This is a genomic window from Isosphaeraceae bacterium EP7, assembly GCA_038400315.1.
In the GTDB taxonomy this organism is placed as follows: domain Bacteria; phylum Planctomycetota; class Planctomycetia; order Isosphaerales; family Isosphaeraceae; genus EP7.
Window position 1 is genome coordinate 3,171,635 of sequence record CP151667.1, and the last position, 115,343, is coordinate 3,286,977.

General features: G+C 68.0%; 79 protein-coding genes, 1 pseudogene and 1 riboswitch (2 of these 81 running past the window's edge). Of the genes and pseudogenes, 48 read left to right on the top strand and 32 right to left on the bottom strand.

Annotated elements, in window-relative coordinates:
- Positions 1-188, bottom strand: the 5' end (the start) of a protein-coding gene (locus tag EP7_RS12250) for an FHA domain-containing protein (RefSeq protein WP_463528135.1). 1,324 nt of this gene lie to the left of the window's left edge; only the first 188 of its 1,512 coding nucleotides appear in the window; its start codon is at positions 186-188; its stop codon lies off the left edge, out of view.
- A gap of 1,041 nt (positions 189-1,229) precedes the next feature.
- On the opposite strand from EP7_RS12250, the gene EP7_RS12255 reads away from it, so the two are divergent.
- From EP7_RS12255 to EP7_RS12340, 18 genes are all read left to right on the top strand, one after another.
- Positions 1,230-2,042, top strand: a complete 813-nt coding sequence (locus EP7_RS12255; RefSeq protein ID WP_463528136.1) for a hypothetical protein — start codon at positions 1,230-1,232, stop codon at positions 2,040-2,042.
- 243 nt (positions 2,043-2,285) lie between these two features.
- On the top strand, positions 2,286-2,690 hold the full coding sequence (locus tag EP7_RS12260) for a Crp/Fnr family transcriptional regulator (RefSeq protein WP_463528137.1): 405 nt from the start codon (positions 2,286-2,288) through the stop codon (positions 2,688-2,690).
- Between the two features lie 578 nt (positions 2,691-3,268).
- Positions 3,269-4,969, top strand: coding sequence for an EF-hand domain-containing protein (locus tag EP7_RS12265; protein WP_463528138.1), 1,701 nt, complete (start codon positions 3,269-3,271; stop codon positions 4,967-4,969).
- A 107-nt stretch (positions 4,970-5,076) separates the two neighbouring features.
- Positions 5,077-6,633, top strand: coding sequence for a DUF2271 domain-containing protein (locus EP7_RS12270; RefSeq protein ID WP_463528139.1), 1,557 nt, complete (start codon positions 5,077-5,079; stop codon positions 6,631-6,633).
- Positions 6,634-6,791: 158 nt separating this feature from the next.
- On the top strand, positions 6,792-7,628 hold the full coding sequence (locus EP7_RS12275; protein WP_463528140.1) for a type VI secretion system accessory protein TagJ: 837 nt from the start codon (positions 6,792-6,794) through the stop codon (positions 7,626-7,628).
- Between the two features lie 3 nt (positions 7,629-7,631).
- A complete protein-coding gene (tssA, locus tag EP7_RS12280; RefSeq protein ID WP_463528141.1) occupies positions 7,632-9,545 on the top strand; it encodes a type VI secretion system protein TssA in 1,914 nt (637 codons plus the stop codon).
- Between the two features lie 222 nt (positions 9,546-9,767).
- Positions 9,768-10,313: a type VI secretion system contractile sheath small subunit gene (gene tssB / locus EP7_RS12285; protein WP_463528411.1), complete on the top strand. Its 546-nt coding sequence runs from the start codon at positions 9,768-9,770 to the stop codon at positions 10,311-10,313.
- A 1-nt stretch (position 10,314) separates the two neighbouring features.
- Positions 10,315-11,805, top strand: a complete 1,491-nt coding sequence (tssC, locus tag EP7_RS12290; protein ID WP_463528142.1) for a type VI secretion system contractile sheath large subunit — start codon at positions 10,315-10,317, stop codon at positions 11,803-11,805.
- A 146-nt stretch (positions 11,806-11,951) separates the two neighbouring features.
- Complete coding sequence (locus tag EP7_RS12295; RefSeq protein ID WP_463528143.1) at positions 11,952-12,449, top strand: Hcp family type VI secretion system effector; 498 nt, start codon at positions 11,952-11,954, stop codon at positions 12,447-12,449.
- A gap of 142 nt (positions 12,450-12,591) precedes the next feature.
- On the top strand, positions 12,592-13,083 hold the full coding sequence (gene tssE / locus EP7_RS12300) for a type VI secretion system baseplate subunit TssE (protein ID WP_463528144.1): 492 nt from the start codon (positions 12,592-12,594) through the stop codon (positions 13,081-13,083).
- A complete protein-coding gene (gene tssF / locus EP7_RS12305; RefSeq protein ID WP_463528145.1) occupies positions 13,080-14,912 on the top strand; it encodes a type VI secretion system baseplate subunit TssF in 1,833 nt (610 codons plus the stop codon). The genes tssE and tssF overlap by 4 nt, the downstream gene beginning before the upstream one ends.
- Positions 14,876-15,955: a type VI secretion system baseplate subunit TssG gene (gene tssG, locus EP7_RS12310; protein ID WP_463528146.1), complete on the top strand. Its 1,080-nt coding sequence runs from the start codon at positions 14,876-14,878 to the stop codon at positions 15,953-15,955. The genes tssF and tssG overlap by 37 nt, the downstream gene beginning before the upstream one ends.
- A gap of 195 nt (positions 15,956-16,150) precedes the next feature.
- Positions 16,151-18,223 carry a type VI secretion system Vgr family protein gene (locus EP7_RS12315; protein ID WP_463528147.1) on the top strand — a complete coding sequence of 691 codons (2,073 nt, stop codon included), beginning with the start codon at positions 16,151-16,153 and terminating at the stop codon, positions 18,221-18,223.
- A gap of 52 nt (positions 18,224-18,275) precedes the next feature.
- Positions 18,276-19,046: a DUF6931 family protein gene (locus tag EP7_RS12320; protein WP_463528148.1), complete on the top strand. Its 771-nt coding sequence runs from the start codon at positions 18,276-18,278 to the stop codon at positions 19,044-19,046.
- Between the two features lie 3 nt (positions 19,047-19,049).
- Complete coding sequence (locus EP7_RS12325; RefSeq protein WP_463528149.1) at positions 19,050-19,340, top strand: PAAR domain-containing protein; 291 nt, start codon at positions 19,050-19,052, stop codon at positions 19,338-19,340.
- Positions 19,341-19,419: 79 nt separating this feature from the next.
- Positions 19,420-22,059 (top strand): type VI secretion system ATPase TssH, encoded by a 2,640-nt coding sequence (tssH, locus tag EP7_RS12330; protein ID WP_463528150.1) that lies wholly within the window; start codon positions 19,420-19,422, stop codon positions 22,057-22,059.
- A gap of 177 nt (positions 22,060-22,236) precedes the next feature.
- Entirely contained in the window at positions 22,237-22,497 is a 261-nt protein-coding gene (locus EP7_RS12335; RefSeq protein WP_463528151.1) for a hypothetical protein, read from the top strand.
- A 60-nt stretch (positions 22,498-22,557) separates the two neighbouring features.
- Positions 22,558-23,982, top strand: coding sequence for a cytochrome B6 (locus tag EP7_RS12340; protein WP_463528152.1), 1,425 nt, complete (start codon positions 22,558-22,560; stop codon positions 23,980-23,982).
- Positions 23,983-24,035: 53 nt separating this feature from the next.
- On the opposite strand, the gene EP7_RS12345 is transcribed toward EP7_RS12340, so the two are convergent.
- On the bottom strand, positions 24,036-26,315 hold the full coding sequence (locus EP7_RS12345; protein ID WP_463528153.1) for a serine hydrolase: 2,280 nt from the start codon (positions 26,313-26,315) through the stop codon (positions 24,036-24,038).
- 317 nt (positions 26,316-26,632) lie between these two features.
- On the opposite strand from EP7_RS12345, the gene EP7_RS12350 reads away from it, so the two are divergent.
- The 4 genes from EP7_RS12350 (at position 26,633) to EP7_RS12365 (ending at position 30,332) form a co-directional block, all read left to right on the top strand.
- Positions 26,633-27,259: an RNA polymerase sigma factor gene (locus EP7_RS12350; protein ID WP_463528154.1), complete on the top strand. Its 627-nt coding sequence runs from the start codon at positions 26,633-26,635 to the stop codon at positions 27,257-27,259.
- The gene (locus EP7_RS12355) at positions 27,256-29,610 is read left to right on the top strand and encodes a GIN domain-containing protein (RefSeq protein ID WP_463528155.1); all 2,355 of its coding nucleotides are present in this window, start codon (positions 27,256-27,258) and stop codon (positions 29,608-29,610) included. The genes EP7_RS12350 and EP7_RS12355 overlap by 4 nt, the downstream gene beginning before the upstream one ends.
- A 208-nt stretch (positions 29,611-29,818) precedes the next feature.
- Positions 29,819-30,052, top strand: a complete 234-nt coding sequence (locus EP7_RS12360; RefSeq protein ID WP_463528156.1) for a hypothetical protein — start codon at positions 29,819-29,821, stop codon at positions 30,050-30,052.
- Positions 30,053-30,104: 52 nt separating this feature from the next.
- On the top strand, positions 30,105-30,332 hold the full coding sequence (locus tag EP7_RS12365; protein ID WP_463528412.1) for an HNH endonuclease: 228 nt from the start codon (positions 30,105-30,107) through the stop codon (positions 30,330-30,332).
- 112 nt (positions 30,333-30,444) lie between these two features.
- On the opposite strand, the gene EP7_RS12370 is transcribed toward EP7_RS12365, so the two are convergent.
- Positions 30,445-31,872, bottom strand: coding sequence for a DUF1254 domain-containing protein (locus EP7_RS12370; protein WP_463528157.1), 1,428 nt, complete (start codon positions 31,870-31,872; stop codon positions 30,445-30,447).
- A gap of 752 nt (positions 31,873-32,624) precedes the next feature.
- Between EP7_RS12370 and EP7_RS12375 the strand changes: the two genes are divergently transcribed.
- Entirely contained in the window at positions 32,625-32,921 is a 297-nt protein-coding gene (locus tag EP7_RS12375; RefSeq protein ID WP_463528158.1) for a hypothetical protein, read from the top strand.
- 303 nt (positions 32,922-33,224) lie between these two features.
- Here EP7_RS12375 and EP7_RS12380 read toward each other — a convergent pair whose 3' ends face one another.
- The 4 genes from EP7_RS12380 to EP7_RS12395 are packed head-to-tail and all read right to left on the bottom strand — an operon-like array spanning position 33,225 to position 37,053.
- Positions 33,225-34,076, bottom strand: a complete 852-nt coding sequence (locus EP7_RS12380; protein WP_463528159.1) for an ABC transporter permease — start codon at positions 34,074-34,076, stop codon at positions 33,225-33,227.
- The gene (locus EP7_RS12385; RefSeq protein WP_463528160.1) at positions 34,073-35,065 is read right to left on the bottom strand and encodes an ABC transporter ATP-binding protein; all 993 of its coding nucleotides are present in this window, start codon (positions 35,063-35,065) and stop codon (positions 34,073-34,075) included. The genes EP7_RS12380 and EP7_RS12385 overlap by 4 nt, the downstream gene beginning before the upstream one ends.
- Positions 35,062-36,129: an ABC transporter permease gene (locus EP7_RS12390; protein WP_463528161.1), complete on the bottom strand. Its 1,068-nt coding sequence runs from the start codon at positions 36,127-36,129 to the stop codon at positions 35,062-35,064. Before EP7_RS12390 ends, EP7_RS12385 begins: the two co-directional genes overlap by 4 nt.
- A 3-nt stretch (positions 36,130-36,132) precedes the next feature.
- Positions 36,133-37,053: an ABC transporter ATP-binding protein gene (locus EP7_RS12395; protein WP_463528162.1), complete on the bottom strand. Its 921-nt coding sequence runs from the start codon at positions 37,051-37,053 to the stop codon at positions 36,133-36,135.
- 276 nt (positions 37,054-37,329) lie between these two features.
- Between EP7_RS12395 and EP7_RS12400 the strand changes: the two genes are divergently transcribed.
- The gene (locus EP7_RS12400) at positions 37,330-38,766 is read left to right on the top strand and encodes a DUF418 domain-containing protein (protein WP_463528163.1); all 1,437 of its coding nucleotides are present in this window, start codon (positions 37,330-37,332) and stop codon (positions 38,764-38,766) included.
- A gap of 49 nt (positions 38,767-38,815) precedes the next feature.
- Here EP7_RS12400 and EP7_RS12405 read toward each other — a convergent pair whose 3' ends face one another.
- Both EP7_RS12405 and EP7_RS12410 read right to left on the bottom strand, forming a co-directional pair.
- A complete protein-coding gene (locus EP7_RS12405; protein WP_463528164.1) occupies positions 38,816-42,286 on the bottom strand; it encodes a carboxypeptidase regulatory-like domain-containing protein in 3,471 nt (1,156 codons plus the stop codon).
- 1 nt (position 42,287) lies between these two features.
- On the bottom strand, positions 42,288-42,680 hold the full coding sequence (locus EP7_RS12410) for a BlaI/MecI/CopY family transcriptional regulator (RefSeq protein WP_463528165.1): 393 nt from the start codon (positions 42,678-42,680) through the stop codon (positions 42,288-42,290).
- Between the two features lie 194 nt (positions 42,681-42,874).
- Between EP7_RS12410 and EP7_RS12415 the strand changes: the two genes are divergently transcribed.
- Both EP7_RS12415 and EP7_RS12420 read left to right on the top strand, forming a co-directional pair.
- Positions 42,875-43,783 carry a histone deacetylase family protein gene (locus EP7_RS12415; protein ID WP_463528166.1) on the top strand — a complete coding sequence of 303 codons (909 nt, stop codon included), beginning with the start codon at positions 42,875-42,877 and terminating at the stop codon, positions 43,781-43,783.
- 171 nt (positions 43,784-43,954) lie between these two features.
- On the top strand, positions 43,955-45,802 hold the full coding sequence (locus EP7_RS12420) for a redoxin domain-containing protein (protein ID WP_463528167.1): 1,848 nt from the start codon (positions 43,955-43,957) through the stop codon (positions 45,800-45,802).
- Positions 45,803-45,882: 80 nt separating this feature from the next.
- Here EP7_RS12420 and EP7_RS12425 read toward each other — a convergent pair whose 3' ends face one another.
- The gene (locus tag EP7_RS12425) at positions 45,883-47,514 is read right to left on the bottom strand and encodes an OprO/OprP family phosphate-selective porin (protein ID WP_463528168.1); all 1,632 of its coding nucleotides are present in this window, start codon (positions 47,512-47,514) and stop codon (positions 45,883-45,885) included.
- 478 nt (positions 47,515-47,992) lie between these two features.
- Between EP7_RS12425 and EP7_RS12430 the strand changes: the two genes are divergently transcribed.
- Together EP7_RS12430 and EP7_RS12435 are read left to right on the top strand one after the other, a co-directional pair.
- Positions 47,993-48,463 (top strand): type IV pilin protein, encoded by a 471-nt coding sequence (locus EP7_RS12430; protein WP_463528169.1) that lies wholly within the window; start codon positions 47,993-47,995, stop codon positions 48,461-48,463.
- A gap of 535 nt (positions 48,464-48,998) precedes the next feature.
- A pseudogene (locus tag EP7_RS12435) lies at positions 48,999-49,235 on the top strand (DUF5658 family protein); the annotation flags it as partial.
- 78 nt (positions 49,236-49,313) lie between these two features.
- On the opposite strand, the gene EP7_RS12440 reads toward EP7_RS12435, so the two are convergent.
- Complete coding sequence (locus tag EP7_RS12440; RefSeq protein WP_463528170.1) at positions 49,314-50,588, bottom strand: glycosyltransferase family 4 protein; 1,275 nt, start codon at positions 50,586-50,588, stop codon at positions 49,314-49,316.
- Between the two features lie 234 nt (positions 50,589-50,822).
- On the opposite strand from EP7_RS12440, the gene EP7_RS12445 reads away from it, so the two are divergent.
- Genes EP7_RS12445 through EP7_RS12465 form a run of 5 tightly spaced genes read left to right on the top strand, consistent with a single transcriptional unit; the run spans position 50,823 to position 56,553 of the window.
- A complete protein-coding gene (locus EP7_RS12445; protein WP_463528413.1) occupies positions 50,823-52,262 on the top strand; it encodes an MATE family efflux transporter in 1,440 nt (479 codons plus the stop codon).
- The gene (locus tag EP7_RS12450; RefSeq protein WP_463528171.1) at positions 52,259-53,323 is read left to right on the top strand and encodes a transglutaminase-like domain-containing protein; all 1,065 of its coding nucleotides are present in this window, start codon (positions 52,259-52,261) and stop codon (positions 53,321-53,323) included. The genes EP7_RS12445 and EP7_RS12450 overlap by 4 nt, the downstream gene beginning before the upstream one ends.
- Positions 53,324-53,354: 31 nt before the next feature.
- Positions 53,355-54,257 (top strand): 3-keto-disaccharide hydrolase, encoded by a 903-nt coding sequence (locus EP7_RS12455; protein WP_463528172.1) that lies wholly within the window; start codon positions 53,355-53,357, stop codon positions 54,255-54,257.
- A gap of 12 nt (positions 54,258-54,269) precedes the next feature.
- Positions 54,270-55,553 (top strand): Gfo/Idh/MocA family protein, encoded by a 1,284-nt coding sequence (locus EP7_RS12460; RefSeq protein WP_463528173.1) that lies wholly within the window; start codon positions 54,270-54,272, stop codon positions 55,551-55,553.
- A 25-nt stretch (positions 55,554-55,578) separates the two neighbouring features.
- On the top strand, positions 55,579-56,553 hold the full coding sequence (locus EP7_RS12465; RefSeq protein ID WP_463528174.1) for a sugar phosphate isomerase/epimerase family protein: 975 nt from the start codon (positions 55,579-55,581) through the stop codon (positions 56,551-56,553).
- Here EP7_RS12465 and EP7_RS12470 read toward each other — a convergent pair.
- Positions 56,550-58,964 carry a hypothetical protein gene (locus EP7_RS12470; protein ID WP_463528175.1) on the bottom strand — a complete coding sequence of 805 codons (2,415 nt, stop codon included), beginning with the start codon at positions 58,962-58,964 and terminating at the stop codon, positions 56,550-56,552. The genes EP7_RS12465 and EP7_RS12470 overlap by 4 nt on opposite strands.
- Before the next feature lie 289 nt (positions 58,965-59,253).
- Here EP7_RS12470 and EP7_RS12475 point away from each other — a divergent pair, with 289 nt between their 5' ends.
- Complete coding sequence (locus EP7_RS12475; RefSeq protein ID WP_463528176.1) at positions 59,254-61,155, top strand: hybrid sensor histidine kinase/response regulator; 1,902 nt, start codon at positions 59,254-59,256, stop codon at positions 61,153-61,155.
- A 10-nt stretch (positions 61,156-61,165) separates the two neighbouring features.
- Here the strand turns inward: EP7_RS12475 and EP7_RS12480 are convergent, their stop codons facing one another.
- On the bottom strand, positions 61,166-62,161 hold the full coding sequence (locus EP7_RS12480; protein WP_463528177.1) for a quinone oxidoreductase family protein: 996 nt from the start codon (positions 62,159-62,161) through the stop codon (positions 61,166-61,168).
- 86 nt (positions 62,162-62,247) lie between these two features.
- The gene (locus EP7_RS12485) at positions 62,248-63,453 is read right to left on the bottom strand and encodes a hypothetical protein (protein WP_463528178.1); all 1,206 of its coding nucleotides are present in this window, start codon (positions 63,451-63,453) and stop codon (positions 62,248-62,250) included.
- Between the two features lie 212 nt (positions 63,454-63,665).
- Here EP7_RS12485 and ilvD point away from each other — a divergent pair, with 212 nt between their 5' ends.
- Together ilvD and EP7_RS12495 are read left to right on the top strand one after the other, a co-directional pair.
- A complete protein-coding gene (gene ilvD, locus EP7_RS12490) occupies positions 63,666-65,348 on the top strand; it encodes a dihydroxy-acid dehydratase (RefSeq protein ID WP_463528179.1) in 1,683 nt (560 codons plus the stop codon).
- A 1,015-nt stretch (positions 65,349-66,363) separates the two neighbouring features.
- Positions 66,364-68,160, top strand: a complete 1,797-nt coding sequence (locus EP7_RS12495) for a GIY-YIG nuclease family protein (protein WP_463528180.1) — start codon at positions 66,364-66,366, stop codon at positions 68,158-68,160.
- A 523-nt stretch (positions 68,161-68,683) separates the two neighbouring features.
- Here the strand turns inward: EP7_RS12495 and EP7_RS12500 are convergent.
- Positions 68,684-69,409, bottom strand: a complete 726-nt coding sequence (locus EP7_RS12500) for a hypothetical protein (RefSeq protein ID WP_463528181.1) — start codon at positions 69,407-69,409, stop codon at positions 68,684-68,686.
- 494 nt (positions 69,410-69,903) lie between these two features.
- On the opposite strand from EP7_RS12500, the gene EP7_RS12505 reads away from it, so the two are divergent.
- Positions 69,904-75,309 carry a beta strand repeat-containing protein gene (locus EP7_RS12505; RefSeq protein WP_463528182.1) on the top strand — a complete coding sequence of 1,802 codons (5,406 nt, stop codon included), beginning with the start codon at positions 69,904-69,906 and terminating at the stop codon, positions 75,307-75,309.
- A 125-nt stretch (positions 75,310-75,434) separates the two neighbouring features.
- Here EP7_RS12505 and EP7_RS12510 read toward each other — a convergent pair whose 3' ends face one another.
- Positions 75,435-76,376, bottom strand: a complete 942-nt coding sequence (locus EP7_RS12510; protein ID WP_463528183.1) for an IS630 family transposase — start codon at positions 76,374-76,376, stop codon at positions 75,435-75,437.
- A 129-nt stretch (positions 76,377-76,505) separates the two neighbouring features.
- Here EP7_RS12510 and EP7_RS12515 point away from each other — a divergent pair, with 129 nt between their 5' ends.
- Positions 76,506-77,048, top strand: a complete 543-nt coding sequence (locus EP7_RS12515) for an NADPH-dependent FMN reductase (protein ID WP_463528184.1) — start codon at positions 76,506-76,508, stop codon at positions 77,046-77,048.
- A gap of 16 nt (positions 77,049-77,064) precedes the next feature.
- Here the strand turns inward: EP7_RS12515 and EP7_RS12520 are convergent, their stop codons facing one another.
- The 3 genes from EP7_RS12520 to EP7_RS12530 form a co-directional block, all read right to left on the bottom strand.
- A complete protein-coding gene (locus EP7_RS12520) occupies positions 77,065-78,405 on the bottom strand; it encodes a hypothetical protein (RefSeq protein WP_463528185.1) in 1,341 nt (446 codons plus the stop codon).
- 308 nt (positions 78,406-78,713) lie between these two features.
- Complete coding sequence (locus EP7_RS12525; protein ID WP_463528186.1) at positions 78,714-79,211, bottom strand: hypothetical protein; 498 nt, start codon at positions 79,209-79,211, stop codon at positions 78,714-78,716.
- On the bottom strand, positions 79,175-79,681 hold the full coding sequence (locus EP7_RS12530) for an RNA polymerase sigma factor (RefSeq protein WP_463528187.1): 507 nt from the start codon (positions 79,679-79,681) through the stop codon (positions 79,175-79,177). The genes EP7_RS12525 and EP7_RS12530 overlap by 37 nt, the downstream gene beginning before the upstream one ends.
- A 197-nt stretch (positions 79,682-79,878) precedes the next feature.
- Between EP7_RS12530 and mscL the strand changes: the two genes are divergently transcribed.
- Positions 79,879-80,325, top strand: a complete 447-nt coding sequence (gene mscL, locus EP7_RS12535) for a large conductance mechanosensitive channel protein MscL (RefSeq protein ID WP_463528414.1) — start codon at positions 79,879-79,881, stop codon at positions 80,323-80,325.
- Between the two features lie 155 nt (positions 80,326-80,480).
- Here mscL and EP7_RS12540 read toward each other — a convergent pair whose 3' ends face one another.
- On the bottom strand, positions 80,481-81,269 hold the full coding sequence (locus EP7_RS12540) for an L-type lectin-domain containing protein (RefSeq protein WP_463528188.1): 789 nt from the start codon (positions 81,267-81,269) through the stop codon (positions 80,481-80,483).
- Positions 81,270-81,577: 308 nt separating this feature from the next.
- Here EP7_RS12540 and EP7_RS12545 point away from each other — a divergent pair, with 308 nt between their 5' ends.
- Complete coding sequence (locus EP7_RS12545) at positions 81,578-83,521, top strand: M14 family metallopeptidase (RefSeq protein ID WP_463528189.1); 1,944 nt, start codon at positions 81,578-81,580, stop codon at positions 83,519-83,521.
- An 81-nt stretch (positions 83,522-83,602) separates the two neighbouring features.
- Here the strand turns inward: EP7_RS12545 and EP7_RS12550 are convergent, their stop codons facing one another.
- A complete protein-coding gene (locus EP7_RS12550; RefSeq protein WP_463528190.1) occupies positions 83,603-84,463 on the bottom strand; it encodes a PEP-CTERM sorting domain-containing protein in 861 nt (286 codons plus the stop codon).
- Between the two features lie 507 nt (positions 84,464-84,970).
- Positions 84,971-85,178, bottom strand: a riboswitch (cobalamin riboswitch).
- A 481-nt stretch (positions 85,179-85,659) separates the two neighbouring features.
- Between EP7_RS12550 and EP7_RS12555 the strand changes: the two genes are divergently transcribed.
- Positions 85,660-87,462 (top strand): M14 family metallopeptidase, encoded by a 1,803-nt coding sequence (locus EP7_RS12555; RefSeq protein WP_463528191.1) that lies wholly within the window; start codon positions 85,660-85,662, stop codon positions 87,460-87,462.
- A gap of 132 nt (positions 87,463-87,594) precedes the next feature.
- Positions 87,595-90,267 carry a serine/threonine-protein kinase gene (locus tag EP7_RS12560; protein WP_463528192.1) on the top strand — a complete coding sequence of 891 codons (2,673 nt, stop codon included), beginning with the start codon at positions 87,595-87,597 and terminating at the stop codon, positions 90,265-90,267.
- A 21-nt stretch (positions 90,268-90,288) separates the two neighbouring features.
- Here EP7_RS12560 and EP7_RS12565 read toward each other — a convergent pair whose 3' ends face one another.
- From EP7_RS12565 to EP7_RS12610, 10 genes are all read right to left on the bottom strand, one after another.
- Entirely contained in the window at positions 90,289-92,241 is a 1,953-nt protein-coding gene (locus tag EP7_RS12565) for a hypothetical protein (protein ID WP_463528193.1), read from the bottom strand.
- Positions 92,242-92,766: 525 nt separating this feature from the next.
- Positions 92,767-94,443, bottom strand: a complete 1,677-nt coding sequence (gene ettA / locus EP7_RS12570) for an energy-dependent translational throttle protein EttA (protein WP_463528194.1) — start codon at positions 94,441-94,443, stop codon at positions 92,767-92,769.
- Positions 94,444-94,576: 133 nt separating this feature from the next.
- Positions 94,577-98,467, bottom strand: coding sequence for a PAS domain S-box protein (locus EP7_RS12575; protein WP_463528195.1), 3,891 nt, complete (start codon positions 98,465-98,467; stop codon positions 94,577-94,579).
- Positions 98,468-98,852: 385 nt separating this feature from the next.
- Positions 98,853-99,263 carry a response regulator gene (locus EP7_RS12580; RefSeq protein ID WP_463528196.1) on the bottom strand — a complete coding sequence of 137 codons (411 nt, stop codon included), beginning with the start codon at positions 99,261-99,263 and terminating at the stop codon, positions 98,853-98,855.
- 52 nt (positions 99,264-99,315) lie between these two features.
- Positions 99,316-100,002, bottom strand: a complete 687-nt coding sequence (locus tag EP7_RS12585; RefSeq protein ID WP_463528197.1) for an HAD family hydrolase — start codon at positions 100,000-100,002, stop codon at positions 99,316-99,318.
- Positions 100,003-100,016: 14 nt separating this feature from the next.
- Entirely contained in the window at positions 100,017-100,364 is a 348-nt protein-coding gene (locus tag EP7_RS12590) for a P-II family nitrogen regulator (protein WP_463528198.1), read from the bottom strand.
- 167 nt (positions 100,365-100,531) lie between these two features.
- Complete coding sequence (locus tag EP7_RS12595; RefSeq protein WP_463528199.1) at positions 100,532-100,915, bottom strand: hypothetical protein; 384 nt, start codon at positions 100,913-100,915, stop codon at positions 100,532-100,534.
- Positions 100,916-101,203: 288 nt separating this feature from the next.
- Positions 101,204-101,551, bottom strand: coding sequence for a hypothetical protein (locus tag EP7_RS12600; protein WP_463528200.1), 348 nt, complete (start codon positions 101,549-101,551; stop codon positions 101,204-101,206).
- A gap of 22 nt (positions 101,552-101,573) precedes the next feature.
- Complete coding sequence (locus tag EP7_RS12605) at positions 101,574-101,957, bottom strand: hypothetical protein (RefSeq protein WP_463528201.1); 384 nt, start codon at positions 101,955-101,957, stop codon at positions 101,574-101,576.
- Between the two features lie 19 nt (positions 101,958-101,976).
- Positions 101,977-105,486 carry a PVC-type heme-binding CxxCH protein gene (locus EP7_RS12610; protein WP_463528202.1) on the bottom strand — a complete coding sequence of 1,170 codons (3,510 nt, stop codon included), beginning with the start codon at positions 105,484-105,486 and terminating at the stop codon, positions 101,977-101,979.
- Between the two features lie 639 nt (positions 105,487-106,125).
- Here EP7_RS12610 and EP7_RS12615 point away from each other — a divergent pair.
- The 4 genes from EP7_RS12615 (at position 106,126) to EP7_RS12630 (ending at position 111,583) form a co-directional block, all read left to right on the top strand.
- Positions 106,126-106,251, top strand: a complete 126-nt coding sequence (locus tag EP7_RS12615) for a hypothetical protein (RefSeq protein WP_463528203.1) — start codon at positions 106,126-106,128, stop codon at positions 106,249-106,251.
- A 207-nt stretch (positions 106,252-106,458) separates the two neighbouring features.
- A complete protein-coding gene (locus EP7_RS12620; RefSeq protein ID WP_463528415.1) occupies positions 106,459-107,037 on the top strand; it encodes a sigma-70 family RNA polymerase sigma factor in 579 nt (192 codons plus the stop codon).
- Between the two features lie 72 nt (positions 107,038-107,109).
- Positions 107,110-109,917: a protein kinase domain-containing protein gene (locus tag EP7_RS12625; protein WP_463528204.1), complete on the top strand. Its 2,808-nt coding sequence runs from the start codon at positions 107,110-107,112 to the stop codon at positions 109,915-109,917.
- Between the two features lie 181 nt (positions 109,918-110,098).
- Positions 110,099-111,583 carry an NHL repeat-containing protein gene (locus tag EP7_RS12630; protein ID WP_463528205.1) on the top strand — a complete coding sequence of 495 codons (1,485 nt, stop codon included), beginning with the start codon at positions 110,099-110,101 and terminating at the stop codon, positions 111,581-111,583.
- Between the two features lie 385 nt (positions 111,584-111,968).
- On the opposite strand, the gene EP7_RS12635 is transcribed toward EP7_RS12630, so the two are convergent.
- On the bottom strand, positions 111,969-112,238 hold the full coding sequence (locus EP7_RS12635; RefSeq protein ID WP_463528206.1) for a hypothetical protein: 270 nt from the start codon (positions 112,236-112,238) through the stop codon (positions 111,969-111,971).
- A gap of 189 nt (positions 112,239-112,427) precedes the next feature.
- On the opposite strand from EP7_RS12635, the gene EP7_RS12640 reads away from it, so the two are divergent.
- Together EP7_RS12640 and EP7_RS12645 are read left to right on the top strand one after the other, a co-directional pair.
- Positions 112,428-113,762: a serine hydrolase gene (locus EP7_RS12640; protein ID WP_463528207.1), complete on the top strand. Its 1,335-nt coding sequence runs from the start codon at positions 112,428-112,430 to the stop codon at positions 113,760-113,762.
- 117 nt (positions 113,763-113,879) lie between these two features.
- On the top strand, positions 113,880-115,343 hold the 5' portion of the coding sequence (locus tag EP7_RS12645; RefSeq protein ID WP_463528208.1) for a sigma-70 family RNA polymerase sigma factor. It continues 201 nt past the right edge of the window; only the first 1,464 of its 1,665 coding nucleotides appear in the window; it begins with the start codon at positions 113,880-113,882; its stop codon lies beyond the right edge, outside the window.

Here is a 115,343-nt window from a genome sequence, read left to right on the forward strand (position 1 = left end):
GCGGCGGGCCGGGCGGGGGGGATCAGGCCGGAGTCGGGCGCGGCCGCCCCGGCGCCGAAGGCGGGTCGCTTGGGGGGGAGGATCGTGTCGAACTCCCCCGGCTGGGCCTGGCCCTGAGGCCGCCCGCAGCGTGGGCAACTCCGGGCGCCGGGGCCGAGCGTCGACTGGCAATTGGTGCAGACCCCCATCGGCTCGCCCCCCCGATTCTCGCGCAAAATCCGGGCCGCACGCCATCGTGCCGGCCGGACGCCATCTTTCGCCCACTGATGCCTTCCAGGATAGGCCCCAAGCCCGTCCCCGCAAAGGCCCTAGTACGACAGTTGCCCTTCGATGATCGACCCGACGACCTTCCGCGCAATCCTTGACGCGACTGCCCCGCACAGGACATCGGGCGCCCAACGACAGGCCGATCTGACGCGCGGTCGAAAACCCGCCGGGGCCAAGGGGAACGAGGGAGCTGAATCCCGCCAGACGCCGAGCCGCAACTTATTGCCGGAGATCGATTTACGCAATTTTTTCGATAGCAATTGAATCGCCAACACATCTTAATGACGTTGGGCATTATTTTCGTAAGAATTTTTGGATATCTCCGGGCGGGGCGCGTTAACTTGACGCGCAAGGGATCGACACGATGTCGCGTCCCGCCGCGTACGCGCCTTCTCGTCGTGAACCCACCGAGTCCCAGGGGAGGGTTGACCATGACACGCAAGGCGTCGTCGTCGGAGGCGTGCCACCGGCGTCGGGCCCGCCCGCCACGTGCGGTCAGGCGGCGTACACCTACGCGAGTCCCGCGAGCAATGACTCCACGGCTGACGGGAGCGACGATCCCGGCGGCCGTGAGGGCAGTGTGGCCGGTGGGCACCTCAGGGGGCCATGGGCGCACCGGCCCGGACCTACAAGGGCATTCGGGGCGGTGTCGGCGGCGGTCGGATGACAGGAGGCTTGGCCGGGGGCTGGTCAGGAGATTCGCACGTCGACCGATGCGGCCGGGAGCTCCCTCGGTGGCGACCCGGCCTTTCGATCGGGTCGAAGGAACATATCGGCCCGACCCGGGAGAATCCGTCGGACCATCTTGATTTACGCCGCCCGCGGAGGACCACGTCTGGACGTGTCGATTGTCGCTCGAGACCGATGACTCGGAAGCCCCGGAGGACGACTCTCAGGTGAGCTTGGTGCCGTACCAGACTCGACAGCCCCCGGGGGAAATCTGCGACACAGGAGAACTCACGATGTCAAAGTTCCAGGTTCTGGGAGTGGCAGCGCTGGCCTTCCTGACGATGACCCCCAACACCATGGCTCAGCGTGGGGGTGGGGCAGTCCGTACTGGCGTGCGCGGGGCGGTGGTCGGCGGAGTCGTGGGCGGTGAGGCCGGAGCGGCGACCGGCGCCAAGGTTGGTGCCGTGACCGGCGCTGTCCGATCCGTCAGTACAGAGGTCCAGGCTCGCAACCAATACCAAGCCACCGCGGCATACCAGAGCGCTCCGCGGTCGGATTTCAATCAAGCACCGCCGCAGGTGCTGGACCCCGCCCCGCCGGCGGTGGTAACCACCCCACCCGCGGGGACGCCCACCCGACCGACGGCGACCGCACCCGGCGCAGAGACTGTCCTGAGAATGGGTGACAAGCCCGTCGTTGGGATCACCTTTCCTTCCGATTGGAAGCAGGTCACCGGAGACCGCTATATCTCCGCCGTCAGTGCAGACGGGCAAGCTTATGCGATGATCGGCCCCCTGGAAGGGAAAGCGGACAAACAAGAGGGGGTCAAGCGTGTCCAGAAAGGGCTCCCGAATTACCTCAAGGACATCGAATATGACGAGTTGACCGTGACCAAACGCGGCACCGCCGTGTTGACCGGCACGGCAAAGGGGAAGAAGACCGGCGTCGACGTCGTATTCGCGGCTGGGGTCTTTGATGCGGGCGCTGGGCAACTCGTCGCGGCCGCATTCGTCGTCGATTCTCGGATTGAGGACTATTACAAGGAAACGATCCGCCAGATCTCCCAGACGATTCGAGTCGGGGACGATCTCGCGGCGAAGAAATAGAGGGATGTCCTCCCCGATGGCGGACGCCGAACTAGCCCACGCTCGACCTCAGGAGTCCCCCGATGCCCGATCCACGTGCTCGGCGTCTTGATCTGGCGAGAGTTCCCGAGTCGGGCCGGACGATCATCGGCCTGCTCGACGGCTGATGGGGGTCAGGTGAGGAGATTCGCGCGTCGACCGATACGGCCGGGAGTCACCTCGGTGGCGACCCGGCCATTCAATCGGGTCGGAAGGACGGTTGCCATGAATGCAGGTGACATCGCGTTGCTCAAGGTCAATGAGTCTTTCCGCGGCGTATCCGACGAGGCCGTGGACGATGTCGCGCGACACGCTCGGGCCACGCATCATGCCGCGGGGAGCGTCGTTCACGAGGCGAACGAGGTGCTGGCGACCGTCAGCTTCGTCCTCAATGGGCGGCTCAAGGCGGTACGGGTCGATCACCGCGGCGTCGAGTCGCTGTTCCGGATGATCGATCGCGGCGATCGGTACGGAAAGATGGTTGGCGTGCTCGCCGAACCGGTGCCGATCCGCGTCATTGCGCTGGAGCCGACCACGGTTCTGAGCCTCGACGACGAGCGGGCGATGGAACTGACGCTCCGCCCCCGGACCTGCGCCGTCTGTGGCTCACGACCTACGCCGGGCTCTTGAAGCGGCACTTCCAATCTACCGGTGCTTTCCGTCCCGATTTGCCGGAACGGCCAGGCGCCGATCGACGGCGGAATCGTCACTAACATCCCCGCGAACGAATTGGTGCCGATGGGGTGCAACTTCGTGATCGCCGTCAGCGTGACGGCCAAATAGGCTCGCCCGTTCTGAGGAACGTCAACGGTCAATAACAACCGCCCGAGCAGGCCTTTGAGCCAAATCGGGCCGATTTGACGCGAGGTCAACCTGTCGCCGGAGGGACGCGGTGTCATGGCCGATATCGAGACGCAACACACTAATTCAATACCACTTGCGCCATTCTTAAAAGTAAAGCCGTAGTCATTCTTCCCGGAAGTGCAACGGTCGCATCAGACCCGCCGCGCGGCGATGGTGGGCAAGGCCGGAGCAGGGCGGTCGGCCGGGCCCAGTGGGCCTCCAAGTCCGACGAGATTCGGCGTCAAGACTCACGACTGCCTTGAGATTGAAACTGAGTCTCAGTATCATGACCCGCAGTCAACGGTCCGTGCCGAGTCCATTCGGGCCCAGTGGCGGGGCCGTTGGGGTCATTGAGGAATTGCCCGATGTTGATGAAGACGCGGTGCCCGATCTGGGCGGTCGGGGCCATGCTGGCGGGTCTCGTCGGGGTGGCGGCGGCCGAGGATACTCCGAAGGGGGCCGAGGCGATCCAGCTCGACGTGCGGGTCCTGGGATACGACGCCAACAAGGACGGGTTCCTTGATGGGCCCGAGCTGCTGACGTTCGCCCGGACGGTTCCGCTCGACGATGCGCTCCAGACGTACATCGGCTTCCTCGTCGCCCTGGGCGGGGCCAGCGACGCGACGATCGACCGGGTCGTGGCCTTCGACGTCAACAAGGACGGCAAGGTCACCAAGGCCGAGCTGCCGCCGCGCTTCTTCGTCCTGATCGAGAAGGCCGACGCCGACAAGGACGGGGCCCTGGCGCTCGCCGAGATCAAGGAGATGGCGCAGGACATGGGGGCACTCAGCCTGCCGAGGGACCTGCTGCTGGAGCTGAACGGCCGGGGCGTGCCCCAGACCGCCGCCCGCGTGCTGCTCCAGGATGCCGACCGCGACGGCAAGGTCAGCCGCGCCGAGCTGGTCGGGCCGATCCTGGCGATCTTCGACCGGGCCGACGCCGACAAGGACGGCTCTCTGAACCCGGCCGAGATCAAGGTCATCGACGCCGAGCATGACCGCACCGGACTGCCCAGGGAGTTCAACGACCTGGACGGCCGGAGCGCCGACCGCGGCGGCGTGGCCAACGTCGAGCGGCTCTTGGCGTTCGATATTAACCACGACGGCAGGCTCACCAGGGTTGAGCTGCTCGGCAAGAAGCACGACCTGCTCGACCGGGTCGACGCCAACGGCGACGGGGTGCTCGACGCGGCCGAGCTGCAGATGTGGGAGCGCCGCGAGGCGCTGGTTTCCGGCCTGCAAACCCGCCGCGGCAGTGACGCGCCGAGCGCCTTCGAGAAGGCCCTGGGCTCGCACGGCTTCAGCGACGCCCAGACGCAGCAGGCGATCGCGCTGGTGAAGACCTATCGGGAGACGGTCCGCAAGCAGCCGACCGAGCTGCGTGCGCGGCTCCTGGATCAGCTTGCGGACACCCTGGGCGACGCGGCCTACCGGGCCTTCCAGGGGGACGTCATCGCGGCCCTCAAGGTTCGCGGCGGCGGGTTCAACGGCCAGTACATCCCGGCCACGAAGGTCGTCGAGCGCCTGCTCACGTTCGACACCGACGGCGACGGCCGACTGTCGACGGCCGAGGTCGACGCCATGCCCCCGCGCCTCGAGCATGTCACGCGCGTCCAGGACGCGCACCACGCCCAGCGCAGGTCCGTAGTCACCGAGTCCTCGGTCGACCGCATCACCGGGTTCGATGCCGACAAGGACGGCAAGGTCACCAAGGCCGAGCTGCCCGAGCGGCTTCAGGCGCTGCTGAAGGGCGGTGACACCAACCGCGATGAGGTCCTCGACGCCGCCGAGCTGGCCGTCATCGCCAATCAAGAGAGCTTCGATCGGTTCATCCAGGGCGCGGTCGGCGGGGTGAACGTCGCTCTCATCGAGGGGGCGGTCGACGACCTGAAGGATGGCGCGGCCCGGGCCAAGGCCCTGGACGTGCTGGCCGACTATCGCCAGGCGCTCCGCAGCTCGGCCGAGCAGGCCCGCGTGGAGTTGCAGTCGAAGCTCGTCGGAGTCCTCGGCGCCGCCGAGCTCCATGCGTTGCAGGATTCGCTGGCCGGCGGCGAATCGGGCCGTTGATCGATCGGCGAACGGCCGGGGGATGAGGTTCGCCCCTCGCCCCCGGCCGTTCGGCCCGCGGATTCTCCGGTTTAGCGTGAGACAGAGCGACCTTGATGGGATCAATCATGCCGCGAACGCTGATGAGTGGTGCCGCCCGGTCCCTGGTCCTGGTGCTTGTCCTCTCCGCGATGGCGGATGCAAGGGCCGCCGGCGAATTCGCGTTCCATCACGAGAACGTGATGGGCACGTCAATGGAGCTGCGCGTCAGGGCCGACGACTCCGGGGCCGCCGGCCGGGCTGAGGCCGCGGTGCTCGCGGAGATCGACCGGCTCTCGGCCATTCTCAGCGGTTATGACGGTTCGAGCGAGTTCCGCCGCTGGCAGAAAACCGTCGGCGTGCCGACCCCGGTTTCCGCCGAGCTGTTCGAGATGCTCGAACGCGCCGATGCCTGGAGGAGCCGGGGGAAGGGGACCTTCGACCCGAGGGTGCAGGCCCTGACCGAGCTCTGGTCGAGGTGCGCCAAGGAGGGTCGAGTTCCGACCGAGGCCGAACGCGCCGGGGCCCTCGCCCTGATGGCCGAGCCCGCCTGGCGGCTGGACCGCGACGCGAAGACGGCGACTCATCTGTCGAACTGCCCGCTCAGCCTGGACGGGATCGCCAAAGGGTACATCGTCGATCGCGCCTGCGAGGCCGCGAAGGTCGGGGCGGGCGGCGTGCGGGCCCTGATGCTCAACGTCGGCGGCGACTTGCGAGTGGTTGGCCCGATGGATCAGGCGATCGGGATCGCCTGGCCCGGGCGCGACTCGGAGACCTCGCGGCCGATCACGACGATCGAGGTCGCCAATCTCGGGGTCGCCACCAGCGGCAACGATCAACGAGGCTTCACGATCGGCTCGCGACGGTATTCGCACATCTTCGACCCGCGCGACGGCCAGCCGCTCGACCGGGTGGTCAGCGCCACGGTGATCGCCCCCAATCTGGCCGACGCGGACGCGATGGCGAAAATCGTGGGCATCCTGACGACGGACGATAGCCTGACGCTGGTGGAGTCGATCCCTGGGGTCGAATGCCTGCTCGTCTCGGCCGACGGGGTCGTCTCGCGCAGCCAGGGTTTCCGGCGCTTCGAGCGGCCGCGCATCTCGACGATCTCGCTCCGGAACGACACGCCGACGGCCGACGGCAGCAAGGCGGCCTGGAATGACGCCTTCGAGCTGGCCGTCGACTTCGAGATCAGCCCCCCCACGGGGAAGGCCGGGCGCTATCGTCGACCTTATGTGGCGATCTGGGTCGAGGACGCCGATGGCCTGGCGGTCAGGACGCTGACGCTCTGGGTGCAGTCGACCTCGCCTGGGCCTCGCTGGATCCCCGACCTGAAGCGCTGGTACAAGGCCGACCAGGTCCGGCGGCTCGTGGACAAGACCGACCTGGTCGAGACGACGTCGAGGGCGACCCGGCCCGCGGGCAAGTACAAGGTCGTCTGGGACGGCACGGACGACCGCGGCCAGCGCCTCCATCAAGGGAAGTACACCCTCTCCATCGAGGTTGCCCGCGAGCACGGCACGCACCAGCTCATCCGCAAGGAGCTGACGCTGGGAGACACGCCGATCGCCGAGACGCTGGAGGCGAACGTCGAGATCAAGGCGGCCTCCGTCGAGTACAGGCGCAAGGCCGACGCCCGCTGAGGAAGAGAGCGTTCACCCCGCCGCTTCCGGATCTGCCGATCCGGCCGACATCAGGTCGGAATTGGCGGACGACCATGCTTGCCCGCGACCGGGGGGTGTCGTACCGTCAGGACACATCCGAGAATCGGGGGGGTGCGGCGCGAGGCGAGGGGGCGGCGATGACGGCCAGGGAGTTGCTGGAAGCGGGACGGCTGGGCGAGGCCATCGCCGTGCTCGGGGCCGAGTTGAAGGCCAGACCGACCGACAAGGGGCTGCGCGTCTTCCTGTTCGAGCTGCTCTGCTTCGCCGGCGAGTACGACCGCGCCGGCAAGCAGCTCGACGCGATCGGCCGACTGGAGACGACCCAGACCGAGGTCCAGCTCGGCGTCCGCCAGTACGTCGACCTGCTCGCCGCCGAGCGTTCCCGCGCGGCGGTCTTCGCCGGCAAGGCCAGGCCCCGGTTCCCGCTGCTGCCGCCCGAAGGCGTGGCCTTGCACGCCGACGCCCTCGCGCAACTGGCCGCCGGGGACGCCGCCGGCGCCGGCGAGCTGCTGAAGCGGGCCGAGGGGTTGCACGAGGTAGTGCGCGGGTCGCGCGACGGGGTGGAGTTCGACGAGGTGCGGGACGCCGACGACGTGCTGGCGCCGGTGGTCGAGGTGCTGACGGCGGCCGGCTATTTCTGGGTCCCCTGGTCGCAGGTGCAATACCTGGAAGTGGACCCGCCGAAGCGGCTGCGCGACCTGATCTGGGCCCCCGCCAAGCTGGCCACCCACGACGGCCAGCTCGGCGAGGTCTTCCTCCCCGCACTCTATCCCGGCTCTCACACGCACGCCGACGAGTCGGTGAAGCTGGGCCGAGCCACCGACTGGCAGGAATTCGAGCCCGGATCGGAGCTGCGCCGGGGCCTGGGTGCCAAGCTCTGCCTGGTGGGTGATGAGGCCTGGACCGTGGGCGAGCTGGGCACCCTGCAGATGGCCCGCGAAACCGCCGACACCGACGCGGGGGAGCGGGCCTGAGCCATGCCGACCCCTCCGCTGCTGGACCTGGATGAATTGCTGGCGCCGATCCGCGAGGAGAGCCCCTCGGGCGAGAGCCTGGTCTACGAGCCCGAGTACGACGCGATCCGCCAGGCCAGGCGATCCGACGACAGTTCCAACGTGGGCGTCTGGCAGTCCAGCGACTCCAAGGTGGCCGACTGGGACGCCGTCGTCGACCTGGGCCTCGCCTGCCTGCGCACGAAGTCCAAAGATGCGCAAATTGCCGCCTGGATGGCCGAAGCCCTGGCCCGCAGGCACGGCCCGGCCGGGCTGCGCGACGGCCTTAAACTCGTCCGCGCCATCCAGGAATCGTTCTGGGAGACGTACCACCCCGAGATCGACGACGGCGACCTCGAATCGCGCCTCGGCCCGTTCGTCTTCCTGAACGGGACCATCCCCCCGCTGCTGCGGTCGATGCCCCTGACCAGGGGGCTCGGCGACCGGCCCTTCGGCTTCTTCGACTGGAAGAAGTCGCGCGAGATCGAGAACGACCTCCGCAAGAATCCCGACCTGCTCGAAGAGATGAAGCCCGTCGACCGCGCCGCCCTGGTGCGCGCCGAGGACTTCGACACCCAGGTCACGCAGACCCCGCGCGCGTTCTACGAGCTGCTCTCCGAGGACCTCGACGGTTGCCTCGAAGCCTGGAAAGACCTCGACACGGCCGCGAACGACCGCTTCGGCCGGCTGGCCCCCAGCCTGGTCGAGATCAAGAAGGCGATCGAGGACCTGCGCAAGTTCCTCGTCCCGACCGTCAAGCTCAAGCGCGAGCGGGAGCCCGACGCGGCGCCGGCGGTCGACGAGGAGATCGAGGAAGAGACCGAGGAGATCGAAGAACGCGACGATTTTGTCGAGGATGAGCCTGAAGCCGAGGCGACGGAAGAACTTGAGCCCGAGCCCGTCATCGAGGCACCCCGGCGTGTCTCCAGGCCCAAAACGTCGACATCAGGGCCGATTGCCGACGCGGATGAGGCGCGAGGGCGCATCCTCGACGCGGCCGAGTATCTGCGGCGCAACAGGGCCGAGTCGTCGGCCGGCTATCTCGTCCCGCGTGCCCTGCGGATGGCCGACGTATTCGACGCGGGCGAATCCGTTGATCCAGCGATCCTGGAGGCGCCTTCCAGCGAGGCGCGCCAGTCATTGCGTCGGCTCGCCTCGGACGGGGAGTGGGAGGCCGCGCTGGCGCAGGCCGAGGCCGCGGTCTCGGGCCCCGAAGGCCGGGGTTGGCTCGACGCCCAGCGGCTGGCGATCTCGGCGATGGAACAAGGCGCCGGCGGCGACCTGTCCCGACCGGCCGCCGCCGCGAAGGCCCTGCTCGGCGCCTTGCTGCGATCCTATCCCGGGCTGCCCGACCAGGAACTGGCCGACGGCACCCCGGCCGCCAACGCCGAGACCCGCGCCTGGCTGCGCGAGCAGTTCGACGCAACAGAACAACCGGCACACGTGGAAACGCCCGCCCCGCCCGCCTATATCCCGCCTCCGCCAGACATGCGCGACGCCGAGACGTCCGAACTCGATCCCTGGGACCTGGCCTTGCCGCTGGCGCAGGCAGGCCGGGCGGGGGAGGGGATCCAGTTGCTGCGGCGAGCCCTGAACGGGTCGTCGACGGGGCGCGAGAGGTTCGTCCGCAAATTGCAGATGGCCGAGCTCTGCCTGATGGCCGGCCACGTCCGTGTCGCCCTGCCGCTGGCCGAGGAATTGGCCCGGCAAGTCGATGATTTCAGGCTGGAGCACTGGGAAGACGAGCGGCTGATCGCACGCGTCTGGGCGGCCCTCTACCGCTGCCTGAAGGCGCTGGACCCCGCCCCCTCGGAGCGGGCGCAGCAGGCCTTCACGCGGCTCTGCCGGCTGGATATCGACGCGGCGATGGCATGCGGCGATGGCGGCACGCATGCATGAAACAAGTTGATCCTTCGGCGTTCTTTGTGTCACCGAGGGCAGACCGGCCCGTTGATAGCGCGGGGGAGACGCCGAGATTGGCGTAGTGCGGCGTCGCGACCCGATTGACAGTCCGCCGCCGTGCCGCGATTCTTCAGGCTCGGCATGCCCGCGAGAGCCGGGGCGATGATCGCCCGAATCGGCATGTTCTTCCGCCTCGGATCCTATGGGGAGATGACCGCGATGGCCGCCGAGAGCACCCAGCATAAGCTGGACCGGATCCGCAAGCCGCGCGTCCACATGACCTACGACGTCCAGGTGGGCGACGCCATCCAGGCCAAGGAGCTCCCGTTCGTGGTGGGCGTGATGGCCGACCTGTCGGGCAAGCCCGAGGAGGCCCTGCCCAAGCTGAAGGACCGCAAGTTCGTCGACATCGACCGCGACACCTTCAACAAGGTGCTGGCCGGGATCAAGCCGAGGCTGGCCTTCCAGGTGGACAACACGCTGCAGGGCGACGGCTCGAAGATGAACGTCGAGCTGAAGTTCTCGCACATCGACGACTTCAGCCCCGAGGCGGTCGTCAAGCAGGTGGAGCCGCTGCGAAAGCTGCTGGAGGCGCGCGACAAGCTGTCGAACCTGCTGAACAAGATGGACGGCAACGACAAGCTGGAAGAGCTACTCCAGGACGTGATCAACAACACCGAATCATTGAAGGCCCTGGGAGCCGAGACCGGCCGGGGCAAGGGCGCCATCGCGGGCGCGAGCACGCCGCAAGGGGAGGACGCCTGAGATGAGCAGCGCCGAAGCCAGCCGACCCGCCGCCGCGGGCGCCTCGACCACCGTGCAGGAGACCGGCCTGCTCGACAGGATCATCGCCCAGGGGAGGCTGGCCCGCGACGACGAGCAGCGGGCGCTGGCCAAGGACCTGATCGGCGAGTTCGTCGACCAGATCATGTCGGGCACGATGACCGTCTCGCCCGACACCTCGGCGATGATCAACGCGCGGATCGCGCAGATCGATGCCCTGCTGTCCGAGCAGCTCAACGCCATCCTCCACCACGAGGACTTCCAGAAGCTGGAGGCGTCGTGGCGCGGGCTGCACTACCTGGTGCACCAGGCCGAGACGGGCACCTCCTTGAAGCTGCGGGTGATGAACGCCAGCAAGAAGGACCTGCTCAAGGACATGGAGCGGGCCGCCGAGTTCGACCAGAGCGCCCTGTTCAAGAAGGTGTACGAGGACGAATACGGCATGTTCGGCGGGGCCCCGTTCGGCGCCCTGGTGGGCGACTACGAGTTCGGTCGGTCGCCGCAGGACATCTCGCTGCTGGAGAAGATCTCCAACGTCGCCGCCGCGGCGCACGCCCCGTTCCTGTCGGCCGCCAGCCCGCAGCTGTTCAACTGGGACGACTTCACCGAGACCTCCGGCCCGCGCGACCTGGCCAAGATCTTCGAGACGGCCGACTACACCAAGTGGCGCAGCTTCCGCAACTCCGACGACGCCCGCTACGTCGCGCTCGCCCTCCCTCATATCCTGATGCGTGAGCCCTACGGGCCCGAGACCGTCCCGGTGGAGGCGTTCAACTTCAAGGAGGACGTCGACGGCACCGACCACGGCAAGTACCTCTGGGGCAACGCCGCCTACGCCCTGGCCACCCGCCTGACCGACTCGTTCGCGCAGCACCACTGGTGCGCCTCGATCCGCGGCGTCGAGGGGGGCGGCCTGGTGCAGGGGCTCAAGACGCACACGTTCGCCACCGACGACGGCGAGGTGGCGCTGAAGTGCCCGACGGAGGTGGCCATCACCGACCGCCGCGAGAAGGAGCTCTCAGACCTGGGGTTCATGCCGCTGGTCCACTGCAAGAACACGGATTACGCCGCGTTCTTCGGCGCCCAGTCGTGCCAGAATGCCAAGACGTACAACGACGACTCGGCCAATGCGAACGCGCGGCTGGCCACGCAGCTCCCCTACATCCTGGCCACGTCGCGGATTGCGCATTACCTCAAGTCGATGATGCGTGACAAGGTCGGCTCGTTCATGAGCCGGACCGACGTCGAGCAATTCCTCAACGCCTGGATCCTCCAGTACGTCACCGAGGACGACACCGCGTCGGCGTCGGTGAAGGCCAGCCACCCGCTGCGCGAGGCCCGGATCGACGTCGAGGAGGTGCCCGGCAAGCCCGGCAGCTACCGCGCGATCGCCTACCTCCGGCCGCATTTCCAGCTGGAGGAGCTGACCGTCTCGCTGCGCCTGGTGGCCGAGCTGCCGCAGTCGGTGAAGTGAGTCATGCGCTCGGATCACCATATGTGATCCGGGCCGAATTCCGGGAATGTCGAGTCACTTCGCCGCCCGGCACTCGTATCAATCCATGAACACGGAGGCCGACGGACGGCCCCGCGAGATGAACCCCGGACGCGAAAGAAACCACGATGGCTGTTGATTACTTCCTGAAGCTCGATGGCGCGGGCATCAAGGGCGAGTCGCCCGTCGAGGGCCTGACCGACTACATGCAGATCGAGTCATACAGCTGGGGCGCGACGCAGACCGGGTCGTTCTCGCACGGGGGCGGCGGCGGCGGCGGCAAGGTGAGCATGCAGGACTTCCACTTCACGATGAAGACGAACAAGGCGTCGCCCAAGCTGATGGCCGCCTGCGCCAGCGGCGAGCACATCAAGACGGGGACGCTGATCGCCCGCAAGGCCGGCGGCAAGGCGGCCGTCCAGTTCCTCAAGGTCGTGATGTCCGACCTGCTGGTCTCCAGCTACCAGACCGGCGGCTCGGGCGGCGGCGACGAGATCCCGATGGACCAGATCAGCCTGAACTTCGCCAAGGTCGACTTCACCTACAAGGACCAGAAGGCCGACGGCACCGCGGGCAGCGACGTCGTGGGCGGCTGGGACCTGAAGAAGATGACCGCCGGCAAGTGACGCGGTCCCGGCGCGAACCGGCCCGACCATCGATCGTGTCGCCCCGCGGGGCGGCCGGCCCCGAACCCGGGGCCCGGCCGCCCCGGGCGCCGTCGACCTCATCGACGACCCTGACAGATCCCGATCCGAAGGACTGGCGCCGATGCCGCCACCGACCGTCGACCGCAAGCTCGTCGTCTCGATCCTCGACCGGCTCGTCGACGCCGACCCGGGCCGCCGTTCGGGGGAGTCGCCCGACCCGCCGGCTACCGTCGCCGCCGTCCGGGCCTCGGTCAAGCGCGACCTGGAATGGCTGCTCAACTGCAAGCGGTCGCCGATCGACCTGCCCGAGGACCTGCGGCACTTGCAAGTCTCCTCGCTGACGTACGGACTGCCCGACTTCACCGCGTCGAGCCTGAACGACCAGTCGCACCGCGACCAGCTGCGCCGGGCCATCGAGCAGGCCATCGCCCGGTTCGAGCCCAGGCTCACCCGGGTGCGCGTCAGCCTGGTGCGCGAGCCCGGCGTCGACCGCAACCTCCGATTCAAGATCGATGCCATGCTGAGGGCCGACCCCGCCCCCGTGGCCGTCACGTTCGACTCCACCCTGGAGCTGGCCACCCGCTCGTTCGTCGTGGGGGAGGACACCCTTTGATCGACGAGCTGCTGGGCTATTACAACAGCGAGCTGGAATATCTCCGCGAGATGGGGGCCGAGTTCGCCGGCAAGTACCCGCGCCTGGCGTCGAGGCTGCTGCTGGAGGCCGACAAGTGCGAGGACCCGCACGTCGAGCGGCTGCTGGAAGGGGTCGCCTTCCTCACCGCCCGGGTGCGCAAAAAGATCGACGACGAGTTCCCCGAGATCACCGACGGCCTGATCGGCCTGCTCCAGCCGCACTACCAGCGCCCCCTGCCGTCGATGACCGTCGTCCAGTTCGTCCCCGGCCGCGACGCGGCCAGGGCCGCCGAGCCGACGCGGATCGAGCAGGGCACCCGGCTCGACTCCAGGCCCGCCGCCGGCGGCCCCTGCCGGTTCCGTACCACCTCCCCGGTCGCGCTCTGGCCTGTGGACGTGGCCGCCGTCCGGCTCGACCTCGACCGCGTGAACGTCGAGGGCAAGCCCCCCGACGCCGTGGCTCTGCTGCAACTGACCTTGCGCCCCGCCGAGGGCCTGTCCTTCGGCCAGCTGGGCGCCATGGACCGGCTGCGGTTCTACCTGGACGGCACCGGGACCACCCCTTACGTCCTGCACGAACTCCTGCTGAATGACGCCCGGGGCGTGATGGCGCGGGGCCGCACGGCCGACGGTCGGGTCGAGCTGATCTCGCTGCCGCCCGACTGCCTCCGGCCGGTCGGCTTCGAGCCCGACGAGGCGATGTTCCCCCAGCCGGGGCACGCCTTCCCCGGCTACCGGTTGCTCCAGGAATTCTTCGCGTTCCCCCAGAAGTTCTTATTCGTCGATATGACGGGATTGTCCCGCCTGTCGACCCGCGGCTTCGTCGGCGACGTCGACCTGCTCGTCTTCCTGGGCCGCTCACCCCGGTCCGACCTGATGGTGCAGCCCGAGACCTTCCGCCTGGGGTGCGCCCCCGCGGTGAACCTGTTCCCGCTGATCACCGAGCCCATCGCCCTGTCCCAGGTTCAGCACGAGTACCGAGTCGTGCCCGACGTCGCGCGCCAGGGGACCACCGAGGTCTATTCCGTCGACGGCGTCAGCGGCTCGGACGGGTATCTCGGCAAGGCCGTCGAGTATCGGCCGTTCTACTCGGTGCAGCACGGCGCCGACGGCCGGCCGTCGGCCTACTGGCACGCCGCCCGACGGCCCTCGCCGCGCAAGGATGACCCGGGCACCGAGGTCTATCTCTCGTTCACCGACCCCGAGTTCAACCCGCGCGTGCCCGCCTCCGAGGTCATCACCGTCCGTGCCACCTGCACCAATCGCGACCTGCCGGCGAAGCTCCCCTTCGGCGGCGAGGCGGGCGACTTCACGGCCGAGGCCGGCGTCTCGCTCAGCCGGGTCCGCTGCCTGGTCAAGCCGACCAGGTCGCTGCGCCCCCCGTCGGGCCGGGGCGCCCAGTGGCGACTCATCTCCATGCTCTCGCTCAATCACCTGTCGATCTCGGACGACGGCGACGGCCGCGGCCTGGACGCCCTGCGCGAGATCCTCAGGCTGCACGACTTCGCCGACTCGCCCGCCACCCGGCAGATGATCGGCGGGATCGTCGGGCTGTCCTGCCGCCGCGTCGCGGGCCGGACGGGCCGCGCCTTCGGCCCGGCCGCCTGCCTGGGACAGGAGGTGACCGTCGAGTTCGACGAGGCCGAGTTCGCCGGCAGCAGCGCGTTCCTGCTGGCCTCGGTGCTCGACCGCTTCCTCGGCCTCTATGCCTCGATCAACTCATTCAGCCAGCTCGTCGCGCGGACCCGACAGCGGGAAGGAATCCTGAGAAAATGGCCCCCCCGAGCCGGCGACCGGCCCTTGCTCTAGCCGAGATCCTCGGCGCCGAGCCCCACCGATTCGACTTCTTCCAGGCCGTCCGCCTGCTCGGCCTGCTGCGCCCCGGCCGCGCGGCGGTGGGCCGCTCGGCGCGTCCCGGCCGGGAGATCGTCCGGTTCGCCGCCAGGCTCGGGCTGGCCTTCCCCCCCAGCTCCATTCACACGCTCAACGGCCTGGATGTCGGGGCGGGGGCCCCGCGCGCGGACGACCCGCCGCCGGTGATGACCGTCGCCTTCCTCGGCCTCACCGGCCCCTCGGGCGCGATGCCTCACGCCTACACGGAGCTCGTCCAGGAACGCAGGCGCGCCGGAGACGCCGGCCTGGCCGCCTTCCTCGACCTGTTCAACCACCGGCTCATCTCGCTCTTCTATCGGGCCTGGGAAAAGCACCGGCCGCTGGTTGCCGACGAGCAGGCGAGGCTCCGCGCCGTCGCGCACGGCCGCCCCGACGACGACGGGCTGAACCGCCACCTCATGGCGCTCATCGGCCTGGGGCTGCCCGCCCTGCGCGACCGCCAGGGGTTGCCCGACTCCGTCCCGCTGGCGTACGCGAACCTCTTCGCACGCCGTCAGCGGCCCGCCGTGATGCTCTCGGCCATGCTGCTCGACTACGCCGATTATCCCGTCGAGGTCATCCAGTTCCAGGGCTCATGGCTGGCCCTCGACCCCGCCGATCGGTCGCGGATGGGCCGCGCGGGGGGCTTCAACCGCCTGGGCGTCGACCTCGTGGTCGGGGGACGCGTCCGCGACGTCCAGGGCCGCTTCCGGCTACGCATCGGCCCGCTCGACCTCGGCCAGTACCGGGCCCTCCTGCCGGGCGGCCCGTCGCTGCGGCCGCTCGCCGAGCTGACCCGCCTCTATGTCGGCGGCGAGCTCTCCTTCGACGTCCAGCTCGTGCTGAAGGCCGACCAGGTCCCCCCGTGCCGGCTGGGTGCCACCCCCGGGGCCGGCGCCCGCCTGGGGCGCGACGCCTGGCTCGTCAGCCGGCCGAGGGAGGCCGACGCCGATGAGGCCGTCTTCCCCTCGGGAGTCTGAAGTCGACAGATGCCGGCATTTGTGTGTCCGATACGGCCATCAGCGGCCGTAACAGGTGCGGAACCCGACTTCCCGCGTCTGCTTGCCCGTCGCGGCGACGCATGAGACAATCCCCGACGCGACCCCGGCGGCGCGCGGGCAGATCCAACGGGCGGGACCCCGATCATGGCTCAAGGAACCGAGGCAGACGACGCGATGTCAGGACCGATCCAGTCCTCGCGGACCCTGCAAGTCGAGACCCCCCTGGGGCCCGACGCATTCATCCTCACCGGCATGATCGCCGACGAGGGGGTCTCGCAGCTCTACCAGATCGACCTGTCTCTCATCGCCACCAACGACACGCCCGTAGTCTTCGACCGGCTGCTCGGCAAGAAGGTGGGCGTGGCCGCCGAGCTGGAGGCCCTGGGGACTTATCGGCATTTCGGCGGCATCTGCAAGCGGATCACGCAGGGCTTCCGCGGCAACTACACGACCGATTACCGCATGGAGGTCGTCCCCACCCACTGGCTGCTGACGAGGCGCACCGACAGCCGGATCTTCCAGCAGAAGTCCGTCCCCGAGATCCTCAAGATCGTCCTCGCCGGGCTCGACGTCACCTATCAGCTCCAGGGCACCTACCCCAGTCGCGAGTTCTGCGCGCAGTACCGCGAGACCGACTTCCAGTTCGCCTCGCGGCTGATGGAAGACGAGGGGATCTTCTACTTCTTCACCCACGGGCCCGGCGGCGCGCACTCGATGGTCGTCGCCGACCACAACGACTCCTTCGTGCCCGACCCGGACCGCCCCGTCCTGGGGATGCGAGATTATCTCGAGGCCGACTACGGCATCGTCGCCTGGGAGCAGGGCCAGCAGCTCCGCTCGGGCCAGGTCACGCTCTTCGACCACCACTGGCAGCGGCCGCATCAGCATTTAGAGGGCAATTCGTCGTCGCCGCCGCCGGTCGTCGTGGGCAAGCACACCCACCCTCAGTCCGTCGGCAACAACGGCCAGCTGGAGCTCTACGACTACCCCGGCGGCTACGCCCACTGGTTCGACGGCGTCGATCATACCGGCGGAAGCCAGCCGGGCGACCTCGGGAAGATCGACCAGCAGGCTCCGCGCATCGCCCGCATCCGCCTCCAGGAGCAGCTCGCCGGCGGCATCGTCGCCGTGGGCGAGGGGGACGACCGCTCGATGGCCGCCGGCCGCAGGTTCACCATGAGGGGGCACCACGACGGCGACGGAGATTATATCTTCACATCCGTGCGCCACGAGATGCAGTCGACCGACTCCGTCCGGTCGGGCGGCTCGGCCTCCCCCTATCGCAACGAGTTCACCGCCATCCCCGCTGGCCAGCCCTACCGCCCCGCGCGGACCACGCCCAGGCCCTCCGTGCGCGGGCCGCAGACGGCCGTCGTCACCGGCCCCGCTGGCGACGAGATCTTCACCGATAAATACGGCCGCGTGAAGGTCCACTTCCACTGGGACCGCACCGAGAACCTGAAGGCCGACAGCTCGTGCTGGGTCCGGGTCGGCACCCCCTGGGCCGGCGCCGGGTGGGGCGCCGTGCAGATCCCGCGCATCGGTCAGGAGGTCATCGTCGACTTCGTCGAGGGAGACCCCGACCGCCCGATCATCACCGGCAGCGTCTTCAACGCCCAGATGATGCCCCCCTATACCCTGCCGGACAACAAGACCCAGAGCGGCCTGAAGACCCGCAGCACCCCCCAGGGCGGCCCCGAGAACTTCAACGAGCTGAGGTTCGAAGACAAGAAGGGCTCCGAACAAGTCTACATGCATGCCGAGCGAGACTTCGATCGGGTCGTCGAGAATAACGACACGCTCAAGGTGGGCAGCGCCAAGGCCGACGACGGCAGCCAGACCATCGAGATCTGGAAAGACCGCACCGAGACCGTCAAGACCGGCAACGAGAAGGTGACCGTCGAGAAGGGCAACCGCGACGTCGTCGTCGCCATGGGCAACGACTCTCACGCCATCAAGATGGGCAACCGCAACGTCGTGATCGACATGGGGAACGACTCGCTCAAGATCAAGATGGGCAACCAGACCACCAAGCTCGACCTGGGTGCCAGCAGCACCGAGGCCCTGCAATCGATCACCCTGAAGGTGGGCCAGAGCAGCCTTACCATCGACCAGATGGGCGTCACTATCAAGGGGATGAAGGTCACCGTCCAGGGGCAGGTCATGACCGAGGTGAAGGGCGCCATGGTGATGGTGCAGGCCGACGCGATGCTCAAGATGGGCGGCGGCGTCACCATGATCGGCTGAGCCTCGGAATCGGATCGACACGCGACACGCCCAGACACGGCCGGGACCGGACATGAGCCAGACGACCACATCCATGAAAACGGGCTTCACCGCCGAGACCGCCACGCAGGTCGTCGGCCGGTACGCCGCCGCCGACGAGACGAAGGCCCTGGCCGACCCGGGCCTCGCCCCCCCCGCGTTCGTCAATCTCCTGGCCGGCAAGGGCCTGCACACCGAGGCCATCAAGGCCCTGGCCCACGCCATTCCCCCACGCGAGGCCGTCTGGTGGGCCTGCCTCTGCGTCCGCAGGGCCGCCGGCCTGGGCAAGACGCCGCCGCGTGAACAGATCGACGCGCAAGCCGCCGCCGAGGCCTGGGTCTCCGACCCATCCGAGCCCAACCGCCGCGCCGCGCAGGCCGCCGCCGACCTCGCCGGCCTGGCCACCCCCGCCGGCTGCGCCGCCGTCGCCGCCTTCTGGTCGGGCGGCAGCCTGGGGCCCCCCGACGTGCCGGCCATCCCCCCCGGCCCCTACCTGACGGCCCACGGCGCCGCCTGCGCCGTGATCCTTGCCACCGTCACCACCACCCCCGAGAAGGCCCCCGACGCGTTCGCCGCCGACCTCGCCCTGGGCCTGGAAGTTGCCGCAGGCAAGCACCCCTGGCCCGAAGCCCCACGCCAGGCCTCGGCCCCGGACGCGTCTTCATCATCCGTGGCCCCGAAAGCCCGGCCCGTCGTCCCCTTCTCAGACCCCGACCCGATGCCCAGGGCCGCCGGCCCGGGGCCGATGCCCGCAGCGCCGGCCGGCCCGCAAGGCCCCGCGCGCCGCCCCTCAAACTGGGACTGAACTATGCCCCAGCCCGCAGCCCGCGTCGGCGACATGCACGTCTGCGCCCTGGTCACCGTCCTGGTCCCGCACGTCGGCGGCCCCATCCTGCCGCCCGGCGGGCTCCCCGTCCTCATCGGCGGCCTGCCCGCCGCACGCGTGGGCGACATGGCCGTCTGCGTCGGGCCCCCCGACGTCATCGTCCTGGGCAGCTTCACCGTCCTCATCGGCGGCCTGCCCGCCGCACGCATGGGCGACCTCACCGCGCACGGCGGCGTCATCGCCATGGGCTATCCGACCGTCCTCATCAACTGATCCGCCCGCCGGGAGCCCTCGGACCTCCTCCGCGAGTCAAGTCGGCCACGTCCCCCCATCGAACCCGCAGGAACGCCCCATGGCCCTCGACTCAGGCGCACTCATCAGGACCCTCAACACGGCCAGCCGCGACGCCCTGATGGACGCCGCCAACCGCTGCCTGGTGCGCACCAATCGGAGCGTCGAGGTCGAGCACTGGCTCTCGGCCCTCGTCGATGGCCCCGACGCCGACGTCCCGCGCATCCTCCGCTATTTCGACATCAGCCCCGCCCACCTCGGCCGGGACATCAACCGCGCCCTCGACGCCCTGCGCACCGGCAACGACCGCACACCCGCGCTGGCCGAGCCCATCGCCGACCTCATCCGCGAGGCCTGGCTCCTCGCCTCCGTCCAGTTCGGCCTCGCCAAGGTCCGCACCGGCACGCTCTTGCTGGCCCTGGTCTCCGACCCCGCGCTCGCTCGGCTGGCACGCGGGATCTCGCCCGAGCTCGCCAAGGTCTCGCCCGAGGCGCTCGCCGGCAACTTCCTCAAGATCGTCGCCGGCTCCCCCGAGGACGAGTCGCCCGCCGATGCCGGCAGGGCCTCGTCGCCCTCGACGGCCGACGCGACTTCCCCGATGTCGACCAAGTCGCCGGCGCTTGACCAGTACACCGTCGACCTCACCGCCAGGGCACGCGCCGGCAAGATCGACCCGGTGCTGGGGCGTGACTCCGAGGTCCGCCAGATGGTCGATATCCTCATCCGCAGGCGCCAGAATAACCCGATCCTCACCGGCGAGGCGGGCGTCGGCAAGACCGCTGTCGTCGAGGGGTTCGCCCGCAGGATCGCCGCCGGTGATGTTCCCCCGGCGCTCGCCAACGTCTCCCTGCGCACGCTCGACCTCGGCCTCTTGCAGGCCGGCGCCGGCGTGAAGGGGGAGTTCGAGAATCGCCTGAAGCAGGTCATCGAGGAGGTGAAGGCATCAACCGTCCCCATCATCCTCTTCATCGACGAGGCCCACACCCTCATCGGAGCTGGCGGGCAGGCCGGCCAGAATGACGCGGCGAACTTGCTGAAGCCCGCGCTCGCCCGCGGCGACCTCCGCACGATCGCCGCGACGACCTGGGCCGAATACAAGAAATACTTCGAGAAGGACGCCGCGCTCGCCCGCAGGTTCCAGGTCGTCAAGGTCGAGGAGCCCGCCGAAGACCGGGCCATCGAGATGATGCGCGGGATTACCGGCATGCTCGAAGCCCACCACGGCGTACGCATCCTGGACGAGGCCGTCGAGGCGTCGGTCAAGTTCTCCGCCAGGTACATCCCCGGCCGACAGCTCCCGGATAAGTCCGTCAGCCTGCTGGACACCGCCTGCGCCCGAGTCGCCATCAGCCAGGGGGCCATCCCGCCCGCCGTCGAGGACGCCCGCCGTCGGATCGAGGTCCTCGACGTCGAGATCGGCATCCTCCGCCGCGAGGCCGCTTCGGGCGCCCCCCACGTCGATCGCCTCGCCGAGCGTGACGAGGACCTCGAAGCCGCGAAGGCCCGCCTCGCCGCCCTCGAAGCACGCTGGGAGGCCGAGAAAACAGTCGTCGCCCGCGTCCGCGCCCTCCGCGAACAGATCGAGGCCCGCCACGCGCAAGGGCAGGGGGATGACGCCGCCCTCGCCGATCTCGAGGCCGCCACCGCCGAGTTGCGTGCGCTCCAGGGCGAGTCCCCCCTGATGCACACCTGCGTCGACGGCCAGGCCATCGCCGAGGTCGTCGCCGGCTGGACCGGCATCCCCGTCGGCAAGATGCTGGCCGATGAAATTCACACGCTCTTGAACCTTCAGGATCGCCTCGGCGAGCGAGTCATCGGCCAGGCCCACGCCCTGCACGCGATCGCCCAGCGGGTGCGCACGTCGCGGGCCAACCTCACCGACCCCCGCCGCCCCGTGGGCGTCTTCCTCCTCGTCGGCCCCAGCGGCGTGGGCAAGACCGAGACCGCACTGGCCCTGGCCGACGCCCTGTATGGCGGCGAGCGGAACCTCGTCACCATCAACATGAGCGAGTATCAGGAGTCGCACACCGTCTCGGGACTGAAGGGCTCGCCCCCCGGCTACGTGGGCTATGGGGAAGGGGGGGTGCTCACCGAGGCCGTGCGCCGCAAGCCGTACTCTGTGGTGCTGCTCGACGAAGTCGAGAAAGCCCACCCGGACGTCATGGAACTCTTCTTCCAGGTCTTCGACAAGGGGCTCCTCGAGGACGGCGAGGGCCGCGCGATCGACTTCAAGAACACGATCATCCTCCTGACCTCCAACGTCGGAACCGCCACCGTCATGGCCCTCTGCGCCGACCCCGAGACCGCCCCAGACCCCGGCCCGCTCGCCGAATCGATCCGCCCCGACCTGCTCAAGGCCTTCCCTCCCGCGCTCCTGGGCCGGATGATCACCGTGCCGTATTACCCCATCTCCGACGACGTGATGCGCCGGATCATCGGCCTTCAGCTCGGCCACATCGCCGCCCGACTGAAAAAGAACCACAAGTCGACCTTTACCTATTCCGACGCCCTCATCGACGCCGTCGCCGCCCGCTGCCTCGAAGTGGACAGTGGCGCCCGCAACGTCGACCACATCCTGACCCGGTCCCTCCTTCCCGAGCTCTCCGAGGCCATCCTCGCCCGCATGGCATCCGGCCAATCCACCACGAGTGTCAATGCAACCCTTGACTCCGACGGGAAGTTCACCTACGAGATCGCCTGAGGGAAGCAGCGAGATGCAGGCCGGCTCGAAACGGTCCCGGCCCTTCGGAGATCCGACCTGCTTTTTTGCCCCGGGCCGTCGAGCGGTATCGACCATGAGGAACGGCACGACCACAAGCGCAAGCGGACCCTCGCCTCGATCGAGGAGCTGCGCGAGTTCATCCACGTCGTCGCCCTGATGCGGCTATACGACTCGCCCGACCTCCACGGGGTCGGGCACATCCCCTCTCGCAACATCATCAAACTCGATCATACCTACTTATCAAAGTGCCCCCAGATGCTCGCGGTGATCGGCAACCTGGCCCCGATCGACTCGCGAGGCGCCGCCGGCGACTCGATCCTGCGGGCCGTCTTCGAGGTCGAACTGCTCGCCAGCGCCATCACCACCAAGCTCCAATCCAAGGTAGAATCGGTGCGGTCGGCCACAACGCCCGGCTGATCTTCGGGAACGTCCCCCGAGGTCGACGCCGTGGCCGCCCGCCACCGCGAGCTTCCACCCATGCGCATCATCATTATGTCTCAAATTCGACGTTCCGACCTCGCCGTCCTTCTCCTGCCGGCCGCAGTGCTCTTCGCAACCATTTCGCCGCCAATCGCCAGGGCGCAAGCCCCTTCCAGCTACGACCAGATCGCCCCCGTGCTGCTGGGCAAGGAGGCGTTCAAAGATCGGATGGCCAAGGACAAGGCCGACAAGGCGGCCGTGATGGCCCGCCAGCAGGACCTTCTGAAGGCCCGATACGACCTCGCATCGAAGCCCCATCAAACCTCCAAGATGACACGCGGCAAGCCGATCCAGGTCGGCCCGGCCGCCAGGCTTCCGCAGGGCCTGACCTGGGACCAGCTCGCCGCGATGCCCTCGGCCGAGATCCGCGAGAAGGGCCTGTTTCCCGCGGGCTTCCTCCCCCTGCCGCACCCCAAGCATGAGGTGGGCGGCATGCTGTTCTCGCAGGTCGAGATCAAGGCGTTGCCTCGGCTGGAGCGGTTCGACCTCGACTTCGACCTGCCCGACCACTTCCTCCCCGAGTTCCCGCCAGCCATGTTCCTGACCTCCCGCACCGACCTGGGCGACGTCTCCCAGGGGAAGGTCGTGACCGTCGAGAACTTCCAGGAGATCTTCGCCGGGATCCTCAACGCCAAGGACCTGGAGGGGCTGCGGCTCCTGGTGACGCAGTTCCCGCAGCAGCAGTTCAACGCCACGGCCGACCGCAAGACCGAGAGCCCGCTCGGCATGCAGGGGGTCTCCTGCTTCGACTGCCACGTCAACGGCCACACCTCGGCCGCGACCCACCTCGCCGGCGACATCCGCCCGCAGTCGCACCGCCGGCGGATCGACACAACCAGCCTCCGAGGCGTGAACATCCAGCGACTCTTCGGCTCCCAGAGGGCCCTGAAGACGATTGAGGACTTCACCGAGTTCGAGCAGCGCGGGGCCTACTTCGACGGCGACCACGTCTCCGCGGCGGCCAAGGGGGTGAATCCCCTGGAGCGGGGCAGCCAGGTCCACTTCATGTCCGAAGTGCAGGAGCTGCTCGACTTCCCGCCCGCGCCGGACCTGAACGTCTTCGGCAAGCTCGACCCCGCCAAATTTGGGGCCGATTCCCCGGAGATGCGAGGCCAGACACTCTTCAGCGGCAAGGCCCAGTGCGCGACCTGCCACCCCGCCCCCTACTACACCGACAACCTGATGCACGACCTGAAGGTCGACCGCTTCTACAAGACCCAGACCATCAACGGCCTCGTCGCCACCAGCCAGGGGCCCATCAAGTCGTTCCCCCTGCGAGGCATCAAGGAGTCTCCCCCTTACCTCCACGACGGCCGCTTGCTCACGCTGGAAGACACCGTCGAGTTCTTCAACCTGATCCTCGAATTGAAGCTGAACGCCCAGGAGAAGGCCGACCTCGTCGCCTTCATGCTCCAGCTCTGATCCGTCGATCGAGGGGCGGCCGCTCGAACGTCGGCCGCCCCCCCTTTTCAAGCTTACTTCGCGCCGTCGTCGAGCCTCTTCGCCGTCTTCTCGGCCCCATCATGGCGCAAGATGATGTGCGTGACCTCGCCCCGTTCATCCTTCACGAACGTGACCAGATCGTCGGCGGTCGGCTTGAGGAAGAACGAGGTCTCCGACTCCGGGAAGACCTCGGTCTTGCCCTCGTCGGTCGCCTGGGCCATGAGCCGATCCCCATCGCGGGTGATCGTCAGGATCTCATGCTTGCCCATCTCATAGCGGCCGATGTAGGCGTCGTAGAGTTTTGGATCAACCTTGGCCACCTTGTGGACCGCGGCGCCGATGGCCTTCAACGCTCCCTTGCCGGCCAACAGGTAAGCGTTCAAGATGTTGTCGAACTTCTGAGCGTCGTCGTTGTTCACGAGGAAGACGTAACCGATGCCCTTCTCTCGATCCATCACCGACTTGCTGGTGAACCCCGTGTTCCTCCCCCCGTGCCCGTAATGGACCCCTTGCGGCGTCTCCTCGATCGCGACACCCAGGCCCCACGACGAATTCACGCGATCCGGGACCTTCACCTGGGGGCGGAGCATCTCCTTCGAGGTCGCTTCTTCCAGCCCTTTGCCCTGGACCACGGCGATCAGGAACTTGGCATATTCCCCGGCGGAGACATGCAGGCTCGCCGCCATGTTCGGCTGGTCGGGCTTCCCTTTCGACAGCGGCGACCTGCCGCCGTGGCCGGTCGCGGTCATCCGCGCCACGTCGTCGGTCCAGATGAGCGAGGCGTGCTCGATGCCCAGCGGCGTGAAGACGTCCTCGCGGCAGAGGTCGACCAGCGTGCGGCCGGTGAGCTTCTCGACGACCTTGCCGAGATAGACGAATCCCTCGCCCGAGTAGGAGACCTCGGTGCCCGGGGTGAACTTGATGTCGAGCTTGCCTGTCCGCCAGTTCGGGAACCCGGTCCGGTGGGTCAGGACCATCCGGGCCGTGATGAGCTTGTAGCGGTCGTCGTGGGCGATATCCTCGTAAGGCAGATACGTATGCAGCGGCGTGTCGAGGTCGAGAACGCCCCGGTCCACCAGTCGCATCACGATGTAGGCGAAGACGGGCTTCGTCATCGACGCCGCCTCGAACACCGTGTCATCCGCGACCGGCTCGGCGCTCGCCGCGTTCTTGACGCCGAACCCCCGATGGTAAACGATCTTCGAATCCTTGATGACGGCGACCGAGATCCCGGGCACGGAGTAATAATCCAGGTAGGCCGACATCACACGATCGAGCTCCTCGGCATTGAAGGGCTCGGAGCCGCGGAGCACCCCTTCCTCGCCGATGAGGCCGGGCCAGGGCACGGGCGTGACGTGCAGCGGGGGCACCTCAGCGACCTTGCCCTCCTCGACTTCGATCGCGACGCTCGCGTCCGTCTTCACTCGGACGTCCGCCGAGTCGACCGGCCGAATGACAAAAGAACCAATGGGAACGTCCGACGCCTTGTAAGCCCCGGACGGGTCGACGATGCCCTCGACCGCGAGATGCGGAAACCGGGTCGACCGGGCCAGCACGTGGGAGGGGAGTGCCGAGGCCGACGCTTCCTCCCATGAAATCCGGCCGGAGATCTCGCCGAATTTCGTGTCGGGCCCGACGAGCAGGACTTCGCCGCACCGGTCGGGCTGGTCGAGCTTCTGCGTCCCGGTCCCCCAGGAGAGCCACGAGAACGAGCCGTCCTCGTCTTTATCCGCAACCGAGACGTCGAAGCCGATCGTCCGCTCGGGACTGAGATCGACGGCCACCTCGATTCGCCACTCGTACACAATCCGTGAATCGGCGCGGACCACGGTCACCTTCATCGTCTTGTCGGTGACCTCCGGGGGCCCGACGACCATGTTCTCCTTCCCGTACCGGGCATACTGGATGAGCCGAGGGCCGGTCGCGGCATGGGTCGCATCGAGGAACAACTCGCAGCTATCCTGGCTGTTCCAGGTCGGCTTGCCGGGCCCGTCCGCGATGACCGAGTCGTCTTTCACTTCCACGGCGACATAGATTGCGTGCTCTTGCGCGTCGTAGGCGATGCGGAACGTGGCGGCCAGGTCGGCCTCGCCCTTGAGCGTGTCGCCGTCCTCCACCCGCGCGATGGGCTGCGCCTTCAGGCCCGCGGGCCAGTCGGAAAGGTTGCCGTCGACGACGATCCCGCGTGCCGGGTACGCCACGGCGACTGCCCCGTTGTGGCCGAACGAGCGGCCCGGTGCGATCAGGGTCGCCAGCGCGAGAAACACGGCAAACCTGCCGCCGATGGAACGAGAGCCAGCATCGATGCCCATGAAGTTCACCCCCGATGGATCGAGGTCGCGCGGGCCGGAATCGGCCGTCGCGGCGCCTCGATCGGTCGTACCCTGGATCTTCGCGGGGGCCGGCCCCGGCCGTGACGCCCCCACGCAACACTCCACACCAGTCCGGCGTCGACTTGAACGAAAATTCCGGCTTCGGCCCCGGAGCCCGGTATTCACGCCCCGCCGAGATTTCCCGTCCAATCACGGCTCACGCCGATCGAACGACCTGGAACCGCCCTTGATCGTCTCGCGGAATTTCTATTCAAGCCGCCTCTCGGGGCCTGTGTATCACCTGGGAGGATCGAGCGATGGACGAAGCACCAAGCACACGACCGAGCCTCCTGATCCGCCTGAGAAACCCCGCTGACGAGCGGGCCTGGGCCGAGTTCACCGAGATTTACGGCCCCCTGGTCCATCAGTTGGCTCGGCGGCGGGGGCTCCAGGAGGCCGATGCGCAGGACCTCGTCCAGGACGTCTTCCGCGCCGTGGCCCGGGCCATCGACCGGTTCGACCCAGACCCGGGCCGGGGCTCGTTCCGGGGCTGGCTGTCGCAGATCGCCCGCAACCTGATCATCAACCTCCTGAACGCACGCCGCCGACACCCCCAGGGGTCCGGCGACACCGGCGTGCAAGACATGCTGGATCAAGTTCCCGAACCGTCCGCGGAGGACTCGGCCGACTTCGACGTCGAGCACCGGCGAAGGCTGCTCGCCTGGGCGGCGGGCCGGGTCCGGCGCGAATTCTCGGAGCTGGCCTGGCGGGCGTTCTGGCTTACCGGGGTCGAAGGGCAGCCGCCCAGGGACGTGGCCGAGGCCCTGGGGATGACCCTGGGCACGGTCTATCAATACAAGAGCCGGGCCGTCGTCCGGCTCAGGCGCGAGATCGAGCAGTTCGGCTGGACATCGGCCGAGGACTTCCTGGAGACCGATCGATGAGATCGCGACTGATCCCGGGCGAATGCAGCGAATCGAGGCTCAGCTCGTTCCTGGACGACCGCCTGCCCGAGCCCGAAAACGCCCACCTCGCCGCCCACCTCGACCAGTGCGAGAACTGCCGGAAGACCCTGGAACGACTCGCCGCGGGAAGCCGCCTCTGGGCCGACCTCCGCGAGATGGCCCCCGACTTCGGCCCCGCGCGGGCGGTAAACCGAGCCCATCTGACCGAGACGACCGACGGACATCCGAGGAGGCCGCAGGACGCCGAAGACCTCGGCTTCCTCGCCCCCCCGGCCGGCCCCGGCTCCATCGGCAGGCTGGGCGTGTATGACGTGGTTGGCGTGCTGGGGCGAGGCGGTTTCGGCATCGTGATGAAGGCGACCGACCCGTCCCTTGGCCGCCTCGTTGCCATCAAGGTCCTCTCACCCCACCTCGCCGCCAATGCGTCGGCCCGGGGCCGGTTCGCCCGCGAGGCCAAGGCCGCCGCCGCGGTCGTCCACGAGAACGTCGTCGCCATCCACTCCGTCGACTCCTGGAACGGGCTCCCCTACCTGGTCATGCCCTGCGTCGCCGGCCCCTCGCTCCAGAAGCGGGTCGACGGCGCCGGCCCGCTCTCGTTGAAGGAAATCCTGCGAATCGGCATGCAGGCGGCGCTCGGGCTGGCGGCGGCCCACGACCAGGGGATCATCCATCGCGACGTCAAGCCGTCGAACATCCTCCTCGGAGAAGGGGTCGAGCGCGTCAAGCTGTCCGACTTCGGCCTGGCCCGGGCCGTCGACGACGCCAGCGTCACGCAGAGCGGCGTGATCTCGGGCACGCCCCAGTATATGTCCCCAGAACAGGCACGAGGCGAGCCGGCCGACCACCGCTCCGACCTCTTCAGCCTCGGCGGCGTGCTCTACTTCATGGGCGCCGGCCACCCGCCTTTCCGGGCCGACTCCACCCCGGCCGTCCTCCGTCGGGTCTGCGACGACCCCCACAGGCCCCTCGACGAGGTCAATCCCGACATCCCCGGCTGGCTGGCCGAGGCCGTCGACCGCCTGCTCGCCAAGCAGCCCGCCGGGCGATTTTCGTCCGCCGCAGAGGTCGCCGACGTCCTCAGGCGCGGGCTCGCCGACCTGCAACGTCCCTCGAAACGAACCGTTCAACCCCCGATCGTCCCCCCACCCGCCCGGGTCCGCCCGAAGCGTAAGTTCGCCACGACCGCCATCCTGGCCTCGGCCGCGCTCCTCGCCCTCGTCCTGGGCGCATCGCCTGGCAATTTCCGCGACCTGCTGCCGCCCGCGATCCGCAACTTCGTGAATGGAGCGGGCCCGGCCGCCAAGGAGGAGAACCGGAACGCGATCGCCCCCATCGTCGGCTCGGGGCACTCCGCCACAAAAGATTGGGAACTGGCCGATTTCACCGAGGTGACGATCGGTTCCACGTTCAAGGCAGAAATCGTCAAAGGCGACGCATTCAAGGTCATCACCACATCCGATGACAACCTGGTCGAGTTCATCCAGATCGTCAAGGATGGGAAGAGGCTGAAGGTCGGCATGAAATCGGGACAAGGTTATCACCCGAAAGAGCCCCTGAAGGTCAGGATCGAACTCCCCGCCATCGACGGCCTAGACTTGGACGGCTCGTCCAGGGCGTCGATCGACGGGTTCCGATCCGAGGGGGATTTCAAGCTGAAGCTCGACGGATCCAGCACGCTTGACGGGTCGATTGACCTCAAGAACGCGGAGTTCCAGATCCGAGGCTCCAGCAAGGTCACACTGGCCGGATCCGCCGAGGTCGCCCGCCTCTCGGTCGGGGGATCGAGCCGGCTTCTGCTGGCCGGATTCCGCCTGACCCAATGCGATCTCGATGCCGCCGGCTCCTCCAAAATCACGCTCGCGACCCAGGCCGGCCGCCCCTTCCGCGCCAAGCTCTCCGGCTCGAGCGATCTGGACGCGACCCTGGACGCGGCAGACATCGAGCTCGCCCTCGGAGGGTCGAGCCGCGCCACGCTCCACGGCACCGCCAAGGACGCAAAAATCAAGCTCGACGGTTCGAGCGAACTCAACGCCGCCGGCTTCTCCATCGACGCCGAGACCCTGAACCTGCTCGCCAGCGCGTCGAGCCAGGTCGCCCTCAAGGGAGCGGCGAAATCCGCCAACCTCATGGCATCCGGCAACAGCCGGCTCAAGCTCGCGGATCTGGTCGTCGGCGCGGCCGTGGTCAAGCTTTCGGGCTCCTCGAAGGCCTCGCTCAACGTCCAGGCAAGCCTGATGTATCACATCTCGTCCGGATCCAAGCTGGAATACTCGGGCGATCCGGCCCTGAGCGGCTCGAAATCAAGCGGAGCAGAGATCCGACGCCCGTGAGCCGACCGAGTTCGATCACTTGACACTCAAGGCCGAGATCGGGGATGGGCAATCAAACCAGCCACCCCCGATCTCGGCCGTCCCGCGCCCGGTTGCTTCAACGCAAGATAAGGTGATACGTCCCAGGCATCGCACGACGGTCGCAGGTGCCGAACGATTCTGGTAGAGTTCGAAAACTATGGGAAACACGACCGCCGCCGTCAGGGCCATGGACAAGATGCTCGACCAGTTGAGCGGCTGCCTCAACGCCGAGGCGGCTCGTCGCGTCGTCGAGTTGAAGATCGATGGTGAGGCGCAGGCCCGCTTTGAGGCCCTCGGTGAAAAGGCAAACGAGGGGCTTCTCAGCGACGAAGAACTTGACGAATACAAGAGTTACATCGACATCATCTCCATCCTGAAGCTGAAGGCAAAGCGTCTCCTCGCATCGTCGAGCGGCGTCTGACGATGGATGCGGAGACGCGTGCGTTCGAGCCGGAGGCCGATGCGAATACTGCCTGCTTCGCCAGGAGCACGTTGATTTGCCGCATCACATCGAGCACATCGTCGCGAAGCAGCACGGCGCGAACGACGATCACGAAAACTTCGCCCTCGCCTGTTCCCGCTGCAACGCATTCAAAGGCCCGAACCCGAGCGGCATCGACCCCGAAAGTGGCCAGCTCGTCCACCTCTTCAACCCCCGCCGTCACGCCTGGGCCGACCACTTCGCCTTCCGCACCAATTGACTCATCGGCCTGACTCCCCTCGGCCGGACGACGGTCTCGGTCCTCGGCATGAATGAGACGAGGCGTCTTGAACTCCGGGCCTTGCTGCTGGCCGAGGGTGAGCTTCCCTAGACTATTGGGCACTGAGACCGTGGACTGACTGAGTTCGGACCACCGGAGGCGGGCTCCATTTCCCGGTGAGGGCGTCGGATTTCGGGCCATAGAGACGCATGCAGATGTTGAAGGGGCCCTTGGGGGCGGGCAGCCAGTTGGCTTCCTTGCCCTTGCCGGGGCTCTCGTTCTGGAAGTAGAGGTCGAGCGACCCATCGGCGTTGGTTTTGAACGGCATGTAGCTGCTGACGGCGAAGCGGTTGAGCACGTTCGCCACCTGGAAGCCCTCGCTGTCGTAGAGCGTGATCGACCAGAAGGCGTTCACGGGCGGGGTGGCCCCCTTGTCGAAGTGGAGGATGTATTGATTGGCGCCGTCGAGCGGCTTGCCGGTGTCGTCGGCGAGATTCAGGGGATAGATTGCGTCCTCGGGCAAGTTGGCACCGAGGCCCATCCGGGCGACGATGGCACGCTTCAGGTAGTAGTTTTCATAAACCCCCATCGTATCGGTATTCATGGACCAGCCATTCACGACCCGGGCGAGCGTCGGCACCTTCCAGGCCATGAGCCGCTGGGCCTCCTCGGGCGCGCTTTCCAGCGCCTTCCGAATGACGGGATCGAGCTTGGCGAAGTCGAAACTCTTGCCGGGCTCGATGCCGATCCGAGTCATTTCCTCGAGGATCGGCTGATCGGTGCTGTGCGGGGGGTGCAGCTTGAGGAGTTCGGCCGCGTAGGCGAAGTATCTCTCGGCGGACATGGTGTCGACCTGGGTCTTCGGCGGCGTCTTCATGTCCAAGGTCGGGTCGATCTTCACCGTCAGAGGCTCGGGCGCCTTGCCCCAACGTGAGAGCGGCGTGACCTTGTAGCCCGCCTGGATCTTGTGAACCGTCGGGTAGTCAGCCTCCCCATCCGTCTTGGTGCGGCCGATCACCCAGATGTAAGGGGTCGGGGCCGCCAGGCGAGTGAACCCCTCGGGCACCGTCCCGCTCCATCCGGGCGGCGTGACGAGGAAATGGCCCGCCTTGGTGCCGGTCGTCCGCCAGCCCGGCGACGCGAAGACGTCGGACCACATGTCGAGCATCGGCAAGAGATAGAATCTTCCATCCGTGTCAGGCGCGGAGACCACCTGGGCCTCCTCGGTCAGGTCGAGCCAGGCGATGGAGTAGAGCGTGTCGAAGTTGATTCGCACGACCACCTTCAAATCGGCGGGCGGATAGGCCGGGACGCTCACGAACAAATTCATCGGCCCCTTGCCGAACTCCTTGCCGGGCTCGATGTTCACCGACTGCTTGCGCGTGATGTCCATCGTGATGAGCGGGTAGAAGTAGAGATAGGCATCGACGCCGATGGCGTGTGCGGCCTCCTGGGTCAGCGGCTCGTCGGCGCGTGCCTGCGGGGGCAGCACGGCCGCGCAGGCGGCGAGAATCGCGGTGAAGAGAGATCGCGGTGCCATGATCAATCCTTCCGCCGTCCGAGATTCTCGGGCGGCGCGTGAGACGTCGACCTCAGCCGCTCCGACGACCGATTTGTGGCTCATGTGAACAGCCGAATTGGCCCGAGTCAAGCACGACTCTCCACCCACATGAAGATTGATCATGCTTTGCAAGCGTTATACTCGACGGCTCGTCGCCCCGTCCTCCGGCGACGAAACATTTGGGGGTAAGCGTTCACGGCCGGTCGAGCTTCCATCCCAGGAATTGCTCGATATCATCCGCAGCGGACGTCGCCTGTCCCCTGACCCACTCATCAGAATCTCTGAGTGCAGACTCGATCACTGGCCTCGCGACACACTCCGTCAAATTACGGTGGATTCGCGCGACATGCCCGAGCCCAAGAACCGAGTTGCCCCGGGTGATGGCGTCCCCATGGCTGGCCAATCGAAGGCAGATGCCCTCGGCCTCCTCGGGATTCTCTGAGTGCAGGGACATCGAGAGGGCGAGGAGGCGAAGTTCCGTCAGGTCGCCCCGCGATAGCAAATCCTCGACATCGTCACCGCCGGACTTGGGGACGGCCTCGTAACGCATGCGGGTCATCCTCCAGCAGAGGACGGTAAATCTCGGCCGGTTCTCGCAGCATCTCGCTGAAAACCTTTTCCAGGAGAGGCCGTGAGGCCCGAATTTTCGGGACCCTGTCCGCGACTTCAACCGACGATTTGGCAGGGACAATTTCACCTGCACCGGACGTCGGAGAGCAGATTCGTGATGCATGCGATCCACCCTGACAGCAGGAAAACCCGCTGACCCTGCCTTTCTTGCGCCGCACGATTGTAGGCCAGCTCGACCGTTCATACAAACATGGAAGCAGGACTTCGGATCGCATCAGGCGAATCGCTTGGATCTGAAAAAAAGTCCCCTCGGACTTGCTATGCTGCTTTTTCGCAACATCGGCGGTCCGAAAAGGCGAAAGTTCGAAAAAATCCGCAATGTCAGCCAAATCGTAGGGAGGGATCTGGCCAAAGTTACGATTATTGTTATGAGCGATCTTGCGATGTGGCCGGTTTGATGAAGAGACCACCGCGTCCGGGGATCGCGTTCTTTGGAAATTTGCTCGCAGAGGAAGGGGCCAGGTGACTTCTAAGTCAGCCACCTAAGGGATCCGCACGTCGAGATCTTGCTCGGGACTGAGATTAACTTAGGGCGACTCGATGCTCGACGAAAAAATGAACTCTACGAAACGAACCCAATGAAATAATTTCTTGGCGAGAAACAACTTCGGGCAAGCAAACGCCAATTTTTGCAGGGCAATGTCGGGGTTAAAATCGATCCCGGGATTCGCCCTAAGTGGGAGACCAAAAGAGCATCGGGTTCAGTTCCCCTCGGGGGTCTTCACCCGCATCTCACGCCAGGTCATCGAGGCGGCGGCGATGGTTGTGGCGATGGCGGAGACGGTCAAGAGCGCCAGCAAGCTTGTGGTGGCGGTGGGGGCTTCGCTGAGGTCGATGGCCCACTGGCGGTAGGTGACGTCGAGCCAGCGGGCGCAGAGGACCCGGAAGTGGTAGTTGATGGTCGCCTGGCGGACGACGAACGGGATGTTGGCGATCACCCCTTCGAAGATGCTCAGGTAGGCGACCCCTACCACCAGGACTCGCTTGAGGAACATCCCGGCCATGCCGAAGAGGCAGACGTAGGCGGTGACCGCCAGGGCCAACACACCGGAGACCGACGCGGCCTGGACCGGGAAGGTGGGCCACCAGTAGGTCGGCTCGCCCCAGTGGACCGCGACGAGGGTGGCGGCCACCGAGAAGGCGGTCATGGCGGCCACGATGCCGAGGGTCGCGGCCAGCTTGCCGAGGTAGATCGCCCAGCGCGGCAGCGGCCGCATCAGCAGATAGGTGAGGGTCTGATCCTCGGACTCGTCGCGGATCATGCCCGAGGCGTAGATCAGGGCCGCCAGGGGGGCCAGGGCATGGGGGATGATGTTGTAGAGGGTGGCGAACTCGAGGTCGGCCGCGGAGGAGTCGTTCCCCCGGGATCGGGCCAGGGCCACGATCCCGGCCGGCAGCAGGAACAGGAGCCCCAGCACCAGCGGGCGCTTGCCGCGGAGGTGGCGGGCCAGGCTCAGCCGCACCAGGGCGATGAACGCCGCCGTGTACGAGAACGCCGGGGGGGTGCCGGGTTTGGAGATGGGCATCGGGGTGTCGAGGGTCGCGTCGATCATTTGGTGGGGCTCACCAGGTAGCGGAAGACGGCCTCGAGGTTGTCGTCATCGGAGTAGACCTCCTCGATCGGCGACTCGGCCCGCATCGAGAGCTCGGCCAGGCGGCCGTAGAAGCGGTCGGGGGAGCGAGTCTCGACCAGGATCGTGCCGTCGTCGCGCCTCAGCTCGACGCCCACGACGTCGTCGAACCGGACGAGCTCGGCGGCCAGGGCGCGGCGGTCGGCGGACTTGAGGACGATCCGGTGGGGGTGGGTGTCGATCAGGTCGCGGATCTGGCGGACCTGGCCCTCGGCGACCAGGCGACCGTGGTTCAGGAGCACGATTTCTCGGGTGACGGACTGGATCTCATGCAAGACATGACTGGAGATCACGACGCCCCGGCCGCCCTCGCCGATCTCGAGGATGATGTCCATGAGGTCGCGCCTGGCGACGGGGTCGGTGCCGGTGAGGGGCTCGTCGAGGAAGAGGACCTCGGGATCGTGAACGATCGCCTGAGCGATCTTGGTCCGCTGCCTCATCCCCTTGGAGTAGCCCCGGATGGCCCGGCCGGCGTGCTCGGTCATCCGGACCCGCTCCAGGGCGCGGTCGGCGGCCTGCCTGGCCTGCTTTCGGAGCATGCCGCCCAGGCCGGCGCAGGTGGCGACGAATTCACGCCCGCTCATCCACTCATAGAAGGCATCCTGCTCGGGGCAGAGGCCGACCCTGCGGTTGAGCGCCGGGTTGTTCCAGGCCCGCTGGCCCAGCACAAGCACCTCGCCCTGGCTGGGCTTCAGCTGCCCGGTGGCCAGTTGAAGCGCGGTGCTCTTGCCCGCGCCGTTGGGGCCGAGCAGCCCGGTGACGCCGGGTGCGATCGCCAGCGTCAAGTTGTTCACGCCGATGACGTTGCCGTACCACTTCGAGGCGTTGCGGAACTCGACGATCGGGGCCTCTCCGGCGGCCGGGGCGGCGTCGGCGAGGGGCGTCGGGTGGGTGGTGGCGTTCATGTTCATTTGAGGCGATCCAGGCCCTTCACTCGCGACGAGAGGGTCAGCGCCGAGAGCCCGAAGAGCCCCGCCAGCACGCCGGCCGACCAGGTCCAAGGGACCGCCGCCGTCGGCGAGTCGGCGTCAAAGGGTCGAGGCTCCTCGACGAAAACCGGCGAGGGCGGGGGCCTGCGACGGCGGCCGAAGAGGCCCATCCTGGGGGCGGCCGCCTGGGTGGCGGCTTGCTGCCCGGCCCGGAACAGGGCCGTCAGCTTGTCTCGCTCTGGCTCGGCCCGGATGAGGGCCTCGCGCACCCGGCCCAGGTTGTTGCCGTAGGAGACCAGAGGCGCCCATTCGACCTTGGCGGTCTGGTGGATCGCGTCGGCCGCGATGCCACCCCCGATCCAGATCGCCATCCAGATGGCCCCGACCGACCGCGAGTTGCGGGACAGCGACGAGATGGCCAGCATCAGCGTGCCGGCCGAGGCGATCATCACCAGGCAGAAGCCCAGGCTCGCCAGCAGCAGCGGACCCGTGTCCCGGATCACGGCCAGGTCGAGGCTGAAGGCCAGGCCGAGCAGGTAGGCCACCAGCACGGGCAACGCGGTGACCGCGCCGATGTAGACGGCGATGACGCCGAACTTGCCCAGGAAGTACTCATATCTGCGGATCGGCCGCGAGAGGTAGAGCGGGATCGCGTTGAACCGGAGGTCCTGGCTGATCAGGTCGGGGCCGACCAGGAGGACCAGGATCATCGAGAAGAACATCTGCATCCGGAAGAAAGCGTCGAACGCCAGCGTCCAGATCGTCGCCCGGAAGGCCCGAGGGCCCGCCTTCAGCTCCTCCGGCAGGCCGTCGCCCAGCAACGCCAGCAGCGGCGTGATCAGGCTCGATTTCTGCTCGAACAGGCCCCAGAGCACCAGGGCCGCGGCCAGCACCAGCGAGAGCATCAGGGCGCTGAAGAGCGCGTAACGCACCGGCTTGTTGCGCCACTGGGTGCGCACGCCCTGGCGGGTGATGGCCAGCCAGCGCAGGCCCTGGCCGGTGCGTGCGCCGTCCCAGTGCTGATATCCCTGGTCGAAGATGGGCATGGGTCAGGCCTGGCCCCCGGGCGACGCGATGGCTTTCAAGAACACATCTTCCAGCGTGCTCCGGCGAGGGCGGAGCGACCGGACCTGCTCGCCGGACTGGCCGACGACCTCCCAGATCGACCGGGCGGTCTGGCCGTCGGCCATCGTTACCATGATCTCGTCGTCGAGCGGCTCGGCGGCCAGGCCCGCGGCGGCCAGGGCATGCATCAAAGGGGCTTGATCTCCCTTGGCCCGGACGACCACCTGCCGCGAGTGGGCGGCCTTCATCTCGGCGATGAGCCCCTGGGCCAGCAGCCGGCCTCCGCCCAGCACCATCACCCGGTCGCAGACGGCCTCGACGTCGGGCAGCAGGTGGCTGGAGAAGAGCAGGCTCATCCCCTTGTTGCGGGCCAGGTCGCGGGCCAGTTCCAGCACTTCCTCGCGGCCGGCGGGGTCCATGCCATTGGTCGGCTCGTCCAGGATGAGAAGCTTCGGATCATGAACGATCGCCGATGCGATCTTGAGCCGCTGCTTCATGCCGGTCGAGTAGCTGTCCACCTTGCGGTAGCGGGCCTCGCCCAGGCCCACGTAGTCGAGCACCTCGTGGGCCCGCTGCATGGCGTCGGTACGCCGCATCCCGGCCAGCTCGCCGGCGTAGGCCACGAAGTCGACCCCGGCCAGGCCCGGGAACAGGCACTCGTCCTCGGGGGCGAAGCCCGCCACCTGGCGGATCGCCAGCCGCTCGGCGTGGATGTCCCGGCCCAGCACCGCCCCGCCGCCGGAGTCGACGCGGATCAGGCCCAGCAGCGTCCGGATCATCGTGGTCTTGCCCGCGCCGTTGGGCCCGAGCAGGCCGATGGCCCCCTCGGGCATCGCCACGTCCAGCGCGTTCAGGGCCCTGATCTTGCCGTAGGTCTTGGTGACGCCCTGGAGCTCGAACAGCATGGTGCCCCGCCGCGTCAGGTCGGATTGGGTCGAGTCGGATCAAAGGCCGAGGGGTCTTCGCCGCGCCCGGGCCGATCTTGGATCCGGGTGCCCGACAATCTTAGCGGCTCGGTCGGCCCGACGATACCGTGTACGCGGCGGGCGGCCCCTCGCAAGAATCGGGGGCGGCCGGCGAACGCATTTCCGTGCTCCGAAGGATGGCCCCCGCGGTTTATCCTGCCGGTGCGACCGGCCGAAGCCGGGCGCCCGCCCCGCGCCCCTATCAGGACCCCAGCGATGGCGACCGATGCACAGGTCGAGGCCGGCGACGAACCCGGTGAAGCTCTCGCAGCCGACGGCGCGACGGTCGAGGCCGGCGACCTCCCGGTCGACGGGCCTCCGATGCCCGACCCCGAGACGGTCCCTCCGCCCCCCGCCGAGCCGGTGGCGCCGGCCGGCAGGTTGGCCTCGGTGGATGTCCTGCGCGGGGTGGCCCTGCTGGGCATCCTGGCGATGAACATCGTCGACTTCGCCTGGCCGAATCGCGTCTACAGCAACCCCTACGCCGCGCCCGGCGCGGGGCCCGTCGACGTCGGCTTCTGGATGTTCAATCACTTTGTGTTCGACACCAAGATGATGACCCTATTCTCCATGCTCTTCGGCGCCGGCCTGGTGCTGATGACCGATCGGGCCGAGGGCCGGGGGGCCAGGCTGGGGCGGGTCTATTACCGGCGGGTTTCCTGGCTGCTCGTCATCGGCCTGATCCACTCCTACCTCATCTGGGCGGGCGACATCCTGGTGATGTACGCCAGTTGCGGGTTCCTGCTCTACCCCTGTCGCCGTTGGAGCCCCAAAACCCTGCTGGTGGTCGGCACGTGCCTGGTCCTCATGGCGGCCCCCCTGGTCGTCGGGGCCCGGGGCGCCTTCTCTTACATGAAGCGGACGCACGAGAGGGTGCAGGCCGAGACCAAGGCGGGCAAGACGCCGACCAAGTGGGAGAAGCGGGTCAGCGACGGCTGGGCGAAGACCCTGAAGGGGACGAAGCCGAGCCACGAGCGGTTCCAGAAGGACATCGCCACTCACCGAGGGGGCTACGCCGGGATTGTCAAGGAGCGGGCCGAAGAGCTCATCTCCTCACAGACCTTCGGCTTCATCTTCGCCGGCTGGTGGCTGGCCGGCGGCCGGATGCTGCTGGGCATGGGCCTGATGAAGCTGGGCGTCTTCTCGGGCCTTCGATCCAATCGCTTCTACACATGGATGATGGTCCTCGGCTATGGAATCGGCCTGCCGCTGATGGCGATCGAGACCGCGGTGAGCCTGCGGACGGGCTTCTTCGCCGGCCGCCCGCTCGACTACATCACCCAGGGCTGGGTCCTGCTCTACCTGGTGGGGAGCATGCCGGTGGTGCTGGGCCACGTCGGCCTGGTGATGCTCATCGTCCGCGCAGGGCTGCTCTCGGGGCTGACCCGTCGGCTCGCGGCCGTGGGCCGGATGGCCCTGAGCAACTACCTGTTCGACTCGATCCTCTGCACGACCCTCTTCTACGGCTACGGCCTGGGCCTCTACGGCTCCGTCCCCCGCCCCTACCTGATGGGCCTTACCCTCATGATCTGGGCCTTCCAGCTCACCTTCAGCCCCGTCTGGCTGGCCCACTTTCGCTACGGCCCCGCCGAGTGGCTCTGGCGCTCGCTGACCTACTGGAAGCCCCAGCCGATGCGGGCCGTGGCGGGATGAGACCGAGGGCGGCGATGCCCAATCCCGGCATCGCCGCCCTTTCACGACCTTATTTCTTGGCGTTGAACTCCACCCGGGCCGCCTCGCCCGGCTTGACGGTCACCTTCTCCAGGCTCAGCTTGGGGACGTCTCGCTCGCGTTCGTAGAGGGGCAACAAGGCGACTCCATATTCCCCAGGGGCCAAGTCACCGAACTCGAAGTCCGTCTGGCCGGGCTGCAACTCCAGGACGGCACCGCCGAGGTCATCGCGAACCATCTCGACGCGGGCGGCCTCGGGGAAGACCCCGCGATCGACCCTGCCAACCAGACGGCCGGTGGCCGGCATGGTGACTTCGATCGCCTGCTTCCCCTCATCGTTGATGCGTTCCAGATGCGTGGACCTTCCCCGGCCAAGGCCGGTACGCCACCAGGCCAGCTCGACCTCGGCCTGCTCGGGGACCCCGTCGAATCGGAATCGCCCCGCGTCGTCGGTCACCCCTTTCAGGAACAGCTCGATCTCCGGATTGAAGTTGAGGAGGTCATCCACGAGATGTTCCCATTTGATCGGGGGGCGGGCAGGACGCCTCGCATCTCGCTTGCCCGAGGCGATCAGGCGCAGCTGGACGCCCGAGACGGGCAGACCCGCGGAGTCGAGGATCCGCCCGCCGTAAGATCGCAGGTTGGCCGGATCGATCGGGTCGAGGCGGAACGTCGTGGTCGATTTTACGCGTGGATCGGTGGCCACGACCCGGGGTACGATTCGACGCTGGTACCCATCGGCAGAGACGGTGACCTGGAGCGGCATACCCAGGAAAAGGTGCGAGATCTTGAATTGACCCTGGTCGGACCGGCATGGCTCGCCGAGCCCGACGTTGTGAGTGTGGAGCCTGACCGACGGGTCGCCGGATTTCCAGTCGGGCGAGAAGCTGAGGAGCACGTTGAACGCGCGGATGGGTTGGTCCGTCTTCGAGTCGACCACGCGGCCGGAAATCTCGCCGGCCGGTTTCAACCGGACGGTGACGACCTCGTCCGTGTCGAGCGGGAGCGAATGCTTCTCCAGGAAGGAAAGCTCCATCCCATAAAACGAGAAGACGCCACCGGCGGAGAGGGAGTCGAGCGAAAACCGGCCCGATTCATCGGTCATCGTGCTCACGCCGTCGAAGGTCCCCAGCAAGTCATGCTCGAATGCGACCCTCACCTTGGCGATGGGCTGCAACGCGTCATCAACGACGCGACCGCGGATGCGATGGCCGGGGTCGAGGGTCACGGAAACCTCCGCCGGCTTGTCGGGCGGACCGGCCTGCACGCTCAGGCGACGGGGTGCGAACCCCTTGGCGGAGACGACGATCTCCTTGCCGAAGTTCCGATCCTGATACAGGTTCTTCATCAGGAAACGCCCGTCGGCCCCGGTCTTTGCGTTGCGTACACCGGCATCCCCGCGATTCCTCACGAGGGCCCCTTCAATGGGCAGCCCATCCTTGCTGACGACGGTCCCGGCGATCGCCCCCCCGTCCGGGGGTGGCGTCAAAGAGACGTCGAGCGTCTGCCGTAGCGACGCGAGGGTGATCGGCGTGACGTTCGTTGCATACGCTCGCTTTCCGTGGCGCACCACGAAGGCGACGCCAATCGGCAGCTTCTCCAGGCGATAGCGGCCGTCTGTGTCCGACACGGCCCGGGAGAACTCGTAAGAGTCATCCGGGGTGATCGCCGTGATCTTGGCTCCCGGGAGCGGGTTGCCCTCGGCGTCGCGTATCTGGCCTTCCAGCGTCGAGGCAGGTCCGAGGAGCACGTCGAGGTTGGTGACCTCATCCGCGATCAGGGTCACCTTACGCCGCTCGTTGGCGTGGCCATCGGCCGAGATCGAGACCTCGTTCGAGCCCGGCATCAGGCGTTGGACGAGATATGTGCCGTCGCGGTCGGTGATGGGTGCCTCGGGCCGATCGGCCCAGCCCACGATCACATTCGCCCCCTGGATCGGTTGGCCCGTCGCCTTGTCCTTCACGCGAACCTTGAGGGACGCCGCCGGGCGGACCAGGATCTCGAGCGGCCCTCCCGACTGTCCGATCGCGGTCAGTTCCACCACGCCATCCTGGCCGGCCAGGGTGCGTGAGGTCAGCTGACCCAGAGTTGCCCAGACGCAATAGCGACCGAGGGTCAGCCCGTCGAACGCGAAGTTCCCCCTCGCGTCGGCGACCTGGCGAAGGGCCGACCCGCCGCCCGGACGATATCGCTCCTCGTCGCGATATTGCCGGATCAGCAGGACCTCGGCCCCCGGCACCGGATCTCCCCCCGCTTCTTTGACCACGCGGCCCCGGATGCGCCCCACGGCCGGCAGGTGGGCGGGAATGGCCGGAGAAGCGGGCTGGGCTTTCGCGGCGGCCGGTTCGTCGGCCGCGCGGGTCTCATCGGCCGCGGAGGCTGCCCCTGGGGGCCGGGCGGTCGCGAGGCCGAGGATGAGGAGGGTGGCGACGATCGCCAGGCGCGTTGCTCGGGCTCGGCTCATTGGCACGTGGCTGCGCGTGCCGTCGAACATGACGTTCATGCGTTGCTCCAGTGTGTTGGGGCGGGCCATCGCGACGAGGGCGGCGGAGCGGGCGAGGGCCAGGGGGCGGGCCAGGGCGAGGAGTTGGCGGGCGTAGTCCGTGGGCCGCTCTCCGGCCTGGACCACACAGTCGTCGCAGGCGTGCTCGCATTCCAGGCGCATCCGATGCAGGGCGTGCCATGCGAGGGGGTGGAACCAGAACAGGGACGTCGTCAGCCGACCGATGAGCTGCCAGGCGACGTCGAGGCGCCGGATGTGGGCCAGCTCGTGGCGCAGCACCAGGCGGCGGGCCTCGGACGACCAGTTGGTGGCCTCGGCCGGCAGGAGGATGACCGGGAGAAACACGCCCCAGGTCAGGGCGATCGGCGAGTCGCCCGACTGACGCAGGTCGACGGGACGGCGGATTCCCGAGGCTCGCCTCAGGTCGTCCAGCAGCGAGATCCAGGATTGATCCCGCACGACCGAAGATCGGCGGCGACGCTGAAAATTCGCGGTCAGGCCGAGGAGTGTCGGGATGGCCGAGGCCATCGCTCCAACGGCCCAGAGGGCGAGCACGACGGAGGCGCGTGTCCAACTCGGAGGGGGATCGATGGCGGCGGGCCCCTCGGTGCGAGCGAACTGAGGGCTTGTTGCGGGCTCGGGGCGGGCCTCCATGGCATCCATGATGAGAGGACGGTCGTCCCTGATGGGAGGGCGGTCGTCGGCACGGATGGTCGTCTCCTCACGCGTGGGCTCGTCGGTTTCGACCCGGAGCGGTTCCGGTGCGAACGAAAACGCGGGGATCGCCGGCAAGTTCCAGCCGGGAACGGACCAGGTGACGACCGGCAGGGCGACCAGGCCGGCGAGGGTGAATGCCCAGATCCGATGGCGGAGCGCGGCCGAAGATCGGCGTGCGAACACGATGACGAGGTTGGCCAGCAGCAGCAGGATCGTCGCCCTGAGGGCCGCGTCCACCAGGAGCGGCGTGAAGGAGACGGCGAGTGCGAATTCCAGGCGCATGCTATTTCCCCTCCCGGCGGGCCTGCTGGATGAGCTGCTCCAGACGCTCGATGTCGTCGTTGCTCAGATTGGCGACGGACGGGTGCAGGATCGCCTCGACGGTGGCGGCGGCCGAGCCGGCGAAGAAGGTCTGCATCAGGTGCCTGAGGGCCGATTGCTTCGCCGCGTCGCGCGAGTGGACCGCGCGGTAGACATATTTGGTGCCCACCTGATGATGCTGGAGCAGGCCCTTGGCCTCAAGCGACCGGATCATCGTCCGCACGGCCGAGTACGACGGCGGGTCGGCCAGGTCGGCCAGCACGTCGGCCACCGAGGCCTCTCTCAGCTTGTAGACCGAATCCATGATCTGCCGCTCGCGGGCACCAAGGCCCGCCTGGTATTGCTGCCTTGCCATGCGTCCGCTCGCGGGTGACCGGGGATGGGCCGCCGGGCGACATGCCTGGCATCCCATTGCCACTGGCAGTGTATTGCCACAAATCAGTCGAGTCAATGGCGCCGCGATCGATTTCGATCGCAGGGCCGGTGGCTTGACGGCGAGGCCCGGCGGCCTACACCTTGGAGGGGTGTTGGGCCGGGCAGGGGGGTTGGATGAAGGCGTTTTATTGCGACGAGTTCGTCATCGAGCTGCCGCCGACGCATCGGTTCCCGATGATCAAGTACGCCATGCTCCGGCGGCGGATCGTGGAGGCCGGATTGGTGCCTGAGGGCTCGTTGTTGGTGCCACACGCCGCGACCGACGTGGAGCTTTGCCGCGCGCACGCCCCGGACTACGTCAGGCGCGTCGCGGGGGGCTTGCAGACCGAGGCCGAGGTCCGGGAGATGGGCTTCCCCTGGTCGCGCTCGCTGGTCGAGCGGTCGAGGCGGTCCAGCGGTGCGACGATCGAGGCGGCACGCGCGGCGTTTGAGGACGGGGTGGCGGTGAATCTGGCCGGCGGCACTCATCACGCACACGCCGACAAGGCGGCCGGCTACTGCATCTTCAATGACTCGGCCGTGGCCGCGCGGGCGATGCAGGCCGAGGGGCGGGCCAGGCGCGTGGTGGTGATCGACACCGACGTCCACCAGGGGGACGGCACCGCCTCGATCCTGGCCGGCGACCCGACCGTCTTCACCTTCTCGATCCACGGGGCCAAGAATTACCCCATGCGCAAGCAGCCCAGCGACCTCGACGTGAATCTGCCCGACGGCACCGACGACGGTGCCTATCTCGATGCGCTGGAGCGTGGCGTCCGCCGGGCGATCGACCGCTCGAGGGCCGATCTGGCCATCATGCTGGCCGGCGCCGACCCGTTCGAGGGGGACACTCTGGGCCGGTTGAAGGTGACCAAGGCGGGGCTTGCCGCGCGCGACCGGATCGTGCTCGACCACTGCCGTGCCGCCGGCCTGCCGGTGGCCATCTCGATGGCCGGGGGCTACGCGAAGCACGTCGAGGACACCGTCGACATCCACTACCAGACCGTGCAGGCCGCCGCCGGCCTGGCGGCGTCGTTCCGCTGAGTTCGCGTCGTCTTCGGCGGCATATCGAGCAGAAACCCCCGGGGCGGCGTAGAATGATCGCGTGGTGGCGGGTCCCCCTCGTCCCGCATCGGGATCGCCCCGGGCGGCGTACCCTCGGCCGACGGATGGCCCGGGCGCGACGCGTCCCTCGTTTTCAGGGATTTCAATCCGATGCTTCCATCGAACATCGTGCGATGTTTCGCCGCAGCCCTCTGCGTGGCCCTGGCTGCTCTCTCGGCGCCCGCCGCCCAGGCCGCCGATCGGCCGTCCACGGCTCGCGGGCTCGATGGCAAGGACGTGGCGCTGACCGCCCCGAAGGGGGGCGCCGCCGTGCTCATCTTCTATTCGACGGAGTGCCCGATCTCCAACGCCTACAGCCCGGCGTTGAAGGCCTTGCGGGGCGACTATCTGGCGGACAGGCTGACCATGGTCGGCGTCTGCGTCGACCCCGACCTATCTGACCGCGCGGTGGCGACCCACAAGGCGGAGTACGGCCTGGAATTCCCCGTCGTGCGCGACCGCCGTGGCACCCTGGCCAGGTCCTTCGGCGCCAGTGTCACGCCCGAGGTGGCGGTTCTCGACCAGGCCGGCGAGGTCCGCTACCTGGGGCGGATCGACGATCAGTATGCCGCCCGCCTCAAGCGGAACGCGAATTCGACGTCGCACGAGCTGCGCGACGCCGTGGCCGCGTTGACGACGGGCAAGCCCGTCGCCGTGGCCCTGACCAAGGCGGTCGGCTGCCCGCTGCCGGTCCCGGCGGCCAGGCCGGAGCAGGCCCCGACCTACGCGGGCGAGGTGGTCTCCATCCTCCAGGCGCATTGCCAGGAATGCCACCGGCCGGGGCAGGTCGGGCCGTTCCCGCTGCTGACGTACGAGCAGGCCCGCAAGCGTGCCGATGACCTGGCCTCGGTGGCGGAGGACCGGCGGATGCCCCCCTGGAAGCCGCTGGCGGGCGCCGGAATCCCGTTCGCGCACGACAAGTCGATGTCCGAGGCCGAGATCGCCATGCTCGTCGCCTGGGCCGGCGCTGGGGCCCCCGAGGGAGACCCGTCGAAGGCGCCCGCCCCGCGGGCGTTCCCAGAAGGGTGGGCGCTGGGCACGCCCGACCTCGTCGTGGACATCGGCACCGACTTCGAGGTGCCCGCCTCGGGCGACGACATCTACCGCTGCTTCGTGATCCCCACGAACTTGCCCGAGAAGGTGGCCGTGTCGGCCGTCGAGTACCGGCCCGGCAACGCGTCGGTGGTGCATCACGTGCTGGGCTACGTCGACACCAGGGGGGACGCCCGCAAGAAGGACGAGGCCGAGGCCGGCCCCGGCTACACCTGCTTCGGCGGCCCCGGGTTCGCCGCCGTGAGCGACATGGGGGGGTGGGCGCCCGGCAATGAGCCGCGCTATCTGCCCGAGGGGGTCGGCCGGTTCCTGCCGAGCGGGGCCGACCTCGTCGTGCAGGTGCACTATCACCCGTCGGGCAAGCGCGAGGTGGACCGGACGAGGATCGGGCTCTACTTCGCCAAGACGCCCATCAGGCAGACGCTCGTCTCGGCGATGGCGGCCGACCCGGAGCACCTGGAGCTGCCCGCGGGCGACGCGAACATCGCCGCGAAGGCGATTTGGAAGGTGCCGGTCGACGTCGATGCGTACTCGGTGACGCCCCACATGCACATGAGGGGGCGTGACATCTCCATGGCGGCGATCCTGCCCGACGGCACGCGCAAGCCCCTGATCCGGATCGACGACTGGGACTTCAACTGGCAGAACTCGTACCTGTTCCGCGAGCCCCTGTTCCTGCCCGCCGGCACGGTCGTCGAGGTCGAAGGGCACTTCGACAACTCGGCGGCCAACCCCCGCAACCCGATCAAGCCGCCGGTGAAGGTGCACTGGGGCGAGGGGACGCACGACGAGATGTTCATCGGCTTCATCTCGGTGGCCAAGCACGGCCAGGACCTGACCCGACCGGGCGAGCAGGACGACCTGGGGAAGATCCTCCGCGACCAGCGGAAGCCGCCCGGCCGCTAGCCTTCGAAACGCCGAAATCCCTCGCCTCGGGCGGCATTGCCCGGGGCGAGGGAGGGGGCGTTCTCGCGATCCTCGGCGGATCAGAAGTAGAGCTGGAAGCGGAGCATGAACTCGTCGCTGGTCAGCTGCTTGCGCGCGACGGGCGAGGTGTTGAACAGGACCGGGTTGCCGAACTCGGCGTGGTTCCAGGCCAGGTACACCTTGACGTACTGGGTGAGGTGCCAGTTGACGCCGACCCAGTTCATCCAGACGCGGTTGGACCAGAGGTTGGGGTCGGCCAGGCCCTGCGAGAAGACGTTGTTCGAGACGTCCATGTACTCGAATCGGGCGAACGGCTCGATGGCCCCGGTGCCGAAGTTTCCCTTGGTCGGGTTGAAGGGGTGGATGGGCTTGACCAGGCCGATGTTGCCGCGGGTTTCGCCGGTCAGCAAATAGCTCGCCTGGGCATAGAAGCTCTGCACGCCGATGCGGTCGCGGTCGCGGAGGTTGACGGTCGTGGCATACTGGCTGGCACCGCTACCCCACTCGCCGACGACGGCGAGTTGCTTGTAGTACCAGGCGGCGTGCAGGTCCCAGAAGGCCCGGAAGCCCGACTCACGCACGTTGGTGTTGAAGGCGAGGAACGGGATGCCCGCCACGCTGTTGCCCGTGGTCGGCACGATGGTCCGCAGGACCTGCGGGATGGGAGCGTGCTCCTGCTGGCCGGCGTAGAACGAGCCGCCGATGTTGAAGTTCTCGAGCGCCGTGTCCTTCCACTCGTCGAACGGTCTGTAGTTGAGGAAACCGGCGACGTCCTTCGAGTTGTCGGCGTCGATCAGGCCGTTGCGCGTGCCGTTGAAGATACCGCCAGCGTAATCGAGCTTCTGGCCGAACAGGCGGCCGAAGGCCATCACGCCGTCGTCGCGGTTGAGGGCGAAGTTGTTGAAGAAGATCGACCGCTCGGGGACGGTCAGCCCCTGGATCGGCTCGACGAAGAACTCGTAAGTGAACGGGGTTTTGAACCGACCGGCCCTGATCCTGAGCTTGGGGCTGTAGTCGATGTCGGCGAAGACGTCAAGCAGCGAGAACGAGTCGAAGCCGTTGGCGAACGACACGAAGTAGCCGAATTGCTTGGACACCCGGCCGCTGAACATGAACCACTGGCGGGGGAAGAGGAACGTGTTGCGGACGTTGACCTGGCCCCCCTGCTCGAATCCTCGGTAGTCGAACTGGGTCAGGTTGTGGAACTGGAGGATGTATTCATCGTTGTCGGCCCTGATCTCGAAACCCGGGCCGAACTTGACCTTGCCCGGGAAGTTATCGAGCGTGGCCGGCGAGTTGAACCGGGCCGAGGGCGCCGGGGCCGGCGGGTTCGACTGCCCCGGGGCCGAGACACCGCCCATGGCGGAGGGGGCGGCGGTCGCGCCGGGCGGCCCGGTGTCGCCGCCGGAGGCGGGCGTTCCTCCGGAGGTCAGTCCGGGGCCGACGCCCGGCGTCCCGTTCGGGTCGTAGACGCCAACAGCCGGGCCCGGCTGGGCCGGCTCGGACAGCGTGTTGACCTGATTCGCGAGCTGCTTGACCATGCCCTCGAGTTGGTGGATCCGTTCTTCGAGCTGGGCCTCGCGAGTTGGGTTTGCTTCCGAGTTGGCCGCGGGGGGGACGGCCGGGTCGGGAAGCGGTGGGGTCTGGCCGAATGCGGCCTGACCCAGGCCTCCGATCAGGAGGCCTCCCATCACGAGGGAAAACTTGCGGCTCTTAGGGCCGCGGGACGATCTTGGCATCCGTGCCACTCCCCCTGATGTGTGCAATCTCCGCGGACGAGGCAGCCATGAGCGGGTTTCTGCCCCAATATCTGCCATTTCTGGCAGACGTGGCCACGCCGAAATTTCGACCACGGCAAACGCGATCTGCCGATCAAGAAAATCGGCATCTGGCCCGCCGAATCTTAGGGAAAATCCAGGAAATCCGACCAAACCCCCCATCCTGCGGCGGCTCGTCGGGCATTTCCACTGTTCCGCGGGCGACTTGACAGCACCGAACCCGCGACCTAGAGGCCCTGTAGCATCCGCGATTGACGGCAGATCCGGCATCCCCGGGCCGATCGTCCGTCCGCAATGGCGGGCAGACGCCATCTCACGCCCCGTTGGTTGGGATCGACCGGGGCGAGACGCCGGACGATCCGGAGTTCGCCGCCTGGAGGAGTTTCGCGCCATGTCGGGACAGAGCGTCAGCCGTCGACGGGCCGGGTTCACCCTGAGTGAGTGCGCCTTGGCCCTGGTGATCCTGGGCGTCCTGGCCGCCTTTGGCGTGCCGCGATTCAACCAGGGTGTCGAGCGATCGAAGGCCGCGGAAGCGTTTGCCTACGGCGCCTCGGTCCGCTCGGCCCAGGACCGTTATCGTTCGCACCACCAAACTTACGCCACGACGCTGGCCGACCTGGACATCGCGTTCGCGGCCCCCAGGTTCTTCGCCGTCGGCCCGTTCAGGCCGGGCTCGTCCGGCTCGATCGAGGGCTCATGGTCGCTGACCCTGACGAGGACCGGCGATTCGGCCGGATACGGGTCCTACACCATCGTCTTCACCCAGGAGGGCTTCGACGGCGTGGCCAGCACCCTCGATGCCTTGCCGGACATCGACCCGGTCGTCACTTCGCGAGTCGGGACCGGCGGCCCGGGTCGCTGATCGGTCCAAGCGGGGATTGACCGGCGGGGGAAGAAGTCCCGCGAGGCGGCGGGTTGGCGATGACGTTCGATCGAGGGGCCGGAATGCACACCATGGATCTCCAGCGGCCCGCGCCGACGCAGCACGGATCGAAGGGGCCTCCTCGTTCGGGCCGCCCACGATCGCTCCTCGAGATCCGCCGCCCCCGCCGACGACGTTCATCGGCCCGGCGAGCCCCTGGGGGCTGCCCTCCTCGAGCGCACGGCCTCCAGAGCGACGGGACTTCGATGAGCGAACCGGGGCTCAGGCCGACACGCGACCTTCGAAGAGAGGCCGGCTCGGCCTCTGCTCTCGCGGGGTGCCCGAGATGAGCCGCCATCGCGACCCCACGCCCGGCCCCTGGCCCGATGACCGTTGCGGGCCCGACCGCAGGAGACGGCCGACGGGCCCGCTCGACGTCTTCCGCCCGGGCGGCCGGCGTGTGGCCGTGCGCCGCGCCGAGGAACGCCAGGACACGTACTTCGTCGACCAGATCCCGAACCGGCTGCTGGCCCTGATGGTGCTGCTGGTGGTGCTCAGCCTGGTCGACGGCCTGCTGACGCTCAGGCTCGTCGCCCTGGGCGCCGAGGAGGCCAACCCGGTGCTACGCGTCCTGCTCGACCAGGGCCCGGGAACCTTCCTGATGGGCAAGTTCCTGCTGACGGCGCTGGGCCTGCCCGTGCTCCTGGTCTACCGGAACCAGCGACTCTTCGGCACGCGAATCCGGGCGGGGGCGGCCCTGTCCGTCTTCCTCGTGCTCTTCCTGGCGCTGCTGGCCTACCAGACCTGGCTGATCCGGGCGAGGGGAGGGCACGCCGCCTTGGCCCTTGCCCTACTTCGCGGCGGCCCCTCGGTGGTGGCCGATGGCCTGCGCATAGAGCTCCTGGATGCGGTCGACCTTGCGCTCCCAGTCGTAATGGTCGAGGATCCGTTGCCGGCCGTTGCGGCCCATCGACCGCCTCAGCTCGGGGTCGGCCGCCAGGCGTTTCATCGCGGCGGCGAATCCCGAGACGAGTGCCTCGCGTGAGGTGGGTGGGACGAGGATCCCGCACGACTCGTCGAGGTAGTCGGCCGGCCCGCCCCATTCGGTGGCGATCGCCGGGATGCCGCAGGCCATCGCCTCCAGGACGACGGCGCCACCGCACTCGTAGAGGCTCGGCAGCACCAGGGCGTCGGCCTCGCGCAGCCTCGCCGGGCATTCGGACTGCTTGATCCAACCGTGGAAGGTCACCCGGGGAGCCAGGCCCAGGCGTGCCACCTGCTCCTCCGCCGGGGCACGCATCGGCCCGTCGCCCAGCAGGTCGAGCCGGACGTCGGCCCCGGCTTGCACCGCCGCGTGCAGGGCGTCGATGAGCACGTCGACCGCCTTCCAGTCGACCATCCGCCCGATGAAGAGGAACCGGGTCGGCCCTGCCTGGGGGGCCCGGTCGCCTTCCGGGGCCGACCAGAGTTCCAGATCGACGCCATTCTCGACCAGCTCGATCACCTCCCCACGGACGCCCGAGGGGAGCGCCTTGCGGGTCCGCTCGTTGGCGACCAGGACCATGTCGGCCTTCAGCTTGCCCGGGGCCATCCGGTTGATCGAGTCGGAGACGAGCCGCCGCAGGCTCCGCGATCCTTGGGCCGCATCGTCCTTGCCGCCGAAGGCCGGCGGGTAGGTCATCCCGCCGTTGAGCGGGCCGATCACCAGCGGCAGACGCAGCTTGTGCAAGGTGGAAGGCTCGCCGGCCGCCACGGGGATCGGCTGGTGGACCACGTCGATCCCGTGCTCGCGGATGAGCCGGGCGGCGATCGACCTGGCGATCCTCTGGGTCGAGAGTCGGCTGATCATCCCCAGGGTGAAATAGCTGACCGTGTGCGGCAGGCGCCGCCCGAGCTTCAGCAGCGACTTGTGGAGCGAGGTGTCCGGGACGAACGAGATCCGGTCGAGGTCGTCGGGGAACATCGCCGTCAGCTCGGCCCGGGTCCGGTCATGCACGATCATCCAGCACTCCGCCCCCCGCTTGCGGAGGACGCGGAAGTAGTGGACGGGCAGGATCGCCTCGCCACCGAACTTCGAAGATGCATGCTCGGCGATGATGAGGACTTTGTTCTGTTGATTCGACATGATTCGAGGGGAAAATCCGTGCGCCGGCATCGGCGGGGCCGCATCCCGGCGGCCGACGGGCCGGGCACCCCGGGGTCGCCGCGCTCCCCTCGGGGCTCAAGCATGCAAGATCTCCGATCATACTCTCCGCGCGCCCGGGGTTCAAGCTCGCCGCCCGCGGCCCCGTGCCGCTATGATGGGCGTCCAGCCGGCGGATCTGACGCCGCGAGGGCGGCGAGGGCACCAGCGTTGGGCGTGACGGCAGAGCGGAAGACGGACGGGAAGGGGGACCGCACGCGCCCTGCGAGCGGGTCGGTGGCGGCCGAGATCGCGCCAACCCTGAGGCTGGCCGTCCCGGTGGTCCTGGCCGAGCTCGGCTGGATGGCCATGGGGGTCGAGGACACCCTGATCGTCGGCCGGCTCGGCCCCGAGTCGATCGGCGCCGTCGGCCTGGGGTCGATGCTCCACTTCGTCCCGGCCATCTTCGGCATGGGCATGCTGCTGGGGCTCGACGCCGTGGTCTCGCGCGCCTTCGGCGAGGGGCGCCTCGACGAGTGCCACCGGTCGCTGGTGCAGGGGGTCTACCTGGCGCTCTTTTTGACGCCCCCGCTGATGCTGCTGGTCGCGGCGCTTGGCCCCGCGATGGCCTGGTGGGGTGTCGACCCGACGGTGCTGGGCCTGGTGGGGCCCTACCTGCGGGCGATCAACTGGAGCACGCCGCCCCTGCTCATCTACGCTGCATTCCGCCGCTACGTGCAGGGGATGGGCCGGGCGGCCCCGGTGATGGCGGCGCTGGTCGTGGCCAACGTGTTGAACATCGCCGGCAACTTCGTGCTGGTCTTCGGCCTGCTGGGCTTCCCCCGGATGGGCGTCGAGGGCTCGGGCTGGGCCACCTGCCTGGCGCGGCTGGCCATGGCCGCCATGCTGGTCTCCTACGCCTTCTGGCACGACCGCCGCGCCGGGACCGGCTTCTGGAACGTCTCGCTCCGGCCCGACCGTGCCCGCCTGGGCAGGCTGTTCGGCCTGGGCCTGCCGGCGGCCACGCACCTGGCGCTCGAGGTCGGCGTCTTCGGCGCGGCCACGGCGCTGGCCGGCACGATGGGGGCCGCAACGTTGGCGGCGCACCACATCGTGCTGAACGCGTCGAGCGTGACCTTCATGGTGCCGCTGGGCGTGGCCTCGGCGGGCGCCGTTCGCGTGGGCCAGGCGCTGGGCCGCGGCGATCCGGCGACGGCGGCACGCGCGGGCTGGTCGGCCCTGATCCTGGGCGTCGGCTTCATGGCGTGCACCGGCCTGGCCTTCGTGCTCGCCCCGGGCGCCGTGCTGCGGCTGTATACCGACCGGCCCGAGGTCCTCTCCATCGGATTGAGTTTGATGTCGATGGCGGCCCTCTTCCAGCTCTTCGACGGTATGCAGGGGGTGGCGACCGGGATCTTGCGCGGCGCCGGCGACACGCGCACGCCCATGCTGGTGAACCTGGGGGCGCACTGGTTCCTCGGCCTGCCGCTGGGCGCCACGCTCGCCTACGGCCTGGGCTGGGGCGCCAGGGGCCTCTGGGCCGGCCTCGCCTTCGGCCTCATCGTCGCCGGGCTCATCCTCATTCGCACCTGGGCCGCGATGGCCCGGCGGCTCGCCGATGAACACGACGCCAGCCACCCAGAGACCCGACGACCCCCGCAGGAGGGCCAGCCATGACCATCAGAGACGCAACCCGTACGGCAGCCCTCGCGCTGCTGGCAGCCCTGGTCCCCGCCCCGGCCGCCGTCGCCGCCGGGCCGAAATACGCGATCGAGTCGAAGCCCTCGCGGCGCGTCGAGGCGACGCTCACCCTGGCGATCTCGGCCCCGCAGCTCAAGGCCGATGAGTGGGACGTCTTCGTCCCCAAGATCCCCGCGCTCCCCTGCCAGTCGGCCGTCAGCTCGGCCGCCAGGCCCGAGGGGCGTGAGGTCGCCGAGGGGAGCCCCAGGCATCAGCCGGTCCTCGAGGTCATCGTCGCCGCGACGACCGGGGAACTCGCCAAGGCCCTGACCGTCGAGGCCCGATACACCGCCACCCTGATCGCCCGCCGCCTGGTCGAGCTCAAGCCGGGAGACGCCCCCGCCAAGGTCGCGCCGCTGACCGCCAACGAGCGGGTGCTCTCGCTGAGGGCCAGCGCCGAGCACTTCGACTTCGAGACCCCCGAGTTCCGCGCCTGGCTGGCCGACCGCGGCCTGGCCCGCGGCGAGGGCGAGCCCGACGTCGACTATGCGAGGCGCGTGTTCCTCGCCATCAAGAAAGAGTTCTCGTATCACTATACGAACAAGCTCGACCGCCACGCCACGGCCGTCTGCAAGGCGGGCAAGTCGGACTGCGGCGGGCTCTCGGTCGTGTTCACCTCGGCCATGCGGGCGCACGGCATCCCGGCCAGGCTCCTCGTCGGCCGCTGGGCCTTCGACGGTGGCGAGGGGGGCGGCCCCGCGGGGAACCAGGAGCACGTCAAGGCCGAGTTCTACGCCGATGGGGTCGGCTGGGTCCCCGTCGACTGCTCGTCGGCCATCCTCCACGACAAGGAGCCCGAGGGGCTGACCTACTTCGGCACCGACGCCGGCGACTTCATCGTCCACCACCTGGACCTCGACCTGGAGATCCCCTCGCATCGCTTCGGCAAGCAGACGATGATGGTCCTCCAGATCCCCCCCTGGTGGGTCCGCGGCAGCGGCCAGCTGGCGGGTGTCACGAGCGTCGTCTCCTGGAAGGTGGCCGATCTCCACGAATGACCGATCGCTGTCAATCGACGGGATGGTACGCATGACCGATGACAAGCTCGACTCTCAGGTCGAAGCCTCGGCGGGCCTGGCCGACACCTCGGCCCCGCCGCCCTCGCGGAATTGGGCCCGGCCGGTGCTTCCGATGATCGGCCTGGCCCTGGCGATTACGCTGTCGCTCGGCGCCTCCCGGCTCGCGGAGCCGCGGGCCACGCCCATCACGCCTGTGGAAGTCACGCGCCTCTTCAACGGCAAGAACCTCGACGGCCTCTCCACCTGGCTGAAGGGGCCCGGGCGGCAAGATCCCGGCCGCGTGTTCGTCGTGGAAGATTCGACCATCCATATCAGCGGCGACGGGTATGGATATCTCGCCGCCGAGGAGGAATACCGCGACTACCACCTGATCGTGGAATACCGCTGGGGCAAGAGGACCGACGGCGGGACGTCGGTGCGCAACTCGGGCATCCTCCTGCACGCGACCGGCCCGGACGGCAACGCCGAGGGGACCTGGATGGCGTCGGTCGAGTGCCAGCTGGCGCAGGGCTGCGTGGGCGACCTGATCGTCATCCCCGGCCGCGACCAGGGCGGGGCCAAGATCCCCGTGACGCTCAGGTCCGACGTCGCGAACGGACCCGACGGCCGGCCTCGGTGGAAGGAAGGGGGGAGTCCTCGCGAATTCAAGGGGGGGCAACTCTGGTGGTCGAAGCATGACCCGGATTATAAGGAGTTGCTGGACACGCGAGGCAGGGACGACGTGGAGAGCCCGGTGGGCGACTGGACCCGGGTCGAATGCCTGTGCGACGGGGGCCGGATCGAGGTCCGGGTCAACGGCGTGGTGGTCAACAGGGCCTATGACGTGTCGCCGTCGGCCGGCAAGATCCTGCTCCAGACCGAAGGGTTCGAGCTCTTCGTCCGCAAGTTCGAGGTCCAACCCCTGAAGAAGTGAAAGGATCCGCGCATGCGAACCCCGACGCCCCGCAGGGACTTCCTGAAGGCCGCCGCGGCGGCCGGCCTGCTCGCCGCACCCGCGACGGCGACGACGAAGGCGGCCGAACGCGACGTGCTACGCGTCGGGCTCGTGGGATGCGGAGGCCGGGGGACGGGGGCGGCATCGCAGGCCTTGGCCGCCGACCCGGGCGCCAGGCTCGTGGCCATGGCCGACGCCTTCGAGGATCGCCTGCTCGACAGCCTGGCCGTCCTGCAAGCCGACCCGTCCGTGACCTCCAAGGTGGACGTCCGGCCCGAGTCCCGATTCGTCGGCTTCGACGCATGCGACAGACTGATCGCCGGCGATGTCGACGTCGTCCTGCTCTGCACCCCGCCGCACTTCCGGCCCCAGCACCTCAAGGCGGCGATCGACGCCGGCAAGCACGTCTTCGCCGAAAAGCCGGTCGCGGTCGACTCGCCCGGCGTACGCTCCGTTCTGGAGACCTGCGCCCTCGCCAAGTCGAAGGGCCTGTCCGTCGCCTCGGGGCTCTGCCTGCGCTCCGACAGCGGCTTTCGCGAGACCGTCAGGCGCATCCACGACGGGGCCGTCGGCGACATCCTCACGCTCTTCGCCAACGACTATCGCTCGGGACGTTGGGCGAAGCCCAAGCAGCCCGGCTGGTCGGAGATGACCTACCAGATGCGCAACTGGTACAACTTCACCTGGCTCTCGGGCGACTTCAACGTCGAGCAGCACGTCCACCATCTCGACACCTGCGCGTGGATCATGAAGGACCAATACCCGGCGAAGGCCGTCGGCATGGGCGGCCGTCAGGTCCTGACCGGGCCCGAGTACGGCCAGATCTACGACCACTTCTCGGTCATCTATGAATATGCCGATGGAGCCCGGCTCGTCAGCGAGTGCCGCCAGCAGCCCGGATGCTCGAACGACATGAGCATGCAGGCCTTCGGCACGCGCGGCAGGGCTGATCTCTCCGAGCGCCGCAAGGGGCTTCGCATCCGCGCCGCGGGCGTCGACTGGTTTTACGACGGCCCCAAGAACTCGATGTACCAGACCGAGCATGACGAGCTTTTCGCCGGCATTCGCGCGGGCAAGCCCGTGAACAACGGCGACTACATGGCCCGCAGCACGCTCCTGGCGATCATGGGCCGGATGGCCGCCTACACCGGCCAGGAAGTCACCTGGGAGATGGCCCTGAACTCGCAGGAAGACCTCAGCCCGTCCCGATATGATTGGGACGCTACGCCGCCCGCCTCCCAGGTCGCCATCCCCGGCCAGACCATCTTCCGCTGAAACCCGCGAGATCGAAGGGGAAACGATGGAACCAGGAGCGACCGCCCAACCCCGGGGACTCGACGATCTCGGCCGCCGCACCTGGCTGCGCGCGACGGCCGGTGGCCTCGCGGCGCTGGCCACGGGCGTCGGCCGTGCGAGCGCCGACGAGCCGGTGAAGGCGGCCGGGAAGGGCCGTGTCACGCAGTTCCAGATCGCCTGCATGACCCTGCCCTATTCGCGCTTCCCGCTCGGGCGTGCCCTGACGGGAATCAAGTCGGCCGGATATCGCCACGTGGCCTGGGGGACGACGCATCGGGAAGGGGCCCGCGAAGACGCGGTCCTCGCCGCCGACGCGCCCCCCGACCGGGCGAGGGAGCTGGGGGCGAGGTGCCGCGACCTCGGGCTGGAGCCCTTGATGATGTTCTCAGGGGTCTATCCCGAGGCCGACGATGCGCCCCAGATCCTCAGGGCACGGATCAAGCAGGCTTCAGCAGGGGGCGTGCCCCAGGTCCTGACGTTCGGCCACACGAAGGGGGGCAACCGCAGCCTCTGGGTCGAGCGGCTCAAGGCGCTCGGCCCGATCGCGCGCGACCACGGGGTCACGGTCGTCGTGAAGCAGCACGGCGGCGAGACCGGCACGGGCGCCGCCTGCGCGTCGATTATCCGGGAGGTCGGCGACGAAGGGATCAAGGTCAACTACGACGCCGGAAACGTGATGGATTACCTCGACGTGGACCCGATCCCCGACATCGAGGCCTGCGCAGGCGAGGTGCGCAGTTTCTGCATCAAGGACCACCGCAATGTCCCGCTGGACCAGGACTGCGGGCCCGGCCTCGGCGTGATCGATCACTACCGGCTGCTCCGCCCCCTCGCATTCACCGGCCGGCCCCTGCCGCTCTGCTGCGAGAACATCTCCGCCCCGCTCCTCCCACCGCCCACCGACCCTCGTGAGATCGACGACCTGGCCCGCCGGGCGCGGGAGTTCCTCGAGATCGTCACCCGGGGGCTGCATGCTTAATCCGACACCGGCCGCCTCGACGGACGGCGTGTGTCCGGAGTCGGAGTCGTCGGCCGGCCGTTGACGGTGCCCGAGCGGACCCGGACGGGCTCGAAGGCCGAGCCGTCGAGCGCGGTGTTGCCGGCGGCCGTCACCCTCAGCTCGTCGGGGTCGGGCGGGGGCCCTTCGCCCAGCCAGAGCGTCGGGCCGGGGCCCTTGGCGGGCTTGCCCAGGCGGTTGTCTCGCAGGTCGAGCGTCATGTAGAGCCGGCCCGCGTTGGACTTGATCGCGGGGGAGTGCTCCACCGAAAAGAACCCGGGGCGGGCCGGCTGCTCGATGGTGTTGCCGCGGAACTCCAGGCCGAAGGCCGGCGCGTGCGACCAGCCCCAGTGCACGGGCAGCTCCGTCGGCGCGGCGGTCACCTTCAGCGCATCGCCTCCGCCCAGGAACTGATTGTCGCGGATGATCGTGCCGAAGTGGTTCCCCACCAGCACCAGGTTGTTCGCCTCGCGGCTCCCCCGGGTGTCCAGTCGGTTGCGTTCGAACCGCTCGCCGACGAACCCGCTGGCCACGCTGATGACGGCCTTCGGGTCGGGCAGGGGTGCGTCCAGCAGGAAGGTGTCGGCGTCGACGGCCTGGGCCAGCCGGATCCAGGTCCCGGCCGAAGGCCCGGTCAGGACCGCCAGCACGGCCCCGGCCCCGGCGGGCTCGCCCTGCCGCCCTGCCACCCGCACGACGTACCCGTCGGCGGAGACCGCGGCGGGCCTCCCCTCGAAGCTCAGGCGATACGCCTCCGTCAGGATCAGCTCCGCGGCATTGATCCCCGGGATCGTGTCATCGTCGCGCGGGCCGATCCCCTCGACGGTGTTCTCCGCCACGAGGTCTCCGGCCCCCGAGTTCGTCAGCACCAAAAACCGCCAGGTCTTGCCGTGGGGGGCCACCGGCTTGACGCGGTTGCCCTTCAGCACCAGGCCCCGCGTGCCATGGCCGACGAAAACCTCGAAGCAGGCCGACCCCGGGGGCGTCCCCGTGTAGGTGTTGTCGACGATCTCCCAGGGGCCGCCGAAGAACTCGACCGCCCCCCCGCGCAGGCGATTCCCGGCAATCCGCCCGGAAACCGCCGCGGGCAGCCGGATTAGCTTTGGTGCGGGCTCGGTCTTCGTCCGGCTCGGCCGGGCGACCGGCGGCCCCTCCAGGTCCAGGCCCTCGATCCTGAGGTTCACCCGGTACTCGGGATACTTGGGGCTGAGGCCATGGCCGATCACCGCGGGGCCGTAGAAGGTCCCTTCGTCCCAGAGGACGGGGCCGCTGAACCGGACCGAGAACCCTTGCAAAGTCGTGCAGCCCGCCCGGATCTCGATGGCCGTACCCCAGCGGGGCGAACCCGGCCCCTGGCCGAATTCCAGGATGGCCCCGGGCTGGCCGACCAGTTCGATCGGCTCGACCAGGAGAAGCGGGCGATCGAGCCGGTACACCCCGGGCGTCAGCACGACCCGCCCGCCCCTGGCCGCCAGCGCATTCAGGTCGTCGCCCGGCCTGGCCTCGGCCGACCCGCTCGCCCGGATCGGACCAATTCTGGACAGGTCGCAGGCCCCGCCCCGGAACCGGGCGACGGCGAACCGTCCGTCGGCGAGGTCGGCCCGCACCATCATCACCGAGCCCGACTCGTCGCGACTGGGGGTGAAGTGCAGGTCGACGCGACCGTCGCCCGCCTTGGTCGCCACCATCGGCGCCATCGTCCCTTTTCCATAAGGCGGATGCGTCTCGGATAGCCCGCCGACCCAGGCCGTGCCCGCGGCGTTGCTCAGCGTCAGACCCGTTGGCTCGGAGCCCGGGGGCAGGCCGGTCACTTCCAGGTGCACCGCGCCACGCAGGCCGGGCCGCGAGTCGTCCTGACCTGCCCATCTCACCTGCAAGGGGGCGGCGACCACCTCCGGAACTGACAGGGCGGGCATTGCCAGCGCGGGATCGCAGGGGCCGGCGAGGAGGCGGGACGACTCCACCCGGTCGTCGGGGTATCCGACCGTCACGCGCAGGGGCACGCGGGCCAGGTCGCGGCCGGGGGCGAGGAACAGGTCGCCCCTGTCCGGCAACTTCGGATCCCGCAAGAACTCGGTATTGGCCGATTTGCGCGGATTCATCCCCGACTCCCAGCGCAATCCGTCGGGGCCCTCAACCCGGACCCAGCGGACCTCGACCCCGGCCGCGAGCCCCGTCAGGGCGATCCGAGCGTCTTGCAGCCGATCGGGGCCCACCCCCACGCCGGGCCCGACCCGATCCTGCCCATCTTGCCCGACCCAGGCGCAGGCCAATCGGGCCAAGGCCCGCCCGCCCGCCCGGCCCTGCGTCTGACTCCGGGCAGGGCCCGCCCACGCCCATGCAAGGGCCAGGGACGTCATCAGGCCGAGGCCGATCCTTCCGCCAGCATTCATCCCGGACCTCCATGTTCGGGCGATCTCATCCTCCGGCCCGATCGCCACGAGGGCTCGAGTCTAGCCGACCGCGTCGCCACCATGCCAGGGTCGGAGGCTGACGCCGCACCTGTGGGCGACGCTCATTTCGGAACCGAAACAAACTTCTAAAAAATTCCCCGAACAAATCCTGTCACTTCGCGAGTCGAACGACGTAAGGCCTTAGGGGAAGTTCCAACTCTTCGTGGATCGAGGCACGATGAGCGTGCACGATCACTGTTCGTTGGTGCCAGGCGATGAGGCCAGGCGGATGTTCGAAGGACCCAGATCGCCTTGGTTTCGTTACGGGATGGCCCTGCTCGGGCTAGCGACGACTCTTGCGCTGCTGTTGAAGATCCCCGTCAACGCGATCCCCCCGGTGGCCCTGGGCATCACCCTGTTCGTCGCCTGGTTCGGGGGCCTCTGGCCCAGCATGGCCCTGCTGCTGGCGACGGTCCTGATCGCGACGCCCAGGCTCTCGACGTCCGGGGATCTCTTCCGGATGGTGGTCTACGCGACGGACGCCGCGCTGGTCAACCTGATCATCGCCTGGTTCTGGCGCGAGCACAGCCGTGCCGAGGCCGAGGCGGCCGACCGCCGGGCGACCGAGCTGCGTTACCGGATGCTCTTCGAGGAGACGCCCGACCCCCTCTGGGTGGTCGCACCCCGGACCCTGGCGATCCTGGAATGCAACGAGGCCGCCACCCGCCAGTACGGCTACACGCCCTCGGAATTCAACGGCCTGACGCTCAACGACCTGCGAGCCTCGCCCGAGGGGCGTGCACGCGTCCGGGTCGACGCCGCCATGGAGGCCGAGCCGCACCGCGCATTGCGCATCCGGGCCGACACCCCCGCCAGCGAGGGCGTGGAGGCCCCGGCGGGGGTGATCGCACACCGCCGCAAGGATGGGTCGAGCCTGGATGTCGACCTATCCAGCCGGCCGATCCAGGGCAAGGGGCTCGAGGCCGGGTCCTTGCTCGTCCTGGGTCGTGACGTCAGCGAGCGTCTGAAGGCCGAGGCCGAGCTGGACCGCGCCAAGCGCGAGGCCGAGGCCGCCAACCGGGCCAAGGACAGGTTCCTGGCCGTGCTCAGCCACGAGCTGCGAACCCCCCTGACCCCGGTCTTACTCGCCTGCTCGGCCCTGCTCGACGGGGCCGACGACCTCGCCCCCGAGATCCGCCAGACCCTGGACATGATCCGCCGCAACGTCGAGCTGACCTCGAGGCTGGTCGCCGACCTGCTCGACGTCACCCGCATCTCGCGCGGCAAGATGACGCTCGACCGCCGCCGGCTGTCCCTGAATGGCCTCATCCGCGAGTCGCTCCTGATCTGCGAGTCGGACCTCCAGGCCTCGAAAGTCCGGCTGGAGGTCGACCTCAGGGCCACCCGAGACCTGGTCGACGTCGACCCCGCCCGGCTCCAGCAGGTGCTCTGGAACGTGGTGAAGAACGCCGTGAAGTTCACGCCGGCGGGCGGCCTGATCCGGGTCCGCACGCTCGATGGCGACGGCCCGCGGTCGATCCGCGTGGAAGTCTCCGACGACGGCGCCGGCCTGGCCCCCGAGGCCCTGGCGCGTATCTTCGAACCGTTTCACCAGGAATCGGGCCCGGGTGGTGCCCACGGCCGCGGCGGGCTCGGCCTGGGCCTGGCCATCAGCCGCGGGATCGTCGAGGCCCACGGCGGCCTGCTCCAGGCCACCAGCGCCGGGCTCGGCCGTGGGGCCACCTTCAGCGTCGAGCTGGCGACCGCCGCCGCCGAACTGGACGCTCCCGCGCCCGGACTCGTGCCCGCCGCGGACCCCCGAGGCCGCAGCCTGAAGCTCCTGGTCGTCGACGACCACGCCGACACGGTCCGCGTCATCTCGGCGCTGCTGGAACGGGCCGGGCACCGCGTGACCCGGGCGAGCAGCCTCGGGTCGGCCCGCGAGGCCGCCCTGGCCGGGCGCTTCGACCTACTCCTCTGCGACATCGGCCTGGCCGACGGCAGCGGCCTGGACCTGATGCGCGAGCTGGCGCCGACCGGCCTGAGGGGCATCGCCCTGAGCGGCTTCGGCACCGCCGCCGACGTGGCGAGCAGCCTGGAGGCCGGGTTCGTCGCCCACCTGACCAAGCCCGTCCGCTGGAACGAGCTGATCCGTCAGATCGACGACGCGGTCCCGGCCATCGGCCCCTGACCGTCACACCTCAGGCCACCGTCACCACCACCTTGCCGCTGAGCGTGCCGGCCCCGTGCGAGGTATTCTGCTCCAGGAACTCCTGGGCCTGCCGCGTCTCCTCCAGCGGGAAGACCTTGCCGATGATCGGCTTGAGCTTCCCCTCGCCGGCCCAGCGCGACATCTCGACGGCCGAGGTCCGCTGCTCGTCGGCCGATGCGTTGAACATGGCGAAACCCAGAAGCGAGCAGTCGCGCGGGTAGAACGAGCCGACCGGCAACGAAGGTTTGGAGGTCCGGCCCGCGATCAGGATCATCCGGCCTCGCTTGCGGAGCAGGGGGACGCTAACCTCCAGGTCGTGCTCTCGCAAAGTGTCGTACCAGACGTCGATGCCTTCGGGGCTGAACTGGCGGAGGGCGGCCGGGATGTCATCGGTCTTGTAGTTCAAGGCCAGGTCGGCCCCCAGCGACTCGGCCAATTTGACCCGCTCAGGGCTGCCCGCCGACGTGGCCACGCGGGCCCCCGCGGCCTTGGCCATCTGCACGACCATCGACCCGACCCCGCCCGAGCCGCCCGGCACATACACCGTCTCGCCGGCCTTGAGCTGGCCGGTGCGGAACAGCCCCAGGTGCGCCGTGATGCCCGTCAGCGCAATGGCCGCCGCCTGGGTGTCGTCCAGATTCGCGGGGGTGAGGTACAGCCACTCGGCGTCGACATTGGCGAACTCCGAGGCCGCGCCCGGCCTCCCCATCAGCCCCTGGTTCGACCCCCAGACCCGGTCGCCAACTTTCAGGCCCGTGACCCCCTGGCCCACCTCGTCGACCGTCCCGGCCACGTCGGACCCCAGGATATAAGGGAACGCCATCGGCATGGCGACCATGCCCGACCGCACGTACAGGTCAATCGGGTTGAAAGAGACCGCCCCCACCTTCACCCGGACCTGCCCCGGCCCCAGCTCGGGCAACGGCAAGTCCCCCACCTTGATCTGATCGGCCCCGCCCGTCTGCTCGATGTATGCGGCTCGCATTGGATTTTGGACCCTCCCCGACCGGCCTTCGGAATCTGTTCAGAGGCGGCCAAGCAAGGCCCCCCATTCGCCCCCCACCATACCACTCAGGGCCCGCCGAGCACACGGACCTCGGCCGCCGGTCGTGCCTCCCTCGGCGAGTCGGCGGCCGACATTGGCTCGACCTTCGCGGGCGTGGCCTCGGCGGCCCCCAACACATAAGAAAATGCCCCGAGCAAGTCACCGCGACTTCCGCCGTGACAGACGACGCACTGCTTGGCCGAACGAACCGCGCCCAGCATCCGCACGACCTCGCCGTCACGGGCCGAGACGATGTCTTCCCCTTGCCGCAGGCTTTCCAGGCCATAGGACTCGAACCTGTCCAGCGGGCGGGTCGGCGCGTTGTGCAGCTTGTCCATCTTCGGAAGGTGATCGGAGACGTAGGCGACGGGCTCGTCATGGAGGAGCAAACCAACAAGCTCGATATTTCGGACCGCCCAATGGTCGGCGCCGTCCGGGATCTGGCTGAATTTGTGCGGTTCGAAACCGGCCACATGCCGGCGATCCTTGATCAGTCCGTTGCGCCCCGAGTTGGCGAAGTCCACGATGCTCGACTCCAGCAGCCTCCACATCGGGCCTTGATCTGCGGCCGCGAGCGGGTCGGAGACGCCCGGAGACCACGTCGAGACCTTGCGGGAAGCCGGCTGGAGCGGGACCTTTTCGATGCGCATGGATCGCTTCAGCCGGTATTCGTTGGGTAAAAAGTTCCGCGTCACGCCAAATCCCGGGCTGTTGATGAACAGCGAGATTGTGTCTTCGTGAAGTTGCTTTAGGATCCAATCGCGATGGAGCAGCAAACCGTGGCCGTCGCGCTGCTCTTCGAAGGCTCGATCCATCACGGACAGTCCCTCGATGGCGTCCGGACTCAAGATCGTCCCACCCGGGACGGGCTTCGGCGAAGGGGCTCGGTCTTCCATGGATTCATAGGGATACATGGAACGCAGACGGTCGTATTCGCGGTTGGAGGCCAGGACGAAGCCCCCGGCCAGGCCGTATGCGGCAACGGTCGCCAGGCAGGAAGCCTTCAGGAAAAACGAGGGGCCTCGCCGCGACCGATACCAGGCGACGGCCGCGAGACTCGTGAGCACGGCCTGGAAGGACAGTGCGGGCAGGAAAAGGATCGGCAAACTCAAGCCGATCATGAGAAAAGCGACGACGAGCAAGGTCGCCACGCCCCGGTACGAGACGCTCGCTGCGAGGCCATTGGCGATCAAGAAGAACACCGTCGATACGGTCAGCGAGAGATAAAGCATGACGGCGTCTCCCCTCCGATCGCGGCAAATCACCCCGGGACGGACGGGTCCGGGCGCGAACCGATCGGCTGTCTCAGGCGTCTCTGGATGACGGATCGGGCGTGATGCCGTAAAATGGGCCGTCCCACGCCCCGGCTCGCGCAGGCGCGCCCCGGCGGGCGTTCTCTCAACACGGTCCCACGACCGCACACGCACGAACAGGCCCCAGAACCATGGCGTTCGACACCAGACACCGCAGCAGGCACCTCCTCGACGGCAGGGACCGCGCACCGGCCCGGGCCATGCTCAAGGCCATCGGCTTTGATGACGAGGCGCTGTCCAAGCCGATCATCGGCATCGCCAACACCTGGATCGAGACGATGCCCTGCAACTATCACCTGCGCGAGGTCGCCGACCGGGTGCGGCAGGGGATCATCGACGCGGGCGGCACCCCCATGGAATTCAACACCGTCGCCATCAGCGACGGCATCACCATGGGCACCGAGGGGATGAAGGCCAGCCTCATCAGCCGCGAGATCATCGCCGACTCGATCGAGCTGGTCGGCCGCGGCCACGCCTTCGACGCCGTCGTCGCCCTGGCGGCCTGCGACAAGACCATCCCGGGGGCCGCCATGGGCCTGCTCCGGCTGGACGTGCCGGGCGTCGTCGTCTACGGCGGCTCGATCGCGCCCGGGAAGTTCAAGGGGAAAGACGTCACCATCATGGACGTCTTCGAGGCCGTCGGCTCCAACGCCCGCGGCATGATGTCCGACGCCGACTTCCGCGACCTGGAAGACCACGCCTGTCCCGGCGCCGGCGCCTGCGGCGGCCAGTTCACGGCCAACACCATGGCGCTGGCCCTCGAGTTCCTGGGCATCTCGCCCGTCGGCTCCGCCAGCCCGCCGGCCCTCGATTGCCGCAAGGGCGACGCCGCCTATGACGCCGGCAAGCTGGTTCTCGACCTGTTGAAGCGAGGCGTCAAGGCGAAGGACCTGCTGACGAAGCTGGCCTTCGAGAACGCCATCGCCGGGGTGGCCGCCACCGGGGGCTCGACCAACGCCGTGCTCCACCTGCTGGCCATCGCCCGCGAGGTGGGCATCCCGCTGACGATCGACGAGTTCGACACCGTCAGCGAGCGGACCCCCACGCTGGCCGACCTCAAGCCGGGCGGCCGGTTCGTGGCCACCGACTTCGACCGCGCCGGCGGCACGGCGCTGGTCGCCAAGCGGCTGATCGCGGCCGGCAAGCTCGACGGCAGCCAGGTCACGCCGACCGGCAAGACCCTGGCCGAGGAGTCGGACTCGGCCGTCGAGACCCCCGGTCAGGAAGTGATCCTCACCGCCGAGAAGCCCCTGAAGATGACCGGCGGCCTGGTGATCCTCAAGGGGAACCTGGCCCCCGAGGGATGCGTGCTCAAGGTGGCGGGCGCCGAGCGCAAGCTGCACACCGGGCCGGCCCGGGTCTTCGACCGCGAGGAGGACGCGATGGCCGCCGTGACGACCGGCTCGATCAAGGCCGGCGACGTCGTGGTCATCCGCTATGAAGGCCCCCGAGGCGGCCCCGGCATGCGCGAGATGCTGGGCGTCACCGCGGCCATCGTCGGCCAGGGCCTCGGCGAGACCGTCGCCCTGATGACCGACGGCCGCTTCAGCGGGGCCACCCGAGGCCTGATGGCCGGCCACGTCGCCCCCGAGGCCGCACGAGGCGGGCCCATCGCCGCCGTCCGCGAAGGCGACATCATCACCTTCGACATCGCCGCCCGCACCCTCAACGTCGATGTGCCCGAGGCCACCCTCAAGGAGCGAATGGTCGGCTGGGTCGCCCCCCCGCCGCGCTACACCACGGGCGTCTTCGCCAAGTACGCCTCGCTGGTCTCCTCGGCCTCCGAAGGCGCCATCACGCTGCCCATCTGGTAACCCGAATCGCCCCTTGAAACGACCCGGTCCCCGACGACGCCCGGCCTGAGCCCCCCTCCGGCCGGGCGTCGTCGCGCCCGGTTGGGTTCGTTTTGCCGCCGGATTGGCTTCGTTTCGAAACGCCCGGAATGGCTTCGATCCGCACGCAAGTGGGTTCGTCGGCGGCTATCACCGGGGCCGGGCGACTCGACATAACCCGAGGCCCAGAAACGGGCAAATGTCTGGAATGGGTTCGTTCTGAACATTCAAGATGGCTTCGTTCCGCGTCCGCGAAATCGGCGTTCCCGGAGATCTCCCCGGCCATTTCGCGCCTGGCGACGGCGGCCTGGTTTCGACCACCACCGCGATGGGAGGGTCGATGCTGCTGCAAATTGCCAAAGAAGGAGGTCGGACTCGCTCACCGGGACGAGGAATCGCCACCAATCCTTTCAGTTGCAATCGGCGGCGAAAACCGGCAGGAAATCTCGACGTTTTTTGAAAATCATTCCGAACCGCAAGTTGAGACCATCCCGCCCCGAATGATGCCGATTGCCATCTGAATCGACCGATTTCCATGCTCGACCGCAAGTGTCCGTCGCAAAGTGTTTCCATGCGACCCATATCCACGTACCGCAGGTCAAGAACCTGTGGCTCGACCTCCATGAATGCCCAACTTCCATCCCACAGGACCGGGAGTTCCGCCACGTAATCGCCGCAGTCGTCCGTCGGGTCCATCTCCGCCCCGATGATGGCCGACGATCTCGCGCTCGCGATGCTGCATCCGATCGTCGCCTTCGACGACGAAGCGCACGCCCGAGGCATCGTCCCCCATGGCCACGCCAGACGGTCCGGCTCACTCCGACTGGTCACGGATCGGCTTACTCCGCGCAACCAAGCAAGATTGCAGTGAGCCATTGTCTTGCTCGAATCGGTCATTCACAATGATGCTTCTCTCGCCGGGTTCATGATTCGGGCGAGCAGTTCAAGTCGAGCGAAGGTGCTCGATCGATCCGCAAGTCCTACCGATGGTTGCCTCATGCTCTATGCCTTCCTCATCCTGCTCTCGTTCGCACTCATCGGTTCCACGCTTTTCTTCCTCTTGAGGTCGCAGGAACTCAACTCGCAGCTTCAGCGGGCGAGCGAGACCTGGCAGCAGAAAGAGAGCGTCTTCAACTCAGAGCTGGCCAAGGTGGAGAAGTTGAGGCATATCCCGGACGTCATCGAGAAGGCGCGCAGGACCAAGGAGGACATCGAGGAGAAGCTCGCCCAGGCGCAGAAGCGGGCGGATGAGATCGTCCGAAGAGCCGTGGAAGAGGCGCAGGACCAGAGCAGGAAGCTCCGGGCCGAGGGCGAGAGACAATTCGAATCGTCGAGGGCGATGGGGCAGACACTGACGAGCGAGGCCTCGGCGCTGAAGGCCGAGGCTCAGGAAGCGTTGAGGGTGGCGAAATGGCAGGGTCAGAATGCCCTCGAAGAAGCCCAGAAGGAAGCGAGGCAGGTTGCGTCCATGGCCCGGAAGGACGCGAAGGAGAAGCGGGAGAAGGCCGAAGCCGCTCTGGACCAGGTCACGGGCTATGCCTTTTCGATCAGGCAGAAGGCGGAGCATCGGGCCGGTGAGATCGCCGGCGAAGCGTTCGAGGCCAGGGGAAAGGTCGAGGAATACCGGTCGATTGCCCAGGCTTTGCAGAACCGGATCGAGGGCTACAGCGGAGTCTACATGGTCCCCGCCTCACACATCCTCGACGAGCTCGCCGAGGAGTTTGGATTCAGCAAGGCAGGCGAGAAGCTGAAGCTCGTCAGGGAGCGGACCAAGACGATGCAGCAGAACGAGACGGCCGCGACCTGCGGCTATCCCGAGGGGTGGAAGAAGGAGCACGCCCTGAAATTTGTGCTCAGCACCTTCAACGGCAAGGTAGACACAATCCTGTCCAGGCTGAAGCCCGGCAACCAGGGCAAGCTGATCCAGGAGGTCAAGGATGCCTACGCCTTGGTCAACCGGGATGGCGAGGTCTACAAGAATGCCCGCATCCAGGAGGAGTACCTGGACTCGCGCCTCGAAGAGATCAAATGGGCGGTGGCGGTGCAGAAGATGAAGGAGAAAGCCCGAGAGGAGCAGCGGGCGATCAAGGAGCAGATCCGGGAAGAGGAGCGGACTAAGAAGGAGATCGAGAAGGCCATCAAGCAGGCCGAACGCGAGGAAGAGCTCGTCAACAGGGCCATCGCCAGGCTCAGGAAGCAATTCGAGGAGGCGAGCGAGGCGGAGAAGGCCAACCTCGAAGCCCAGCTGCAGGAGTTGAACGGGAAGCTCGTCGAGGCCGAGGAGAAGGGGAGGAAGGCGATCTCGATGGCCCAGCAGACGAAGAAGGGCCACGTCTACATCATCTCCAATGTCGGGGCATTCGGCGAGAACGTCTACAAGATCGGCCTGACGCGCAGACTCGACCCCACCGAGCGGGTCAAGGAACTCGGCGATGCGAGCGTGCCGTTCGCGTTCGACGTCCACGCCATGCTCGCCTCCGACGACGCTCCAGCGCTGGAAACGGCCCTGCACAGGCGGTTCGTCGAGCGGCAGGTCAACAAGGTCAACAAGCGGAAAGAGTTCTTCCGCGTTAGCCTGACGGAGATCAGGAAGGTTGCCGAGGAACTGGGCCTTGAATCCACCTGGACGCTGGATGCCGAAGCAAGCCAGTATCGGGAAACCCTGGCCCTTGAACAGGCGATGAAGTCGAACACCGAGCTGAGAAGGCAGTGGCTAGCAGACCAGGCCACATTCGATTTCAAGGATCAGGATTTCGAGGATGCGGAGCAGGAGCTGGAAGAAGTCGAGGCATAGTGCGAGTCGCCTGGAAGGGGAAAAGGGGTAAACCGAATGTCCCGAAAGCCATCGGGATAAGCCATAAAGCCTCAAACAGAAATGCTTGCGCCGGTTTGCCATTCGGTGCTACTGGCAGGCATTTACCGATCGGATTCGGAGTTCCTAATTTCCACGATCCTTAGGTCTCCATCGGGATGGGGCGAGGCCCAGGACGATTGCGCCGTGATGGGTAATCTGGAACGATCTTGGGCCTGATGACTCGGGTAGGGGTAACCGCCAGGAGTCACCCACACCACGCCGCCTTTCCTACCACTTCTCGGCGTGGTTCGATCTCCGTCCTCCCAACCGCCAACCAAGTATATTGTTTTATGAATGGCATCCGCATCCTGGACTGCGTTGTCATTCCCAGCACCAAACTTGGTTGCGTCCACAGCGTAGCCGATATAAAGAATAATTCTCCTTACAGCATACTCTTAAAGTTCTGACATAATCGCTCATATATTAGTAAATGGGAAATAAACGAAAACAGGACATCCTACTTTCACGTAAGCTCATTCCTTTCTGCGATAATCGACATCGCCCGTTGCGACAACGTGTAACGTACGCCGTAGCAAAGGCCACAGATTGTCGCGGCTCCGAGCATCAGGGTTATGCTGGAGGGCTCGGGGACGGGGGTGAGGGTGGCGGTGAAGGCGAAGTCGCTCCCGGGGGCGGTGAAGCCGCTGTCCCATGGGCCGGAGGTCCAGGCGGATGTGTCGGTGCCGTTGTTCAGGTAGACGGATTTTCCTCCCGAATATGCGTCGACGTTGCGGACGAGGCCCCAGCGGGTCTGGTCGAGGGTGCTGTCTTGATAGGTCGAAGTGCTCAGGAAGAGGACGTATTGGTTTCCCGAGGTCAGGGCGATTCCGGGATTGATGGTGACGGCCTGATACACACCGTCGTCGTTGAACGGGAGCACAAGTAGGCCGCTGTCGTAGAGGACCGGCCCGACCGCCCGATCAAGCGTCTCGTCCCACTGCATCACATGGCCGCCAAAGCGACTCGGGTGGGGGCCGAAGAGGTTCTCGGTGCGGATACGGAAGGAGAATGACTGCAAGCGGGTCTCCGCACCGACGGTGATCGTCTGCCCGAAGGTCGCCGTGTTCGTCTCGCCGAAGCCGAGCAGGCTCTGCGATCCATTCCAGTCGGGGAGTGTCGAGATCGTCTCGCTCCGGGCGTGGGCGGGCAGTAACGCGAGGCTCAATCCGATCGCGAGGGTCCAACGCATCGACGTTCTCCGGATGGGGGGATTGCGAGAAAGAGTCGTGCGGATCGTACCTGTGCCCGGACTCAGCCGCCACCGAATGACGGGCAATTGTCCGAATCCGTTGAATACCTCCGCCCACCGAGCCCGCCCTCGGACACGCCGGCCAGGGACAACACCGACACCCATCGGACTTCTGACGAGAGGGCCGATTCCGATGGGTTCGTTTTCCTCCTCAACATCTTGAACGCCGATCAGCCCGGGGTGACCGTGGGCGGGGTTTGCGTGGAAGGGAGGGGCGGCGGGATTGTCAATCAATCGGACTCCGAGCGAATTGGGACGCACGTCGGGGGTTGGCGTTCTAAGTTAGGCGTGGACGAACCTTGAGACCCTGATCTGCAATTCCGAGCCGGGTGACCGGTGTTCGGCTTTATTGAGATCGCCCCCGCGATGTTGGGGGGGACGACTCCTTTGTATTGATGCGCACCAGGCACGGCACCTCGACGGACTTTCCCCCCATGATGCGACTCTTCCTCGGCATGTTCGACGATCGCCAGACGCCCAGGCCCACCCGTCGGCGTCGCCGGGCCACGCCCACGGTCGGGTTCAGGCCTCATCATGAGACGCTGGAAGTCCGGATCACGCCGGCGACCGTCACCTGGACAGGCGCGGTCTCGACCCTCTGGAGCAATACGGCCAACTGGGACACCGCGGCGGTCCCGGTGGCGGGCGACGACCTGGTCTTCCCCTCGGGCACGGGCCGCCAGAACCTCACGAATGACCTCACTGCGGGGCTCTCGTTCAACTCGATCACGATCCACAACGTCTACACGCTCAGCGGGGCGGCCATCACCCTGGCCGGGGATCTGAACATCCCGAACGCCAACGGGGTGGCGTCGTACAACCTGCCGACCACCATGACCACCGGCGTGATCAACACCACCAGCGCGCTGGGGGGCGTGTCGCTCGGCGGGATCATCTCGGGCTCCGCGGGCATCACCAAGACCGGGCCGGGCATCCTTTACATCGGCGGGGACACCAGCAACACCTACACCGGGACGACGACGATCGTGTCCGGGCCCGCCGGGCTCACCAAGAGCGGGATGCCGGGTCAGACGGTCACGTCCATCAATGGTGACCTGGTCATCGGGGCCGGCGCCTCGCTCACCTCCTACTACAGCGACCAGATCGCCGATACGTCGACGATCACGATCGGCCTGGGCGGCACGCTGGCGTTCGACGACTTCGGCGGACAGGTCACGGAACAGGTCAAGTCGCTGTCGATGACCGGGGCCACCGTCGCGACGGGGACCGGGTCGCTCGCCTTGAATGACCGGATCGACGTGCTGGCCTCGGCGCAATCGTCGACGATCTCGGGCGCCCTGGCCATGATCAAGGTGACCCCCGAGATTGCCGTGGCCGACGGCGCGGCCGACGATGACCTGGTGATCTCGGCCTCCTTCTTCAACCCCAATGGGCCCGTGACCAAGACGGGGGTGGGCACCGAGCTGATCAGCTCGTCGAACACGACCTTCAACAACACGGTCGTCGCCGGCGGGACGCTGGCCATCAGCAACGGCGGGGCGCTCGGCGGTGTCAGCTCGACGGCGACGATCTGGACGGGTGCGACGCTCGACCTGCGGGGGACGATGACCGTCGCCCCGGCGGTGAGCACTTCCGCCTCGGGATCGGGGGCCGCGGCGAGGATCCTGGCTTCGTCGGGCAACACGAAGATGAACGGCAATTTCGGGCTGGGCGCGACGTTGAACTTCGAGGTGGCCGACGGCCTGAATCTACTACTCAGCGGCCAGAATGTCGCCGAGACAGTCCTTGGCGCCTCGGTGACCAAGACGGGGACCGGGCTGCTCTCTTATCAGGTGAACAGCACTTACACCGGCGGCACCACGATCGAGGCGGGCACGCTCCAGAGCAGGGGCAGCAGCGCGTTGAGCACGTCGGGGGTCGTCACCGTGGAGGGGGGCGCCACGCTCGACTTCTTCGACGCCGTCGGCATGAACATGGGCCTCGCCTCCATGGGCATCCCCTCGGGGGGCCTGAACCTCCAGGGGAGCGGCGTGGGGGGGACCGCCGGTGCCCTGTCGAAGTCGACCGGCATCGGCTCGATCATGCTGGTCGGCGGAGCGGTGAATCTGGTCGACGACGCGACGGTGCGTGTTGATGGGGGCGACCTCCGCTTCCAGCAGGCGACGACGGGGAGCAATGTGCTGACCAAGCAGGGAACCGGCATTCTCGCGTTCATGGTCGCGAACAACGGCCTGTCCAAGGCGGTGGTCGAGGAGGGATCGCTGTTCGTCCTCGACCTGAATACGTTTAACGTCGAGCTGAGCGGCGTGGGCAGCACGCTCGGCGGCTTCGGGTCGGTGGGCTTTGTCACCTCGGCGGGCGGCTCCATGGCCGCGGGTCTCGATATGGCCGGCGCCCTCGCCACGACCGGCCTGACGCTCGACGGTAGCTCCACCTTCGATGTCGACATCGACGGCAACGTGCCCGGCAACAGCGCCGGGATGAGCGGGTTCTATGACCAGACGACCGTCAACGGGGTGGTCAACCTGGGCGGGGCCACGCTCAACCTCAACGTGACGAACAACTACACGCCGACCTATGGCGGCACCCTGACGCTGATCGAAAACGACGGCGGCGACCTCGTCGTCGGCACCTTCGCCGGGCTGGCCGAGGGGAGCTCGATCACCGCGGGCGGCAAGAACTTCACCATCAGCTATCTGGGCGGGACCGGCAACGACGTCGTCTTGAACTGCATCCTCTCGACGACCACGTCGGTGACCAGCTCATCCAACCCGTCGAACAACGGGTCTGCGATCACGCTGTCGGCCTCGGTCTCGACCTCCTTCGGCATGGCCTCCGGCACGGTCACGTTCTTCGACGGCTCGACGCAGATCGGCAGCCCGGTGACGCTGGTCAGCGGAGCTGGCTCGATCGGCTACAGCCCGGGCGTTGGCGTGCATAACATCACGGCGGTCTATTCGGGCGATCTCTTCTTCTTCGGCAGCACCTCGACCAATCTGGTCCAGAACGTCAACGGCGAGGCGACCACGACGGCCCTGGCCGCGACGACGGCCACCGTCTTCGGCCAGTCGGCCACCTTCACCGCGTTCGTCACCTCGACGACCGCCGGGACGATCACCGGCACGGTGACGTTCTTCGCCGACGGCGTCTCCATGGGCAGCGGGACGGTCACCTCGGGCCAGGCCAGCATCAGCACCGCGTCGCTGGTCGTCGGCACTTACGCGATCACCGCCACCTACAACGGGGACTCCACCTACTCGGCGGGCAATACCGCGAGCAGCGTCTCGCAGTTGGTGAACCAGGCCAACACGAGCGTCTCCGTCGTCGTCTCGGCCAACCCGGCGGCGCCCTCCACCCCGGTGACGTTCACCGCGACGGTCTCGGCGACCTCCCCCGGCGCCGGCAGCCCGACCGGCCTCATGTCCTTCTTCGCCGGCTCGACGAATCTCGGCAGCGTCGCGATCGTGAACAACGTCGCCTCGCTCACCACGTCGCTTCTCACCCTGGGAAGCCACGCGATGACGATCTCTTACCTCGGCGACAGCAACTTCAACGCGTCTCCCATGAACACGTTCACGCAGGTGATCGCCAACACCGCGGCCACCACGACGATCCTGACCGCGACGTCGGCCACGGTCTACGGCCAGCAGGCGGTCATCACCGCGCAGGTGACCTCGGCGACCTCCGGCACCATCACCGGCACGATGACGTTCTACGCCGGCGGGGTCGTGATCGGCACCGGGCCGGTCATCATGGGCCAGACCAGCATCAGCACCGCGATTCTGGCCGCCGGCAGCCACACGATCACGGCCAGCTACAGCGGCGACGCCAACTACTCATCGGGCAGCACCGCGACGCCGGTGACGCAGCTGGTGAACAAGGCGAGCACCAATCTCTCGTTCGCTTCGTCGGCGAATCCCTCGCTTTTCGGCCAGTCGGTCACGTATACCGCCACCATCTCGGCGGTCTCCCCGGGATCGGGCATGCCGACGGGGACGGTGACGTTCTACTCCGACGGGGTCTCGATCGGCACGAACCTGGTCTCCTCGGGCAGCATCGCCACCCTGGTCGTGTCGAGCCTGGGGGTCGGCAGCCACGCGATCACCGCCTTGTACTCCGGCGACGGCAATTTCTCTTCATCCTCGACGGCCCAGGCGATCACCCAGGTCGTCACCGCGTCGGCCACCTCGACGATCTTGACCAGCAACCTGGCCTCGACCGTGTATGGCCAGCAGATCACCTTCAACGCCGCCGTCTCGGCGATCTCCCCGGGATCGGGCCTGGCCACGGGGACGGTGACGTTCTACTCCGACGGGGTCTCGATCGGCGCGGGGACGCTCTCCGCTGGGGTCGCGACGCTCCAGATCTCGACTCTGCCGGCCGGTTCGCACTCAATCACCGCGACGTATTCCGGCGACCCGTCGTTCTCCATGTCCTCCTCGGCCGGCCTCTCGCTGTCGGTGAGCCAGGTCGCCACGGGCGCGGTGCTCTCGCTGCAAGGGCCGACCGTCTCGGGCCAGTATGCCACCTACGTCGTCACCGTCGGCTCTGTGAGCGGGGCACCCATGCCCACCGGTAACGCGACGGTCACACTGGGGAGCACCGTCCTGGGCACGAGCCCGCTGGACAGCTCGGGCCTGGCTTACTTCGTGCTGGCCATCGCCGACGTCGGCAGCCTCAACCTGACCGGGCATTACCTGGGCGACGCCAACCACTCGCCCATCACCACCGCGGACCAGACGCAGGTTGTCTCGTTCGCATCGGCAAGCGTCGTCATCGTGGCCTCCTCCACGTCGGTAATCGGCCTGCCGGTCTCGTTCAGCGCCAACGTCAACGCGATCGCCCCGGGCGGCGGGACGATCGGAGGATCGGTCCTCTTCTACGACGGCAGCACGCCCATCGGAACCGGCAACGTGGTCAACGGCGTGGCGTCGTTCTCGGCGGTCCTTTCGCCCGGGCTGCACGCCATCGCGGCGGCCTTCCAGGGCGATGCCCACTTCGCCTACGCCGCGGCGGCCTCGCCCGCCCTGATCGACTCGGTCCTCGGGGCAACGACCACGACGCTGACGATGCCCGGAGCGTCGGCCAACGGCCAGACGATCACCTTCACGGCCACCGTGGCCGCCCCGGGCTACACCCCGGAAGGCACGGTGATGTTCTACGCCAACGGCACGCCGATCGGGCCGGGGACGCTGTCGGGCGGGGTGGCCACCTTCACCACCAACGGCCTTCCGGCGGCGAATTACGCCATCACCGCGGCCTTCCTGGGCTCGGCCAACTTCGCGGGGTCGACCTCGGCCGCGGGGACGCAGGTCATCAGCCAGGCAGGTGCAAATCTGACGATGACGCAGTCGGCGGCGTCGGTCAGCTTCGCTCAGCCGGTCACGTTCAGCGTGAACGTCGGGGCGGTCGCGCCCGGTGCGGGTGTCCCGACGGGGACGGTCACGTTCACCGAGAACGGAACCGTGGTCGCGGTCGTGAACTTGGTCAACGGGTCGGGCACGTTCGTGGCCTCGGCCCTCTCGGTCGGCACCCGCACGATCGTGGCCACCTACAGCGGCAACTCGTCCTTCATCGCGCTGAATACGGCCACCGCGACCGTGCAGGTGACCCAGTCCGCCACGATCACCACCGTGGCACCCGCCCCGACCGGGCCGGTTCTCACGGTCCGCGTGTCCTCTTCGCCGACCAGCCTGGCCATCCCGACCGGCAGCGTCTTCATCTTCCTGGACGGCGTGGTGCAGGGGATCGCGACACTCACCGGCGGCACGTACAGCTGGACGATTGACCCGCTCAAGCTCGCGAAGGGGCAGAAGTACACCGCGACGTACGGCGGCGACGTCAACTTCAAGTCCAGCAGCGGCAGCTACATCCACTGAGGCGGGGCTCCGCCCGAGCCGAGACAACCCGGGGCCCCACCTCGCGACACCCGTCGCGCGGCGGGGCCCTCTCGTTGCGCCTTGATGGGCGCGGCCAGGGTTGCCCGGTCAGCTAGAGCAGTTCCCTATTGAACGTGGCGATATCCCGAATGATGAAACCATCCAAGGATATTGGCCGCTTTGTCTGACCTCAGGCCGTCTCCCATCGCGCCGATCAGGTCGTCCACGCTCCTCGCCTCGGCCGATCGCAGGGACTCCTTGAGCTTGCTGAACATCGCCTCGATCGGGTTCAGGTCGGGGCTGTAGGCCGGCAGGTAGCGGACCTCGGCGCCGGCGGCGGCGACCAAGCGGGCCACCTCGGCAGTCTTGTGGCATGAGAGGTTGTCCATCACCACGATGTCACAGGGCCTGAGTGTCGGGGCCAGGCACTCGCCGATGTCGGCCTCGAAGCAGGCGCTGTTCGTCGCCCCGTCGAAGGCCAGGCAGGCCCCGATGCCGCCGAGGCGGACCGCCGCGGTCAGGGTGAGCACCTTCCAGTGGCCGTGCGGCACCGCCGCATCGACCCGCTTGCCGCGCGGGGACCGTGCGTACCGCCTGGTCATCGCGGTCGTCGCGCCGCTCTCGTCCAGAAAGACCAGGCGGGACGGGTCGACGCCGGTGAACTCGGCCCGCCAGGCCGCCCTGGCCTCCTTCAAGTCGGGCCGGTCCTGCTCGGCGGCCCGGGGCGACTTTTTTTTGCGCGTGATGCCCAGCCGTCTCAGCGCCCGGTCGGTGGCCGAGGTGCCGCAGGCCACGCCGGCGGCGGCCGCCAGCTGCCTGAGCGTGGCATCGGGATCGGCCGCGACGGCGTTGCAGAGCCGCTCGGCCGCCTCGCCGGAGAAGGCCGGGGCCCGGCCCCCGCCGTGCGGCCTCGGCGCGATCGAGCCGGTCTCCCGGCGCCTCTTGAGCAGCAGGCGGACCCAGGACTGGCTGACGGAGAATCGTTCGGCGACCTCGGCGCGCGTCTGAATCCCCTCATCGCAGGCGGCAATGACCCGCTCCCGCAGGTCCATCGAGTATGCCGCCATTCTCCGTGCCCTCCTATCACGGAGAATCGGAGAAAAGCACGCCACGTTCAATGGGGAACTGCTCTAGAATCTCGGGGGCGAGCCCGTCGACGGTCGGGCCGCCTGCCAGTCCGTGCGGGGAGTGCGTTCATGCGAGTCCTGGCCATCTCCGGCAGCCTCAGGGCCGCGTCGTCCAACTCGACGCTCATCCGTTCGCTGGCCGCGCTGGCGCCCGAAGGGATGGATGTCGTCATCTTCGATGGCCTGGCGGGCCTGCCCCACTTCAACCCCGACCACGACGAGGCCGAGCCACCGCCGGCCGTCGCCGCCTTCCGCGAACTTCTCGGTCAAAGCGACGCCCTTATCGTATGCAGCCCCGAGTATGCTCACGGCATCCCGGGCTCGCTGAAGAATGCCCTGGACTGGACCGTCGGCGGGGCGAGCCTGATGGACAAGCCGATCGCGATTATCAACGCCTCGCCCAATTCCGTCCATGTCCATGCCCAGCTCAGCCTGACCCTGGGCATGCTCGGCCGCCTTGTTGTCGAGGCCTCGCCCACGGTCCCGCTCGCCGGCAGGAAGCTCGACGAGGCCGGCATCATCGCCACCCCCGAGATCGCCGATCCGTTACGATTGGCGCTAATGGAGCTGGCCCGGGTCATTGGAGAACCCCGGGCCGGTTCCAGTTCGTGATCGACTGCCTCCCGGGTCATTTCCGTAACGTGATCTGATAGATCAACCCAGAGGCTTCCTGACCATTGGGCACGTGGCCGGACAGGGTGGCCGTGTCGCCATCCAATTGGTAAGCGAACGCCTTGCCCGAGTATGGATCGGTTGGGATGGGAACGACCGTCACTTCGTCGAGCGAGCCGGGCAGGCGACCCGACCGGCCGGCCTGGAGTCGCAGCGCCTCGACGACGCGAAGGGCCGCCACCTTGCGATCTAGCTTCGCATCGAATTCATGGGCGCTCCGAATGGAGGTGGTCATTGACGAGTAGATGAACCAGAACGGCCCGGACTTCTCCTCGAAGAGTCGGTCCTGCTTGTAAAATGGGCCGGCTTGGTCGAAGGGGAGATACGAAGACTTGATGTAATCATCCTTAAATTTTTGATAAGCAGCAGCGTAAGCCATTAGGATCAGCCGATCATCGGCCAACCCTTCGGCCGGAATGCCGGCCGTTTTGAGAACCTCTCGGGCCCGGGGAAGGGCGACTGTACGGAATCCGGCGGGAGTCTCCATCCTGGGATCGAGACCCTCGGGCTTGAGGCTCCCCTTGAGCGAGGTGAGGCGGGCGTGCAGGCGATCGAGCCGCTCCGACCACTCGACATCGGTGCGGGGCTGGTGCAGGTCGTTCAAACCAAGCATCCATTCGGCCATCTTGGCGTCATGCTCCACCCCCCTGCGGATGCCGATGAGAGGGCGGGGTAGGGCGGTCAGTGACCAGTAAAGGTTGGGGGCCCCGGGGATAGCGACGAGGTTGTCCACCTGGGCCAACGCCGAGGTACTATAAGAGATGCCAACGATTGCGTTGATGACGAACGGCCCCCGCGCGACGTGCCGGGCGAGGGCCAGGCCGGTCTCCACGGTTCGCACCGCGTCGATGGGCTTGCCTTCGAGGATCTCAACCCGAGCCTTGAGCGACAGAAGCCGTGCCCAGGTGCGCATCTCCTGGGCGTCGGGCAACAGGATATCCATTGCATTCGCCCGTTCTTCGGGCAGGGTATAGTTCCAGTCGCATGTCTCGCGCCGCGCCCCATAGGCGAGTTGGTCTAGGCGCTGCTGCCACGAGTCGATGAATTTACGGGCTTCCGCCGCCGGGAAGAGATTCGGCGGCAGTCCGGCCCAGGCGGGCAGCTTTTCATCCAGGTCTTTCTTCCCCTCGGGCCAAAGTTCGCATGAGAGGCGCAGATAGATCGGTGCTGCGTTGCCGGGGGTCAATTCTGACTCGATTGGCAGCAACCTGAATGCCAGCGCCGGGACCGGGGCCGGGCTGGGGCTCACTGTGAGCTTGATCGCTTCCGGGGCCGCGCCCATAGTGATCAGCGTCAAGGCCGACGTCAGGAAGGCAAGACTGATATGAAATCGTACGGATCGTCTCATAATGCTTCCTTGATTTTTTCTGGGATACCAGTGCGGACCGCGGACGTCCGCGTTCGCTCGGCGCGAGCACGCATCGGACGTCACGCATCGAGATCGATCGCCCGTGGGGTCGGGTCGGTCGGGGTGGCGTTCGCTCGATCGTCATGTCCCATGAGCAACGGGGGACGTGCGTTTGCGTCGTGAAATGGGGACGGGCACCTTCGCTCTGCTTCGAAGCCAGTCCCCATTTCCCTCTTCACCCTTGCGATAACACGTCTTCAGAGGTTGAGGGATTCGGCGGAATCGCGCACCTTCAAGGGTGCAGGCCTGCGCTCGGCGCGGCCGCCCGAGGGCAAGGTCGCTGAATTCGTCGGCCAGTCGTCGAGGCGTCCCGACTGTGCCCGGCGGCTCAGGGCTAGATAACTGTAAGGCGAGGCTTCCGGAGGCTTAGACGCCGCAACGACCAAGCCCGGAGGGGTGGGCTTGTCGGCCAACACCGTCGGAACGTGCTCGGAGAGGCGGGCGGCGAGGGTACGTTCAAGGCTCTGACGCTGGGTGTGCTCGCGGGCGAGGAGGCCGGACAGACCGACGACCAAAAATGCCAGTGTGGCCGTGGCGGTGAGCCAGCGGTTGCGTCCCTGGTCGCGGCCCGTGGCGCGGCCGGCTTCGAAGAGCATGCGGTCGCGGGTGAGGGCGGGCGCCTGGGGGTGCAAGCCTTCGAGCGGGCGTTCCAGGTGGCTCAGGTCGCGTTCGGGGTCGAAGTTTGAGGGTTCCATCGGCCGGCTAGCCTCTCGTTCAGGTGGGTCAGGCCGTTCTGATAACGTCTGTGTGCGGTGGCGACCGAGCAGCCCTGGAGTCGGGCGATCTCGTCGAATGTGAGGCCGCCCCAGAATCGGGCGACGAGGGCTTCGCGCTCGGGCGGGTCGAGGTCTTCCAGCAGCCGGGCGGCGGCCGAGGCGTCGATGCGGTCGTCGTCGGAAGCGAGCCAGGCCTCGGCGGACGAGGAGCGGGACTCGCGGGCCTTGCGGTTGCGGGCGCCCCGACCGGCGTTGATCGCGGCGTTTCGGACCACGCGGAAGAGCCAGGGGAGCACGCGATCGGGCAGGCCTCGGGCGCGTGCCAGGGTCACGAAGGCGTCCTGCACCACGTCCTCGGGGGTGCCGCACCACTGGCGGGCGTACAGGACGAGCGCGGGTCCGTGGCGGTCGAACAGGGCGCCGAGTGTTTCCGCGTCGATTGCCGCCATCCTCGCCTCGCCCGGGCCCGTGCCGCTCGTCTCCTGCAAGATTGACCCCGCGGGCGGGCCGATTTCTCGCGGGCTCCGAGAACTTTTCCGGCACGCCCTTGGCACGTCAATCGCTAGCAGGGCACGACTTCGGCGATCCATCGAGCCCAGGAGCCGCTCCCCCCGGGGGGACGAGACAAGGAGGAGCGATCGTGTCCATGCCCCACATTCATGCGGCGAAGCACGCCAAATCGATCTTCGAGGGGTTCAAGTCGTTCGCGTTCAAGGGGAACGTGATCGACCTGGCCGTCGGCGTCATCATCGGCGGGGCGTTCGGCAATATCGTCAAGTCGCTGGTCGACAATATCATCATGCCGACCGTGGGCGTGCTGCTGCCCGGCAAGCGAGGTTATGAGGACTGGTATCTGCCCGTACGCGATGCGCGGATTCCGTTCGGCAAGTTCCTCGGCGATGTCGTCAACTTCCTGATCGTCGCCTTCGCGCTCTATCTCTTCATCGTCAAATTCGTCGGCTGGATCATGGCCTTCCAGCAGCGGGAACAGGCCAAGGAGATCCCCGCTCTGACCAAGGACCAGCAGCTCCTCGAAGAGATCCGCGACCTGCTCAAGGAACGGGCCGGGACTTCTCCCGGAGGGGCGAGCTGAACGACTCGGCGGCGTCTTCGGGCCCGCCTTAGCCGACCGGCCCGCCCGTCAATCGAGCCCAGCTGCCAACGACAAACAAATCCATATTCTATTGTATTTATCGAAGATCCGCCATCGCCCCGGGGCGGTGCGGCTCATTGATGCGGTGCGGGCGCTCAGCGGGAGGCACTCGACCTCGATCGAGAGTAGCCGGCGAGGCCGGCCAGTCCCACGGCCAGGAGGGCCAGCGATCGGGGCTCGGGCACCACCGCGTTGGTGAACTGGAAGTCGGAGATCGACTGGATCGAGCTGGTCCCGCCCGACGAGCCGGTGAACCCCACGTAGGCCGTATTGGCGCCGAGGACCTTCGGCAAGTCGGTCACGTAGCTGGTCGAGTACGTCGCCAGGGTCTTCAGGTCAGTGAGGGTCTCCGAGAGCAGCTTTCCGTCATAGGTCAGGTCGACCCGGATCTTGTTGCCGCTGGAGATGTCCACCTTGCCGGTCGAGTTGTACTCGTAGGTCTGGCCATCGGTCCGGAAATTCGTCCCGATCGTATAGGCCTTGTAGATGTTCAGCTCGATCGCGGCGCTCGGCGCCATGTATCCGTAACCGAGTGCCCCGCCCATGCCGCCCAGCGCCTCGGCCCCGGCCTTGTCGTTCTGGAGGACGAAGGCGACGCCGTCGGAAAGCCTTGAGCCCGCGGCCTGATAGGTGAACGAGGCGCGAAACGTGCTGATGTCCTGGGTCGTCTTGGCGAACGCCGATCGCGCCTCGAACGAGCCGTCGTCGGTCAGGGTCAGAACGCCCTTCGAGACCGTCGCCCCGCCGTTGAGCGAATAGCCATCTTCGCTCTTGCCGAAGCCGATCAGGTCCGCCGACGCCGTCGAAGCCGACAGCAACCCCAGGGCGGCGATGAGGGCGCCCGGCACGAACGGCCGCGATGCAGGACGATCCATGAACAGCATGTCGAATCTCGCTTCAGCGTGAGTTGGGCGTGACGATCGGCGTCGATCGAATGGGCCGCCTGACGCGGCACGGGATGATTCCCGGGAACTCTAGGCTTTGGATGGGGCCCTGGAGCCGGCCGATCGTGTCGATTCCTGGCAACACTGAGGTGGCCCCCTCGAACGGTGAGGCCGATCGCGGAAGGCGATACACGCCTGGACGCCGGGCCGCGTGCCCTGCCCATGCCATTCTGGTAACCTGGGGTCTCGTTGCGGCGCGAGACTGGCGGCGCCGACCCGATTCGCGATGGTCATCCTGGGCCGCTGGCATGAAGCTCGACACAAGGTTCGCCCCCGCACTCAGGGGGTCGGCCCTCGCCCTGATCCTCGCGACCATGGGGCCCCAGGCCGCGCGGGCCCAGCAGGAAAGTCGGCCCGAGACGAAGCCTGCGCAAACCGATCCGGCGACACAGCCGCCGCCCCAGCTTCCGTCGCTCTTCCCCGCGGGCTATCTCGACGACGAGGGGCTCACCGCCGCGCTCCGGCGTGAGGCGACGGCCCACCCGCAGGTGGTCACGCTCAGCTCGCTGGCCCGGACCGGGCAGGGGCGGGACGTCTGGATGGTCCGGATCGGCCGGCCCGAGGACGCGGGCGCGGACGCCGGGGCTCCCAAGCCCGACCCGCGCGCCCGCCGCGTCGGGCCCAGGCCGGCCATCCTCATCGTCGCCAACCTGGAGGCCGACCACCTCGTCGGCTCGCAGGTCGCCCTGGGAATGATCCGCTCATTGGCGGCCGCCGACGGCCAGGACCAGGCCGTCACCCGGATGCTCGACCGCACCACGATCTACGTCGTCCCCAGGCTCAACCCCGACGGCGCAGAGCGCAACCTGGAGCTGCCCCGCGGCGACTTCCGCGCCAACCTGAGGGCGATGGACCGCGACCGCGACGGCCGGTCGAACGAGGACGGGCCCGACGACCTCAACGCCGACGGATTGCTGCTGAGGCTCCGCCTGAAGGACGCCAAGGCGACGCTCGTCGCCGACGAGAAGGACCCGCGCATCGTGCGCAAGGCCGACCCCGCCAAGGGGGAAGAGCCCATCTATTCGGAGCAATCCGAGGGGATCGACAACGACGACGACGGGCAGTCGAACGAGGACCCATCCGGGGGCGTGAACCTCAACCGGAACTGGCCGCACAACTGGACGGAATTCGACCCGGAGGCCGGCTTCAGCCCCGCCAGCGAGCCCGAGACCCTGGGCCTGATCCGGTTCGCCTTCGACCACCCCGAGATCGCCGCCGTCTGGTCGTTCTCGCTCAACGACAACCTGAAGGCCGAGCCCAAGAAGCCGGGCTCCGACCTGGACGACGCCGACTTACCCTACGTCGCCGAGCTCTCTCGCCTTTACAACAAGGCCCTGGGCGCCAAGGCCTCTGAGGTCACGGTCAACGCCCCCGCGCCCCCGCGCAATGGCGACGCCGCCAAGGCCGAGGCGACGAAGGCCGATGCCACCAAGCCCGCCACGGCCGCCGCGCCCAGGCCCCGGACCGCCCTGAACCTGGCCGCCGCCACCGGCACGCCCGCGCCTGGGGCCACCTCCGATGGTGCCCTGAGCGAGTGGGCCTATCACCAGTTCGGCGCCCTCGGCCTGTCGACCCGCCTCTGGTCGGTCCCGGACATCCCCGAGCCCGCCGCGGGGCAGGCCAAGCCGCCGTCCGACGGCGAGGCTCGCTGGCTCTACTGGAACGACAACGTCGCCGGCGGCCGCGCGTTCGTCCCGTTCGTCAAGCTGGACCACCCCACCTTGGGCGCCGTCGAGGTGGGGGGCTGGCGGCCAGGCGTCCGGCTCAATCCGCCGGCCGACCTCATCCCGGCGCTGGTCGAGGCGCACTCCACCTTCCTGGCCGACCTGGCCGCCCGGCTGCCCCGGCTGGAGTGGGTCGACGTCAAGGCCGAGCCCAAAGGTGGGGGGCTTGTCGAGGTCGTCGCCACGGTGCGCAACGCAGGCGACCTGCCCACCGCCACCGCCCAGGCGGCCAAGATCCGCAGGACCGAGCCGGTCCTCGTGCGGCTCGACCCCGCGGGCGCCACGATCCTTGCCGGCCGCCCCCTGGAACGGATCGACGTCCTCGCCGCATCGGGGGGCCGCAAGGAGCTGCGCTGGCTCCTGCTCCTGCCGGCCAATGCACCCCAGGGCGCGGAACCGCCGACCATCACGCTCGACGCCGCCGCGCCGCGGGCCGGCCGGGCACGGGCCAGCGTGCCGCTGCGTTAGAGACGAGAAGCCCCCCTCGACATCGTCGTCGAGGGGGGCACGCCGGGTCGCCCAGAGCCCGGCGCCTCGGGTCGTCGAGGGTCAGGCGAGGCGGGCGCGGGCCCGCCTCGCGGTGGCCAGGCCCATCAGGCCCAGCCCCGTCAGCATCGAGATCAGGGTCGCCGGCTCGGGCACCGCCGCGTGGATCACGCCCACGCCGCTGAGGTCGAATCCGCTCGACGCGAAGGGGGTCTTGAACGGGTCGTTGATCAGGTGCCCCTGCGAGTCGTACGACCCATAAGCCGGGTCGATCGAGCCTATCACGTCGGTGATGCGCACCTGGGTCACGAGGTTGATATCAAGCAGCGGCGAGAGGCCGGCCAGATCCTGGAGGTCGAAGCCCGTGCCGTAGCCACCGATGTATTTGCCGGCGAGGTTCGACAGATTCGAGGCGTCAAGCAGCGAGAATCCTCCGACCTGGGTGACCGTCTGGGTCAGTGAGATCGACGGGAACTCGAAGAAGTGCACTCCGTCAGACGACACCGAGACGAGGCCCAGCTCCAGCAACGCCATCCCGGCGCCCCCCGAGAGGAACCCGTTTTCGAAGACCGCGAAGTCGGCCCCCGCGCCGTTGGCGATCGCCCGGTCGAAGCCCAGCGTGATCGAGCCGCCGTCGCCCAGCGACACCAGATGCGACGACCCCGTGGCCGCGCCTAGGACATCGGTCGGCTTGCCAATCGACGCGAGCGGGCTGGACGGGTTGCTGATGTCCTGCGGCCCCCGCCTGAACGAGACGACCGACGAGGCCCAGCCGGTGATCAGGGGGCTGAGCGCCGAGATCGCGCCGGTCGAGCCCGGCTGCCCAACCTGCGGGTCGAATGGCCCCGCCAGCGCCTCGGGGGCGTTTGAAACCAGGGCCAGGGCCAGCACACCGCGCCATCCGAACATCAACAAAATCCGCATGCGAACTCTCCAATTCATCTTCATCAATGGGGCGAAGGCGCGCCGCCCCCCGCCGATTGGCGCGGCGTCGCACGGCCACGCCCGGTGGGCGAAGGCGCACGCGGCCGCATCCCGCACGGGGAGCGACGCGATCGAGATTCCAGGCCGCGATCCGGGCCGCCTAGACCGGCCCGGGCACCCGACCACGCGGGAACGGCGAGCACGCATGGGACCGCGACCAACGCCGGGCGGCCGACGACGAGGCGTCGGGCACGTCCGGCCTTGCGGCGAACGTCGGGGACGGGCAGGGGCACCACGCGGCGGTGCGGGAGGGGCCGTGTCGTGCGGTCGGGGTCATGGGTGCGGGCTTTCTGCCGGGCCGGGCATCGAGGAGGTCGGGTCCGCTTCGACCCAAGCCCACGCGGAGCGTGCCCGCCCGGCGCATCATCGGGAATCGCCCCTTCAAAAGGGGGGTCGAAACCCGGATGCGCGTGCGCACCCGCCCGGTGGCTTGTCGGCCGAAGCACCGGAACAGTCACCCGACGGGCAGGTCTTCTGGCTCTCGGCTCATGACGGACCCCGGGCGGCCTTCCCGCCTTGCGGCAGTGGCCTTTGTGGATGCCCGGGAGCCTGGCCGATTACAGCGGCGGCCCCGCGACGGATTCTCACCGTCTTCCCTATTCTCCCCCGACCCGCCCGAAGGCACGCCGGGGGCACCCGTCGAGGCCCGGATTGCAACGCGCCCGGTGCCCGCCTGTCAACCCCCAGCCGAGGCCCCCGAGGCCCGTCGGGGGCCACATCAAGTGCACGGGGGCTTTTCCGACCGGAGCCCTTTGAAACCCACACAAATCCTTTCGCTTTCATTCGCACTCTCTCCGCGAATAAAATGAATAATGCGATCTCTCTCGCGAAAACCGTTGGCCTTACTCCCGCCGGTTGACGCATTTTCCAGGGAAGGGTCGGCCATCGACGTCGGACCAGGCATCCGGCCTTTATCGGTCCCCCTGTGAAGCGGAGGCTGTACTGTCCATGCCCGAAGGGGAGCGGGGGACATCCCCGCCATGCATGCCTCGAGCCTTCGAGACGCCGGGCACGCGGTCGAGTTGAACGCGGTGGGGGGTGGGTGTTTGCCGGGGGGCAAAGGGTCGGTAAGCTCGGTAGGGGCGGAGGGTCGTCGAGAATGTCACGGCGGCCGAAAATCGGGGGAGGCTCGCGGCATGCGGACGGCGTTCGGTCGACGGGGGCTGGGTCTCGGGCTGGGCGTCGCCGCCCTGGCGGCTGGCCTGACGCTGGCCTGCGCGAGGCCGTCCTCGGCCGCGGTCGAGCCGCCGTTCCCACCCCCCAAGGTGCCGCTGGCGTTCAACCGGCTGTATGACTACCCCGACCTGGTCGCCGCCATGCGCAAGCTGGCGGAGGGCCACCCCGACATCATCTCGATGTCCAGCCTGGGCAAGAGCGTCGAGGGGCGCGATCTCTGGTGCCTGACGATCAACAACCCGGCCACAGGCCCCGACCGCTCCAAGCCGGCCATGTACGTCGACGGCAACGTCCACGGCAATGAGGTCCAGGCCGCCGAGGCCTGCCTCTACCTGGCCTGGTACCTGGCCGAGAACCGGGGGCGCGTCGAGGAGCTGAGGCGGATCGTCGACGAGCGGGCCTTCTACATCGTGCCGACGGTCAACCCCGACGGCCGGGCCTACTGGTTCGGCGGCCCCAACACGACCCACAGCTCGCGCAGCGGCAAGACCCCCCGCGATGACGACGGCGACGGGCTGCTCGACGAGGACGGCTACGAGGACCTCGACGGCGACGGCCAGGTCACCCAGATGAGGCGCAAGGCCGCGCACGGCCGCTGGAAGGTCTCGGCCGCCGACCCACGCCTGATGGTCCCCGCGGGCCCCGGCGAGGACGGCCAGTATGAACTGCTGGGCACCGAGGGGAGGGACGACGACGGCGACGGCGAGGTCAACGAGGACCCCCCCGGCGGCTACGACATGAACCGCGACTGGCCGGCCGACTGGAGGCCCTCGCACGACCAGAGCGGGGCCGGCGACTTCCCGCTCTCGTGGCCCGAGACCCGCGCCCTGGCCGAGTTCATCCTGGCCAGGCCTAACATCGCCGGCGTCCAGTCGTTCCACAATGCCGGTGGGATGATCCTGCGCGGGCCAGGGCACCCCTCCAGGCAGCCCCAGTATCCGTCGGCCGACGACCGCGTGGCCGACCAGATCGGCCGGATGGGCGCCCGGATGCTGCCGTACTACCGCAACATGGTCATCCACCGCGACCTCTACCCGGTTCGAGGCGGGTTCATCAACTGGACCTACGAGCACCTGGGCATCTTCTCGTTCACCAACGAGCTCTGGAACAACGACCAGCTGATGCCCCGCGCCGAGCCCGCCCAGGCGCCGGGGAGCACCCTGGGCAGCGCCGTGGGGGCCGACGACGAGGACCGGCAGTTGCTGGCCAACGACCGCCTGCTCTTCGGCACCCAGTTCCGCCCCTGGAAGGCGGCCAGGCATCCGGTCTACGGCGAGATCGAGATCGGCGGATTCGTCAAGCAGTCGCAGCGCGTCCCGCCGCCGTTCATGATCGAGGAGATGTGCCACCGCAACGCCGCATTCGTGCTCTATCACGCCGACCAGATGCCCAGGCTGGAGTGGGACGGCGCGTCGGTGGCCCCGCTGGGGGGCGACGCTTTTAGCGTGACCGCCTCGGTGCGCAACACGCGGTCGATCCCCAGCGTGGCGCGCCAGGCCTCGCTGCGCAAGATCGGCCTGCCGGACACATTCGGCCTCTCGGGACCCGGGCTGACGGTCGTCGGCGGCGGCACCCTGGTCGACCGCGACACGGGGCGGGTCGAGCCCGCGGCACGCAACCCGGGCGTGCTCAGGCTGCCCGAGGGGATCGCCGGCGACTCGACGGCCCGGGTCCGCTGGTTCGTCCGCGGCCGGGGCGAGGCCACGCTCAGGTACGGCTCGCAGAAGGGGGGCAGCTTGACCAAGAAAATCGAAATCCGTTAATCTGACGCATCATAAATCGAACGATACGTCTCCCGAAACCGGGCCTTACCTGGGCTGCGGGCGGGATCTCCGAGTTCCTTCGGGGGCCTGACCGCGGAGGCGCGGCCGGCGGTATGCCTGAGAGGGCTTCCTTTGATCGATCCGCGTTCCACCCGATTCTGGAGACTGACGCTGCAGAGCGGCCTGCTCAGCGAGGCCGAGTTGCAGGCCTGCTACGGCGCGATCTCGCCCCACAAGCGGGCGGACGCCGAGGCCCTGGAGCGGCGGATTGCGAGGCAGGCGATCCTGGCTGGTCGGCTGACGCTCTGGCAGGCGCAGCAACTGCTCAACGGCCGCCCGACCCTGAAGATCGACCGCTTTATCCTGCTGGAGCTGCTGGGCCAGGGGGGGATGGGGCGGGTCTACCTGGCGCGCGACACGAGGCTCAAGCGCAAGGTGGCGCTGAAGCTGCTCTCGCCCGAGCGGATGAGCAGCCCGAGGGCCATCACCCGGTTCCGCCGCGAGGCCCGCGCCGGGGCCCAGCTCCAGCATGAGCACCTGGTCCGCGTCTTCGACGAGGGGGAGGCCGACGGCCGGCTCTTCCTCGTCATGGAGTACATCGAGGGGCGCAATGCCGGCCAGATCGTCGCCGACCTGGGACCCTTCTCCCCCAGCGTCGCGGCCAGGCTGGTGTTCCAGGTGGCCCTGGCCCTGGACCACGCACGGCTGCAAGGCCTGATCCATCGCGACGTCAACCCGTACAACATCCTGGTCACCCGCGACGGCAAGGCCAAACTGACCGACCTGGGCCTGGCGCTCGACCTGGCCGAGGAGGACCGTGTGACCCGCGACGGCGCCACCGTCGGCACGTTCGACTACATCTCGCCGGAGCAGGCCCGCCACTCGCACGCCGTCGACACCCGCAGCGACATCTACTCGCTGGGTTGCACCCTGTTCCACCTGATCACCGGGCGCGTGCCGTTCGCCGCTTCGAGCCTGGCCGAGAAGCTCTACGCCCACCAGGTCCTCTCTCCCGAGCCGCTCTCGAAGCTGGTGCCGGAAGTGCCCGAGGGGCTGGATGCCGTGGTCCGGCGGATGATGGAGAAGGATCCCGAGCGGCGGTATGCCACGCCGCACGACGTCGCCGAGGCGCTCGAGCCGTTCGCGCACGACGAGCGGACCCCCTTCCCGCACAGGACCCGATCGCGCCCCGCAACCCTCGACGACGCGGGGCCCCCGCCAACCTCGTCGGAGGGGGAGCTGGCCGTCAGCCTGGCGCAAAATACCGCGCGGGCCGAAGGCGGCGGGGCTGGCCCCTCACCGGCGACCGGAGCCTCCACGATCCGCGCCGTCCACCACGCCAGCGACATGGACCTCGCCGTCCTCCCCTTCGTCGACGTCGGGCCCGACGTCCCGCTGACCTACGGCATCGGGGGCTCGGCCAATGGCAGCCGGACCAGGATCAAGCCATTTCCGCTCCCCGGCGGCCGCCGGTTCTCGCCGAGGATGCTCGCGGGGGGGGCCCTGGCGCTGGTCGGCATCGTGCTGGTCGCCCTGCTCATCCGCCAGTTGATCCCCACTCCGGCCCCCGTCACGACCACGAAGGGGACGATTCCGGGGACAAGCAACGGTACCGGGGGGGCGCCGCGGCCGCAGCCACAGCCGGTCCCGCCGGCCGGTCCCGCCGGGATCGTGGTCCGCTGGGCCGAGGGGCCCGATCAACACGAGACGGCCCACGTCAACCTGCACGAGGCCATGGCCGACGCCGCCAGGAACCGGGGCGAGGTGATCCTGCGCGAGGGCAAGGCGCTGGAAGTCCTGGTCGGGGTCGAGCAGACGCTGACCCCCGCCGGGAACATCACGATCCGCGCCGAGCAGGGCCACCATCCCACCCTGATCCTCAGGATCGAGGGGACGGCGCCGTTCCTCCGGACGAGGCCCGAGACGCGTCTGAAGCTCGTCGGCCTGACGATCCAGGCGGTCGTCGCCCCCCAGGCCACCCCCAAGGCGCTGATCATCGCGCAGGGCGACCTGGAGCTGGAACGCTGCTCGATGGTCGCCTCGCGGTCCCCCCGCGGCTTCGCCGCGATCTGGGCCGAGGGGATGTCCAACCGGGTCGTCGGCTGCTTCTTCCACGGGTTCGACCAGCCGGTGCGGCTCAGCGCGAGGCCCGGTTCGCGGGCCGTGCTTTCGCAGTCGATTCTCATCGCCCCCGATCCCGACCGGCGCGAGGCGTCGACCGAGTCGGGCTGGGCCGTCCGCGTCTTCTACGAGCCCCGCGGGGGGAACGATCCCGCCGCGGCCCCCAAGCCCGCGGACAAGGCCAAGGAGCCGCCCCGCGGCGCCAGGCTGGCGCTGGACCACTGCACGTTCGTCGGCCGGGGGCTGCTCGATCTGAGCCGGTTCGGCCCCGATGCCCCGCTCGCGGTCGAGGCCGACAGCCTGGCGATCAAAGCCCGCTCGCTGCTCGCCTGGCGTGCCCCGGTCGGCGGCCAGGGGCCCGCCGCCGCGGCGGCAACCCCGCCCTTCGCCCAGGGGCTGACCTGGACCGGCCGGGACAACGCCTACAGCCTTCCCGAGGGATCGCCCTGGGTCGAGCACGACCCCGGCGACCCCAGGGTTGCCAGCGCCCCCGCCACCCTGGCCGCCTGGGCCGCGGGCCTGGCCCCGGGCAGCGACTCGGCCGGCCGCCTCACGACCCTCGCCTTCCAGTCCCCGGCCGCATTGGTCGCCGCCGACGACGTCGAGTCCAGGCTCTACGCCCTCACCCCCGAATCCGCCGGGACACCGCCCGCCGGCGCAAACCCCGCCGACGTCGGACCGTGACCATCGGCAAACACAAGAAAATCAACAAATGCTTCTAATAATGATATCGACCGAAGCCCGAACGTCCAGATCATAAGACAGATGGAATTTCTCGCCAAATCCTGCCGCAGGTGATGTTGCTCGAACACCGGGCGGTGCCCGGGCGCCGACTGGGGGCGCCCGGGTCGGGCAGTTTCGACGCGGACGGCCCAGGCGACGCACCTTGCCGCGGCTTGCGGCAGGGTGCTGGGGCGGTCGCGGGGGGACGTGGCGACCGGGCGGGCACATGGCCCGCGCGGCTCCCGAACGTCCCGCGAACTCCCTTCGCGGACGGGCATCCGGGGCGAAATTGGGGCGGTCATGCCAGGAGGGCACGCGGCCCGTCGGCGACAACGCCCGCCGGACGGCCGGCGTGCGAGATGGCCAGCTCGGCGCGACTTCGGCGGCATACGGATCGACATCATCGAATCGTTCCTCGGCGAGGAGGGCCGTCCCGGGGGCATCCGGCGCGTTGCCGTTATCCCCTTCGGCGCGGACGCCCGGCCCGTCTACGTCGTCCGTCGCGAGGAAATCGGGCTCATGATCGTCCTCTTCCTCGGCCCAGGCATCCGGCGCGTTGCCGTTATCCTGGACCTCGGTCGAGTCCGCCACGAAATCCCGATCTCCCCACGCACGGGCGTCCGGCGACTGGCCGTCGTCCTGCGCAGCGTCTCCACAACCGAGGTCGGACTCGACCCCGTCTTCCGTCGTCGCCGAGGCCGCGTCGTGGGCGTCCCACGCACACAGGTCCTCGGGCAAGGCAAGGTCGCACTCCGGGCCGTCGGACACGGCCTGGGCGGACAAACCACAATCCGCAGTCGGAGCCCCCGCGTCGACTGGCTCGTCGACCGAAGCCCGATCATCGTCCGGTCCCTGCATGGCGTCGCCGACATGGTCGGCGTGCCAGGCGGCCGGCATCGCGCCGTCGTCGAGCCCAGCCGCAAGCCCGAGGGCCACGGCCGGAGTCGCGTCGGCAAACAAGGGGATCGCATCGTCGTCGGTGTCTGCCAGGGACGTGAACGCCCCGGCTTCCACCCCTCCGTCGATCTCCGTCTCCATCGCGTCCGCGTCGCGGGGCGTGGAATGAGGTCCGTCGAACACGGACCCGATCTCGGGGCTGACCGCGGCGTCCTCGGGCTCGTCGTGCGTGGAGACAAACTCCTCGCCTTCGGGGCCTTCGGGCATCCCGGCCAGACCTTCGCTGGATTCGTCCTCGACGTCCCATCCCGGCGCCTCGGCGGCCCGTCCGGTCGGGAGTTCTCGAGCGTCCTCGGGCCGCGCGTCGCCTTCGAGCACCAGGCCCTCGGGGTCGGCGAGCTCGGGTTCGCCCTCGCAGGGGAAGAGCAGCCCATCAGCCACGTCGGCATCGGCGTCGGCGTATTCGTCGAGTTCCAGCCCCCAGGAGGGGCCTTCGCCTTCGGAGTCCGCCGTGCCTGCGCCTTCGGGGTCGGTCGTCGGCAGGATCGGGGGCGGGATGGGGCCGCCGGCCTCGGCCCTGACGAACTTGCCGGGCGCAACCTGTATCCAGGTCGGCTCGGCCGTCGGCGTGGCCTTGGTCTTCGACTTGTTCCGCCCGCGTCCCCTGCCTTGGCCCGGGTTGGCCCCGTTGCCGCCGTCGCTTCCGCCTCGTCTAGACTTCGGCGGGGCCGCCGTCGCGGTCATCGTGCTCGTCTCGGTCGCGGCCTGGACCTGGCCGGGAGGGGCCTCGCTGGGGCCGTCGGCCCGGCCGAAGCCGGGCGTCTCGGCCGTTCGAGAGGCTTCCTCCGCAGGGACCTGCTTCGGCCCGGAAGGCTCGAGTCCACCGACCGCACCGGCGAGGCCACTTCGCCCGGCCCGTCCACCAGGGACGAACAGGATGAGGGCCATCAAGCCGAGATAGGGCGGGACGAGCCAAACCGAGACCGAGGCCACCGCAAGGCTGGTCGACGGCACCAGCAACGCAAGCGCCCAGGGCAACGGCCTCCGCCAGGGTGGCGGCTTCCGTGCCTCGGTGCCTTCGTGCCAATCCGCCGGTCCGTCCTTCGGTCCGGGGCCATTTTCCGCGACATCGATCCGCACGCAGACTCGCTCCGATCGGTCCCCGACGCGGCCCAGGCGAAGGCCTGGTGGCGGCGGGCGAGATCATCCGAGTAACGACCGGGCCATCCGGCCCGATCCTCCCCTGCGTTTCTATCGGACGACCCGGCAAGCCGCCCGCAACTTTCGACCGGAGGGCACCTACAATCGGACGCAAATATTTACCAATGAACGACTTCAGATCAAGATACCGCCCCAAGCCGGCCCGATCCGGAAGATCAGCAATCTCTTCGGCGACCGCGGAAATCGCCCCGATCGCCCGGCCGGAATTCCGAGATCAACCCTCGCATTTTACCCCGTCGCCATGCCACCGGAGGCGGAACGACGATCGGCCGCACGCATGTCCAGGAGGAGCATGCGGGCGGCCGATTGCGAACGGGGACGCGTTGAGCCCGGGGGGCTCGCTCAGCGGCGGATGAGGGGCTTGTACTTGATCCGGTGGGGTTGGTCGGCGTCGACGCCCAGGCGTTCCTTGCGCTGGGACTCGTAGGCCTGATAGTTGCCGTCGCACCAGACGACCTTGCTGTCCCCCTCGAAGGCGAGGATGTGGGTGGCGATCCGGTCGAGGAACCAGCGGTCGTGGCTGATAACCACGGCGCAGCCGCCGAAGTCGAGCAGGGCCTCTTCCAGGGCCCGCAGCATGTCGATGTCCAGGTCGTTCGTCGGCTCGTCCAGCAGCAGCAGGTTGCCGCCGCTCTTCAGGAGCTTGGCCAGGTGCACCCGGTTGCGCTCGCCGCCGGAGAGGTTGGCGACCTTCTTCTCCTGGTCGGGCCCTTTGAAGTTGAACGAGGCCACGTAGGCACGCGCCGGGATCTTGCGCTTGCCCAGAATCACCTGGTCGACGCCGCCGGTGATCTCCTGGAAGAGCGTGTTCTCCGGGTTCAGGGCGTCGCGGTTCTGGTCGACATAGGAGTAGACGACGGTCTCGCCCACGCGCAGCTCGCCGCGGTCGGCCGTCTCCTGGCCGACGATCATGCGGAAGAGGGTCGTCTTGCCGGCGCCGTTGGGCCCGACGATGCCGATGATGCCGCCGGGGGGGAGGCGGAAATTCATGTCTTCATAGAGGAGCGTGTCGCCGTAACCCTTGGAGACGTTCACGGCCTCGACGACGAGGTCGCCCAGGTGGGGTCCCGGGGGAATCTGCAGGACGATGGCCTCGTCGCGGCGCTCGGTCTCCTGGCTGGCCATCTGCTCGTAGCGCGACAGGCGGGCCCTGTTCTTGGCCACGCGTGCCTTGGGGGCCATGCGCACCCACTCCAGCTCGCGGGCCAGGGTCTTGCGGCGTGAGCTCTCCTGCTTCTCTTCCTTGGCCAGCCGGTCGTGCTTCTGCTCGAGCCAGGACGTGTAGTTGCCCTGCCAGGGGATCCCCTGGCCGCGGTCAAGCTCCAGGATCCAGCCGGCGACGTTGTCCAGGAAGTAGCGGTCGTGGGTGACGGCTACCACCGTGCCGGGGTAGTCCTGAAGGTGCCGCTCCAGCCAGGCGACGCTCTCGGCATCGAGGTGGTTGGTCGGCTCGTCCAGCAGCAAGACGTCGGGGCGCTGGAGCAGGACCTTGCAGAGGGCCACCCGGCGACGCTCGCCGCCGGAGAGGGTCGCCACGTCGGCGTCCCCCGGGGGCAGGCGCATGGCGTCCATGGCGATCTCGATGTTGCGGTCGAGGTCCCAGGCCTGCGCGGCCTCGATGGCGTCCTGCACCTTCATCTGCTCGTCGAGCAGCGCCTCCATGGCGTCGGGCTCCATCGCCTCGCCGAGCTTGTTGTTGATCTCGTCGAACCGGTTGAGCAGGGCACGGGTCGGGGCGACGGCCAGCTCGACGTTGCCGCGCACGTCGAGCGACTCGTCGAGCGTCGGCTCCTGCGGGACATAGCCGATGGTGGTGCCCGGGGCCGGCTTGGCGGTGCCCAGGAAGTCCTTGTCCACGCCCGCCATGATCCGCAGCAGCGTGCTCTTGCCGGCGCCGTTGCCCCCCAGCACGCCGATCTTGGCGCCCGGATAGAACGAGAGCCAGATCCCCTTGAGGACCTCCTTCTTGCCGTGCGCCTTGGACAGGTTCTCGATCTGGAAGACGTATTGCGGGGGCATATGCGAACCTGGGGGCAAGACACGTTGCAGGGCCTGGCGCGGTCGACGACCGCCGATCGAACCAGTAGAACTCAAGACGGGGCGCCGCGAAAGGCCGCTTTCGGGGGCGTGCCCGTCGTGGGGCGCGAGCGATCTAGGCACGGCCGACCGAGATCAAGGCGAGCAGGACGTCGTGGTCGAGCGGCTTCGTCAGGTGGTGGTCGAAGCCGGCCTCCTTCGAGCGGCGGCGGTCCTCGTCCTGGCCGTAGCCGGAGACGGCGACGATCAAGGCCCCCTCGCACGCGTCCTCGTGCCTGAGCTGCGCGGCGACCTCGTAGCCGCTCATCCCGGGCAGGCCGATGTCGAGCAGGACGACGCTTGGCCGGTGGACCCTGGCCGCCTCGATGGCCTCCGGGCCGGTGTGGGCCATCGCCACGTCGTGGCCGATGATCTTCAGGAGCCGGGCCATCCCGCGTGCCGTGTCCACGTTGTCGTCCACGACGAGGATCCGGCTCGGCCCGCCACCCTGCCGAGCCTCGCCCGCCGGGGCCGGGGCCGTCCGGGTGGGCCTGCTCGCCGCGGGCAGCCGGATCGTGAACTCGCTCCCCCGTCCCGGCCCTTCGCTGCTCGCCTTGATTGCGCCGCCGTGCAACTCGACGAGCTTCTTGACCACCGTCAGGCCGATGCCCAGACCCCCCTCAGACCGGGCCAGCGAGCGGTCCCCCTGCGCGAACAACTCGAACATCGCCGGTAGCTTGTCGGGGAGGATGCCGACCCCTCGGTCCTTCACGCCGATGACGACCTCGCCCCCCTCGCGACGCGCCGAGAGCAGGATGTGGCCGCCGTTCTCGCTGTACTTCGCCGCGTTGTTCAGCAGGTTGACGACCACCTGCTCGAGCCGGGTCGGGTCGACGTCGACCCAGACGTCCCCCCGGTCGATGTCCAGCTCGAGACTGTGCTTGCGCTCCTCGACCAGCGCACCGACGGTGGCCGCGGCGCTCTCCAGGATCGGGGTCGCGTCCATCAGGTCGCGCCTCAGCTCGATCTTGCCGCGGGTGATGCGCGAGACGTCCATGAGGTCGTCGATGAGCCTCGAGAGGTGGAGCATCTGCCGCGTGATGACCTCCATCGACCAGCCGACGTGCTCCTTCGCGTCGGACATCGACGAGAGCCTGACCGCGTTGCCGATGGCCGCAAGCGGGTTCCTCAGCTCGTGGGCGAGCATCGCCAGGAACTCGTCCTTGCTCTCGTCGTTGCTCCGCAGCTCCTGGTAGAGCCTGGCGTTTTCGATGGCGATGGCCGCCAGCTGGGCGAGCTGGACCAGGATCGCCTCGTCATCGGCGGTGAACTCGCCCTCCTCCTTGTCGGAGAGCTGGATGATGCCCATGCTCCTGCCGTTGCGGCCCACGAGCGGGGCGGCGAGCCATCCGTTGGCGGTCGCGAGGAAATCGTCGAGCTTCCCCAGGGCTCGCCATCTCGGGTCCGCGTCGAGCCCCGCCCGGGTCAGGCGGATGGGCTCGTTGGCCAGGCCGACGGCCTCGTAAAATTCCAGCCCTTCGATGCTGGGCGGGGTCGTGCCGCCCGGCGGCTTCCGGGAACTGGAGACGACGTTGATGGGCTGGGGGTGGCTCGCATCGAGCATCATGCTGGTCGCCGCCTGATTGGCGCCGAGGAGGGTTCTCGCCTCGCCGGTCACGACCTCGAGGACGGAATTGACGTCCTGGGCCGAGTTGATGCATGAGGCGATCTCGGCGAGCTTCTGGAGCTGGAAGGCCCGCATCCGCGTCGCCTCGGCCGCCTGCTTCTCCCCGGTCGCGTCCTTGAACACCTTGCCGAAGCCCCGGAGTTTCCCGCCCTCGTCGTAGAGCGGAGTCATGACGCCGTCGGCGAAGAACCGGGAGCCATCCTTCCGCAGGTGCCAGCGCTTGTCCTCGGCCCGCCCGGCGGAGGCCGCGTTCGCCAGCTCCTTCTCGGGGACGCCTTCGGCCCGGTCCTCGGGCGTGAAGAGGAAGTGGGACATCTGCCCGACGGCCTCGGCCGCGGCGTAGCCGGTGATCCGCTCGGCCCCGCCTTGCCACTCGATGATCGTGCCCCCGGCGTCGGCGATGAGGACCGCGTAATCCCTGATATTCTCGACCAGGAGGTTGACCCGCTCGGTCTTCGACCTGAGCTCTTCCTCGGCGCGCTTCCGATCGGTGATGTCGAACGAGACGCCCGACATGGAGGGGGCTTCACCGCCGGGGCCGGCCGAGTAGCTGGCCCGGACCTGGACCCAATGAATCGACCCATCCGGCCAGCGGACGCGGTACTCGATCTCGAAATCGGCGGCCCTGGCGATCGCGTCGTCGACCGCCCGCTGCCATTCCTGCCGGTCGTCCTCGTGGACCGAGGCCGCCAGTTCCTCGTAGCGGAACGTCTCGCCCGGCCCGCGCCCGTAGTTCGCCCGGCAGGCATCGGAGCACGTGAGCAGCCCCGTCCCGAGGTCGAGGTCCCAGGTCCCCATCCGGCCGGCCTTGAGCGCGAATTTGAGCCGCCTCTCGCCCGCACGCAGCTCTTCCTCGGTCCGCTTGCGGTCATTGACATTGCGGAAGTAGACGGAGAGCCCTTCGTCCGACGGATAGGCGTGGACCTCGAACCACGCATTCAGCGGGGCGGGATAATACTCCTCGAAGGTCGCCACCCGGCGCTCGTCGACGGCCGCGCGATATTGCCGCTCGAATTCCGTCCCGATGGCATCGGGGAACTCCTCCCAGATGCCCTTCCCCAGCAGCTCGTCGCGGTCCCGCTGGAGTTGATGGCCGGCCCGCGGGTTGAGATAGGTGAAGCGCCACTGGCGATCGATCGCGAAGAAGGCGTCGGTCACGCTCTCGAGGATCCGCTCGGCCCGCTTGTCGGCCGCCCGCTCCTCTTCGCGAAGCCTGATCATCTCGGACTCGGCCAGCTTCGCCTCGGTGATGTCCTCGACGATGCCCAGCATCTTGGCGGCGCGGCCCCGGGCGTCGTGGCGGGCCAGGCCTCGGGCGGCGATCACCCGCACGGCCCCGTCGGCTCGGCGCACGCGGCACTCGAAATCCCAGCTGCCGGAAGACTCCACGGCCGCCCGGAACGTGGCGGCGACGCCGGGCCGGTCCTCGGGCAGGACGTGGTCCAGGAACGTCTCGAAGGTCCAGTTGGGATGGGGCGTCTCGTAGCCGAAAATCTCGTCGTGGCGGGGTGTCCGGCTCGATGCCCCGCCGATCAGGTCGAGCTCCCAATGGCCGAGCCCGGCGACCTCCAGGGCGAAGCCGAGCCGCTCGGCCGCTTCGCGGGCCCGCTCGTCGTGTTCTCGCCGCTCCGTGACGTCGCGGAAGACCAGGACCACGCCGGCGACCTCGTCGCGGTCGTCCCTGATCGGGGCGGCGCTGTCGTCGATCGGCCGCTCCGAGCCGTCCCGGGCGATCAGGATGGTGTGATTGGCGAGGCCCTGGATCCGGCCCGACTCGAGGACTTTCTCGACCGGGTTCGGCACCGGCTCCCGGGTCCCCTCGTTGACGATGACGAAGACGTCCTCGAGTCGCCTCCCCGCCGCCTCACTCGCGCTCCAGCCGGTCATCGCCTGGGCGACCCCGTTCATGAAGGTGACGCGGCCCGCGTCGTCCGTCGCGATGACGGCGTCCCCGATGCTCGTCACGGTCGCCTGGAACCGCCGACGCTCCGCGCGCTCGTGGGCGACGGCTTTCCTCCTGGCCGAGGCGAGGAGGCCGATGAATGACGAGACGCCTACGAAGACGAGGGTGGGGATGAGGCCGTTGATTCCCGGCACGAGCGTGCCGAGCGGCTCGAGGAAGAGAAACTGGCCGGCGACGGCCATCATGGTCATCGCGACGAGACTCGGGCCCTGGCCGCCGAACCAGGCGGACACCATCACCGCGGCGAAGCAGAAGGCCCAGGGGGTGGGCTTCAGGAGCGGCCAGGTCGCATAGGTCGCGGCAATCGCCACGGCCGCCGCGATCAGGGCGATGGAATACTCTCGAAGGCGGCTGGCCCTGGAGGGCGTCGTCCTCATATCCCTTATCTGCTCCGTCGCGAGTCGTCCATTCGCCGGTTCTAGGTCGGAAGACACGGCGGTCGGGCCCGCTCCGGTCGCATCCCAGGGCCATCGCTTCAATGGCCACGGGAATGCCGCATGTCTCTCGGGGAAGGGGCCGGGGGTCGTTCCGGCGAATGACGGGCCAGCGAAGGGCGATGTCCCCGCGGCGTCCCGATTTCATTGTCTGAAAACGACCGCCCGACGATCAAGCCTCCGGCCGATTTTCGGATGACGGATCACCGCGAGCGAAGCCGGACGAATAAAGCTGCGGCGCCCCCCGCTACGCTCGGCCGACGCCGGCGAGAGCGGATCGCCCGACAGACTACGCACCGAAGGCCGTTGAAGGGGCCGGCCGCTGAATTCAGCCCTGGGGCGTCGCCGGAGGTGCGTCGAAATAGCGGCGGATCAGGGCGGGCAGCTCGACCGTGAACCGGCTGCGGGGCATCACCGGGTCGCAGCCGGCCGAGGCCGCGTCGGCGAGCGCCTTGGTGTCAACATGCGAGCCGAATGCCAGGAATGGCGTCCCCTCGGGGGCCAGCTTGCGGTAGGCCGTCAGCGCGGCCACCGAGACCAGCTCGCCGGCGGCCAGGTCGACGAGGACGACCGTCGGCCGCCAGCGTTCGAGCATCGCCGAGGCCAGCGCCACGTTGCCGGCCACGATCACGCGATGGCCCAGCTCGCGCGCGGTGCCGGTGACCTTGGACGTGAAGATCAGGTCACGGCTGAGCAGCAGGCCGGCGGGGCCATCTGGCACGGGAACGTCCATGCTCATCGGTCCATTTCTCCTCGCCTTGCCCCGGTCCGGTCTTCGAAACGTCGGCCGATCAGCGGAACCGGCCGTCGACCCAGGCAGGGCCAAGGTCGACCAGGCCGGGCAGGACATCGTCGGCCCCGACGCCCCTCAGTTCGGCGTCATTGTAGGTATTCGACACGCCAACGGCCCGCATCCCGGCGGCCAGGGCCGACTGGATTCCGGCCAGGCTGTCCTCGAAGACCAGGCACTCGGACGCGGCCAGGTCGGGCAGGACCTCGCGGCGCAGGCCTTCGAGGGCCAGCAGGTAGCCCATCGGGTCGGGCTTGCAGCGGTCGGCGTCCTCGGCCGAGACGATGTAGGCCACCCGGTCGCGGACGCCCATGCGTCCCAGCGAGAACTCGATCTCGGGCCGCAGGGCCCCCGAGTTGATCGCCATCGCATAAGCGCCAGCCAGGGCGGTGATCGCCTCGGGCGCGCCCGGGAAGACGCGCAGGCCCCCCTCGGCGACCTCGAAGTAACGCCTGGCCTTGCGGGCGATCAGCTCGTCGACGTAGGCGGCCGGCAGTTCGGCCCGGCCCGCGTCGGCGAGGGCGGCCTCGAAGCAGCCACGGTCGTCGAGGCCGAGGTATTTGTCGTGGTAGTCGCGATCGGTGATCGCGACCCCTTCCTGGGCGAGCACTTCCTGGAAGAGCTGGAAGTGGACGTGCTCGTCGTCGATGAGCACGCCGTTGAAGTCGAAGATCACGGCCCGGATCATGGTGGAAAAGTCGCTCAAATCGCCTCGGGGCCGCGTTCGCCGGTGCGGATGCGGATGCAGTCGTCCATGGGCAGGATGAAGATCTTGCCGTCGCCGATCTTCCCTTCGGGTCCGCTGCGGCCGGCCTGGATGATGGCGTTGACCGTGGGCTCGACGAAGTCTTCGTTGACGGCGATCTGCAGCTCGATCTTGCGCAGGAGGTTGACGGTGACCTCGTGGCCCCGATAGACCTCGGTGTACCCCTTCTGCCGGCCGAACCCCTGGACGTCCATCACGGTCAGCCGGAAGACCTCGACATGCGAGAGGGCCTCCTTGACCGCCTCCAGCTTGGTCGGCTGAATGATCGCGATGATGAGCTTCATAGGTCGTCCCGAGGGTCTGCCTTTCGATCAAGCCCACCTAACATGTCCATTGCCGGCCCCGGCGTCAACCGTCGACCGCCGCGACCCCCGCCAGCCCATGGGCTCCGGGGGTCGCGGCCGCGTCTTTCTCGTCCCGCAGGCCACCTTCGGGCGGCCTGCGGGATTGATTACTGAGGCGGGGCGGGGATACCGGCGGGGGGCAGCGAGGGAGCCGGCGGGCTCGGCTGGCCTTCGCCCTCGGGACGAGCCTCGGGGGTCGGCGCCGCCGATTCGACGCCCGGGGCGGCCTCGGTGGGGGTGCCGGCGGGGGCGGGAGCCATGTCGGGCGTCTCGGTCACCGGCGGGGGGACCGGGGCGTCGGCCGGGGCACTCACGCCGGTCGGAGCGTTGTACTGAACCGGTGCGGGGCCCCCGTAGCCGGCGCCACCGCCGCCGCAATTCGGCCCGACGCAGGGGGCGGGGAAGTCGTCGCAGGTGTCGCAGTGGGCGCACCCGGATGATCCGAGGGCCGTCATCAAGGCGGCGGCCAGCAGCATTTTCGATCGCGACATCATCACGAGAGTCCTTTCCGTGGACCTATCGACCAATCGCCCCACCTGGACCGCGACTGGGCCGGCCTCCGCCGACCACCAGATCGAGCCCGGCCGGTCATTCACCGGCCCCGCGATGGCGAGTTGGAACCCTTCCCTCAGAGCAGCCGGTTCGTCCCCGCCGCGTTGCAAGCTATGATCGGCCGATCCCAGCTCCCTTGATGAGCAGAATCTCGCCCCGATCTCCTCGTCTCTCAACTTACCCCAGATTGCCAGGTCTTCGAGCGTTCCCAGGTCAGCGGCAAAATCCTACCGGGGCTCCGGCGGATCGGGCCAGACGGGGAGCCAGGGGTGGATGGTGGCCCTGGCATATTTGATGTAGAGCGGCGTGTGCCGCTCACTTTCGCGGAGTTCCGCAGGGGTCGGGGCTCTGGCATTGAGATGCTTGACCGAGTTTTCATACACATAAGGGTCCATGGGCGTTTGGGGGATCAGCCCACGAATCAGGGCCCGATGATGCAAGGCGATGGCCCGGAACCTCTCCCGGCGCCAGTCCACGACGCGCAGCACGAGAGGCAGACTGACGAGCCAGGCGGCGAGCGCCAACAGCAGGATTCGAGCCCTCGGGGTCATCAGATGCGGCGACTTGCGGGCCATCGGCGACCTCTTCGGCGCGGGATCAATCGGGCTCCGGCGGGTCGGGCCAGACGGGGAGCCAGGGGCAGGCAGCCGCATCGGCGTATTTGGCGGCGAGTTGGGCATGCCATCGGTCTTTGCGTTGCTCGGACGGCGAGAGAATACGGCCGCCGGGCGCGACGGAGATCTTGGTGATGATGTTGGTGCGCGTGGAATAGTCCAGAATCATGGCCCCATGCTCGGCCGAGATGCGCGAGAAGGTCATCCGCCGCCACTCGACCAGGCCGATGATGGCGGGCAGGAAGAGGAGCCAGGCCACGAGCAGAGCGAGGAGGTTCTTCGACCGCCGAGAGGCCTCGGGGAAAGCATTGATCCTCGGGGCCATCCGGGCCAGCTTCGTGAAGGTCGGGAAGAGAGTCGAGGTCATCGAATCGGGCCTCCGGTCGTCATGGCTGGGATGCCTGCTCCGGGGGGGCGGCGACCTGCGCGGGGCTGGCCAGGTAGGCGACGAGGGCCCGGACCTCGTGCTCGGGAAGGGCGCTCCAGAGGTCGTCGGGCATCATCGACTTGTCGCTGGGGCGGCGATCCTCGACCTCGGACTTGGGCAGAACAACCGACTCGTTGGCCGTGAGGAGGGTCAGGGAATCCTTGTCCTCGTCCCGGATGATCCCGGTGAGCACGCGGCCGTCGGCGGTGGCGACGACCTGGGCGATGTAGTCCTTACCGATCAAGGCACTTGGATCCAGGACGTTGGAGAGCAGGTATTCTAAGTCGGCCCGGTTGGAGCCGGTCAGCTCGGGACCGACCTTGCCGCCCGTGCCGAAGAGGGTGTGGCACTGGACGCAGACCTTGTTGAAGACGGCGCGGCCGAGCACGGGGTCGGCCGGGGTGCTCGGGGCGGCCTTGAGCATCGAGCGGTAGCGGGCGATGAGCTTGACGCGGTCGGCGTCGGAGTCGCGGACGGCCCCCCAGGTCTCGGCGATTTTCGCATTGACTTGCGCGTCTTTATGATTGCGCAACTGGCGGACGAGGTCCGGCGAGACGTCGGCGCTGGGGACGCGGCCGGCGGCCACGGCTTCGAGCAGGGCGCGGGCGGTGGAGACGCGGGCGGCCAGGGTGTTCAGGGCATCGCGGCGGGCGTCCAGGTCGAGCGCGGCGTAGGCCGACAGGATGGCGGCGGGGGTCGCCGGGTCGTCGTAGGCGGCCAGGCCGCGGAGGGCGTTGCGGCGCAGGGCCTTGTCGGCGATGAGCCGGCGCAAGGCCGCAGGAAGCTCGGGATCTCGGGCACCCACCAGGGCGTCGAGGGCCTCGACCCGGCGAGCGGGCAGGGCGGAGGCATCGACGAGCACCGATCGAAGGAAGGCCGACGCGGCGGTGTCACCGAAGGTCAGGCCCAGGGCGGTTGCACGCGACCGGAGGGCCGGATCGGAATCTTTCGAGAGCCGGGCGAAGGTGGCCGGCCAGGAGGCGGGCATCGGCACCTGTCGACGCCCTTTGAGGGCCTCTGACAGGCCGGCGAGCAGGCTCGATCTCGCCGACGTTCCATCCACACGTCCCAGGGTCTCGATCAGGATCGCCAGCGACTCGGGGGTGCCGGCGGCGGCGATACGGCGGGTCATGAACGGCAGCAGTGTGGGCAGCTTCGAGGCCACGGCGAGACCGAGGGCGCGGGCCGGGTCGACGTCGGCGAGGGGCTCGGCGGCGTACCAGGCCATGAGCGGGAGGTTGTGATCGGCGGCGTCCTCGGCGTGGGCGGAGAGGGCGGCGACCAGGTCCCAGCGGGCGGCGGAGGGCAGGCGCTGGGCGACCGAGGCGAGGTACAGGCGGACGACCGGCGAGGGGTCGGACACGGCCATCGGGGCCAGGCGGGCGAGCACCGCGGCGCGGGCGGGGGTCTCGTCCTGGACCTCCAGACCGAGCTGGATGGCCCAGGCTCGGACGTAGGGATCGGCGTCCGACAGGGCGGCTTCGAGCCTCGTCGCATCAAGTCCTCCCACGGCGTGCAGGGCCCAGAGGCCGTGCAGGCGTGCGGTCGGGTCGGCGTGACGGAAGACCTTGGCGGCCAGGAGCGAGGCGGTCGCGGGATCGGGGCCTCGCTCTTGCAGGACCCGGCGGGCGTTGCGGACGTGCCACTGGTTGCGGTGGAGCTGGAGGTCGACAAGCTGCTCGCGGGTCATCGCCCTCAGATCAATCTCGACCTTCCTGTTCTCGCCGTAGCTGAGCTTGAAGATCCGGCCGTTTCCCCGGTCGTGGATGGCCACGTCGCGGTGATGACATTGCTGGCGATCATACCAGTCGATGAAGTTCATCTGGCCGTCGGGGCCGACCTTGAGGCTGATGATCTGCGACCAGGTGTCGTTGGCCCGCAAAAAGTCAGGGGCGTGGGAGCCGACGAATCCGGAGCCCTGGCGGGTGAGGATGTCCCGATTCAGGCGGGCCCCGTGGATGTTGTTCATGAACAGCGAGCCGCGATACTCGGCGGGCCAGGCGTCGCCCTGGTAGACAAGGGCCCCGCAATGGGCATGGCCGCCGCCGGCGTCGTCGGACCGACCGTTGCCGGCGTGGGGGTTGGCCCCCAGGTAGTGGCGGTGGTCGGCAATCGTCTTGATGTCGTCATACGTATAGGCGTTGAAGTGCTGGCCCGCCTGGCGCTCATACCGCCCCCCCTGGATCATGTGATAGAGGTGGGGGATGACGCAGGCGGTCTCCAGGGCCTGGCCCTTCTCGTCGAAGTCGACACCCCAGGGGTTGCTTGTCCCCTCGGCGAAGACCTCGAAGGCGTGCCGCGTGGGGTGGTAGCGCCAGATGCCCGCGTTGATGGGTGTGCGTTGGGCGGCGGGCGTGCCGGGCTTGCCCACCTTGGAGTGCGTGAACACGCCGTGGCAGCCGTAGAGCCAGCCGTCGGGGCCCCAGGCGAACGAGTTCAGGGTCTCGTGGGTGTCCTCCGAACCCCAGCCGTCGAGCAGGATGCGCGGGGGTCCGTCTGGCTTGTCGTCGCCGTCGGCATCGGGGATGAAGAGCAGGTTGGGGGCGGCACCCACCCAGACCCCGCCGAAGCCAACTTCAAGGCCGCTGACCAGGTTGAGGGTGTCGGCGAAGACCGTCCGGTTGTCGAACTTGCCGTCGCCATCCACATCCTCGAAGATCAGGATACGGTCTCGCCCCTGGTCGTCGGGCAGGCGGATGGGATAAGAAAAGGCCTCGGCGACCCAGAGCCGTCCGCGGTGGTCGATCGCCAGCGCGATGGGCTGGCGGACGTCGGGCTCGCCGGCGACAAGGCCGACCGAAAACCCAGGCGGGGCGGTCATCGCTTTGGCGGCATCTTCGGGGCTGAGGCCGGCGTGCTCATAATGGTCGATGTCGGCCGGCCCGAGGCCCGCGGGGTAGGGGGGCTTGGCGGCGTGGAACCGGAAGTCGTCGAAGTTGATGTGACCCCAGGGGCCCACCTGCTCGTCGACCACCCTGACGAAAACCTCCTCGCCCACCTGACTGGCCAGGTTGACCGCCACCGGCTTGAGCGTCTCGGTCTGGTCGCCGGACGCCTTGAACAGGACGCGGCCGTCGCGGACCCGGACGACCTCGACGCGGGTGGTGGGCCAGTTACCGCCGGCCACCAGGACGCTGGCGAACGGGTGGGTGACCTTGAACGGGCTCGACGTGATCCGCCCCCGGGCGTCGTCCCCCTTCACCTCGAACGTGCCGACCCAGAACTCGCCCCTGTGCCCGCTGGCCATGTCAGTGCGCCGTTTGGCCACGGAGTCGCCGACGACCGGCTGGCCGTCGAAGGCATCCCCCTCGGCCGTCCAATTCGCCAAAGATCCGCCTTCGAACCCCAGGTCGATCGGCCGCCCCTGGGCATCGACGGGGAGGATCCCCGGATCGGCCTTGGGGGCGTCTGCGCCCAGGAGCAAGGCGGAGCCGAGGCAGAGCATGAGCCTGATCCAGGTCGGGCGCATCGTCCGGATTCCTCGATGGGTGCGGAGCAAAGATCGGCGACTCGCCTCGCCGTCTGGGGGATGCCCCGGGGGTGGAACGCCCAGGATATCAGTCGCCAGAGGCCCGGTCCAAGTCTTGCCGGTTTACCATCCCGGCCCCGATCGGCCGAGCCGATTGGGTTCGTTTCGTAGAAATGCGTTGGGTTCGTTTGACACCGGGACGCCGAGGATTCAAGCCGCCAACCGCTCACCGAGATTTCACGACAAACCAAAAACCCACAACCATTTCCGTCAAAAATGGCTTCGTTTTGCACGGCCAGAGTGGCTTCGTTCCGCGCCGCGAGATGGCTTCGTTTTGCACGGCCGAAGTGGCTTCGTTCCGCGCCCAAAAAGTGGCTTCGATTTGCGCCAGGTGTGGTCCATCTGGCCTGACCGGATTGCCAAAGAGTCTGGCGAGGTCTGGCCTCGCTCGGGGGGCGAGGGGTGAGACGCTTGCCAATCCCTTGAGTTGCGATTCGCGGCGAAAACCGGCGGGGAAAATTCCGGCGTTGCGATTTTTCACCGTCAACGTTCTGCGACTGGGCTGACTCAGCGTTGCTCTTGCCATGCCGGTTCGGGGGGAAGCGTGGAGCCGGCGTACTCGATGTGGAGGACCCGTCGATGGCTTGGCTGGGTGGATTATCCCGAGGCGTGGAGCAGGAGGGGCCGCATCAGGAGCACATCGCCGGCCCCGGCCCGGCAGGTGAACTCGGGGCCGACGGCCTGGACGTCCCGGATCTGCTCTGACACTGAGGCAGGGAATTCTCTCCAGCAAAACAGGGGGCGCCGAATAACCCGCTGCAACCCCATCGGGTGGGGTCACGTCGTCGTATGCTATCTCCTCGCATGGATGACGGTTAATCTGGGCGAGCCCTCTTTCCCCAGGGCGGGCTTCGAGTCGCACCGGGCGACGTCCCCGCGACCTCGGACCTCATGCCCGTGCGGCCCAAGCCGATGAACGACATCACCCACATCCTTTCGGCCATCGAGCAGGGCGACCCACGGGCCTCCGAGCAGCTCCTTCCCCTCGTCTATCGGGAGCTCCGGCAGCTCGCCCAGCAGAGGCTGGCACGGGAAAAGCCGGGGCAGACGCTCCAGGCGACCGCCCTGGTCCACGAGGCCTACCTCCGCCTGGTCGACGGCCAGGAGGCTTCGGGGTGGGATAGACGCGGCCACTTCTTCGCGGCGGCGGCCGAGGCGATGCGTCGCATCCTCGTCGAGAATGCCCGCCGTAAGCGGGCCGAGAGGCACGGCGGCCGGTTGGAGCGGCAGGACCTCGATGCCATCGACATCGCGGCCCCGACCCCCTCCGAGGACCTCCTCGCCCTCGACGAGGCCCTGGCGAAACTCGAAGCCGAGGACCCGGTCAAGGCCCAGCTCGTGAAGCTCCGCTACTTCGCCGGCCTGACCGAGGAAGACGCCGCGGACGTGCTCGGGGTTTCCCGCACAACCGTCCAACGCCATTGGCGTTATGCGAGGGTGTGGCTCCTCAGAGAGCTGGGGGGAACCGCCGGGCAGGGAGAGAAGTCCTGAAATCGGAGGGGTCCCTTGGAGCTAACGAGCAGCGGATTTCGCATTGGCCTCTAGAGGGGATAGGTGGCAACCATGGCGAATCCGATGCAGAAGGCCGCTCCGAACGTCGAGGACATCTTCTCCGCGGCCCTTGAGCTCCAGGCCCCGGAGGCCCGCTCGGCGTTCCTCGACCGAGTCTGCGGCGATACGGGGCTGCGGCGAGATGTCGAGCAACTCCTCGCCCTCGACGCGGGGGCGAACGATTTCCTGGAGGCCCCGGCCGCGATGCCCACGGTGACCGCCGCCCACGAGTCTCACTTGGCCATCGAGGAAGTCGGCACGGTCATCGGCCCTTATAAGCTGCTGGAGGCCGTCGGCGAGGGGGGCATGGGTACCGTCTACATGGCCGAGCAGACGGAGCCCGTCCGCCGCCGGGTGGCGTTGAAGGTCATCAAGCCGGGCATGGACTCGAAGCAGGTGGTCGCCCGCTTCGAGGCCGAACGCCAGGCCCTGGCGATGATGGACCACCCGAATATCGCCAAGGTCCACGACGCGGGAACGACGCCCTCGGGCCGCCCCTACTTCGTGATGGAGCTGGTCCGGGGCCTGCCCGTCACCGAGTATTGCGACCGACACGAGCTCTCCATCCCCGAGCGGCTGGAGCTGTTCGTGCTCGTCTGCCGAGCCGTGCAGCACGCTCACCAGAAGGGCGTCATCCATCGCGACCTGAAGCCGTCTAACGTCCTCGTGACGGACATCGACGGCGTCGCCGTGCCGAAGGTCATCGACTTCGGGGTGGCCAAGGCCACCGGCGGGGCCCTGACGGAGAAGACGCTCTTCACCGGGTTCCACCAGTTCGTCGGCACGCCGCTCTACGCGAGCCCCGAGCAAGCCGAGCTCTCGGGGGCCGACGTGGATACCCGTAGCGACCTCTACAGCCTGGGCGTCCTCCTGTACGAGCTGCTGACCGGCACCACTCCGTTCGACTCGGAGAGGCTCCGGCGGGCGGCCTTCGACGAGATGCGCCGCGTCCTCCGCGATGAGGAGCCGCCCAGGCCGAGCACGCGGCTCAGCACGCTCGGCGACCAGCTCTCGACAGTCTCGGCCCGGCGGAAGGCCGACCCCAGGCGGCTCTGTGCGACCATGAAGGGCGAGCTCGATTGGGTGGTGATGAAGTCCCTGGAGAAGGACCGCCGCCGACGCTACGAGACGGCCAGCGACTTCGCCGCCGACGTGATGAACTACCTGGCCGACCGGCCCGTGGGGGCGTGCCCACCGACGGCGTGGTATCGACTCGGCAAGTTCGCCCGCCGCAACCGGCCCACGCTGGTCACGGGCGGCTTCGTGGCCTGCGCCCTGGTCGTCGGAGCCGCCGTCAGCACGTGGCAGGCCGTCCGCGCCACTCAGGCCCAGCGGGAGACCAACGCGGCGTTCGTGACCGCCCGGCGGGCCGTGGATGAGATGTACTCCCAGTTCGCCGAGGAGTGGATTGCCAAGCAGCCGAGGCTGACCAAGGTCCAGAGCGACTTCATCGAGAAGGCCCTGGCGTTCTACGAGCAGTTCGCCAGTCTACGCCCCGACGACCCGCAGGCCACGTTCGAGGCGGCCCTCGCCTGGAGGCGGGTCGGTAACATCCGGCAGAAGCTCGGGAGGGTCGAGCTGGCCGAGGCCGCGTACAGAACGGAAGTCGAGCAGTTCGACCGCCTGGCCGCCCACTTCCCCGAGCGGGCAGATTATGCCTCGGAGGCGGCGTTCAGCAGGTTAGACCTCGGTGCCGTGATGGTCAGACGTGGGGACCGTCATTTCGAGGTCGAACCCGTCTTCAAGCGTTCGGTCGCCGACTTGGACGCACTGGCGGCTCGCCACCCCGAGGACCGAGAGGTACGCGGTCGCCTGGCCTGGAGCCTCTACGCTCTTGGGGCCCTGCACCGGATGCAGCGTCGTAACGAGGACGCCGAGCGGGTCCTGTTGCGAAGCCGGGAGTTATTCAAGCAGCTATCTGAAGGAGATCCGATAAGGCTCAAGTTCCAGCGAATCGTGCCTACATGCGAAATCGAGCTAGGTCGTGTGTATAAAGAGACGGGCCGTCTCACAGAAGCGGAGGCAGCCTTCCGGGGCGCCGCGAAGCTCTTGGAAACGTTCCTCGGTGAAGAACCGCGCGACCCCGTCTATCGAAGTAAGCTTGCGGAAGCGTTGAAGAACGCCTCCGACGTCCTGTGTACCGCGGACCGGCCTGCGGAGGCGTTCGAGTGCATCCGCCGAGCAGTGGCACTGCTGGATGCCCTGGCCGAAGAGTTCCCAGACGAACTCGACTATTCCGACCACCTGGAAACGTGCTTGGACAATCTCTTTCTAAGCCTCCACGGGCACGGGGAACGGGGTGAGGCGGAGCGCGTCGGTCTCCAGGGCGTGAAACTGAGCGAGAGGTTGCTGCGCGTACGTCCCGCTGACCCCAAACATCGAGATCAGCTCTCCAAATTTCTGAGCCTCCTGGCCGACCTCCACTCCGAGGACACCAGGGGGCCCATGTATGCCCCAGAGGAGGCCCTGAAGCTGGCACGTCGCGCAGTCGAGGTGGACCCGATCCAAGGTCTAGGCCAACAGTCTTTGGGATGGGCACGGTACAGAGCGGGCAACTGGAAAGGGTGCATCGAATCCCTCGAGAAACAGCCCGACTACCAGCGGGCCGGCGACTTCATCGCCGCCATGGCCTACTGGCACCTGGGCGACAGGGCCAAGGCCCGCGAGGTGTTCACGCGAACGGAGGAATGGTTGGCGAGGTATGAGCGGCATTGGAAGCCGGGCATCTACCCCACTTCGGCGATGCTGCGTCGATTCCGGTCCGAAGCGGAGTCCCTCCTCCGCCTCGAACCAACCGGTACGGGGAGGCCGCCGGGTTAACTCCCCACGAGGTGAAGGCTGATAGCGGCCGCGTCTCAGCCCGACTCCCTGACGCGGCGACGACAAACACACCCCCCACGGTCGTGCTCCGAGTGAGGCGGCATGGGCCGGGAGCGGCCTCCGTGCGCGCCGTCGTCCTGAAGCTAATCCGACCCCGTCACCTAACTAAAGGAATTGACCGATGTGGCACCCGCTCTCGTCCCCGACCCGTCCCACGCCGCGACGACGTAACGCCAGCGCCCGCCGCCCCAGGTTGGAATCGCTAGAGGGTCGCGTCGTACTCTCCGTCGCCTTCGACTCCGTGCTCGGTGTGGGCAGCGACACCGCGGCGGTGCTGGCGAAGGACAACGCCGTCGACGCCGCCGGAAACACCTACGTGACCGGCTACCTCTACGGACCGACGGACCTCGACCCGGCGGTCGACCGGCCCGACGGGTCGGACATCCTGACCCCCCGCGGCTCCACGGACGCCTTCGTCGCCAAGTACGCCCCGGACAACACGCTCGTCTGGGCCCGCCTGATGGGCAGCACCCTCAATACCTCGAGCCTTTACACGTACGAAGGGGGCGACGCCGTGAGCGTCGACGGGTCCGGCAACGTCTACGTGTCCGGGGGGTTCCTCGGGCAGGCGGACTTCGGGCCGATCCGCCTGACCAGCGCGGGCGACAAGGACGTGTTCGTCGCCAAGCTCGACTCCTCGGGCAACTTCCTCTGGGCGAAGGGTTGGGGCGGGACCACCCGCGACCTCAGCGGAGGCCTCGCTGTCGACGGCTCCGGCAACGTCGTCTCGGTCGGAACGACGGCCACGGTTGCCTCCGGCGGGGGCAGCTTCACACCCAACGGGTTCGAGGTGCGTAAGTATGGCCCGACCGGGACGGCTGCGTGGACCAAGCGGATCAATGGCACGAACGCGGAGGGCACCGGCGTGGCGACCGACGCGACAGGCAATGTGTACCTCTGCGGTTCCTTTAGGGGGACTATGGACTTCGATCCCGGCTCCGGCAAGAAGGAGGTCACCTACGTCACCGGCGCGGCGGGAGCAGGGAACGGTTTCGCCCTCAAGCTGACGACGTCCGGTTCATTCGCATGGGTCGCGCCGTTCGTCGCCAAGACGGCGGAGTCGCCGAACTCGAGCGCCTTCTGCACTGACATCGCCGTGGATGTCGCGGGCGACGTCGTCGTCGGGGGCTACTATGGCGGCCAGGTCGACTTCAACCCCAGCCCCACTGTCGACTACCGACTCCCTAGTTCCGGCGGCGGCTTCGCCGCCAAGCTGTCGTCGGCCGGCGCGCTCGCGTGGGCCACGCCGCTGGGCGGCGCCTACATCAACTCGCTGGCCCTCGATGCGTCCGGGAGCGTGTATCTGACCGGAAACTTCTCTCAGGTCTTCACGCCCGGCTTTGGCCTGCCCTCCGCTACCAGCAACGGTGGGAGCGACGTCTTCGTGGCCCAGCTCTCCAATACCGGGGCCGTGAATTGGGCCGTGACCTTCGGCGGAACCGGTTCGGATAACGGTTACGCTGTCGCTGTGGACTCGGCGGGCACGGTCTACGTGGCCGGGACGTACTCGAACACGGTCGATTTCGACCCGGACCCCGTCGCCACCTATGAGCTGACCAACCCGGCGAAGGGCGACATGTTCCTGCTCAAATTGAGGCGGCGATAATCGGCGGACAGGGTCGCCGTCCCCGTACGGGGCTTGGCCCCGCAGTTCGGTCAACACGGCCGGCGCCCCCTCTCCTCGTTCCCGGTGTGGGCGACGCCGGCCGACCTGGGCGACATAAGGGAGCTATCGGACATCCCTTTCAGCAACTCCTGAATGACGCTTGGTCCTCGGGCCGTTTGCTCAACCGTCATGAAAATCACCGGATCCTGTTGGCAAATTCGGCTGAGGAATCAGGGACCGCGAGTCTTCATGGCTCCTTCTTCTCAAGAATTCGGCCGATCGGCCCCCGACGGAAATTCGCCAACAGGTTCCGACAGGTTTCAGAACCCGGCTCATCATCGCGAAGCCATGGCGGGCGATTTGGATGTCTGGACGTGGGAAGATGTTATGACCCTTCGGTCAGATCGATGAGCCACTGCTCGAAGTCAGACGTGTCGTAGAGATAGGGCCGATCCGTCGAGATCGAGTCTGCGGCGGCAAGGCAGACGATCGCATCGAAGAGCGTCCGGTCGAAGCGATTGAACTCGTCGAATCGCATGAGCCACGGACCAGCCCAGGCCGCGGCCTTATCGCGAGTCATGACCCCGCCAATCAGCTGCTTGAGCTTCTCGGCGGCATCTCGGCGAGTGGGGAAATCGGGGTTGGGCGTCGACATATGGAGCTTTCGCATCGAGGAGAAACGATCTTGGCGAGGAATTGACGGTGCGCCATGGACATTCGACAGGCGTAGGCGGTTCGACCCTACGAATTTCGGCGGGGTGTGATCCAAGGATTTGCCTTGGGCGGCGAAACACACCGGGGCCTTTTGGCCGTATTGACCGTGCCTGATTCGGAGAATGTCGTGATGATCAGGATCGCAGCGTTTGCCTTCGCCGCCCTCTTGCCGATGGTCGCACAGGCCGAGGACCTGAAGGAGAAGCTCTCAGCTTACATGGATGCGGCGACGAGCCATGATCATTTCAGCGGGTCGGTTCTGGTGGCGAAGGGGGGCGAGGTTGTCCTGACTCGGGGGTATGGGCTGGCGAATGCCGAGTATGGGATCGCCAATACGCCCGAGACGAAGTTCAGGCTGGGGTCGATCACCAAGCAGTTCACCGCGACGGGGATTTTAATCCTGGCGGAACGGGGGAAGCTGGCGGTCGAGGACCCGGTGGGGAAGTATCTCGACGATGCTCCGGCGGCCTGGGAGAAGGTGACGATCCATCATCTGTTAACGCATACGTCGGGCATCCCCAGCTATACCGACGACCCGGCGTTCATGAAGGTGAACATGGTTCCTCAAACGGTCGGATCGATGGTCGCGGGGATCAAGGCGAAGCCTCTGGATTTCGAGCCGGGGTCGAAATACCACTACAACAACTCGGGCTATTTCCTGCTGGGGGCGATCATCGAGAAGGTCTCGGGGATGACGTATGAGGCGTTCCTCGGGGCGGAGATCTTCAAGCCGCTGGAGATGACGGAGACCGGGTACGACCATCATGAGACGGTCTTGCCCAACCGGGCCTCGGGCTATGATCGCCGGGGGTCGGAGCTGCGCAATGCTCCGCACCTGGATATGAGCCTCCCTTATGCGGCGGGTTCGCTGTATTCGACGGTGGGCGACCTCTACAAGTGGGACCGGGCCTTGAAGGCGGGCAAGCTGCTGTCGGGCAAGTCGTTCGAGGCAATGTACACGCCGTTCAAGGACAACTACGCCTACGGGTGGGCGGTCACCGATTTCAAAGGGCACAAGATCATCGGCCACGGCGGGGGGATCAACGGGTTCTCGACCGACTTCGCGCGATTCCCGGACGACGACCTCTGCGTGATCGTGCTCTGCAACGTCAACCCGTCGAAGCCGGGCGAGGTCGCGCGCAACCTGGCATCGATCGCCTTCGGCGAGGACGTGCCGCTGCCCAGGACCAGGGTCAAGGCGAAGGTCGACCCGAAGATTTACGACGACTACGTGGGCGAGTATCGGCTGACCCCGAAGATGACGATCAAGGTCACTCGCGACGGAGATAGGCTCATCACCCAGGGGACCGGCCAGGGGAAGCTGGAGATCTTCCCGGAGTCGGAGACCGCGTATTTCCCCGAGGAAGTTGACGCCCTGCTGACGTTCGTGAAGGAGGACGGCAAGGTGACGCACATCATGGTGCATCAGAACGGGAAGGACATGAAGGGGGATCGGGTGGAGTGAGGCGGCGGGGTCGCCCGCCGTCGATTCCGAGAATCTTCCGGCCGCCGTGGACCCAGATGGGACCATGGCGGCAGTATTCCTCTCGGGCAGACGACGAGCGAGGCATGGGGGCCGGGGATGCGGTCGAATCTCAGCAAATCCGGCGGGTTTCGTGACCTGGACCGACTCTTCCGGCATGGAACCGTCCCCCCCGGGGACAGGGCCCTGCTGGAAGGGTTTCTGGACGGGAGCGATGGGTCGGCCTTCGAAGCGTTGGTGGACCGCCACGGCCCGATGGTGATGGGGGTCTGCCGCCGCCTGCTGGCCAGCCCGCACGACGCGGACGACGCCTTCCAGGCGACCTTCCTGATCTTCGTCCGCAAGGCGGGGCACTTACGCGACGCCGACCGGCTGGGCCCCTGGCTTTATGGCGTGGCGACGCGGGTGGCGGCGAAAGCACGCGCCCGGGCTGCCCGCAGCAAGGGGCGCCACGAGGGCTTCGTGGAGGACCTGCCGGGGGCCGAGGATCGGTCGTCGGACTGGCTCGACGTGAGGCCGATCCTCGACGCCGAGCTGGGCCGGATCCCCGCCAAGATGCGCGACGTGCTGGTGCTCTGCCTGCTGGAGGGGGCCACCGCCGAGGAAGCGGCCCGCAGGCTGGCCTGCCCGCTGGGGACGGTGAAGAGCCGCCTGGCGCGGGGTCGGGACGCCTTGCGGGTCCGCCTGACGGGCCGGGGGGTTGCCCCGGCGGTCGCGGTGGCCGCGACGTCGCACGTCTTCAGCTCCCATGCCTCGGCCGCCCTGTTGAGGACGACCCTGGGCCTGGTCGCCGCCAGTCCGGCGACGATCGCCCCGGGCGTGATCTCCCTGACGAGAGGAGTTGCACCCGCGATGCTCACGAAAACGACGCTGGCGGCCTCGCTGATCCTGGGAGGGCTTGTCGCCACCGGCCTGGGGACGACCTGGTGGAAGGGGGCCGCGATGGCGCAGGCTCCCGGGCGAGAGCGCCCGGCCGGGGTGGAAGAGAAGAAGACGATCGCCAATCTGAAGTCCGTTCTGCTGGCGTTGCATAACTACTACACGAGCTATGACCATTTCCCGCCCGCGGCGACTTATGGGCCGGATGGCCAGCCCGGGCTGAGCTGGCGCGTCGCGCTGCTCCCCTACCTCGGCGAGGCGGCACTGTACGAGTCGTTCAAGCGGGACGAGCCGTGGGACAGCCCGACGAACAAGGCGCTTCTCGCCAGGATGCCCGCCGTCTTCGAGACGCCAAACGCCCCGACGAAGCGTGGGGAGACGCGGATCCGGGGCTTCGCCGGGAAGGGGGCCTTCTTCGAGGGGAGTCAGGGGACCCGGATCAGCGAGATGATCGACGGCACGTCGAATACTCTTGCCATCGCCCTGGCGAGTGAGGCCGTCCCCTGGACCAAGCCCGGCGAACTCGTCGCCGCCGAGGGACAGCCGTTCCCGCCGCTCGATTCCAGCAACCCGAAGGGCTATCGCATCGGCCTCGTCGACGGTTCCGTGCAACTCGTTCGGAAGGGGGACGACGCCTTCCTGCGGGCCCTCATCACCCGCAACGGCGGCGAGGTGATCGTCATG

Bases quoted from the DNA above. Each gene is read 5' to 3' on its own strand.
- EP7_RS12420 (WP_463528167.1), top strand. From the start codon at position 43,955: ATGCTTCCATCGAACATCGTGCGATGTTTCGCCGCAGCCCTCTGCGTG.
- EP7_RS12415 (WP_463528166.1), top strand. From the start codon at position 42,875: ATGAAGGCGTTTTATTGCGACGAGTTCGTCATCGAGCTGCCGCCGACG.
- EP7_RS12380 (WP_463528159.1), bottom strand. From the start codon at position 34,076: ATGATCGACGCGACCCTCGACACCCCGATGCCCATCTCCAAACCCGGC.
- ilvD (WP_463528179.1), top strand. From the start codon at position 63,666: ATGGCGTTCGACACCAGACACCGCAGCAGGCACCTCCTCGACGGCAGG.
- EP7_RS12485 (WP_463528178.1), bottom strand. From the start codon at position 63,453: ATGCTTTATCTCTCGCTGACCGTATCGACGGTGTTCTTCTTGATCGCC.
- EP7_RS12325 (WP_463528149.1), top strand. From the start codon at position 19,050: ATGCCCCAGCCCGCAGCCCGCGTCGGCGACATGCACGTCTGCGCCCTG.
- tssG (WP_463528146.1), top strand. From the start codon at position 14,876: ATGGCCCCCCCGAGCCGGCGACCGGCCCTTGCTCTAGCCGAGATCCTC.
- EP7_RS12525 (WP_463528186.1), bottom strand. From the start codon at position 79,211: ATGGAACCCTCAAACTTCGACCCCGAACGCGACCTGAGCCACCTGGAA.
- EP7_RS12360 (WP_463528156.1), top strand. From the start codon at position 29,819: ATGGACAAGATGCTCGACCAGTTGAGCGGCTGCCTCAACGCCGAGGCG.
- tssH (WP_463528150.1), top strand. From the start codon at position 19,420: ATGGCCCTCGACTCAGGCGCACTCATCAGGACCCTCAACACGGCCAGC.
- EP7_RS12625 (WP_463528204.1), top strand. From the start codon at position 107,110: ATGGCGAATCCGATGCAGAAGGCCGCTCCGAACGTCGAGGACATCTTC.
- EP7_RS12430 (WP_463528169.1), top strand. From the start codon at position 47,993: ATGTCGGGACAGAGCGTCAGCCGTCGACGGGCCGGGTTCACCCTGAGT.
- EP7_RS12605 (WP_463528201.1), bottom strand. From the start codon at position 101,957: ATGACCTCGACTCTCTTCCCGACCTTCACGAAGCTGGCCCGGATGGCC.
- tssB (WP_463528411.1), top strand. From the start codon at position 9,768: ATGGCCGCCGAGAGCACCCAGCATAAGCTGGACCGGATCCGCAAGCCG.
- EP7_RS12480 (WP_463528177.1), bottom strand. From the start codon at position 62,161: ATGCGAGCCGCATACATCGAGCAGACGGGCGGGGCCGATCAGATCAAG.
- EP7_RS12505 (WP_463528182.1), top strand. From the start codon at position 69,904: ATGATGCGACTCTTCCTCGGCATGTTCGACGATCGCCAGACGCCCAGG.
- EP7_RS12600 (WP_463528200.1), bottom strand. From the start codon at position 101,551: ATGGCCCGCAAGTCGCCGCATCTGATGACCCCGAGGGCTCGAATCCTG.
- EP7_RS12335 (WP_463528151.1), top strand. From the start codon at position 22,237: ATGCGGCTATACGACTCGCCCGACCTCCACGGGGTCGGGCACATCCCC.
- EP7_RS12635 (WP_463528206.1), bottom strand. From the start codon at position 112,238: ATGTCGACGCCCAACCCCGATTTCCCCACTCGCCGAGATGCCGCCGAG.
- EP7_RS12555 (WP_463528191.1), top strand. From the start codon at position 85,660: ATGCGGACGGCGTTCGGTCGACGGGGGCTGGGTCTCGGGCTGGGCGTC.
- EP7_RS12575 (WP_463528195.1), bottom strand. From the start codon at position 98,467: ATGAGGACGACGCCCTCCAGGGCCAGCCGCCTTCGAGAGTATTCCATC.
- EP7_RS12410 (WP_463528165.1), bottom strand. From the start codon at position 42,680: ATGGCAAGGCAGCAATACCAGGCGGGCCTTGGTGCCCGCGAGCGGCAG.
- EP7_RS12350 (WP_463528154.1), top strand. From the start codon at position 26,633: ATGGACGAAGCACCAAGCACACGACCGAGCCTCCTGATCCGCCTGAGA.
- EP7_RS12270 (WP_463528139.1), top strand. From the start codon at position 5,077: ATGCCGCGAACGCTGATGAGTGGTGCCGCCCGGTCCCTGGTCCTGGTG.
- EP7_RS12470 (WP_463528175.1), bottom strand. From the start codon at position 58,964: ATGAATGCTGGCGGAAGGATCGGCCTCGGCCTGATGACGTCCCTGGCC.
- EP7_RS12375 (WP_463528158.1), top strand. From the start codon at position 32,625: ATGCGATCCACCCTGACAGCAGGAAAACCCGCTGACCCTGCCTTTCTT.
- EP7_RS12255 (WP_463528136.1), top strand. From the start codon at position 1,230: ATGTCAAAGTTCCAGGTTCTGGGAGTGGCAGCGCTGGCCTTCCTGACG.
- EP7_RS12515 (WP_463528184.1), top strand. From the start codon at position 76,506: ATGCGAGTCCTGGCCATCTCCGGCAGCCTCAGGGCCGCGTCGTCCAAC.
- EP7_RS12620 (WP_463528415.1), top strand. From the start codon at position 106,459: ATGAACGACATCACCCACATCCTTTCGGCCATCGAGCAGGGCGACCCA.
- EP7_RS12465 (WP_463528174.1), top strand. From the start codon at position 55,579: ATGGAACCAGGAGCGACCGCCCAACCCCGGGGACTCGACGATCTCGGC.
- tssA (WP_463528141.1), top strand. From the start codon at position 7,632: ATGCCGACCCCTCCGCTGCTGGACCTGGATGAATTGCTGGCGCCGATC.
- EP7_RS12475 (WP_463528176.1), top strand. From the start codon at position 59,254: ATGTTCGAAGGACCCAGATCGCCTTGGTTTCGTTACGGGATGGCCCTG.
- EP7_RS12295 (WP_463528143.1), top strand. From the start codon at position 11,952: ATGGCTGTTGATTACTTCCTGAAGCTCGATGGCGCGGGCATCAAGGGC.
- tssC (WP_463528142.1), top strand. From the start codon at position 10,315: ATGAGCAGCGCCGAAGCCAGCCGACCCGCCGCCGCGGGCGCCTCGACC.
- EP7_RS12275 (WP_463528140.1), top strand. From the start codon at position 6,792: ATGACGGCCAGGGAGTTGCTGGAAGCGGGACGGCTGGGCGAGGCCATC.
- EP7_RS12610 (WP_463528202.1), bottom strand. From the start codon at position 105,486: ATGCGCCCGACCTGGATCAGGCTCATGCTCTGCCTCGGCTCCGCCTTG.
- EP7_RS12395 (WP_463528162.1), bottom strand. From the start codon at position 37,053: ATGCTGTTCGAGCTCCAGGGCGTCACCAAGACCTACGGCAAGATCAGG.
- EP7_RS12425 (WP_463528168.1), bottom strand. From the start codon at position 47,514: ATGGGAGGCCTCCTGATCGGAGGCCTGGGTCAGGCCGCATTCGGCCAG.
- ettA (WP_463528194.1), bottom strand. From the start codon at position 94,443: ATGCCCCCGCAATACGTCTTCCAGATCGAGAACCTGTCCAAGGCGCAC.
- EP7_RS12615 (WP_463528203.1), top strand. From the start codon at position 106,126: ATGGCTTGGCTGGGTGGATTATCCCGAGGCGTGGAGCAGGAGGGGCCG.
- EP7_RS12580 (WP_463528196.1), bottom strand. From the start codon at position 99,263: ATGAGCATGGACGTTCCCGTGCCAGATGGCCCCGCCGGCCTGCTGCTC.
- EP7_RS12355 (WP_463528155.1), top strand. From the start codon at position 27,256: ATGAGATCGCGACTGATCCCGGGCGAATGCAGCGAATCGAGGCTCAGC.
- EP7_RS12440 (WP_463528170.1), bottom strand. From the start codon at position 50,588: ATGTCGAATCAACAGAACAAAGTCCTCATCATCGCCGAGCATGCATCT.
- EP7_RS12510 (WP_463528183.1), bottom strand. From the start codon at position 76,376: ATGGCGGCATACTCGATGGACCTGCGGGAGCGGGTCATTGCCGCCTGC.
- EP7_RS12450 (WP_463528171.1), top strand. From the start codon at position 52,259: ATGACCATCAGAGACGCAACCCGTACGGCAGCCCTCGCGCTGCTGGCA.
- EP7_RS12585 (WP_463528197.1), bottom strand. From the start codon at position 100,002: ATGATCCGGGCCGTGATCTTCGACTTCAACGGCGTGCTCATCGACGAC.
- EP7_RS12630 (WP_463528205.1), top strand. From the start codon at position 110,099: ATGTGGCACCCGCTCTCGTCCCCGACCCGTCCCACGCCGCGACGACGT.
- EP7_RS12315 (WP_463528147.1), top strand. From the start codon at position 16,151: ATGTCAGGACCGATCCAGTCCTCGCGGACCCTGCAAGTCGAGACCCCC.
- EP7_RS12390 (WP_463528161.1), bottom strand. From the start codon at position 36,129: ATGCCCATCTTCGACCAGGGATATCAGCACTGGGACGGCGCACGCACC.
- EP7_RS12550 (WP_463528190.1), bottom strand. From the start codon at position 84,463: ATGCGGATTTTGTTGATGTTCGGATGGCGCGGTGTGCTGGCCCTGGCC.
- EP7_RS12530 (WP_463528187.1), bottom strand. From the start codon at position 79,681: ATGGCGGCAATCGACGCGGAAACACTCGGCGCCCTGTTCGACCGCCAC.
- EP7_RS12340 (WP_463528152.1), top strand. From the start codon at position 22,558: ATGCGCATCATCATTATGTCTCAAATTCGACGTTCCGACCTCGCCGTC.
- EP7_RS12320 (WP_463528148.1), top strand. From the start codon at position 18,276: ATGAGCCAGACGACCACATCCATGAAAACGGGCTTCACCGCCGAGACC.
- EP7_RS12540 (WP_463528188.1), bottom strand. From the start codon at position 81,269: ATGCTGTTCATGGATCGTCCTGCATCGCGGCCGTTCGTGCCGGGCGCC.
- EP7_RS12500 (WP_463528181.1), bottom strand. From the start codon at position 69,409: ATGCGTTGGACCCTCGCGATCGGATTGAGCCTCGCGTTACTGCCCGCC.
- EP7_RS12545 (WP_463528189.1), top strand. From the start codon at position 81,578: ATGAAGCTCGACACAAGGTTCGCCCCCGCACTCAGGGGGTCGGCCCTC.
- EP7_RS12595 (WP_463528199.1), bottom strand. From the start codon at position 100,915: ATGTCGCGATCGAAAATGCTGCTGGCCGCCGCCTTGATGACGGCCCTC.
- EP7_RS12640 (WP_463528207.1), top strand. From the start codon at position 112,428: ATGATCAGGATCGCAGCGTTTGCCTTCGCCGCCCTCTTGCCGATGGTC.
- mscL (WP_463528414.1), top strand. From the start codon at position 79,879: ATGCCCCACATTCATGCGGCGAAGCACGCCAAATCGATCTTCGAGGGG.
- EP7_RS12370 (WP_463528157.1), bottom strand. From the start codon at position 31,872: ATGGCACCGCGATCTCTCTTCACCGCGATTCTCGCCGCCTGCGCGGCC.
- EP7_RS12460 (WP_463528173.1), top strand. From the start codon at position 54,270: ATGCGAACCCCGACGCCCCGCAGGGACTTCCTGAAGGCCGCCGCGGCG.
- EP7_RS12265 (WP_463528138.1), top strand. From the start codon at position 3,269: ATGTTGATGAAGACGCGGTGCCCGATCTGGGCGGTCGGGGCCATGCTG.
- EP7_RS12495 (WP_463528180.1), top strand. From the start codon at position 66,364: ATGCTCTATGCCTTCCTCATCCTGCTCTCGTTCGCACTCATCGGTTCC.
- EP7_RS12385 (WP_463528160.1), bottom strand. From the start codon at position 35,065: ATGAACATGAACGCCACCACCCACCCGACGCCCCTCGCCGACGCCGCC.
- tssE (WP_463528144.1), top strand. From the start codon at position 12,592: ATGCCGCCACCGACCGTCGACCGCAAGCTCGTCGTCTCGATCCTCGAC.
- EP7_RS12405 (WP_463528164.1), bottom strand. From the start codon at position 42,286: ATGCGCCTGGAATTCGCACTCGCCGTCTCCTTCACGCCGCTCCTGGTG.
- EP7_RS12345 (WP_463528153.1), bottom strand. From the start codon at position 26,315: ATGGGCATCGATGCTGGCTCTCGTTCCATCGGCGGCAGGTTTGCCGTG.
- EP7_RS12455 (WP_463528172.1), top strand. From the start codon at position 53,355: ATGACCGATGACAAGCTCGACTCTCAGGTCGAAGCCTCGGCGGGCCTG.
- EP7_RS12260 (WP_463528137.1), top strand. From the start codon at position 2,286: ATGAATGCAGGTGACATCGCGTTGCTCAAGGTCAATGAGTCTTTCCGC.
- EP7_RS12400 (WP_463528163.1), top strand. From the start codon at position 37,330: ATGGCGACCGATGCACAGGTCGAGGCCGGCGACGAACCCGGTGAAGCT.
- EP7_RS12590 (WP_463528198.1), bottom strand. From the start codon at position 100,364: ATGAAGCTCATCATCGCGATCATTCAGCCGACCAAGCTGGAGGCGGTC.